General features: G+C 69.9%; 102 protein-coding genes and 9 pseudogenes (1 of these 111 only partly in view). 58 read left to right on the top strand and 53 right to left on the bottom strand.

Translation table 11 applies throughout. The features are described 5' to 3' along the window. Positions 1 to 112, bottom strand: the 5' end (the start) of a protein-coding gene (gene gap / locus GA0115240_RS16725) for a type I glyceraldehyde-3-phosphate dehydrogenase (protein WP_093737463.1). Its footprint begins 884 nt before the window's first position; the window shows 112 of its 996 coding nt (coding positions 1–112); its start codon is at positions 110 to 112; the stop codon falls past the left edge of the window. A gap of 366 nt (positions 113 to 478) precedes the next feature. Between gap and GA0115240_RS16720 the strand changes: the two genes are divergently transcribed. Both GA0115240_RS16720 and GA0115240_RS16715 read left to right on the top strand, forming a co-directional pair. Then, the gene (locus tag GA0115240_RS16720; RefSeq protein WP_256069845.1) at positions 479 to 1516 is read left to right on the top strand and encodes a tyrosine-protein phosphatase; all 1038 of its coding nucleotides are present in this window, start codon (positions 479 to 481) and stop codon (positions 1514 to 1516) included. Between the two features lie 245 nt (positions 1517 to 1761). Next, on the top strand, positions 1762 to 2988 hold the full coding sequence (locus GA0115240_RS16715) for a serine hydrolase domain-containing protein (RefSeq protein WP_256069844.1): 1227 nt from the start codon (positions 1762 to 1764) through the stop codon (positions 2986 to 2988). 101 nt (positions 2989 to 3089) lie between these two features. On the opposite strand, the gene GA0115240_RS16710 is transcribed toward GA0115240_RS16715, so the two are convergent. Further along, positions 3090 to 4073 (bottom strand): quinone oxidoreductase family protein, encoded by a 984-nt coding sequence (locus GA0115240_RS16710; protein ID WP_093737460.1) that lies wholly within the window; start codon positions 4071 to 4073, stop codon positions 3090 to 3092. 132 nt (positions 4074 to 4205) lie between these two features. Here GA0115240_RS16710 and GA0115240_RS16705 point away from each other — a divergent pair, with 132 nt between their 5' ends. After that, entirely contained in the window at positions 4206 to 4868 is a 663-nt protein-coding gene (locus tag GA0115240_RS16705; protein ID WP_093737459.1) for a TetR family transcriptional regulator, read from the top strand. 115 nt (positions 4869 to 4983) lie between these two features. Here GA0115240_RS16705 and GA0115240_RS16700 read toward each other — a convergent pair whose 3' ends face one another. Together GA0115240_RS16700 and GA0115240_RS16695 are read right to left on the bottom strand one after the other, a co-directional pair. Next, positions 4984 to 6171, bottom strand: coding sequence for a glycoside hydrolase family 75 protein (locus GA0115240_RS16700; protein ID WP_161302268.1), 1188 nt, complete (start codon positions 6169 to 6171; stop codon positions 4984 to 4986). Between the two features lie 354 nt (positions 6172 to 6525). Next, positions 6526 to 7404: an ArsR/SmtB family transcription factor gene (locus GA0115240_RS16695; protein ID WP_237554931.1), complete on the bottom strand. Its 879-nt coding sequence runs from the start codon at positions 7402 to 7404 to the stop codon at positions 6526 to 6528. A gap of 497 nt (positions 7405 to 7901) precedes the next feature. Between GA0115240_RS16695 and GA0115240_RS16690 the strand changes: the two genes are divergently transcribed. The 3 genes from GA0115240_RS16690 to GA0115240_RS16680 all read left to right on the top strand — a co-directional run bounded on the left by GA0115240_RS16690 (position 7902) and on the right by GA0115240_RS16680 (position 13208). Next, a complete protein-coding gene (locus GA0115240_RS16690; protein WP_093737457.1) occupies positions 7902 to 8270 on the top strand; it encodes a hypothetical protein in 369 nt (122 codons plus the stop codon). A 445-nt stretch (positions 8271 to 8715) separates the two neighbouring features. Next, positions 8716 to 9447 (top strand): GNAT family N-acetyltransferase, encoded by a 732-nt coding sequence (locus GA0115240_RS16685; RefSeq protein WP_256069843.1) that lies wholly within the window; start codon positions 8716 to 8718, stop codon positions 9445 to 9447. A 521-nt stretch (positions 9448 to 9968) separates the two neighbouring features. Continuing rightward, complete coding sequence (locus tag GA0115240_RS16680) at positions 9969 to 13208, top strand: family 78 glycoside hydrolase catalytic domain (RefSeq protein ID WP_202451434.1); 3240 nt, start codon at positions 9969 to 9971, stop codon at positions 13206 to 13208. A 122-nt stretch (positions 13209 to 13330) separates the two neighbouring features. On the opposite strand, the gene GA0115240_RS16675 is transcribed toward GA0115240_RS16680, so the two are convergent. From GA0115240_RS16675 to GA0115240_RS16645, 7 genes are all read right to left on the bottom strand, one after another. Next, positions 13331 to 13648: a DUF6980 family protein gene (locus tag GA0115240_RS16675; RefSeq protein WP_093737454.1), complete on the bottom strand. Its 318-nt coding sequence runs from the start codon at positions 13646 to 13648 to the stop codon at positions 13331 to 13333. A gap of 42 nt (positions 13649 to 13690) precedes the next feature. Then, on the bottom strand, positions 13691 to 14146 hold the full coding sequence (locus tag GA0115240_RS37630) for an APC family permease (protein WP_202451433.1): 456 nt from the start codon (positions 14144 to 14146) through the stop codon (positions 13691 to 13693). A 128-nt stretch (positions 14147 to 14274) separates the two neighbouring features. Beyond that, on the bottom strand, positions 14275 to 14919 hold the full coding sequence (locus GA0115240_RS16665) for a dihydrofolate reductase family protein (RefSeq protein ID WP_093737453.1): 645 nt from the start codon (positions 14917 to 14919) through the stop codon (positions 14275 to 14277). Positions 14920 to 15068: 149 nt separating this feature from the next. After that, the gene (locus GA0115240_RS16660) at positions 15069 to 16292 is read right to left on the bottom strand and encodes a beta-ketoacyl-[acyl-carrier-protein] synthase family protein (protein WP_093737452.1); all 1224 of its coding nucleotides are present in this window, start codon (positions 16290 to 16292) and stop codon (positions 15069 to 15071) included. Next, positions 16279 to 16623 (bottom strand): acyl carrier protein, encoded by a 345-nt coding sequence (locus tag GA0115240_RS16655; RefSeq protein WP_093737451.1) that lies wholly within the window; start codon positions 16621 to 16623, stop codon positions 16279 to 16281. The genes GA0115240_RS16660 and GA0115240_RS16655 overlap by 14 nt, the downstream gene beginning before the upstream one ends. Positions 16624 to 16665: 42 nt before the next feature. Then, positions 16666 to 17727: a type III polyketide synthase gene (locus GA0115240_RS16650; RefSeq protein WP_093737450.1), complete on the bottom strand. Its 1062-nt coding sequence runs from the start codon at positions 17725 to 17727 to the stop codon at positions 16666 to 16668. A 114-nt stretch (positions 17728 to 17841) separates the two neighbouring features. Next, the gene (locus GA0115240_RS16645; protein WP_256069842.1) at positions 17842 to 18726 is read right to left on the bottom strand and encodes an SDR family oxidoreductase; all 885 of its coding nucleotides are present in this window, start codon (positions 18724 to 18726) and stop codon (positions 17842 to 17844) included. A gap of 310 nt (positions 18727 to 19036) precedes the next feature. Between GA0115240_RS16645 and GA0115240_RS16640 the strand changes: the two genes are divergently transcribed. The 3 genes and pseudogenes from GA0115240_RS16640 to GA0115240_RS38245 all read left to right on the top strand — a co-directional run bounded on the left by GA0115240_RS16640 (position 19037) and on the right by GA0115240_RS38245 (position 20432). Continuing rightward, positions 19037 to 19531, top strand: coding sequence for an SRPBCC family protein (locus tag GA0115240_RS16640; RefSeq protein ID WP_161302266.1), 495 nt, complete (start codon positions 19037 to 19039; stop codon positions 19529 to 19531). A 413-nt stretch (positions 19532 to 19944) separates the two neighbouring features. Next, positions 19945 to 20142, top strand: a pseudogene (locus tag GA0115240_RS16635) (ALF repeat-containing protein); the annotation flags it as partial. A gap of 161 nt (positions 20143 to 20303) precedes the next feature. Further along, complete coding sequence (locus GA0115240_RS38245) at positions 20304 to 20432, top strand: hypothetical protein (protein ID WP_256069841.1); 129 nt, start codon at positions 20304 to 20306, stop codon at positions 20430 to 20432. A gap of 156 nt (positions 20433 to 20588) precedes the next feature. Here GA0115240_RS38245 and GA0115240_RS16630 read toward each other — a convergent pair whose 3' ends face one another. The 3 genes from GA0115240_RS16630 to GA0115240_RS16620 all read right to left on the bottom strand — a co-directional run bounded on the left by GA0115240_RS16630 (position 20589) and on the right by GA0115240_RS16620 (position 24962). Further along, positions 20589 to 22331, bottom strand: coding sequence for a glycoside hydrolase family 130 protein (locus tag GA0115240_RS16630; RefSeq protein ID WP_093737446.1), 1743 nt, complete (start codon positions 22329 to 22331; stop codon positions 20589 to 20591). A gap of 404 nt (positions 22332 to 22735) precedes the next feature. Then, positions 22736 to 23227, bottom strand: coding sequence for a methyltransferase domain-containing protein (locus tag GA0115240_RS16625; RefSeq protein WP_093737445.1), 492 nt, complete (start codon positions 23225 to 23227; stop codon positions 22736 to 22738). Between the two features lie 64 nt (positions 23228 to 23291). Then, positions 23292 to 24962 (bottom strand): cytochrome bc1 complex cytochrome b subunit, encoded by a 1671-nt coding sequence (locus GA0115240_RS16620; RefSeq protein ID WP_256069840.1) that lies wholly within the window; start codon positions 24960 to 24962, stop codon positions 23292 to 23294. A gap of 284 nt (positions 24963 to 25246) precedes the next feature. On the opposite strand from GA0115240_RS16620, the gene GA0115240_RS16615 reads away from it, so the two are divergent. Both GA0115240_RS16615 and GA0115240_RS16610 read left to right on the top strand, forming a co-directional pair. Further along, positions 25247 to 26134 carry a hydroxypyruvate isomerase family protein gene (locus GA0115240_RS16615; protein ID WP_093737443.1) on the top strand — a complete coding sequence of 296 codons (888 nt, stop codon included), beginning with the start codon at positions 25247 to 25249 and terminating at the stop codon, positions 26132 to 26134. A 4-nt stretch (positions 26135 to 26138) separates the two neighbouring features. Continuing rightward, positions 26139 to 27014: an NAD(P)-dependent oxidoreductase gene (locus tag GA0115240_RS16610; RefSeq protein ID WP_093737442.1), complete on the top strand. Its 876-nt coding sequence runs from the start codon at positions 26139 to 26141 to the stop codon at positions 27012 to 27014. A 74-nt stretch (positions 27015 to 27088) separates the two neighbouring features. Here GA0115240_RS16610 and GA0115240_RS16605 read toward each other — a convergent pair whose 3' ends face one another. Next, positions 27089 to 27787, bottom strand: coding sequence for a GntR family transcriptional regulator (locus GA0115240_RS16605; RefSeq protein WP_093737441.1), 699 nt, complete (start codon positions 27785 to 27787; stop codon positions 27089 to 27091). A gap of 176 nt (positions 27788 to 27963) precedes the next feature. Between GA0115240_RS16605 and GA0115240_RS16600 the strand changes: the two genes are divergently transcribed. The 8 genes from GA0115240_RS16600 (at position 27964) to GA0115240_RS16565 (ending at position 36793) form a co-directional block, all read left to right on the top strand. Further along, entirely contained in the window at positions 27964 to 28920 is a 957-nt protein-coding gene (locus GA0115240_RS16600; protein ID WP_093737440.1) for a peptidyl-alpha-hydroxyglycine alpha-amidating lyase family protein, read from the top strand. Between the two features lie 35 nt (positions 28921 to 28955). Continuing rightward, positions 28956 to 29813 (top strand): hypothetical protein, encoded by an 858-nt coding sequence (locus GA0115240_RS16595; protein ID WP_093737439.1) that lies wholly within the window; start codon positions 28956 to 28958, stop codon positions 29811 to 29813. Positions 29814 to 29837: 24 nt separating this feature from the next. Then, positions 29838 to 30887, top strand: coding sequence for an ABC transporter substrate-binding protein (locus tag GA0115240_RS16590; protein WP_161302264.1), 1050 nt, complete (start codon positions 29838 to 29840; stop codon positions 30885 to 30887). 10 nt (positions 30888 to 30897) lie between these two features. Next, on the top strand, positions 30898 to 31995 hold the full coding sequence (locus GA0115240_RS16585) for an ABC transporter ATP-binding protein (RefSeq protein WP_093737437.1): 1098 nt from the start codon (positions 30898 to 30900) through the stop codon (positions 31993 to 31995). Further along, a complete protein-coding gene (locus GA0115240_RS16580) occupies positions 31992 to 33764 on the top strand; it encodes an ABC transporter permease (protein ID WP_093737436.1) in 1773 nt (590 codons plus the stop codon). The genes GA0115240_RS16585 and GA0115240_RS16580 overlap by 4 nt, the downstream gene beginning before the upstream one ends. A gap of 33 nt (positions 33765 to 33797) precedes the next feature. Beyond that, the gene (locus GA0115240_RS16575; RefSeq protein WP_161302262.1) at positions 33798 to 34631 is read left to right on the top strand and encodes an alpha/beta hydrolase; all 834 of its coding nucleotides are present in this window, start codon (positions 33798 to 33800) and stop codon (positions 34629 to 34631) included. After that, positions 34628 to 35422, top strand: a complete 795-nt coding sequence (locus tag GA0115240_RS16570; RefSeq protein WP_093737434.1) for a YoaK family protein — start codon at positions 34628 to 34630, stop codon at positions 35420 to 35422. The genes GA0115240_RS16575 and GA0115240_RS16570 overlap by 4 nt, the downstream gene beginning before the upstream one ends. A 183-nt stretch (positions 35423 to 35605) precedes the next feature. Beyond that, complete coding sequence (locus GA0115240_RS16565) at positions 35606 to 36793, top strand: twin-arginine translocation signal domain-containing protein (RefSeq protein ID WP_093737433.1); 1188 nt, start codon at positions 35606 to 35608, stop codon at positions 36791 to 36793. Between the two features lie 40 nt (positions 36794 to 36833). On the opposite strand, the gene GA0115240_RS16560 is transcribed toward GA0115240_RS16565, so the two are convergent. Continuing rightward, positions 36834 to 38099: an APC family permease gene (locus GA0115240_RS16560; protein WP_093737432.1), complete on the bottom strand. Its 1266-nt coding sequence runs from the start codon at positions 38097 to 38099 to the stop codon at positions 36834 to 36836. Between the two features lie 163 nt (positions 38100 to 38262). On the opposite strand from GA0115240_RS16560, the gene GA0115240_RS16555 reads away from it, so the two are divergent. After that, positions 38263 to 38655, top strand: a complete 393-nt coding sequence (locus GA0115240_RS16555) for a BlaI/MecI/CopY family transcriptional regulator (RefSeq protein WP_093737431.1) — start codon at positions 38263 to 38265, stop codon at positions 38653 to 38655. Next, entirely contained in the window at positions 38652 to 39581 is a 930-nt protein-coding gene (locus GA0115240_RS16550; protein ID WP_202451431.1) for a M56 family metallopeptidase, read from the top strand. Before GA0115240_RS16555 ends, GA0115240_RS16550 begins: the two co-directional genes overlap by 4 nt. A gap of 126 nt (positions 39582 to 39707) precedes the next feature. Here GA0115240_RS16550 and GA0115240_RS16545 read toward each other — a convergent pair whose 3' ends face one another. Next, positions 39708 to 40550 carry a COG4705 family protein gene (locus GA0115240_RS16545; protein ID WP_093737430.1) on the bottom strand — a complete coding sequence of 281 codons (843 nt, stop codon included), beginning with the start codon at positions 40548 to 40550 and terminating at the stop codon, positions 39708 to 39710. 253 nt (positions 40551 to 40803) lie between these two features. Here GA0115240_RS16545 and GA0115240_RS16540 point away from each other — a divergent pair, with 253 nt between their 5' ends. Beyond that, on the top strand, positions 40804 to 41574 hold the full coding sequence (locus GA0115240_RS16540; protein WP_093737429.1) for a hypothetical protein: 771 nt from the start codon (positions 40804 to 40806) through the stop codon (positions 41572 to 41574). Continuing rightward, a complete protein-coding gene (locus GA0115240_RS16535) occupies positions 41571 to 41780 on the top strand; it encodes a hypothetical protein (RefSeq protein ID WP_093737428.1) in 210 nt (69 codons plus the stop codon). Before GA0115240_RS16540 ends, GA0115240_RS16535 begins: the two co-directional genes overlap by 4 nt. A gap of 161 nt (positions 41781 to 41941) precedes the next feature. Here GA0115240_RS16535 and GA0115240_RS16530 read toward each other — a convergent pair whose 3' ends face one another. The 3 genes from GA0115240_RS16530 to GA0115240_RS16520 are packed head-to-tail and all read right to left on the bottom strand — an operon-like array spanning position 41942 to position 47016. Beyond that, on the bottom strand, positions 41942 to 44698 hold the full coding sequence (locus GA0115240_RS16530; RefSeq protein ID WP_093737427.1) for a bifunctional YncE family protein/alkaline phosphatase family protein: 2757 nt from the start codon (positions 44696 to 44698) through the stop codon (positions 41942 to 41944). Positions 44699 to 44701: 3 nt separating this feature from the next. Next, entirely contained in the window at positions 44702 to 46078 is a 1377-nt protein-coding gene (locus GA0115240_RS16525) for an ABC transporter permease (protein ID WP_093737426.1), read from the bottom strand. Further along, a complete protein-coding gene (locus GA0115240_RS16520) occupies positions 46075 to 47016 on the bottom strand; it encodes an ABC transporter ATP-binding protein (protein ID WP_093737425.1) in 942 nt (313 codons plus the stop codon). The genes GA0115240_RS16525 and GA0115240_RS16520 overlap by 4 nt, the downstream gene beginning before the upstream one ends. 453 nt (positions 47017 to 47469) lie before the next feature. Between GA0115240_RS16520 and GA0115240_RS16515 the strand changes: the two genes are divergently transcribed. Continuing rightward, positions 47470 to 48006, top strand: a complete 537-nt coding sequence (locus GA0115240_RS16515) for a DinB family protein (RefSeq protein ID WP_093737424.1) — start codon at positions 47470 to 47472, stop codon at positions 48004 to 48006. A gap of 47 nt (positions 48007 to 48053) precedes the next feature. On the opposite strand, the gene GA0115240_RS16510 is transcribed toward GA0115240_RS16515, so the two are convergent. From GA0115240_RS16510 to GA0115240_RS16500, 3 genes are all read right to left on the bottom strand, one after another. Beyond that, positions 48054 to 48311 (bottom strand): hypothetical protein, encoded by a 258-nt coding sequence (locus GA0115240_RS16510; RefSeq protein WP_093737423.1) that lies wholly within the window; start codon positions 48309 to 48311, stop codon positions 48054 to 48056. Between the two features lie 364 nt (positions 48312 to 48675). Then, complete coding sequence (locus GA0115240_RS16505) at positions 48676 to 49098, bottom strand: hypothetical protein (RefSeq protein ID WP_093737422.1); 423 nt, start codon at positions 49096 to 49098, stop codon at positions 48676 to 48678. After that, positions 49095 to 49925 (bottom strand): IS5 family transposase, encoded by an 831-nt coding sequence (locus tag GA0115240_RS16500; RefSeq protein WP_093737421.1) that lies wholly within the window; start codon positions 49923 to 49925, stop codon positions 49095 to 49097. Before GA0115240_RS16500 ends, GA0115240_RS16505 begins: the two co-directional genes overlap by 4 nt. Before the next feature lie 152 nt (positions 49926 to 50077). Between GA0115240_RS16500 and GA0115240_RS16495 the strand changes: the two genes are divergently transcribed. From GA0115240_RS16495 to GA0115240_RS16485, 3 genes and pseudogenes are all read left to right on the top strand, one after another. Then, positions 50078 to 50860 (top strand): class I SAM-dependent methyltransferase, encoded by a 783-nt coding sequence (locus GA0115240_RS16495; RefSeq protein ID WP_093737420.1) that lies wholly within the window; start codon positions 50078 to 50080, stop codon positions 50858 to 50860. Positions 50861 to 51394: 534 nt separating this feature from the next. Beyond that, positions 51395 to 51937, top strand: a complete 543-nt coding sequence (locus GA0115240_RS16490) for a hypothetical protein (RefSeq protein WP_141708860.1) — start codon at positions 51395 to 51397, stop codon at positions 51935 to 51937. 443 nt (positions 51938 to 52380) lie between these two features. After that, positions 52381 to 53890, top strand: a pseudogene (locus GA0115240_RS16485) (alkaline phosphatase family protein). 185 nt (positions 53891 to 54075) lie between these two features. Here GA0115240_RS16485 and GA0115240_RS16480 read toward each other — a convergent pair. Next, positions 54076 to 54492, bottom strand: a pseudogene (locus GA0115240_RS16480) (response regulator); the annotation flags it as partial. A 175-nt stretch (positions 54493 to 54667) separates the two neighbouring features. Between GA0115240_RS16480 and GA0115240_RS16475 the strand changes: the two are divergent. The 3 genes from GA0115240_RS16475 to GA0115240_RS16465 are packed head-to-tail and all read left to right on the top strand — an operon-like array spanning position 54668 to position 57322. After that, positions 54668 to 56032 carry a ferredoxin reductase family protein gene (locus tag GA0115240_RS16475; protein WP_093737417.1) on the top strand — a complete coding sequence of 455 codons (1365 nt, stop codon included), beginning with the start codon at positions 54668 to 54670 and terminating at the stop codon, positions 56030 to 56032. 7 nt (positions 56033 to 56039) lie between these two features. Continuing rightward, entirely contained in the window at positions 56040 to 56519 is a 480-nt protein-coding gene (locus GA0115240_RS16470) for an FMN-binding protein (protein ID WP_093737416.1), read from the top strand. Positions 56520 to 56563: 44 nt separating this feature from the next. Beyond that, entirely contained in the window at positions 56564 to 57322 is a 759-nt protein-coding gene (locus GA0115240_RS16465; protein ID WP_093737495.1) for an FAD:protein FMN transferase, read from the top strand. 232 nt (positions 57323 to 57554) lie between these two features. On the opposite strand, the gene GA0115240_RS38240 is transcribed toward GA0115240_RS16465, so the two are convergent. Both GA0115240_RS38240 and GA0115240_RS16460 read right to left on the bottom strand, forming a co-directional pair. Further along, positions 57555 to 57683 carry a DUF6183 family protein gene (locus GA0115240_RS38240; protein ID WP_256069838.1) on the bottom strand — a complete coding sequence of 43 codons (129 nt, stop codon included), beginning with the start codon at positions 57681 to 57683 and terminating at the stop codon, positions 57555 to 57557. Positions 57684 to 57807: 124 nt separating this feature from the next. Continuing rightward, positions 57808 to 58320, bottom strand: a complete 513-nt coding sequence (locus GA0115240_RS16460; RefSeq protein ID WP_093737415.1) for a cupin domain-containing protein — start codon at positions 58318 to 58320, stop codon at positions 57808 to 57810. 306 nt (positions 58321 to 58626) lie between these two features. Between GA0115240_RS16460 and GA0115240_RS16455 the strand changes: the two genes are divergently transcribed. Together GA0115240_RS16455 and GA0115240_RS16450 are read left to right on the top strand one after the other, a co-directional pair. Next, positions 58627 to 59595, top strand: coding sequence for an alpha/beta hydrolase (locus GA0115240_RS16455; protein WP_093737414.1), 969 nt, complete (start codon positions 58627 to 58629; stop codon positions 59593 to 59595). A 79-nt stretch (positions 59596 to 59674) separates the two neighbouring features. Beyond that, positions 59675 to 60172 (top strand): SRPBCC family protein, encoded by a 498-nt coding sequence (locus GA0115240_RS16450; RefSeq protein WP_093737413.1) that lies wholly within the window; start codon positions 59675 to 59677, stop codon positions 60170 to 60172. Between the two features lie 293 nt (positions 60173 to 60465). Here the strand turns inward: GA0115240_RS16450 and GA0115240_RS16445 are convergent, their stop codons facing one another. The 4 genes from GA0115240_RS16445 to GA0115240_RS16430 form a co-directional block, all read right to left on the bottom strand. Continuing rightward, complete coding sequence (locus GA0115240_RS16445; protein ID WP_093737412.1) at positions 60466 to 61113, bottom strand: formylglycine-generating enzyme family protein; 648 nt, start codon at positions 61111 to 61113, stop codon at positions 60466 to 60468. Between the two features lie 24 nt (positions 61114 to 61137). After that, the gene (locus GA0115240_RS16440; RefSeq protein WP_093737411.1) at positions 61138 to 61743 is read right to left on the bottom strand and encodes a carboxymuconolactone decarboxylase family protein; all 606 of its coding nucleotides are present in this window, start codon (positions 61741 to 61743) and stop codon (positions 61138 to 61140) included. A gap of 88 nt (positions 61744 to 61831) precedes the next feature. After that, entirely contained in the window at positions 61832 to 63949 is a 2118-nt protein-coding gene (locus tag GA0115240_RS38235) for an MFS transporter (RefSeq protein ID WP_093737410.1), read from the bottom strand. A 16-nt stretch (positions 63950 to 63965) separates the two neighbouring features. Next, complete coding sequence (locus GA0115240_RS16430; protein ID WP_093737409.1) at positions 63966 to 64160, bottom strand: hypothetical protein; 195 nt, start codon at positions 64158 to 64160, stop codon at positions 63966 to 63968. 403 nt (positions 64161 to 64563) lie between these two features. On the opposite strand from GA0115240_RS16430, the gene GA0115240_RS38230 reads away from it, so the two are divergent. Next, positions 64564 to 64947 carry a hypothetical protein gene (locus GA0115240_RS38230; RefSeq protein ID WP_256069837.1) on the top strand — a complete coding sequence of 128 codons (384 nt, stop codon included), beginning with the start codon at positions 64564 to 64566 and terminating at the stop codon, positions 64945 to 64947. A 269-nt stretch (positions 64948 to 65216) separates the two neighbouring features. Here the strand turns inward: GA0115240_RS38230 and GA0115240_RS16420 are convergent, their stop codons facing one another. Together GA0115240_RS16420 and GA0115240_RS16415 are read right to left on the bottom strand one after the other, a co-directional pair. Beyond that, a complete protein-coding gene (locus GA0115240_RS16420; protein WP_161302260.1) occupies positions 65217 to 66116 on the bottom strand; it encodes an alpha/beta fold hydrolase in 900 nt (299 codons plus the stop codon). A gap of 229 nt (positions 66117 to 66345) precedes the next feature. Next, positions 66346 to 67275 carry an alpha/beta hydrolase gene (locus GA0115240_RS16415; protein WP_093737407.1) on the bottom strand — a complete coding sequence of 310 codons (930 nt, stop codon included), beginning with the start codon at positions 67273 to 67275 and terminating at the stop codon, positions 66346 to 66348. 105 nt (positions 67276 to 67380) lie between these two features. Here GA0115240_RS16415 and GA0115240_RS16410 point away from each other — a divergent pair, with 105 nt between their 5' ends. Both GA0115240_RS16410 and GA0115240_RS16405 read left to right on the top strand, forming a co-directional pair. After that, on the top strand, positions 67381 to 68268 hold the full coding sequence (locus GA0115240_RS16410) for a helix-turn-helix domain-containing protein (RefSeq protein WP_093737406.1): 888 nt from the start codon (positions 67381 to 67383) through the stop codon (positions 68266 to 68268). A 19-nt stretch (positions 68269 to 68287) separates the two neighbouring features. After that, entirely contained in the window at positions 68288 to 69493 is a 1206-nt protein-coding gene (locus GA0115240_RS16405) for a hypothetical protein (RefSeq protein WP_237554930.1), read from the top strand. A 56-nt stretch (positions 69494 to 69549) separates the two neighbouring features. Here the strand turns inward: GA0115240_RS16405 and GA0115240_RS16400 are convergent, their stop codons facing one another. Together GA0115240_RS16400 and GA0115240_RS35635 are read right to left on the bottom strand one after the other, a co-directional pair. Further along, positions 69550 to 69945 carry a VOC family protein gene (locus GA0115240_RS16400; protein ID WP_093737405.1) on the bottom strand — a complete coding sequence of 132 codons (396 nt, stop codon included), beginning with the start codon at positions 69943 to 69945 and terminating at the stop codon, positions 69550 to 69552. 37 nt (positions 69946 to 69982) lie between these two features. Beyond that, on the bottom strand, positions 69983 to 70129 hold the full coding sequence (locus tag GA0115240_RS35635) for a hypothetical protein (RefSeq protein WP_272919904.1): 147 nt from the start codon (positions 70127 to 70129) through the stop codon (positions 69983 to 69985). An 82-nt stretch (positions 70130 to 70211) separates the two neighbouring features. Between GA0115240_RS35635 and GA0115240_RS16395 the strand changes: the two genes are divergently transcribed. Further along, positions 70212 to 70784 carry a TetR/AcrR family transcriptional regulator gene (locus GA0115240_RS16395; protein ID WP_093737404.1) on the top strand — a complete coding sequence of 191 codons (573 nt, stop codon included), beginning with the start codon at positions 70212 to 70214 and terminating at the stop codon, positions 70782 to 70784. A 118-nt stretch (positions 70785 to 70902) separates the two neighbouring features. Here GA0115240_RS16395 and GA0115240_RS16390 read toward each other — a convergent pair whose 3' ends face one another. After that, complete coding sequence (locus tag GA0115240_RS16390; RefSeq protein WP_256069836.1) at positions 70903 to 71589, bottom strand: helix-turn-helix domain-containing protein; 687 nt, start codon at positions 71587 to 71589, stop codon at positions 70903 to 70905. A gap of 176 nt (positions 71590 to 71765) precedes the next feature. On the opposite strand from GA0115240_RS16390, the gene GA0115240_RS16385 reads away from it, so the two are divergent. Continuing rightward, positions 71766 to 72110: a hypothetical protein gene (locus tag GA0115240_RS16385; protein ID WP_141708859.1), complete on the top strand. Its 345-nt coding sequence runs from the start codon at positions 71766 to 71768 to the stop codon at positions 72108 to 72110. 107 nt (positions 72111 to 72217) lie between these two features. Here GA0115240_RS16385 and GA0115240_RS38225 read toward each other — a convergent pair whose 3' ends face one another. Beyond that, the gene (locus tag GA0115240_RS38225) at positions 72218 to 72340 is read right to left on the bottom strand and encodes a hypothetical protein (protein WP_256069835.1); all 123 of its coding nucleotides are present in this window, start codon (positions 72338 to 72340) and stop codon (positions 72218 to 72220) included. A 260-nt stretch (positions 72341 to 72600) separates the two neighbouring features. Here GA0115240_RS38225 and GA0115240_RS16380 point away from each other — a divergent pair, with 260 nt between their 5' ends. The 8 genes and pseudogenes from GA0115240_RS16380 (at position 72601) to GA0115240_RS38210 (ending at position 84125) form a co-directional block, all read left to right on the top strand. After that, positions 72601 to 74940, top strand: a complete 2340-nt coding sequence (locus GA0115240_RS16380) for a glycoside hydrolase domain-containing protein (RefSeq protein WP_107407155.1) — start codon at positions 72601 to 72603, stop codon at positions 74938 to 74940. Between the two features lie 17 nt (positions 74941 to 74957). After that, complete coding sequence (locus GA0115240_RS16375; protein ID WP_141708858.1) at positions 74958 to 75998, top strand: hypothetical protein; 1041 nt, start codon at positions 74958 to 74960, stop codon at positions 75996 to 75998. Between the two features lie 102 nt (positions 75999 to 76100). Beyond that, on the top strand, positions 76101 to 76916 hold the full coding sequence (locus GA0115240_RS38220; protein WP_237554929.1) for a hypothetical protein: 816 nt from the start codon (positions 76101 to 76103) through the stop codon (positions 76914 to 76916). A 290-nt stretch (positions 76917 to 77206) separates the two neighbouring features. Next, positions 77207 to 78763, top strand: coding sequence for a cytochrome P450 (locus GA0115240_RS16365; protein ID WP_256069834.1), 1557 nt, complete (start codon positions 77207 to 77209; stop codon positions 78761 to 78763). 80 nt (positions 78764 to 78843) lie between these two features. Then, a complete protein-coding gene (locus GA0115240_RS16360) occupies positions 78844 to 79884 on the top strand; it encodes a terpene synthase family protein (RefSeq protein WP_093737399.1) in 1041 nt (346 codons plus the stop codon). Positions 79885 to 80415: 531 nt separating this feature from the next. After that, positions 80416 to 81426 carry a polyprenyl synthetase family protein gene (locus GA0115240_RS16355; RefSeq protein ID WP_237554928.1) on the top strand — a complete coding sequence of 337 codons (1011 nt, stop codon included), beginning with the start codon at positions 80416 to 80418 and terminating at the stop codon, positions 81424 to 81426. A 163-nt stretch (positions 81427 to 81589) separates the two neighbouring features. Next, positions 81590 to 83395, top strand: a pseudogene (locus GA0115240_RS38215) (PAS domain-containing protein); the annotation flags it as partial. Then, a complete protein-coding gene (locus tag GA0115240_RS38210; RefSeq protein WP_256069833.1) occupies positions 83337 to 84125 on the top strand; it encodes an ATP-binding protein in 789 nt (262 codons plus the stop codon). The pseudogene GA0115240_RS38215 and the gene GA0115240_RS38210, both read left to right, overlap by 59 nt. A 429-nt stretch (positions 84126 to 84554) precedes the next feature. On the opposite strand, the pseudogene GA0115240_RS39265 reads toward GA0115240_RS38210, so the two are convergent. Then, a pseudogene (locus GA0115240_RS39265) lies at positions 84555 to 84788 on the bottom strand (DUF4240 domain-containing protein); the annotation flags it as partial. A 285-nt stretch (positions 84789 to 85073) separates the two neighbouring features. Between GA0115240_RS39265 and GA0115240_RS16335 the strand changes: the two are divergent. Together GA0115240_RS16335 and GA0115240_RS39260 are read left to right on the top strand one after the other, a co-directional pair. Beyond that, positions 85074 to 85277, top strand: a complete 204-nt coding sequence (locus GA0115240_RS16335) for a PspC domain-containing protein (protein WP_093737397.1) — start codon at positions 85074 to 85076, stop codon at positions 85275 to 85277. Positions 85278 to 85538: 261 nt separating this feature from the next. Continuing rightward, positions 85539 to 85949, top strand: a complete 411-nt coding sequence (locus GA0115240_RS39260; RefSeq protein ID WP_370673347.1) for a DUF6233 domain-containing protein — start codon at positions 85539 to 85541, stop codon at positions 85947 to 85949. On the opposite strand, the gene GA0115240_RS16330 is transcribed toward GA0115240_RS39260, so the two are convergent. The 5 genes from GA0115240_RS16330 to GA0115240_RS16310 form a co-directional block, all read right to left on the bottom strand. Continuing rightward, complete coding sequence (locus GA0115240_RS16330) at positions 85946 to 86488, bottom strand: type 1 glutamine amidotransferase domain-containing protein (protein WP_093737396.1); 543 nt, start codon at positions 86486 to 86488, stop codon at positions 85946 to 85948. The two genes, GA0115240_RS39260 and GA0115240_RS16330, sit on opposite strands and share 4 nt — an antisense overlap. Before the next feature lie 477 nt (positions 86489 to 86965). Continuing rightward, a complete protein-coding gene (locus tag GA0115240_RS16325; RefSeq protein WP_370673346.1) occupies positions 86966 to 87913 on the bottom strand; it encodes a phosphatase PAP2 family protein in 948 nt (315 codons plus the stop codon). A 59-nt stretch (positions 87914 to 87972) separates the two neighbouring features. After that, on the bottom strand, positions 87973 to 88932 hold the full coding sequence (locus tag GA0115240_RS16320) for a hypothetical protein (protein WP_093737394.1): 960 nt from the start codon (positions 88930 to 88932) through the stop codon (positions 87973 to 87975). Beyond that, a complete protein-coding gene (locus GA0115240_RS16315) occupies positions 88929 to 89270 on the bottom strand; it encodes a PadR family transcriptional regulator (protein WP_093737393.1) in 342 nt (113 codons plus the stop codon). Before GA0115240_RS16315 ends, GA0115240_RS16320 begins: the two co-directional genes overlap by 4 nt. Positions 89271 to 89807: 537 nt before the next feature. Further along, positions 89808 to 90641 carry an aldo/keto reductase gene (locus GA0115240_RS16310; protein ID WP_093737491.1) on the bottom strand — a complete coding sequence of 278 codons (834 nt, stop codon included), beginning with the start codon at positions 90639 to 90641 and terminating at the stop codon, positions 89808 to 89810. Between the two features lie 223 nt (positions 90642 to 90864). Here GA0115240_RS16310 and GA0115240_RS16305 point away from each other — a divergent pair, with 223 nt between their 5' ends. Continuing rightward, positions 90865 to 91284, top strand: coding sequence for a PPOX class F420-dependent oxidoreductase (locus tag GA0115240_RS16305; protein WP_093737392.1), 420 nt, complete (start codon positions 90865 to 90867; stop codon positions 91282 to 91284). A gap of 154 nt (positions 91285 to 91438) precedes the next feature. On the opposite strand, the gene GA0115240_RS16300 is transcribed toward GA0115240_RS16305, so the two are convergent. The 3 genes from GA0115240_RS16300 to GA0115240_RS16290 all read right to left on the bottom strand — a co-directional run bounded on the left by GA0115240_RS16300 (position 91439) and on the right by GA0115240_RS16290 (position 94272). Then, complete coding sequence (locus GA0115240_RS16300) at positions 91439 to 92707, bottom strand: hypothetical protein (protein ID WP_093737391.1); 1269 nt, start codon at positions 92705 to 92707, stop codon at positions 91439 to 91441. A 100-nt stretch (positions 92708 to 92807) separates the two neighbouring features. Continuing rightward, complete coding sequence (locus tag GA0115240_RS16295) at positions 92808 to 93308, bottom strand: SigE family RNA polymerase sigma factor (protein ID WP_093737390.1); 501 nt, start codon at positions 93306 to 93308, stop codon at positions 92808 to 92810. Positions 93309 to 93657: 349 nt separating this feature from the next. Continuing rightward, a complete protein-coding gene (locus tag GA0115240_RS16290) occupies positions 93658 to 94272 on the bottom strand; it encodes a TetR/AcrR family transcriptional regulator (protein WP_093737389.1) in 615 nt (204 codons plus the stop codon). A gap of 119 nt (positions 94273 to 94391) precedes the next feature. On the opposite strand from GA0115240_RS16290, the gene GA0115240_RS16285 reads away from it, so the two are divergent. From GA0115240_RS16285 to GA0115240_RS38195, 4 genes are all read left to right on the top strand, one after another. After that, the gene (locus tag GA0115240_RS16285; RefSeq protein ID WP_093737388.1) at positions 94392 to 95369 is read left to right on the top strand and encodes an SDR family NAD(P)-dependent oxidoreductase; all 978 of its coding nucleotides are present in this window, start codon (positions 94392 to 94394) and stop codon (positions 95367 to 95369) included. Positions 95370 to 95819: 450 nt separating this feature from the next. Then, on the top strand, positions 95820 to 96917 hold the full coding sequence (locus GA0115240_RS16280; RefSeq protein WP_093737387.1) for a hypothetical protein: 1098 nt from the start codon (positions 95820 to 95822) through the stop codon (positions 96915 to 96917). Positions 96918 to 96998: 81 nt separating this feature from the next. After that, entirely contained in the window at positions 96999 to 97763 is a 765-nt protein-coding gene (locus GA0115240_RS38200) for a helix-turn-helix domain-containing protein (RefSeq protein ID WP_237554927.1), read from the top strand. Beyond that, positions 97679 to 98164, top strand: coding sequence for a transposase (locus GA0115240_RS38195; protein ID WP_237554938.1), 486 nt, complete (start codon positions 97679 to 97681; stop codon positions 98162 to 98164). The genes GA0115240_RS38200 and GA0115240_RS38195 overlap by 85 nt, the downstream gene beginning before the upstream one ends. 180 nt (positions 98165 to 98344) lie before the next feature. Here the strand turns inward: GA0115240_RS38195 and GA0115240_RS16270 are convergent, their stop codons facing one another. Both GA0115240_RS16270 and GA0115240_RS16265 read right to left on the bottom strand, forming a co-directional pair. Further along, entirely contained in the window at positions 98345 to 98971 is a 627-nt protein-coding gene (locus GA0115240_RS16270; protein WP_093737386.1) for an NAD(P)-dependent oxidoreductase, read from the bottom strand. A gap of 206 nt (positions 98972 to 99177) precedes the next feature. Continuing rightward, a complete protein-coding gene (locus GA0115240_RS16265) occupies positions 99178 to 99645 on the bottom strand; it encodes a MarR family winged helix-turn-helix transcriptional regulator (RefSeq protein WP_237554926.1) in 468 nt (155 codons plus the stop codon). 194 nt (positions 99646 to 99839) lie between these two features. On the opposite strand from GA0115240_RS16265, the gene GA0115240_RS16260 reads away from it, so the two are divergent. Beyond that, on the top strand, positions 99840 to 100088 hold the full coding sequence (locus tag GA0115240_RS16260) for a hypothetical protein (RefSeq protein ID WP_141708857.1): 249 nt from the start codon (positions 99840 to 99842) through the stop codon (positions 100086 to 100088). 33 nt (positions 100089 to 100121) lie between these two features. Continuing rightward, positions 100122 to 100307, top strand: a complete 186-nt coding sequence (locus tag GA0115240_RS16255; RefSeq protein ID WP_093737383.1) for a hypothetical protein — start codon at positions 100122 to 100124, stop codon at positions 100305 to 100307. A gap of 857 nt (positions 100308 to 101164) precedes the next feature. On the opposite strand, the gene GA0115240_RS36940 is transcribed toward GA0115240_RS16255, so the two are convergent. From GA0115240_RS36940 to GA0115240_RS16240, 3 genes and pseudogenes are all read right to left on the bottom strand, one after another. Beyond that, complete coding sequence (locus tag GA0115240_RS36940) at positions 101165 to 101341, bottom strand: hypothetical protein (protein ID WP_161302258.1); 177 nt, start codon at positions 101339 to 101341, stop codon at positions 101165 to 101167. Between the two features lie 79 nt (positions 101342 to 101420). Then, a pseudogene (locus GA0115240_RS16245) lies at positions 101421 to 101947 on the bottom strand (integrase); the annotation flags it as partial. 102 nt (positions 101948 to 102049) lie between these two features. Then, entirely contained in the window at positions 102050 to 102811 is a 762-nt protein-coding gene (locus GA0115240_RS16240; RefSeq protein ID WP_237554937.1) for a FadR/GntR family transcriptional regulator, read from the bottom strand. A 499-nt stretch (positions 102812 to 103310) separates the two neighbouring features. On the opposite strand from GA0115240_RS16240, the pseudogene GA0115240_RS38190 reads away from it, so the two are divergent. Next, a pseudogene (locus GA0115240_RS38190) lies at positions 103311 to 103586 on the top strand (carbohydrate ABC transporter substrate-binding protein); the annotation flags it as partial. A gap of 87 nt (positions 103587 to 103673) precedes the next feature. On the opposite strand, the gene GA0115240_RS16230 reads toward GA0115240_RS38190, so the two are convergent. The 3 genes and pseudogenes from GA0115240_RS16230 to GA0115240_RS16220 all read right to left on the bottom strand — a co-directional run. Continuing rightward, positions 103674 to 106079, bottom strand: coding sequence for a ricin-type beta-trefoil lectin domain protein (locus tag GA0115240_RS16230; RefSeq protein WP_346267948.1), 2406 nt, complete (start codon positions 106077 to 106079; stop codon positions 103674 to 103676). A gap of 133 nt (positions 106080 to 106212) precedes the next feature. Continuing rightward, positions 106213 to 107748 carry an arabinofuranosidase catalytic domain-containing protein gene (locus GA0115240_RS16225; protein ID WP_093737379.1) on the bottom strand — a complete coding sequence of 512 codons (1536 nt, stop codon included), beginning with the start codon at positions 107746 to 107748 and terminating at the stop codon, positions 106213 to 106215. Positions 107749 to 108351: 603 nt separating this feature from the next. Next, a pseudogene (locus GA0115240_RS16220) lies at positions 108352 to 108651 on the bottom strand (RICIN domain-containing protein); the annotation flags it as partial. 1101 nt (positions 108652 to 109752) lie between these two features. Between GA0115240_RS16220 and GA0115240_RS38185 the strand changes: the two are divergent. From GA0115240_RS38185 to GA0115240_RS16205, 3 genes and pseudogenes are all read left to right on the top strand, one after another. Continuing rightward, a pseudogene (locus tag GA0115240_RS38185) lies at positions 109753 to 110047 on the top strand (RICIN domain-containing protein); the annotation flags it as partial. Positions 110048 to 110244: 197 nt separating this feature from the next. Further along, positions 110245 to 112017 (top strand): RICIN domain-containing protein, encoded by a 1773-nt coding sequence (locus tag GA0115240_RS16210; protein WP_161302256.1) that lies wholly within the window; start codon positions 110245 to 110247, stop codon positions 112015 to 112017. 272 nt (positions 112018 to 112289) lie between these two features. After that, on the top strand, positions 112290 to 113448 hold a 1159-nt coding region (locus tag GA0115240_RS16205), incomplete at its 3' end, for a GH12 family glycosyl hydrolase domain-containing protein (protein ID WP_093737377.1).

Below are 113448 nucleotides of genomic sequence, written 5' to 3'. Positions count from 1 at the left end.
GATCGGCCAGGTCGTTGACGGCGACGAGGTCCAGCCCGCTCTCGCGGGCCAGCAGGGCTCGCAGCGCGTTGCGGCCGATGCGGCCGAATCCGTTGATGGCGATACGCGTCATGGGACGAATCCTTTCCGTATCCTCCGGCTCGGCTCAGCACCCGCCGGCCGAGCGGATCGATGCGGAGGAGAATGCCGCCGACCGGCGAGTCGGACGGGCGCCTTCTTCAGCGTCGCGCCGCCGGAAGGCAACGGCAACCGGGGGCCTACTTGTCGGCCCGACGGCCGGTGGCGGCCGTCGTACAGTGGCGGCCGTCGTACGGTGGCGGCCGTCGTACGGTGGCCGCGCGGACCACGTGCTGTCTGCAATTAATGAAACGGCCACCTCCCGACCTTGTTCGGGCATGACGATCGCGGCATGGCTATTCGCACGAAACACGTCAGATCGGCTTCCATCGCCTTGGCTGCGGTCGCCGTCCTCACGAGCGTGAGCGCTCAGAGCGCCGGCGCGGCTCCGGCGTCCCACTCGTCCCCCTCTTCCCGCCCGGGCCCCTCGCACGGGAGCGCGCACCGCATTCCGTTCACCGCCGCCGTGGTCACGGCGCAGGACAACGGCTCGTACAAGATCACCTGGAAGGCGCCGGGGGTGCGGCATGTCGCCGTGCACGCCAACGGCAGGATCGTCGCCACGGGAGGTTCGACCGGTTCCGTCACGGTCAAGGGCCTGCCCGCCACGGCCGACCGGCAGTGGTTCGACCTGGTGCCCGACCAGGGCGACAAGCTCCACCTGGCCGACCGGCTGGTGAAACTCGACGGGATGGACAACTTCCGGGATGTCGGCGGCTACCGCACCGCCGACGGCCAGTGGGTGAAGATGGGCGTCGTCTACCGTTCGGGCGCCCTGAACAACCTCACCGACGCCGACCTCGCCAAGCTCAAGCGCCTCGGCATCTCGGTCGACTACGACCTGCGCATGACCTCGGAGCGGACCGCCGGCCCGGACCGCCTGCCCAGCGGGGTGCGCTACGTCGTCGCCAACGTCACCGGCGACTCCTCCAGCACCGACCTGCCCACGACCGTCGCCGGCGCCGAGCAGTTGATGATCGACGGCGAGAAGTCGATGGTCGGCTCGACCACCGCCAAGGACGCCTACTCCCGGGTCTTCAGCGGGATCATCGCGGACACCGACGGCTCGCTGTACCACTGTTCGGCCGGCAAGGACCGTACCGGCTGGGCGAGCGCCGCGCTGCTCACCGCACTGGGCGTGCCCCGCGACACCGTGTACACGGACTACCTCGCGTCCAACACGTACCGCGCGGCGTCCAATGCCGCGGCCCTGGCCGCGATGCCGGCCGCCCAGGCCGCCGTGTACAAGCCGCTCCTGGACGTGCGTTCGCAATACCTGGACGCCGGTTTCAAGGAGGTGCAGGACACGTACGGCTCCTTCACGTCGTACGAGAAGAAGGCACTCGGTCTGGACGCCAAGGACATCAACGAGCTGAAGTCCGAGCTGCTGACGAACTGACAGGCCACCCCGGAGCCGGGCCCGCCGCGGATGTCCCGCCGGTCGGGCCCGGGCCGTCGAGCGCCTGACACGGCACACCGCCGGACCCGGCACAACGAAAAGACACCGGCCCGCGGGGGCTGCCCCCACCCCCGGCCCGGGTGGCAGCCGCATCGCCCGTCGGCCGCGTCCGACGTTGAATCGTCCTGCCCGCGAAAAAACGCGGCGGCCAGGACGATGTGACGGGGACAGCGATGCGTGGTGCGGTGACGGGGAAGCGCGGGGTCGTGGTGGCGTGGGCGGTGGCTCTGGCCGCCTCCGCGCTGGTGGTGGTGCCGGCGGGGGCCGACGCGGGCAAGGGCGGCGGGAGCCGGGGGGCCGGCGGCTACTCGGCGGCGGACCTGCGCACGGACCTCGCGGCGGTGCGCGCGGCGGGCGGCGGTGACGTCAACGTGGTGGCACGGGTGGACCGCCGGGGGCAGGCGCCGCTGCTGGCCAGGTTCGGCACCGCGGGCCTCGGCTCGAAGGCACCGGTCCCGTGGGACCCGGAGTTCAGGGTGGCGAGCACCACCAAGACGTTCGTCGCGGTCGTGGTCCTCCAACTCGCCGCCGAGCACCAGCTGTCCCTGGACCAGACGGTGGAGCACTGGCTGCCCGGCGTCGTGGCCGGCCACGGCAATGACGGCGCCCGCATCACCGTGCGCGACCTGCTCCAGCAGACCAGCGGCCTGTTCGACTACGTCAACGACCCGGCGATCGCGGACGCGATGATCAACCACTTCACGGAGAACCGCTTCGACGACTCCTCGCCCGAGCGGCTCGTCGCTGTCGCAATGACGCATCCGCCGGTGTTCGCCCCCGGCGGCGGCCGGTGGGCCTACTCCAACACGAACTACCTGCTCGCCTCGATGATCGCCGAGAAGGCGAGTGGCGGACAGAGCTGGCGGGAGCTCGTGGAGCACCGGGTGATCGCCCCGCTCGGCCTGCGCCACACGTATCTGCCGGGCGCCGACCCGTACCTGGTCGGCCCGCACGAGCGGGTGACCATCACCGGGCCGGACGGCGCGGCGATCGACCTCACCGACCAGAGTTTCGAGCACAACGCGGACGCCGGCGTCGTGAGCACCCCCGCCGACCTCGACACCTTCTTCCGCGCGCTCGCCACGGGCAGGCTCCTGCCCGCCGCCCAGTGGGCCGAGATGCGGCGCACCGTGCCGTACGACGACCTCCCCGTGCCGCCGGCCGGCACCGGGGGCGGCTACGGCCTCGGGCTGCGCACGGTCCCGCTGACCTGCGGCGGAACGTACTACATGCACGAAGGGGACGGTCTCGGCACGTACGCGCGCCCGGCCGTCGGCGCCGACGGCCGCCGCGCGGTGACCATCTCGCTGACCACCACCACGGCGCTCATCGACCAGGACAAGGTCAACCGCGCTGTCGAGACCCTCACCGACCACGCCTTGTGCGACAGCGGGAAGAGCGGGGCGGCGTGAGCGGCTGCGGGCCCGCATGGACCCGCGGCCCTCCGGCGGCCCCGCCTGCCGGCGGGTCAGGGGCCGGGTAGTCAGGGGCCGGAAAGTCAAGGGCCGGGAAGTCAGGGCGCCAGCAGGATACGGCCGCGCACCGAGCCCTGTTCGACGAGGCGATGCGCTTCGGCGGCCTCGGCCAGCGGCAGCGTCCGGGTGGTGATGTCGACCAGGCCCTGCCCGATGGCCTCCACGGCGCCCCGGGCGGCGGGGGCGGCCTGCTCGGGGTGGGCGGGAAGGTAGAAGCCGATCGAGAAGCCGAGCAGGGCGAGGCTGCCGAACCACAGGGAGTTGGTGGGTACGGTGTGCTCCCAGTCGCCGCTGGCGTTGCCCACCAGCAGCATCCGACCCATTGGCGCCATCACCTGCAGGCTGTCGGTGCGCAGCCGGCCGCCGACCGGGTCGACGACGACGTCGAAGCGCTGCCGGCCCACCACGTCGAGCAGATCCTCGCCGGCGACGATCTCGTCGTAGGGCAGGGCGGAGGCCCGCGCCGCGGCGAGCGAGGAACGGCGCACGGTGCCGACCACGGCGGCGGCGCCCAGGGTGCGGGCCACGCCGGGGAAGGTGGAGGCCAGGCCGCCCAGGGCGCCGTGGACCAGGAGCCGCTCGCCCGGCTTGAGGTGGGCCACCTCGGTCAGGGCCAGGAAGGCGGTGGCCGCGTTGGGCACGGCCGCCACCGCCACCGCCGGGTCCACCCCGGTGCCGTCCAGCCGGGCGGTCAGCGCGGCGTCCACCACGGCGATCGAGGCGTAGCCGCCCTCGGCCCCGGTGCCGGACAGCGTCACCACCGGCTCCCCGATCCGGAAGCCCGCCACGCCCGCCCCCACTGCGCGGACGGTGCCGGCCACCTCCAGCCCGGGGACGTAGGGCGGCTGCGGCAGTCCCTCCCGGTCCTTGTAGAGGCCCTGGCGGATGTAGACGTCGATCAGGCCGACGGCGGCATGGCTGACGTCGATGGCGAGCTGGCCGGGTCCGGGGACCGGGTCGGGCAGCTCGGTGAGCGCGAAAACGCCCGGTGCCCCGAATTCCGTGACGACTGCGGCGTGCATGGCCGGTCTCCTCTCGTCGACTGGCCGGGTGGCACGGCGGCGGCCGCCGCTCCCGACGCAATCGGATTGCGTTATCTGCACGCTAACACCTTCGGCGGCGATAACGCATTCAGCACGCGTTAGAGTGGGGACATGCATCGCCGAGCCCGCTCGCAGGAGGCCAAACTCCGCCGCGCCGAAGACCTCCTGGACGCCGCCCGCGTCCTGGCCGCCGAGCGGGGCGGCGTCCGCCACGTCACCCTTGCCGCGGTCACCGAGAGCGCCGGCCTGCACCCCTCGGCGGTGCGCCGCTACTTCGACAGCAAGGAAGAACTCCTGCTCGAACTGGCCGAGCGCGGCTGGAACGAGTGGCGGGACATCCTCACCGCCCACCTCGCGGGCATCGGCGCCGGCGAGCTCGACCCGGCCCGTACCGCCGCGGCCGTGGCCGCCACCCTCGCCGCACAGCCGCTGTTCTGCGACCTCCTCACCCACGTACCGCTCAGCCTCGAAGGCGACGTCGGCATCGAACGCGCCCGCCGGTACAAGACCACGTCCTTCAGCGCCTACGACGCCATCGTCGGCGCCCTGACCGCCGCGGGCACCATGACCGCCGCCCAGGTGCAGGACCTCGTCACCGCCGCGCTGGGGCTGACCGCCAATCTCTGGCAGCTCTCCCACCCGACGCCCAGCCTCGCCGAGCTCTACGCCACCAATCCCCGCTGGGGCCACGCCGCACTCGACTTCGAACCACGCCTCACCCGCCTGCTCCAGGCCATGGCCGCCGGCCTCACCGCTGCCGCCCCGACTCGGTGAAGCGCCGGCCCGCCACCGCCCCGGCTCCCCGCAGCAGTTCCTCGAAGACGCCGGCGCCGGACGACGGGAGGTGGCCCGCCGGCCGGCGCCGGGACGTGCGTGAACGGTGGATCTCCTAGGAGACGGTCACCGAGTCGATGTTGGCGGGGCCGTCCGCGACGGTGCCGGTGACCCGGATGGTGTTGGTACCCGCCGTCAGGGGCACCGAGATGGACGCGGTGGCCCAGGTGTCCCAGTTGGCAGTGGTCGGGAAGTTCAGCGTGCCGCGCGAGGTGCCGTTGACCGAGATGGTCGCGGGCCGCGCCGCGGTCGTGCCGTCGGAGTACCGGAAGGTCAGGGTCTTGGTGCCGGCGGCGGCCGCGGTGACCGGGATGTCGACGTACGAGCCGGCCGCGTTGGCCGGATTGGCGAAACCGGTACCGGTGAAGCCGAGGTGGTTGGAGTCGAAGGTGCCACCGGAGGACAGGGTGCCGGTCTCCGCCTCGAACAGCGTGCCACCCGAGGGCGGGGTCGTGCCCTGCATGCTCGCGCCGAGGCTGTCCAGGGCCTTTTGGACCAGGGCCTGGGCGTTGTCGTTCAGGTTGGCGTTGGTGCCGTTCACCACCCAGGACGAACCGGAGAACATCACGACGGTCACGCCGTTGTCCACCCCACCGGTGGTGCCGCTGCTGGGGATGCCCAGCAGTTGGGCCGCCTTCACGGACGCCTCGCCCAGTTCGCGGGAGTCGTTGTCCGAGGTGGTCTGGTTGTTCGCGGTCTGGGTGTCGCCGAAGATCGACCCGATGACCTTGCCGTTGTAGAACATCAGCGCGAACTGCCGGCCCGTCATGCCGCGTTCCTTGTAGAAGAAATGCGGGCACGGGGTCGTGCGGTCCCAGCAGTCGTCGCCCAGCACGTAGAACGGCACGTGGTGGGCGCCCAGGGCTTGGCCGTTGCTGTCTTCCCAGGTCGTCTCGCCCTGGTGATCGGGATCGGGATCCGGGTCACTGCCGTCGGTGTCGATGGCCATGCTGGAGGTGTAGGCGTAGACACCCGTCGCGACCTGGTACACGTTCACGTTCTGGGCCCGCGTCATGGTGTTGATGTGGGGTTTGGTGTTGACCTTGTTCGCGGTCGTCGAGTTCTGCTGGACGCCGGCCAGCACCTGGGCGGCCGTGTACGAGGCGGCGGCCGACGCGGCGGCCGGCTCCGCCGTGGCGGCGGTGGGCGTCGTGGCGGCGGTGGCGTTCCCGATGGCGAGCGGGACGGCGAGCGCGAGAGCCGCGGCAGTTAATACAGCGAAGCGCTTACGGGTCGATGACATGGCGGGTGGGGGCCTCCATCAATCGTTAGTAAAACTTCCTAACGAATGGAAGCACCTGTGACCCCTGTCACGCAATCATCTCGTTCATCAGTTTTACTGAATCTATACCGAGCCAGGACCCGTCAGGCGGCTGGCGGTCCGCCGACGGGAACGGCGGAAATGCCGCGTCCCCACTCGCCGTGCACAACCGGGGCCGCGCTAGCCCAGCCTGACGCACCCTCAGCCCCCCGCCGAAGGGTGACTTCGGGGGTCCGTCCGGCGGTCCGTCCTGCGGCCTGTCCGGCGCCTGAGGGGACGGACGGTCCGGCTCGACCTCAACGGGGTCTGCCCGGCACTGCCGGGCTGGTCGGACCGCTACGCCCGGCGGAGCGAGTCCGCGCAAACGGTGTCGGCGTCAGGTGCTGTCGGCGGGCCCGACGGCTCGGGCGGTGGCCCCGCCGGGTGATGGGAGGCGGGGTGGAGCAGAGCCGTGCCGAGCGGAGTGAGCGCGTGAATGACGGTGTTGGCGTGGCGGACGGAGACGATGAGGCCCGCCTCGCGAAGGGAGGTGGCGTGCTGGCTGGCGGACGGCGGACTGACGCCACTGCGTCGGGCCAGTTCCCCCGTGGTGCAGTTGTCCTCGATCAGCCGCAGGCAGGCCGCGCGGGTGGGCCCGAGGAGGTTCCCCAGCGCGCCGGTTCGCTCGCTGTGGGCGGGACCGGTCCACCAGACCGGCCCGCGGGGCAGCGGGTAGACGAGTACCGGCGGCAGGCCGGGGTCGACGAAGGTGATGGGCGTGTGCCAGCAGAAGGCCGAGGGCACCAGGGTCAGCCCGCGCCCGGCCAGGTGGATGGCGTGTTCGATGGGGTAGTCGACCTCCAGCACGGGCGGCCGCCACCGCATCGTCGGCCCCAGGTTGTTCAGCAGGCCCTCGACGCCGTGGTCGAGCAGGGCGCGGGCGTGCACCGCGCGCTCGGCGTCGAGCAACGCCTGCGTTCGCGGCCAGAAGGGAGCCACCGCCACGGCGTGATAGGCGCGCAGGGCGTCCCCCAGCCGGGTCAGCGCCTCCGGCTCTCCCTCGGCGAGCGGACGGGCCCATGCGGGAAGACGTGTCAGCACCGCCAGTTCGCGACGCAACCGGCGGCGCGGCGTCGACAGGACGGCGTCTATGCCGGCCTCCAGCCCCTGGGACGCCTGCGGCGGGGTCAGGAAGTCGGGGAAATCGCCGATCGGCGGAGCCAGGGTTCGCAGCATCCGCGATTGCCACGGCGGTAACCGGCTTGCATCGGCTTTGATGTGTGCCCGCCACGGCGCGAACACCGCCCGGCCCCGGGTGGTACCCAGCAGGTTGAGGCTGAGCACGGTCTCCCACAGCGGGTCAGGGTGCCGCGCGAAACGGACCCTGCCCAGATCCTCTGCGGTGAAATGCAGCCGCAGCACGATTCCCCCCGGCCTCGTGGCAGGCTCCGCGCCCGCGGTGACGACAGTGTGCGGCACCTACCGGTAAGCGCACCATCAACTTCGGTCCGCGGCGGCACGAATCCGGCCACGGCTCGTCCCGGCATCGCATGACTCGGCGTCTACGGGCAGCTCGGCCGCCGCCGCCCTTTGCCTGCGACTTTTGACCTGGTCCGAATGACGGTGACAGCGACTGGGCACGCCCCGAGGCTTGTCCCAGGTTGAGCTCGGCGTGCGTCGCCGGGCGTCAGGAGGGGAAAGCCATGCGTATTGCTCGGCGCACCACGAGGATCATGGCGGCCGTGGTTCTGACCGCCGGCGGACTGACCGCCGCGACGGTCACGTCCGCCGCCGCCGCTCCGTCGGTGGCCTGTCTCAGCAGCAGCAACCTCGTGTCCATCAACGGCACCGACCCCAACGGCCACTGGCCGCCGTACAGTTCCGCGCGGACCACGGCCAACTGCAACGACATCCAAGTCAAGGTCACCACGGCGGACTTCGGGGAGACCTGCTTCCAGCCCACGAGCGGGTCCGCGTACTGCAACAACCCGAGGGTGATCCCGGCGAACACCTGGACGCTCATGGCCACGGACGTCAAGGACCACACCGCGTTCTGGCTGCTGTTCACCAGCACGGGCATCCGGGGGGTCGCGGCCTACTGAGCACTCCTGGGCGACACCTCGCCTCGGGCGGCCCTCGGATCGGTCCGCGGCCGGCGGGGCAGGGCGCCGCCACCGCCTGTGTGCCACACGGGGAAGGCCGGACGGGCACTCACGCTCCGGCCGGAACGGCCTTCCGGCCTTCCCTGGTGGTCAGCGGATCTCCGCGCAGTCCGCGCCGGTCAACAGGACCGGTCCGTCGCGGCCGTTCACCCAGCCGCCGTGGAAGTGCGGCGGCGGCCGGTCCCGTCGGCGGCGTCGGCAACCGCCTCCGGGATCACGGAACGTAGGATCGAGGCTCCTGCGCGCCGCCGACCGGTAGAGGTGTTCCATGACTGCCGTCCCCATACCCGCGACAGCGGAGCGGTCCGAGGCCGAAGCGTTCTTCGACGTCGTGGTGGGCGCTCCCGAGCCTGTCCGCGCTGCGCTGGGGACAGCCGGAACTCGGGTGGGCGGCGGGGTCGCGGTGTCGATGCGTCGCGACCCGACCGGGTTCTGGAGCAAAGCGCTGGGGATGGGATTCGACGAGCCGGTCACCGCTGATCTGATCGAGGAAGTCTGTGCCTTCTACCGGGCGCAGGAAACGCCGTCGGCGGTGTTGCAACTGGCGCCTTCGGTGCTGCCCGAGAACTGGGCGGAGATCTGCGCGAAGGCGGGTTTGTCGGCCGGCTCGACCTGGCTGAAGCTGGCGGGCGAAACGGATGTCGTCGTACGGCACGCCTCCGCGTCGCAGCGGCCCCCGACCGGGCTGCGGGTGGCAGCCGTGGAGAACGGTCAGGCCGGCATGTGGGGTTCGGTCATGCTGCGGGCCTTCGGGATGCCGGAAGGCAGTCTGGCGGAGATGGCGGGGGCCGCTGTCGGGCGGCCGGGCTGGCATTCGTTCGCCACCTGGGACGGATCGGACCTCGTCGGCGGCGGAGCGATGCATGTCCATCAGGACACGGCCCAGTTCTTCAGCGGCGCCACGCTTCCCCAGGCCCGAGGCCGTGGCGGCCAGTCCGCACTTCTCGCCGCCCGTGCCCGCGCCGCCCAGGCGGCGGGCTGCGGTTGGCTGATCGCTGAAACCAGGGCCGGCGCCCCCGGCAGCCGCAACTCCTCCCTGCACAACACGCTCCGGCTCGGCTTCCGTGTCCTGTACGAACGCCAGGACTGGATCTGGCGCCCCACCGGAGGCGAGTGACCCCGGCCCGGGTCCGGCCTGGGACAGCGGGACCGAGCTCCTGGCGTGCACCGGCGCCGCGCAGTGCCCCGGGGTGAGCCGGCCGATCCCGTCCACGGGCCGAAAGAGTCGCTCCCCGATGTCACTGGCCTACGCAACCCGCCCTTCAGGTTGTCGACCGGGTCAGGGCCGAACCGTCCGAACTCATCAGCCTCTGGGCCGCGTCGGAGGGCGGCCCCTGGCGCGGGAACGTCCGCCGGCTGCGGAACGTGCTGCTGTCCCAGCCTCCCGGCGAGCAGCTTCGGTCGACAGGACCCACCGCAACCCCCGTCCGCGCGCCGACCTCGCCGACCTCGCCGACTTCGCCGCCACAGCAACCACCGACGACGGCCTCGGCACCCGGACCCTGATGGGGCGATCCCCCACCGTCTCTTGTCTTCGCCGCTCAGCCTGTGGTTGAGTGACATACGGAGCAATTGAAACGATTCATTGCGTGGCTGGGACCCGCGCCGAATCGGGTGGAGTCGATGGAGGCAAGCGAGATGAAGCGCAGAGCAGCTCTCGGGCTGATGCTGTCGGTTGCGGCAGCCGCGTCAGGGCTGGAGGCCACGCCCGGTGCGGCAGCCGCGGCCGGACCGGATTCCGCGCAGGGCCGGGTGCCGGGCGGATCGGGGCCGGCGGTGGGCCGGCTGAAAGTCGAGCACCAGGTCCAGCCCCTGGGCGTCGACGTCCTCCGGCCCAGGCTGAGCTGGCAGGTGACCCCGGGTCGTGACGCGGCCGGCCGCGCCGCCGTCGAGCAGACGGCCTACCAGATCGAGGTGTCGACGTCCCCCGGTGGCCGGGGAGTTGTGTGGGACAGCGGTCGGGTGCGCTCCTCCCGGTCGTTCGACGTGGTCTACGGCGGCCGCGCCCTGTCGTCGCGGACGCGCTACTCCTGGCGCGTCCGGGTCTGGGACCGCTCGGGAAGTGCTTCGCCGTGGAGTGGTGAAGAGCCGTTCGAGACGGCCTTCGTCCATCCCGAGGACTTCCGGGGCGCGTGGATCGGAGCGCACGCCAAGGCGCCCGTGCTGCGGCTCAGCGACGCGAACTGGATCTGGTACGCCGAAGGCGATCCGTCCGACTCGGCCCCGGCCGGGACGCGTTACCTGCGCCGGAGCTTCGAGCTGCCGTCCGGGGCGCAGATCTCCTCGGCGGAGGCGCAGTTCACCGCCGATGACAGCTTCACCCTGTACGTCAACGGCGTCGAGGCCGTGAGTTCCCCGCGCGTCGCGGACTCCTGGCGGACGGCGAGCGTCGTCGACATCGCCCCGTACCTGCACGCGGGGACCAACGTACTGGCGGTGGAGGCGACCAACAGCGTCCAGGGGCCGGCGGGCGTGCTCGGCAGTCTCCACTTCGAAGGGACGGCCGCACCCACGGACCTGGTCACCGACACCAGTTGGCGGGCATCGAACTCCGCCGACGACGGCTGGCAGCAGCCCGGGTACGACGACTCGGCATGGCCGCAAGCCCTCGAGGCCGCCCACTACGGCGCGGGCCCCTGGGGTACATCGGTGTCGATTCCGCCCGCGCCTGAGACGCTGCTGCGCGACGACTTCACCGCCCGCAAGCACATCGCCTCGGCGCGGGCCTATGTCGCGGGCCTGGGCTACAACAAGCTCTACCTGAACGGCCGGCGCATCGGGGACCGGGAACTCGAACCCGGCTTCACCGTGTTCGACAAGACGGTCCTGTACTCGACGTACGACGTCACCGACGCGCTGCGCACCGGCGGCAACGCCATCGGCGTCAGCCTGGGCCGCGGCTACTACGCGATGACGGACCCGGACGAATGGGAGGCGTCGCCCTGGTGGAGCGAGCCCAAGCTCAAGCTGGAGCTCGACATCACCTACGCCGACGGGACGCAGCAGCAAATAGTCAGCGGCAGCGGGTGGAAGCAGTCCGACGGACCCACGGCCACCCAGTCGCTGTGGTTCGGCGAGACCTACGACGCCCGCGCGGAGCAGCCCGGCTGGAACGACACCGGTTTCGACGACAGCTCCTGGCACCCCGCGCTGGCGGTCGACGGCCCCGCGGGAACCCTCCGTTCGGAGGACTTTCCGCCCATCAAGGTGACCGAGCGGCTGAAGCTCCAGGGCATCACCACTCCGGTCGACGGCACGCACGTCTACGACTACGGCAGCCCCACGGCCGGTTGGGCGCGTATCGCGGTGCAGGGGCCGGCCGGAGCAAAGGTCACGGTCACGTACGGCGAGAAGCTGCGTGCCGACGGCACCGTCGACAACACCGGCGCCTTCGGGTTCGGTCTGCAGACCTACAATTACACCCTCAAGGGTGAGGGCGTGGAGCAGTACCAGCCGAGCTACAGCTACGCCGGCTTCCGCTACGCCCAGGTCGTCGTCCCCCAGGGGGTCACCCTCGCGTCGGTCGACGGGATGAGGGTCCACACGGCGGTGTCGTCCACCGGCGGCTTCAGCAGTTCGAGCGACCTGCTGAACCGCTACCAGGACGCGCAGGCCAACACCATCCTCAACAATCTGTACTCGGTGCCGACCGACACACCCATGTACGAGAAGCGGCCCTACACCGCCGACGGCTTCCTCTACGCGGACTCGGCGATCGCCAACTTCGACATGCAGAACTTCTACGCGAGCTGGATGCGTTCGCACCGGGACGACCAGAACGCCGACGGATCGATCGGCCCCACCGTGCCCACCACCGAGTCGGGCAAGCAGGTCAAGGACCCGGTCTGGTCGGCCAGTTTCATACTCGGCACCTGGGACCTGTTCTGGTACTACGGCGACACCCAGGCGGTCGCCGACAACTACGACGGCATGAAAGCCTGGATGTCGTACTACGAGCAGGACATCGCCGGCACCGGCGGTGTCTACACCGGCTTCAGTTACGGCGACTGGCTCTCCCCCGAAGGCTCCAACGCGCCGGAAGGCACCCGGCTGTCGGGCACCGCCTACATCTACCTCACCGCGACAAGACTCGCGACGATGGCGACGGCGCTGGGCCACGCCCGCGACGCGCGGCACTTCGACGCCTTCGCCGCCCAGGTCAAGGACACCTTCAACACCACCTTCTACGACCACGACAAGGGCGCCTACTTCGACGACACGGCCGCGGGCTACCGGCAGACATCCAACCTGCTCCCGCTGAGCTTCGGCCTGGTACCCAAGGAGTACCGCCAGACCGTGATCGACCATCTCGTCGCCGACATCCACGCCCGCGGCGACCACCTGGACACCGGAGCGCTGGGCACCAAGGTGCTCCTCCCGGTCCTCACCGACGCCGGGCACGCGGACCTTGCCTACACGGTGGCCACCAATCCGACCTATCCCGGCTGGGGTTACTGGTTCGACGGCCTGGGCGCCACGACCATGTGGGAGGAGTGGGACGCCAACTCGCGCTCGCACGACCATGCCTTCATGGGCACGGTGGACGACTGGCTCTACCAGGATGTCGCCGGCATCAAGGCCGCCGCGCCCGGTTACACGAGGGTGACGATCCAACCGCACGCCGTGGGCGGCTTGACCCACGCCTCCGCCCACATCGAGTCACCGCTCGGCCGGATCGCCTCGTCGTGGACCCAGAAGCGGGATGACTTCACCCTGAGCGTCGACATCCCGGTGGGATCGACCGCCGACGTCCTGCTGCCGGTCGGCAGCCGGCAGCAGGCCCACGCACCGGCAGGCGCGACACGCGGCGAACGCGTAGACGGCTACGCCCACTTCATCGTCGGCGCGGGCACCTACCAATTCCGCGTCACGGGGTAGGTTGGCCGGCCGATCATGTGCGCCGGCCGGATGGCGAGGGGGGTGGCGGTGGCCAGGCGCTCGACCTGCCGCCCGGTAGCCCTCCCAGCGGCCGACGCACCGGGCCGCGCTCCCGCGGCCCGCTACTCCCGTTGCGCAGAGCCGGGCCGGCGGTCGTCCTGGAGTTCGGCAGGCGCCTCGTCGTCCCCAGGATCGATCCCGGCGCGCTCCAACTCCTCGAACCATCGGTCCCGTTGCGAGTCGGGCAGGCGTCGTCCGCACCAGGGGCAGAAGTCGATCGTGATGCTCGACGTGCCGCCGTCATGGATGATCAGCCCGTACTCCTGGAAGTCGGCACTGAAGGCGATCAGGGCGTCCGGGCAGGCGAAGGGGTCATCGTGGTGCTGGTCGCAGCGCACGTTCACCCGGCTGGTCATCTCCTCGCAGCAGTGCTGGGTCATGATCTCGGCTTCTCGTTGATCGGCATCGTGAGCAGAAGTAGATCACGGTCGGTGATGGTCACCGGGTGGCACGTCGATCTGACCGGGCCGGCGTGGCTGCGTTGTTTGACCGCCGCGCCGCCGCACGGGGAGCGGCCCGGGGTGGTGCCGACCGGCCCGGCGGTGGATCGGCGGCCCGGGCACAGCGCGCACAGCGCCGCCACCCGGCGGCCCTTGCTGGCCCGGGGCAGCAACCGCAGGGCCGCGGCGCCGCCAGATCGCGTAGACGGTGACGAACAAGCCGGCGGTCAGGAGCACCAGCGGCCTGGTGCCGAAGCCGGTGAACAGCACAGCGAACAAGGTGACGAAGGACTGCGCCGATACGACCACCAGGCTGCGCCGCGGCACCTCACCGGCGACGCTGCCGCGGTCGAACCGGGCGGGAAACGCGCCGTCACGGCCCAGCGCCGCACCGAGGGTGGCCGCCCCCGCGCAGGAGGCGGTGGGGTCCGGCTCCATCGCGGCCTGGTCGCTGGGGAGTTGAGGGCGAGTGCCTCTGCCGCTGCCGGTGACTCGCCCGCAACTACTCAATCAGTCGCTGAACCGCGGGCATCGGCCGTGCCGACACCCGCGGCCGGGCCCTGGTCTCACTTCCGCCAGAAGAGGTGGTGCGTCACGCCGCTCGGGCTGGGCACGACCTCGAGGTGGAACCGGTCGAGCAGCTCGTCGGGTGACTCCCACAGCCGTAGGCCGGACCCCTGCTCCACCGGCGAGACCGCCACATGCATGGTGTCGACGAGGTCCGCGTCGAGGAACTGCCGGATGGTGGTGACACCGCCGCCGAGTCGGACGTCCTTGCCCTGCGCCGCTTCCCGCGCCTGCTCCAGGACCGTGGCCGGGTCGCCCTCGACGAAGTGGAACGTGGTGTCGGAAGTTGAGAACGACGGCCGCTTGTGGTGCGTCATGACGAACACCGGGGTGTGGAACGGGGGTACCTCGCCCCACCAGCCGAGCCAGTCATGGTCCTGCCATGGCCCGCGCTGGGGTCCGAACTTGTTGCGGCCCATGATCTCGGCGCCGATGTTGCGGGAAAAGTCCCGCGTGAAGTAGTCGTCGAGACCTCGGCTCCCGCCGGGCCCGCTGCGGGCGGGCCAGCTCGCCGTAGCACCGGCCCAGGAGAACAGCTTCGCTGGATCGACATGGCCGAACGGTCTTTCCAGCGTCTGGTCCTCACCGGCACCGATCCCGTCGCTCGAGACGGTGATGTTCTGAACTCTCAGCAGCTGAGCCACGGGTTCCTCCTGTGGTGTCGACACCCTGCGCACCTTACGGTGTGCGGGAGCGCGGCGGACGTTCGCACGGTCCCGCGACGCTCGGCACGCACTGGGCCCGGCCCGCTACGGGGGCTGCCGCACGTCCCGCAGGGGGTGCGCACTGCGCATCACCCGTTGTGGAACAGGAGCACCGCGTTCTGGCCGCCGAACCCGAAGGAGTTGCTCAGCGCCGCCCGCATCGGGGCGGGGCGGGGCGCTTTGCTGACGATGTCGAGATCGATCTCGGGGTCCTGGTGGTCGAGATTCGCGGTCGGCGGGATCTGCTGGTGTTCCAGCGAGAGGACGGTGCAGGCGGCTTCGATGGCGCCGGCGCCGCCCATGCAGTGGCCGATGGTTCCCTTGAGGGAGGTCACGGCGGGCGGCCGGGAGAAGACCTGGCGCAGGGCCTCGTACTCGGCCTTGTCGTTGAGGCGGGTCGCGGTGCCGTGGGCGTTGATGTGTTGGATGTCCGCGGGGGCGAGGCCGGCGTCGCGCAGCGCGGCACGGATCGCCGAGGCCGCGCCGTCGCCGGTGGGGTGGGGCGCCGCGTAGTGGTGGGCGTCGCAGCTCGCGCCGTATCCGCCGAGGTAGGCGCGCGGCCGGGCGCGGCGGGCGCGGGCGTGTTCGATCCGCTCCAGGACGAGCATGCCGGCGCCTTCGCTGAGGACGAAGCCGTCGCGGTCCTTCTCGAAGGGCCGGCAGGCCGCCGCCGGGTCGCTCGACCGCCGGGAGAGGGCGCCCATCCGGAAGAAGCAGGCGGCGGCCATCCTGGCGCGGACGGATTCGCTGCCCCCGGCGACAACCACGTCGCACGTGCCCGCCCGGACGAGGTCCCGCGCGATGCCGAGCGCGGAGGCGCCGGACGCGCAGGCGGTGCTGACGGAGAAGTTCGGTCCGCGGGCGCCGAGGGCGAGCCCCACCTCACCGGCGACCATGTTGGGGACGCTGCGGGTGATCGCCAGAGGTGAGATCTCGCTGACCCGTCCGGCGCCCAGGCGGGCATACTCCATGTCGTAACGGGCCATGCTGGCCGACCCGGCCCCGATCACGACGCCGACCCGGCTCGCCTCCCAGTCGTCCGTCTCCAGGCCGGCGTCCGCGACTGCTTCACGAGCGGCGAGGATCGCCATGGCGGTGAAGGGGTCCAGCCGCCACTTCAGGCCCTTGCCGAGCTGCCCGCTGATGTCGAAGTCGGGCAGGCGGCAGGAGAAGTCCACCGGGAGGCCGGCCAGTACCGGATCGCTCGCCGCGGGTGACCGGCCGGCGAGCATTCCCTGCCAGCTGGCTTCCCGGCCGACGCCGACCGGCGTGAGCAGGCCGACACCGGTCACGGCGACCTCACGCGGGCTCATCGACCCTGTGCCGCCGTGTCGCGCGGTTCAGCGGCCGGGCCGGCCGCGGGGGCCGCGGCGGGGCACCGTCCGCGGCGGCGGCAGCGTCCGCGGTGGCCGCGGTGCCGTCGGTGGCCGAGGCGAGCAGGGCGGCCGCTTCGGCCAGCGTGGACTGCGCGGTGATCCCCTCCACCTCCGTCCCGGTGCGTTCGTGGACCACGAGGGCCAGCTCCACCAGGGCGAGCGAGTCGAGGCCGATGTCTTCGAAGGTGCTCTGCGGGGTGAGCTGTCGGGCGTCCAGCTCGAAGGTCTCGACGAGGGTTGCCGTGATCAGGTCGTAGGTGGCGGTCACGAGAGGGGCTCCTTGGCAGCGTGGTCCGGACGGGAGGCGGGTCTACCAGCGCAGCAGTACGAGTTCGCTGAACAGGCCGGGCCCGAAGGACATCAGCACCCCGGGCGTCCCGCGCGGCGGCTGGTCCGCGATCGAGTCGGCCAGGACGTGCAGGACCGAGGCGGAGGAACAGTTGCCGCACTCGGCCAGGTGCTTGCGGCTGCGGTCGAGGGCGTCGTCGGCGAGACCCACGGCTTTGGTCACTCCGTCGAGCACCTTGGGCCCCCCGGGATGGCAGGGCCAGGCCGTGATCTCGCCCGTGGTCAGACCGTGGTCCCCGAGAAACGCCTGGACGTCGCCCCCGACGTGCTTGGCGAACTCGTCCGGCAGTCCGCGGTGCAGGACGACCTCGAAGCCGTTCTCACCGATGCGCCAGCCGGCCATGTGCGTACTGTCCGGGTAGAAATGGGACCGCGTCGCCTGGATCCGCGGCCCGTCGACACCGCGGGCCACCGCCGCGTCCGCGCCGCACGCCACCACCGACGCCACCGCGTCGCCGCACAGCGCCGCGCCGAGCAGGTTCTCCGAGGTGCGCACACCCCGCTGCACGGTCATCGAGCACAGTTCGGCGGAGACCAGCACGGCGGTGTGTCCGGGCCAGGCCCGCAGATAGTCGTGCAGCCTGGCCAGTGCCGCGCCGCCGCCCCCGCAGCCGAAGCCGAACAGCGGCATGCGCTTGACGTCCCGGCGCAGGCCGAGGCGGTCGATCAGGCCGATGTCGAACGGCGGAACCGAGATGCCCGTCACCGACTGGGTGATGAGCATGTCCACCTCGTGCGGCGCCACCCGGGCGGTGTCCAGCGCCGACCGGACGGCCTGTTCCGTGTAGTCGAGGGCCAGCTGCTGGTGCCGGTTGTTGGAGTCACGGAAGGAGTTGAGTTCGCGGTACTCGGGGATCGGCAGCGCCAGGTGCCGGGTGCGGACGGTGGTTCCCTCGAACAACTGGTACAGCAGCTCGCGCATCGGGCCTTCGACCTCCAGCTCCTCGCTGAAGGCGTCGGCCAGCTCCTTTTGCGTGTAGCGATGCGGCGGCAGCAGTTTGTGGACGGCAAGGATCGTGGACATGGGCGGAGAACTCCTCACGTAGTTCCGGGTGCCGGTCCTCACCGGGAGCCGGGGGTGTCCGGAGCTGCCGTTCGCACCGTCCCGCACGGCGGGAGACGGCCGGGGCGGACGGCCTCAGCGGGCGGGGCGGGCGGCGGTCACCCGTTGGAAGGCCCTGGTGGGGCGCAGCCCGAACATGACCCGCTTGCTGAGGTCGGCGACCGGCCGGGGGGACAGGCCGTCGAGGACGAGGCCCACGTGCGCGTCGGCGCCCACCGCGTAGTGGGCGCGGGGCCGTGGGGCGAGCAGGGCGCGCTGCACCGCGCGGGCCACGGGCTCCGGGCCCGGGAGCTTGGCGACCCAGGGACGAGCCGTGTCGGCCAGGCGGTAGCACGCGGCGTAGGTCGAGCCGCCCGCGGAGTCCATCCGGGCGAAGACGCCGTTCCACAGATCGGTGGCATAGCTGCCGGGCCGCACGACGACGACCTCGACGCCGTCCCGGGCGCTCTCCATCCGCAGTGCGTTGCTCGCCGCCTCCAGCCCGTGTTTGGAGGCGCAGTACCAGCCCATGAGCGGCATCGACACCCGCCCGGCCAGCGAGGAGACGTTCACGATGCGGCCGCCGCCCTGACGCCGCATCATCGGCAGTGCCAGGCGCGCCATCCGCATCGGGCCGAGCAGATTCACTTCCAGTACGTCGCGGGCATCGGCCTCGCTGATGTCCTCGATCGCCCCTCCCATGCCGACCCCGGCGTTGTTCACCACCGCGCCCAGCGTTCCGCCACCGATGTCCAGGGCTTCCTCCAGTGCCTGCTTGCAGGAGGTCTCGTCCGTCACGTCCAGCAGCACGGTACGCAGCGGATACCGTCCGCCGCGCTGCTCGGACTCCTTCCGCAGGGCCGACGCCTTGGCCTCGTCACGCGCCGTGCCCACCACCTGCAGGCCATTGCGGGCCAGCCGCAAGGCCACCGCCCGCCCGATCCCACCGGTCGCCCCGGTCACCACAACCGCTCCGTGCACGCGTACTCCCCATCCCATGGTCAGAAGGCCGGACAGCGGTGAATCCGCCTCGGCCAGTTTGCATCTGATAACACCGCAGACCGGGCAAGGGCACCTGATTCCGCCGGATGATCGCCCGACCGGGCGCAGGAGACGCCCCGATGCCGGAAGGTCCGCCCACCGTCCGCCGTGTCGCGATCCCACCTGCCGATGGATTCCCTAGGATCACCCGCAGTGATCACCGCCGAGGCGGGCGTACCCCGCGCGGCGCTCACGGTGCCGCCGTCCCCGCCCTTGCCACGCTGTCCATCCCTCCCGCTCTGGAGTGCCTGTGCCACGTCGGCAGACGGTCGATGTCAGCGTGCCGACAGCGGCCGGCCCGGATGCCGTGTACGCGCTGGTGACCGAGGGTGCCACCTGGCCGGTGTGGGCCGGGGTGCGCGCCTTCACGTTGGAGCGGCCGGGCGACGTGGAGCGCGAGGGTGTCGGTGCGATCCGGGTGTTCCGCGTGGGCCCGGTCGCCAGTCGCGTGCAGGTCACCGAGTGCGTGCCCGCGAGCCGCTACAGCTACCGTCTGCTGTCCGGGCTGCCCGTGCGCGACTACCGCGGCACGGGAACCTTCCGGCCGGGCCGCGTCCGCTGGCAACTGTCCTTCACGGCCGCCGTTCCCGGCACGGGATGGTGGCTGCGCCGGTACATGCGACGATTCGTCACACGCTTCGCACAGGGCCTCGCATCGTACGCCGAGCAGTACGCCGAGCACGCCGAGCACACAGCGGAGCACGGGGAACCGCCCGCCCCCGCACCGATCCAGCCGGGGCCTTGACCGGGGTGACCGACCAGGATCGGGGGTGACGCCGGGACATCCGTAGCTCCACCGCCGCCGCGCTCGTGCGAGCCGACCCCGAGTACGTCCGGCGTACCTGCTTGGCGCGGAGCGACGGTCCGGGACCTCTTCTCATCCGGACGAGCCGGAGGGGTCCCGGTCACCGGTGAAGCGCGTGAGATGGTCCTCGCCGCACGGGCAGGAGGACGGCGCCGGATCGCCCGATCCGCCGCTGGGCCGCAGCAACCGCATCCCGAAAGGGCATCGCTGGCGCGGGCTCACTCTCCGAGCGGGCTCCTGCGTGAGCCGGAAGCGGCCCAGTACTCCGGTGGTCCCGAAGTGATCCCGCGCCCGAACCAGCGCCACTGCCGCCGGCCGGACCCGCCGCTCAGGCGGCGATGAACGGCACCATCGAGGACCAGCGGTACTTCCTGGAGACCGGCCGCTGGACGGCCCAGACCGAGGACGACCGCGTCGCCGTCTTCCGTATCCTTGCCGATCCGACCATCAGCCCGGCACTCCGGACGGCCGCGGAACAGGCCCTCGACGACGGCACACCCGAGGCGCTGCGGTACTTCGTGGAGTACGGCCAGTACGAGGTGACCTCCTAGCCTCGCGCTGTCCGGCGCGGGCCCGCCCCTGGGTGAAGTGGTCCGCCGGCCGGCTGAACCGGTGGGCGAAGCGCTCGTGCGGCCGGGAAGATCCGGGCCGCTGATCCCAGGACAGGTGAACCGTTCGACCCGAACGCTATGGTGTCGACCAGGGGTGTCTCATGAGAAAAGGCAACAGCCGGTGGGCCGTGGTCAGCCAGTTCGCCGCGGCCGCTGGCGCGGCGGCCGCCCTGTGGTTCCTGGCCACCTGGGCCACCCCCGACCTGCTGCGGTGGATGCTCAGCGCGTAGGAGTGCTTCGGCGTCGCCCACACATGATGCACCCGCGGGAGCGGGCCTGACGGGATCCGATCGATCCTGCCAGGCCCGCCCGCGGCGTGCGGTCCACGCGCGGGCTGTGCGCGCGTCCGCCCGTTCGCCGCCGTCCGCTCCGGCTCGCCGCAGATCTCAGCCGGAGATACTGATGTCGTCGACGTAGCCGCGGTACCCGCCGTTGCCGCCGGGCTGGTCGTAACCGAGGTCGATGCGGACCGGGGTCCGGCCGGCGGCGACGGTGCCGATCTTGGCGGTGACCAGGTTCCATTGGTTCAGCGCGAGGTGGCCGCACTGACCGTCCGGGTGCAATCGGTTGCCGTTCTGGTCGACCGCGCCGAGGTTGCGCAGTGCGCTGCCGTCACTGAAGATCATGTCCAGCGCCACGCAGGTGCTGTTGTTCGAGTTCTGTGGATAGATCCAGTACGACAGTGTGGTGTTGGCGTCGATCGTGGGTGGATGGGCCGAGGTGTCGAAGACCTTGGTGTAGGCGTAGTCGGCGGCCGCGCCGTTCGCCGCGCCGGAGTACAGCAGGGCGGTGCTTCCGGTGTGCGCCGTCTCCTGTCTCAACCCGGTTTCCGGTCCGGTCAGTCCGTACCCGGGATAGCCGCCGACGTTGCTGATCCCGCCGCTTTGGCCGCCGCTGTTGTCGACCTGGTCGACAGCGTCGGGGAGCCGTTGGCCGTTCTCGAAGCCGGTGGAGGCCAACGGTGCCTGGCTGCTGGCGCGCAGCGGCGATGTCGCCAGGGCGATGACATGGTCGGCGGCGCCGTAGTACATGTACCACTGGCCGTTGTGGAACAGGATCGAGTTCATGAACACGGTGTTCGCGGTCTGCCCGGTGAGCTCATAAGGTGCGGACGGGCTCAGTGCCGCGTTGGTGAGCTGGCCGAGTTGCTGGGTCGGGTCGCTGCTGGAGAACTCGACCTCGCTGATCCCGTAGTACCACTTGCCCTGGGCCATCAGCGTGCCGGCCACGAACATCACGATGTTCTGGTTGACCGGGCCGTTCTGGACCGTCTGGTAGTTGGTGACCGTTATGCAGATCTCCCACGGATTGTAGCTCGCCGGGAAGTTCATGTTGAACGGCGTGTTGTCGGTCCAGTGCACCATGTCGGTGGAGTAGGCCACGAAGCGGCCCTTGGCGGGATCGCTGTCGCCGTAATACATGACGTACCTGGGGCCGTACTTGGTGTTCATCAGCACGGGGGTGTCATTGGAGTCCGTGACGACCGACGGATCGTAGTTGGTGTTCACCACCGGGACCGCCGTGGTCCAGTGGACCATGTCGGTGGAGGTCGTCTCCATGATGGTCTGCGGCGGGCTCTTGGACCAGTCGTAGCCGGCCACGAAGCTGTAGTACGTGCCGTTCAGTTCGTACAGCCGCGGGTCCATCACCCCGCCGCTCTCGTACGGTTGCACGGTGTTGGGAATGACGGGGTTGCTCGCGGACCGGGTGAAGGCGGTCCCGTTGGTGCTGGAGGCGTAGCCGACCTGGGACACCCCTGAGCTGTTCTGGGCGCGGTAGAGCATCTGGAAGGCCCCGTTGCGGTAGACCACGCCGGGGTTGAGCACGTCAGCGGATTCCCAGCCGCTGCCCTCCGGGCTCATCACCGGGTTCTGCGTCGCGCGGGAGAACGGGCCGATCGCCCAGTCCGGCAGGTTGGAGGCGGTGTAGTCGGCGTGCGCGGCCCCGCCGGAGGTCAACAGGGAGGCCGCCAGCAGACCGGCGATCGCCAAGGCCCGCACCAGCAGGCGGCGCACCGACCGGCGCATCCGGATCGTTCTCGGCGGTGTCGCACGTCCGGTGAGGTACGAGATCAGCGGACGGAGCGGATGGAAGCTGCTTCTCCTGGTGCTGTCACGCGCTCGGCGCATGAAAGGCTCCTCGGGTTCGGACTCGGACCATGAGTCGGATGAGGGCTTGCGACGTGGAAGGGCGGCGAGGGTAGGCCGCCGAGGCGCTCCCGACCCAGGTGCGGGCAAGGGGGCGCGGCGCGGGGATCATGTCGGGTGCCGGCGGGCGCCGGGCTCCGGTAGGAATCTGACATCGTTATCAGAATCCCAAGCAGAAGGTTCCACCGTCGTTGCGTACTGTCAAGACGAAAGACCCTACCTTTGTGCAAGGATCTTGGGATGCCGTCGAAGCACCAACTGCCCTGCCACGTAACGGACTTCGCGCATTGGCGTAAGACGACGGCGCTGATCAGTGCGAATGGCTGCATTGTCCGGGTGCGCGACGTCAATGCCGTGTGGTCGGCGTCCGCATGGTCATCCGACCTTTATTGCTGGGCCCCGGGCCGCGTCGTGGGGCCGACGTCCTCCTGCCGGTGCCAGACCAGCGTGTAGCGCCAGAACAGTCGTCGGCGCAGCCGTGCACCGGGAAGCGCCTGGCGGGCGTCGCGAACGATGTCGTCAAAGGTCGTCGTCGCCGGTCGGGTCGAAGCGGTCATTGAGGATGGTCGCGGCGCCTTGCGGCCCCTGTTCCTGATCCAGGCCATCGCGACGTTCGCCGGGACCGGGGCAGCAGGGTCGGTGAGTTCCCGGGCGCGATCGACGATCGCGGGATCGACGTCGATCCCGCGCACTGCTCCGGCCCGTGCGGCCAGGAGTCTGGCGAGGTCACCGCTGCCTGATCCGATGTCCAGAGCCGTGGTGAAACGCCTGGGGAGCTGGCGCAGCAACCACCGGTGGTAGTGGGCGTTGTGGTCCCAGGGGCGGGTGGCATGGAACTGCTCGAGGGCGCGCCCGATGCGGCGCGGCAAGGTCGTCATGGCACGAGTCCATCAGCTACTCGGTCCCCGGTGAGCCGCAGGCGGCGGTCCGGACTGATGGCCGTCACAACGGCGATTCGGTTTTCTCCTTCTGTGGCGCGGGGTGGTGCTCCTGGTACTCGCGCGCGGTGGGTTTCGGGACGCGGCCGTGCGGGCCGTACATGGCGCGGGACAGCCGGACCCGCAGCCGCCTGAGCAGCGGCGGCAGCCGGGAGCCGGCCCACGACGGCGACAGCGGGGGGTCGGTCAGCGGTGCGGGCTGGTCGTGCGCAGTCAGGGTGTGCAGCTTGTCGTGCGGGAGCAGTGCGTGCACCTCGATGACCCCGCCGTTCGGCAGCCGCTTGAGCACGCCGGTCTCCCGCCCGTGCAGGACGCGGTCGCGGTCGCGGCGCTGCAGGCCGAGGGCGATCCGCTTGGCGGCGACGAAGGCCGCGGGCGGCAGCACGAAGAATCCGATCCGGACCACCCAGGTCACCACATTGACCGAGACCCGGAAGCGGGTGGCGATGATGTCGTTGCCGGCGCCGGCGAACAGCAGGATGTAAAGACTGATCCACGCCACCCCGAAGCCGGTCCGCACCGGCCGGTTGCGTGGCCGGTCGAGAAGATGGTGGTCGCCGTCGTCCCCGGTCACCCAGGCCTCGAAGAGCGGATAGGCGCCGATCACGGCGAGAACCAGGCCGAAGACCACCAGCGGGATCAGCACGCCGAGAACCAGGGTGTGCCCCCACAGCCGGATCTCCCAGCCGGGCATGATGCGTTCCAGACCGTCGGCGAACGCCATGTACCAGTCGGGCTGGGATCCGGCCGACACCTGGTCGGGCCGGTAAGGTCCGTACGCCCACACGGGGTTGATCTGGCCGAGCGTGGCGACCAGCGCGACCGTGCCGGAGACGAGGAGGAAATATCCCCCCGCTTTGGCGGCCCGCACCCAGAGCAGCGGAAAGCCGACGACGTTCTTGTTGGTGCGTCCGGGCCCGGGATACTGGGCGTGCTTGTGGAAGAAGAGCAGCGCCAGATGAGCCGCGAGCATGACCGACATGGCGCCGGGGAACAGCAGGACGTGGATCGCGTTGAAGCGCGGCACATAGGAAGTGCCCGGGAACTCGCTGCCGAACAGGAACGACGAGAGGTAGGTGCCGACGATCGGCACCGACAGGATTCCGCCCTGCACGACCCGGGTCCCGGTCCCCGACAACAGGTCGTCCGGCAGGTCGTAACCCGTCAGTCCCTCGAACATGGCCAGTGGGAGCAGGGTGAAGCCGACCAGCCAGTTGATCTCGCGGGGCCTGCGGAACGCGCCCGAGAAGAAGCTCCGCATCATGTGGGTGAGAATGCCGGCCACCAGGATCAGCGCCGCCCAGTGGTGCATCTGCCGCATCAACAGGCCGCCCCGCACATCGAGGCTGATGTGCAGCGCCGACTGGTACGCCTCGGACATCCGGACGCCCTGCAACGGGCCGTAGCTTCCGTGGTAGACAACCGTGGTCATCGACGGAGTGAAGAAGAGCGTCAGATACAGGCCGGTCAGCACGAGCAGGACGAAGCTGTACAGGCAGATCTCACCCAGTATGAAAGACCAGTGGTCCGGAAAGATCTTGCGCATGTTGGTCTTCGCCCAGCGGTACATTCCGGTTCGCGCGTCGAACCAGTCGGCGACCTTGAGTCCCCTGGCCGGAGCCGGAACTGGAGCCGGAGACCTGACCGGGACGGGCGCGGACGCTGCGTCGGGCACTTCCTGCTCCCGTTGAAGCCGTGATGGACGGATCGCACCACGGTGGAGGTGGTGTCGCGGGCGCAGGCCCGGAATCCTTCCGTCATTTTGGGTCCGCCCGGGGACACGTCGCGTGCAGCCACGCCGAGATCGCCGGGTTCCCGCCGCTCGCAACCGACGATCCCGGCTGCCGAAGCGGTGTCCACAGCCTGATCACAGCAACCGTCGGCGCTCTTCCGGTTTCACTGGCCGTATGTATTATACGATATGCGTTATAGGAACACCGCCGTTCTGAGGGAGACTTGATGCGCTGGGCGCTGAACTGCTCGATCCTGTTCCAGGAAATCCCGATCCTCGAACGGCCGGCCGCCGCAGCGGCCGCCGGGTTCCAGCACATCGAGTTCTGGTGGCCGTTCCCGGTCTCGGTCCCGGCCGACGGCGATGTCGACGCCTTCGTCTCCGCTGTCGGATCCGCAGGCGTCGACCTGATCGGTCTCAACTTCGCCGCGGGCGACATGCCGGGTGGTGATCGCGGGCTGGTGTCCTGGGTCGGGCGCGAGGCGGAGTTCCGCGACAGCGTGGCCGTCGCCTCCGGCATCGCCGCCCGACTCGGCACCCGGGCGTTCAACGCGCTGTACGGCAACCGGATCGACGCGGTGGACGCCGCCGCCCAGGACGAACTCGCGGTGGAGAACCTGGCCTACGCGGCCCGGCAGGTCGAGCCGCTGGGTGGGACCGTCCTGGTCGAGCCGGTCAGCGGTGCGCCGCGCTATCCCTTGCGTACCACGGCCGACGTGCTCGCCGTCATCGACCGGGTGCCGGCGGACAACGTCCGGCTGCTGGCCGATCTTTACCACCTCGCGACCAACGGCGACGACGTGGCCGCGGTGATCGTCCGCGACATCGACCGCATCGGGCACGTCCAGATCGCCGACTCCCCGGGGCGGCACGAGCCCGGCACCGGCGGGCTGGACATCACCGGTCACCTGGCCGCGCTGGCCGCCGGTGGTTACGACGGCTATGCCGCACTGGAGTTCAGCCCGGCCACGACCACGGCAGCCGCCCTGGCGGCGCTGGACCTGACCGCACTGGACCCGACCGCACTGGATCCGCCCGCGCTGCGTCCGACCGCGCCGGACCCCTCCGCGCCGATGCCGGAAACCGCAGCCCAGAGCACGACGACAAGGAGCTGACCCGATGGCCAGGATCGCTTTCATCGGCATGGGCATCATGGGCGGCCCGATGGCCCGGCACCTGGCTGACGCCGGGCACGAGGTCGTCGGCGTGGCCAATGCCCAGGCCGTCCAGAAGCTGGTCGAGCGCGGCGGGCGGGGTGCCGCGAACGTCCGGGAGGCGGTCACCGGCGCCGACGTCGTGATCACGATGGTGCCGGACAGCCCGGACGTCGAGTCGGTGGCCCTGGGCTCCGAGGGCATTTATGCCAACGTCGCCCCCGGGACGCTGCACATCGACTGCTCGACGATCCGCCCGGACACAGCCCGGGCCCTGGCCGTGGCCGGCGCGGCCAGCGGTGTGCAGGTCGTCGACGCCCCGGTCAGCGGGGGCGAGTCCGGGGCGATCGAGGGCACGCTCTCGATCATGGTGGGCGGTGAGCCGGACGCGGTGGCGCGGGCCACGCCCTATCTGGAGATCGTCGGCAAGACGATCGTGCACGTGGGGCCGGCGGGGTCCGGACAGACCGTAAAGGCGGCCAACCAGTTGATCGTCGCCGGCACGATCGAGCTGGTCGCCGAGGCCCTGGTCCTCGTGGAGGCGTACGGGGTCGACCCCCGGGCCGCCTTCACGGTCCTCGCGGGCGGGCTGGCCGGAAACGCGATCCTGGACCGCAAGGGTGCGGCAATGATCGATCGCCACTTCGCGCCGGGCTTCCGTGTCGATCTGCACCACAAGGACATGGGCATCGTGCTGGCGGCCGCGCGCGAAGCCGCGGTGGCCATTCCGCTGGGCGAGCGGGTGGCGCAGTTGATGGCCTCGCTGCGCGCTCAGGGCCATGGCGGTCTCGACCATTCAGCGCTGCTGCTGCAGGTCGAGGAGGCATCCGGCACGAGGTGACTGTTCTGGCCACGGCACCGGCTCGGCTCGTCCCGGGGGCCCGAACTGCCCGCCGCCCCGGGCCCGGTGCTCGGTCAGGATCCGTTCGGGTGCGCGATCTTCCGGGTGCGCTCGGTGTGCTCCCGCATGATCGCGGCAGCTTCGTCGGCCGCCCCGGCCTCGATGGCGCGGATGAGGTCGGCGTGCTCCTCCCAGGCGTCGTCGCCGCGCACCACGGCGAGCGGCGTGTAGTGCCAGCGCACCCGCCGGTCGACCGTGCGGCCGAGTTCGGCCAGCACGGCGTTGCCGCCAACGGCCATGATGCAGGCGTGCAGTTCGGCGTTGGCCGCGACCATCCGGCTGCGCTCGTGGGATGCGACCGCGTCTTTGCCGGCCTGCCAGAGCAGCCAGAGTTTGGCGACATCGGCATCGGTGCGTGCCAGCGCCGCCAGCCGCGCCGATTCGGCTTCGAGGATCACCCGCACACCCAGCAGCTGGTCGGTCTCCTCCTCGGTCGGCTGGTGCACGAAGGCACCCTGACCGGGCCGTAGGTTCACCCAGCCCTCGGACTGCAGTTGCTGCAGAGCCTCGCGCACCGGCTGCCGGCTGACGCCGAGGTTTGCGGCGAGGTCGGCCTCGTTGAGGTGTTCGCCGGGCGAAAGGTCCTGATTGATGATCATTTCGGCGATCGCGTCGAAGACCAGTTGCCGCAGTGGACCGGGCCGCTCGATCGGTCGGCGCGCGGGCCTCGTGGGCGTGGTCGCGTTGCTGGTGCCGTGGTCACGCTCGGACATCAAGTTCCCTGTTTGCCGGCCGCTGTTCATCGTGCAGCGGGTGATTCGCGCCTGCGTGCACAGCGGGCTGATCGCTGTGATTCAACCAGAAGTCGTGGTCGCAGTAACCTTGTGCAGTCAAATTATACGTTATACGTTCTGCGGGTCAACGATATTCAGCCACCCGGGAGGCACAGATGACCGTCGTCGGACAGGGTCGCTACGCCTACCGCGTCGTCCCCGGCTGGGGTGACCTGCCCGCCGACTGGGGCGTGGGCGACGTCGCCGGGGTGGCGGTCGACGGTGACGAGATCTTCGTGTTCTCCCGCAGCACGCACCCGATGGCCGTGCTGAACGCCGACGGCGGACTGCTACGCACCTGGGGCGAGGGCGAGTTCACCCACCCGCACTCGGTGACGGTCGCGCCCGACCGCACCCTGTGGTGCACGGACGACGGTTCGCACCGGGTCAGCCACTACACCCGTGACGGACAACTGCTGGGCCACGTGGGCCCGGTCGACGGCCCCAGCCCGTTCCACAGCGGCCGGCCGTTCCATCGGTGCACGCACACGGCGGTCGGCCCGGACGGGGCCGTCTACGTCACGGACGGCTACGGAAACGCCCGGGTGCACAAGTACGCGCCCGATGGCGAGTTGGTCCTCTCCTGGGGCACGGCCGGCATGGGACCGGGGGAGTTCAACCTGCCGCACAACATCGTCTGCGACCCGGACGGCTGGGTCTACGTCGCCGATCGGGAGAACCACCGCATCCAAGTCTTCGACGGCGACGGCCGCTTCGAGACGATGTGGGGGAACCTGCACCGTCCGTCGTCGCTGTACCGCACGCCCGGTCCGGATCCGGTGTTCCTGGTCGGCGAACTCGGCCCGGTCATGCGGTTCAGCCGTGGCGCGCCCAACCTGGGCCCCCGGCTCAGCGTTCTGAGCGACACGGGCGAGCTACTGGCCCGGATCGGCACGGACACGGCCGGAGTCGGCCCCGGCCAGTTCCTGTCGCCGCACGCGATGGCCTGCGACTCCCGTGGCGATCTCTATGTCGCCGAGGTCGGCGAGACGGCGTGGCCGCAGCTGTTTCCGGGCGAGCCCCTGCCCCAACCGCTGCGTTGCCTGCAGAAACTCGAACGGATCGGTGCCTGAACGGCGCCGGACCCATGGACGAGAGACGGACTGACATGCAGACAGGACATCCCGAGGCAGCACCCAACTACTACGACCAGGCCGGAAATCTCCGGACCGGCACCCGCATCTCCCGCACCCTGCTCACCGGGAAGGAGGACGCGCCGGACAACTTCCGGCTCGGCTACTCCTACGGCGGCGACGACGCGCAGTGGACGACCCCCCGCCACCACCACAACTTCGAGCAAGTGCGTTTCGTGCTGGACGGCGAGTACTCCGTGGCCAGCCGCCGCACCCTCCCGGCCGGCTGGGTGGGCTATTTCCCGGAGAGCGCCTACTACGGCCCGCAGGACATCAATCCCACCCTGACCATGCTGATCCTGCAGTTCGGCGGCCCCAGCGGGCAGGGCTACGCGAGCATCGCCCAGCGGAAGAAGGGTCTGGAGGACCTCAAGGCCCGCGCCGACGGCGAGCTCAAGAACGGCATCTTCTCCTGGGTCGACGAGAACGGCACCCATCACAACCAGGATGCGTTCGAGGCCGTCTGGGAGCAGATGAACGGACGCACGATCGAGTACCCGCCGTCCCGCTACGCCGACATCATCCTGATGAATCCGGACAACTTCGGCTGGCGCGACGACCCGGCCGCGCCCGGCGTCGCCTGGAAGTCGCTCGGGGTCTTCAGCGAGCGGCTGACGAAGATCGCGTTCGCCCGGCTGGAGCCCGGCGCCACCCTGGCGTTCGGCCAGGAGCCGTCGAACGAGATCGCCTTCGTCGTGCGGGGCGAACTCGACCTCAACGGGGACAAGCACCCGGCGCTGACCGCTTTCGGGTCGTCGAAGGAGGACGAACCGGTGGGCCTCACCGCCACCGAGGCAACCACCGTGTTCTACGTCAAGCTCCCCACTTTCTGATCCACCGCTATCGGAGGCATCACGTTGAGCGCACGTCGAAGAGGTTTCACTGCTGCTGCCGTGTCGGTGGCCGCGCTGTTCGCGGCGACCGCCTGCGGTTCGTCCACCGGCAAGAGCACCGCCGCGGCCGCTCCGCTCGCCGACTCGGTGTCGGCCGCCTGCACACAGGGCGCGGCTGAGGGCACGGTCAACTACTGGGTTTCCTACGACCCGGACACCTTCAAGAAGGAGATCGCGCCGTTCGAAGCGAAGTATCCGAAGATCAAGATCGTCCAGGGCGTCTACCACGGCACCGACATCACGCCCAAGCTCAGTGCCGAGGCCCAGGCCGGCCATGCGCTGAGCGCCGACCTCGTCGAAGCGGACCTGCCCTCCCTCGCTCCGCTGGTCTCGGCGAATCTGGTCCAGAACGTCGACTGGACGAAGTTCGGACTGCCGGCCTCCCAACTGGCCGGCGGCGGGGCGGTTCAGGGCGTGCGCACCTACCGGCTGCCGATCGGTCTGGCGTACAACACCGACAAGGTCAAGGCTTCGGACCTGCCCTCGACCTGGGACGAGTTGGCCAACTCCCGGTGGAAGGGCCAGGTCATCTACGACCCCCGCGGTGACTACCTGCAGGGACTCGGCGTGGCCTGGGGCTACGACAAGGCCGACAGCTGGCTGAAGAAGTTCCTGGCCGAGGACAAGCCCGTCGCGCTCCAGGGCAGTACCGCGAGCCTCCAGCAGGTCGCGTCCGGGCAGGCGGAGCTGTCCACCAGCGCGACGGTCGACAACGTGACGCAACTGCACGCCTCCGGGGCGCCGATCGCGATCAAGTACCTCGACGTGGTGCCGACGCTCGACTACTACGCCTACATCACCAAGAACTCGCCGCACGCCAACGCGGCCGCCTGCTTCATGTCCTGGTGGGCCGGACCGCAGGGCACCGCCCAGCGGGTGGCGATCGAGAGCAAGCCCAACAGCACCCGGCCCACCGGCATCGCCGCCTCGGCCTCGGTCGCTGCCCTGACGACCGCGGCGGACGGTGACGCCGCCGCGAAGTTCTCCACGGATATCGCCGACCAGAGCAAGTGAACGGATGCCCATGAACAGCGTCGTTCAGGTAGTTGATCTCAACCATCGTTACCCCGGCGGTCCCCAGTCCGGTGCGGGCTTCGCCGTGCACGACGTCTCCTTCGAGGTCGGGGAGGGCGAGTTCTTCGCGCTCCTGGGACCCAGCGGCTGCGGTAAGACGACGACGCTGCGCTGCATAGCGGGCCTGGAGCGGCCCTCGTCAGGCACCATCCGCCTCAACGGCGACCCGGTCGTGGAGGGCAAGCGCTCGGTGCCCACGCACCGCCGCGACATCGGGATGGTCTTCCAGGACTACGCGGTATGGCCGCACATGACCGTGTATCAGAATGTGGCCTTCCCGCTCACCATCGGCCGGACCCCGCGCAAGAACGTCCGCCCGATGGTCGAGGAGGCGTTGGCGATGGTCGGCCTGGACCACCTGGCCGACCGGGCGGGGACGCAGCTGTCCGGCGGGCAGCAGCAACGGCTGTCACTGGCCCGCGCGTTGGTGCGCAAGCCCGCGGTGCTCCTGCTGGACGAACCCCTGTCCAACCTCGACGCCGCCCTGCGGGAACGGATGCGCGGCGAGCTGCGCCAGATCCAGCAGGAAGTCCGGATCACCACCGTGCTGGTCACCCACGACCAGGTCGAGGCGCTGTCCATGGCGACCCGGATCGCACTGATGAAGGACGGCGAAGTCGTCCAGATCGCCACCCCGCGCGAGCTGTACGAGCGCCCCGCCAACAAGTTCGCCGCCGAGTTCGTCGGGTCGGGCACCTTCTACGACGCGACGGTGCTCGAACTTCGCGGCGACACCGGACTGCTGGTGGAGACCTCTCTCGGCCCGGTCAGCGCCGTCTCGCACCACCGACATGCCGTGGGCGGCGCGGTGTCGATGGCCATCCGGCCCGAGGACGTAGCGGTCCATGACAGACCACCGGACTCGACCGACAACGTCTTCCCCGCCAAGGTCCGCAACGTGCTCTACCTCGGTGGGGCGATGGACCTGCACCTGGAGGCCGGCGGCGTGCTGCTGCGGGCGCAGGTACCGGTCGGCGGGCGCAGCTACGCCGCCGACGACAGCGTCTACGTCGCGCTGGATCCGCGCCGCTGTGTCGTGGTCGCATGACCGATCTGCTGGACGCCGCGCCGCCTCCGTCGCGCGTCGCGGCATCACCGCCGCCGCTGCCGGCCCGCCGACGGCCCACCGCCCGCGTGCTGCTGGCCGTCGTGGTCAGCCTCGTCGTCGTGTACCTGGTCTTCGGGCCGCTGGTCATCCTGCTGGCCAGCTCCTTCCAGGACACCTCGCTCGCGCTGCCCCTGTCCTCGGGCAGTACCTGGACGCTGAGCAATGTCACGAGTGTGCTGGGCGCGAGCCAGACCTGGCACCTGCTGCTCACCACCGTGGAATACGCGCTGGGCTCGCTGCTCATTGCCAGCTTCTTCAGCATCGCCTTCGCCTGGCTGGTCGAACGGACCAACATCCCGATGCGGCGGACGCTGTACGTGCTCGTCGTCGCGAGTTCCGGCATTCCCGGCCTGATCTTCGCGATCTCCTGGAGTCTGCTGCTCAACCCGAACAACGGGGCGGTCAATCAGGTTCTGCACGCGGTGTTCGGCTTCCGGTTCGATGTGCTCTCGCTGCCCGGAATGATCTTCGTGCAGGGGGTGCAGCTGGTCCCGCTGATGTTCCTGCTCATCGGGGCCGCGTTCCGGGGCATGAACGGATCGCTGGAGGACGCCGCGGCGGCCAGTGGCGCGCCGATGCGGACCACGCTGTTCCGCATCACCTTGCCGATGCTCGCCCCGGCGCTGCTCGGCGCGATGATCTACAACTTCGTGAACATCATCGAGTGGGTGGACATCCCGCTGGTGCTCGGACTGCCGGGCCACGTCTCGGTGTTGAGCACCCAGGTGTTCCTGACCGTTCAGCCGCCCAGCGGACTGCCCGACTACGGCTTGGCCAGCTCGTACGGCCTGCTGCTCGTCGTGCTCTCGCTCGTGCCGCTGATCCTCTACCAACGGCTGATCCGCCGCTCCAGCAGGTTCGCCACGGTGACCGGCAAGGGCTACCGCCCGCGGCCCATCCAGCTCGGCCGGATGCGCTATCCCACCTTGGGCATCGCGCTGCTCTACATCGTGATCGTGTTGGTGCTGCCGCTGCTGATGCTCTTCTGGTCGAGCATCCAGCCGTACTACTCCGGCCTGAACAGCAAGGCCTTCCACCGCAGCAACTGGACCGCCTACAGCAACCTGTTCGGCTCCTCGACCCTGACGTCGACGGTGGTGAACACGATTGTCCTCGGGCTGTGCGCCGCGGCCGGCACGATGGTGCTGTCGTTGCTGTCGAGCTGGCTGGTGGTGCGAGCGCGCAACCGGGCGGCCGGCTGGCTGGACTTCCTGATGTTCTTCCCGCACATGATTCCCAGCATTGTCATCGGGCTGGCCGTGCTGCTGGTGTACCTGATCCTCCCGGTGGGCGTATACGGCACGATCTGGATCATGGTGATCGCGATGATCACCAAGTACATGTCGCTGGGCACCCGGATCACCAATCCCGGCATGGCCCAGGTGCATGTCAGCCTGGAGGAGGCGGCGGCGGTCTCCGGCGGCGCGGTGCGGCACATCTGGATGCGGGTACTGATTCCGCTGCTGCGGTCGGTGGCCTCCAACGGCTTCCTGATCGTCTTCCTGGTCAGTATCCAGAACCTCACCTTGCCGCTGCTGCTCTCCTCACCGGGGAACGACGTGATGGCGACCCTCATCTGGAACCGGTACCAGCTCGGCTTCGTGCAGAGTGCCAGTGCCCTCAGCGTGATGATGACGGTCCTCACGATGGTCATCGCCGCCGCGCTGCGCGGATCGGGCACGAACGCCGGCTCTCGTTCCGCCGCGTGAGACCGGCGTATCCCGATGGAAGTGGAGGCGATCATGCCCGCACCCGGCGAAGCGGTCACGGTGACCGAACTCGTCTACCGCACGGTCCCCGGTGCGGACCTGCCGGCGACGCTGTACACCCCACGGGCGGACGGCCCGTTCCCGGCCGCGGTGTACGTGCACGGCGGCACCTGGGTCGGCGGTTCGCGATTCAGCAATGAGGCGACCGTGCGCGAACTCGCGGCGAACGGGGTGACGGTACTGGCGATCGACTTCAGGATGCCGCCGACCGCTCGGTACCCGGCTCCGGTCAGCGACGTGGGGTCCGCGATCAGCTGGCTGAAGCGGCATGCCGACCAGGCGAAGACGGCCCCCGGGCTCGTCGGCGGCCTCGGCTTCTCCAGCGGCGGCCACCAGTTGATGCTCGCCGCGATGCGCCCGCGCGATCCGCGCTACCGCGACCCGGACCCGGCGGACTTCGACGCGAGTCTGGCGTTCGCCGCCCTGTGCTACGCCGTGCTGGATCCGCTGGAGCGCTACCGCATGGCCCGGCGGGAGGCGAAGTCGGCCTTGCTGGCCGGGCACGCGGCCTACTGGCCGAGCGAGGGCGACATGGACGAAGGCAGCCCGCAGCGGATCCTGGAGCGCGGCGAGTCGGCCGTTCTGCCGCCGATCCTGGCCATTCAGGGCCGCGACGACCAGAACCTCACTCCCGATATGGCGGACAGGTTCGTCGCGGCGTACCGCCGGCGCGGCGGGAGCGCCGAACTCGCGGTCTACGACAGCGCCCCGCATGGGTTCTTGCGCAAGCACCCGGATTCGGCGGCGGCCGGCGACGCCGGCCGCCGGATGACCCGGTTCCTTCAGGGCTTCGGTGATGCTCAGTGACGGTCCGCGGACGAACCGGTGCGTCGGCTGCGATCGCGACCCTCGGCAGCGTCGGCCGGGCGACCGATCAGGTTCGGCTGCGGATCGGACTGATCGTCTCGCTGACGGTGGTCACCGGCATGACCGACGTCATCGCGTTCACCCGACTCGGTGGGGTCTTCACCAGCGTCATGACCGGCAACATGGTCCTGATGGGATTGTCCGTCGGGCGCAGCGACCTGTCCGGGCTGCAGCACGCGGCCGTCGCGGTGATCGCCTACGTCGTCGGTGTGATGGCCGGAGGAAGGCTGTCGGGGGTGGCCCGCGACGACGATCCGATCTGGCCCCTTCAGGTCACGGCGGCGTTGCTCGCCGAGTTCATGCTGCTTCTCGGCTTAAACATCACCTGGTGGTGTCAGGACGCGCATGTCGGATCCGTCGAACGCACCGTGCTGCTGGTGGTGGCCACGCTCGCCATGGGTACCCAGAGCAGCGCGGTCATGCGGCTCAACCTCTCCGGGCTGTCCTCGACATTCCTCACAGGTACCCTCACGTCGGTGGCCCGTGCGGTGGCGCACCGCAACTTCGCGGGCACCGGCCGTCCGGCCCTGGTGCTGCTCGCGCTGCCGGTCGGTGCCGCGCTCGGCGGTGTGCTCTCCAAGGAGGTGCCGGTCCTGGCGGCGGTGCCGCCGCTGGTGATACTCGCCGTGATCCTGATCGTGGCCAGAGCCCGGCTGCACCGGACGGCTCCGTCGGCGCCTTCGCAGACCGGGCGTGCGTCTCCGGCGGCGGCTGCGGACACTTCGACGTGATCACCCGTCACCACGGGGCGGCCCGTAATCCCCCACAGACGTTCGGCACCGACCGACTCCCCGGGAAAACTCCGTTCATCATGCAGTCATGCTTCCGCCGCAGTGGCGCAAACTCGCCCGACTAGCGTTTGCAGCCGACTCTGCACACGTGATTCGTCCGCCTGCGCACCAAATGGAGCCAGCATGGAAGCTTTGACGAGAAGGAATTTCATCGGCGGACTCGCCCTGGCCGGCGCGGCCGTGGCGATACCCGCGACGGCGGGACCGGCACAAGCGGCACCCAAGGCCGCATCGGATGTCGAGACATGGCAGTTGATCGGCAAGGACGTCTTCACCGGCGACGCCGGGAGCTCGCGCGGCCAGGGCGTCACCACCGACGGCAGCCACTGGTACTTCTCCAGCAGCAACGGGCTGGAGATCACCGACATGAAATACAACACCGTCCTCAAGACCTCGCCGGCGATTCCAGCCGAACTGGCCGACCCCTCTCAGCTTTCCTCAAAAGGCCTGAACCACATCGGTGACTTGGACTACGCAAACGGCCACCTCTACATCCCGCTCGACAGCAGCGCATCCGACCCCGGTAGTCCCCATGAATACCCCTACGAATACAACACACCGGTGTTCGCCCTCTACAACGCCGGGGATCTGACCTTCACCGGCCGCGCCACCGCCCTGGACGCGCACGGCGTGCACGACATCGCGAGCTGGGTGGCCGTCGATGCCGAGAAGGGCCTCGCCTACGGCATGGCCTACGCGGACGCCACCCAGATCGCCGTCTACAGCCTGTCCGACTTCACCTTCAAGAAGTACATCTCGATCTCCCAGCCGATCAACGAAGCCCAGGGCGGCAAAGTCCACCAGGGCTGGATGTACTTCTCCTGCAACGACGCGGAGCAGACCATTGCCCGCGCCGACCTGAAGACCGGCGAAGTCCAGGTGCTCTTCAACCTCACCGTCCCCTACCCCCAAGAGGTCGAGGGCCTGGCGTTCCTGGAGACACGAGACGGTCTGACCCTCAATATCCTCAACCGGGAGCAGCCCGATCCGAACGCTCCCGGCAACGTCACCTTCTACCACTATCTGCTGCAGACGCCGGGCAAGCCGGTGATCAAGGGCACGCCCGAGGTCGGCAGCTTCCTGACGGCGAACCCAGGCAAGTGGACCCCAGCTGCGAAGTTCAGCTACCAGTGGCTCCTCGACGGCACGCCGTTGGCGCACGCCACCGGGCACCGGTTCGACCTCCTCAGCAAGTACCTCGGGGACAAGGTGACCGTCGAGGTGACCGGTACCTGGGCCGACGGTACGTCGACGACCGTCGAGTCGGCGCCGGTGAAGGTCCGGCGCGGTTCCGGGCGCACGGCGGGCTGACAGGCCACGACGCGGATCGGCTCCAGCCGTGACCGGCCCGTCAGGCGTGTCCGGTGGCCTTGCGTATGCCGTAGCCGACCGCGCCGGCCCCCAGCACGACGGCTCCCCACAGGACCGAGGCCGGCGGCAGGGCGAAGGCCAGGGCCAGGCAGCCGGCCGCGCCGACGGCCGGCACGATCCGCGCGGGCCGTCCCTCGGCCGGGCTGAGGGTCCAGGCCGAGGCGTTGGCGACGGCGTAGTAGGCCAGCACACCGAAGGAGGAGAAGCCGATCGCGCCGCGGATGTCCGCGGTGGCCGCCAGCACGGCCACGACAATGCCCACCGCCGACTCGGCCCGGTGCGGTACCTGGAAGCGCGGGTGGACGGCGGCCAGGGCAGGGGGCAGATGCCGGTCCCGCGCCATGGCCAAGGTGGTGCGCGAGACGCCGAGAATCAGGGCGAGCAGGGATCCCACCGCCGCGACGGCCGCGCCGACCCGCACGACGGGGGCGAGCCCCGGCAGGCCGGCCGTGCGCACCGCGTCGGCGAGCGGCGCGGCGCCGTGGGCGAGCCGCTGCGGCCCGAGGACCAGGAGGACCGCGACGGCGACGGCCGCGTACACGACCAGGGTGATGCCCAGCGCCAGCGGGATCGCCCGGGGGATGGTCCGCCCCGGGTCGCGGACCTCCTCGCCGAGGGTGGCGATGCGCGCGTAGCCGGCGAAGGCGAAGAACAGCAGCCCGGCGGCCTGGAGCACCCCGCCGAAGCCGACGTCCGCGCCGATGCGCAGGTGAGCGGCGTCGGTTGCGCCGCCGGTCACGCAGGCGACGACCACGGCGGCGAGCACCGCCAGGACGACCGCGACGATTCCCCTGGTCAGCCAGGCGGACTTCTGGACACCCAGGTAGTTCACCGCGGACAGCGCCACCACGGCGGCGACCGCGACCGCGTGCGTGTGTCCGGGCCATACGTAGGAACCGACGGTCAGGGCCATCGCCGCGCACGAGGCGGTCTTGCCGACCACGAAGCCCCAGCCGGCCAGGTACCCCCAGAACTCGCCGAGCCGTTCCCGGCCGTAGACGTAGGTCCCGCCCGACTGCGGGTAACGCGCGGCCAGCCGGGCTGAGGAGGTGGCGTTGCAGTACGCCACCACCGCGGCCAGCGCCAGACCCGGCAGGAGCCCGGACCCGCCGGCTGCCGCGGCCGGCGCGAGCGCGGCGAAGACGCCCGCGCCCAGCATCGACCCGAGTCCGATCACCACGGCGTCGAACAACCCCAGGTGCCGCTTCAGTTCACCCGCGTCGGCGGGCCTCGCCGGGATACCCATCGCTCACCCCCCGCAGCCACGGTTCCGGCGTTACGGACACCGATATCGGTGCACGCTATAAGACCGGGCGCCCACTGAACACCGGGGAGCGGATCTGACAAACTGCAGAACACAGCACCCGCGGTCCGGAGCGGTGCGGCGTGGCGCGTAGCGGAAGGCCGAGATGAACGCGAGGCGGAGTCGTTCGCCCGGCGGTCTGGAGCGGGAGGTCATCGCGTGTCTGGCGGCGGCGGGCGACCCGAGGACCGCCTCTGAGGTCCAGGCGGAATTGGGGGACGGCCTCGCGTACAACACGGTGCTGACCGCCCTGTCCCGGCTGTATGTGAAAGGGGTGCTCCAACGCTCCCCGCGGGGGCGGGCGTTCGCCTACCGATTGGCCGGCGGCGGCGCGGTCGATGCCGAAGCGGCCGTCACCGCCCATCGGATGCGCATGCTGCTGGAGGCGGGCAAGGATCGCACGAGCGTTCTGGCCCGTTTCGTCGGCTCGTTGGACGAGGAGACCGAGATCCTGCTGCGCGCGCTGCTCGACGAGTCCGAGCGGCAGGACAAGCCGTGACGGCCGCCTTGAACGACTGGGCCGTCCTCGGTGCGGCTGCCGTGCCCTTCGTGCTCGGGGTACTGAGTGCGTGGTCGGCCGGCCGGTTGGGCACGCGGTTGACGCCCGCGACAGCGACCGTGCTGCTGACCTGCCTCGCCCTGACCGTCGCGCTGGCGACCGGGCTGCTGCTCTGCCTCGGGGCCGTCATAGCCCTGGCCGAGGCGCCCTTCCTGTCCGGGCTGCACCACTGGTCCCCGGCCGCCCTGCGTGCCATCCTGCCGGTGCCTCCCGCCCTGTGCGCCGTTGCCGGACTGGTCGCCGCGGTGCTGCTCGCATCCGCGGGCGCCCATCTGCTGCGGGTCGTACGCCAGGCCCGCCGTGCGTCCGTGGCCGCCGCGTCGCTGCCGTCGCTGGGCGGGGACCTGGCTCTCGTCGAGGACGACGCGGCCGTCGCCTACACGATCCCCGGCCGTCATCGTCGCATCGTGGTCTCCACGGGCATGCTCAGACACCTGCCCGCTCCGCAGCGCCGCGCCTTGCTGGCGCACGAGGATTCCCATCTGCGGCATCACCACCACCGCTACGTCCAGCTGGGACGGCTGGCCGCGGCGGCCAACCCGTCGCTGCGCCCGGTTTCGCGCGCCGTCGATCTGGCCGTCGAGCGGTGGGCCGACGAGAGCGCGGCACGGGAGCTCGGCGATCGCGGGGCCGTCGCCCGCGCCCTCGCGGCCGCGGCCCTCGCGTCCGCTGCGCGGCCCGCGCCCGAGGGGAGCCTCGGCGGCGCGTGGAACGACGTGGGTCGGCGGGTCGATCTCCTGCTTCGCCCGCCGGCCCGCCGGTGGCTCGCCTGGGCCGTGATCGCGGCAACGATCCTGGTGTGCTGGTCGGCGACCTTTGTCGCCATCGGTCACCTGCACGCGTTGATGGAGCATTCCGAGGCGTAGCCATGGACGGCCCGGACTCCGCACACAGCCCCGGCCCCGGCCCCGCGGTCCGGCACCGACCGGGCTTCGAAGGCCGGGAGTCGGCGGTTGCCCGGCGCAGAGCACCTGTGGCCCGCACCGCGGATGTCAGGCGGGCGGAAGGCCCGCCCGCGCGCGGCGCCGGTGCTGGGCGGCCAGGCAGGCGACGAGCGCGGCGATCAGGACGGTGAGCGCGAGGCTGACCGGGCCGGTGCCCCAGCCGAGGCCGCCCCGGTCCTTGGAGACGCCCATCCAGTCCGCGAAGGAGGCGCCCAGTGGGCGGGTCAGGACGTACGCCCACCAGAAGGCGGCCACCGCGTTGAGACCCAGCAGCCGGGCCAGTGCCGGGACGGCGATCAGCACGGCGAAGAGTACGCCCGAGGAGAAGTAGCCGAGGTGGAAGGTGGTGGCGGTCAGGTCCCCGGCCGCGGTGCCGAGGGCGAAGGTGGCCAGCACGGTCGCCCAGTAGAACTTCTCGCGGCGCGGGGTGCGGATGCTGTGGATCGACAGCGTGCCCTCGCTGCGGTACCAGGCGATCAGCACGCCGGCCAGCACCAGGATGAACACCGGGGTGGTCACCAGGTAGGGGATGCCGACGACGTGCACGATGTCGGCGGCCATGGTGCCGAAGACGCTGACCATGACGATCGCGGACCAGTACGTCCACGGCGAGTAGCGGGTGGAGCGGAACTGGAGCCACATGAAGCCGACGATGCCGATCAGGCCGATCGCGCCACCCAGCGCCGGGGACTTCGACAGGAAGTCGGAGGTGGTCTCACCCATCCCGGTGGTGAGGATCTTGGTCACCCAGAAGAGGACGGTGACCTCGGGTACCTTGCTCCAGACCTGGGCCGTTGCCGGCCCGGTGGTCCCGCGGGGTCCGGCCGGCCCCGGATCCGTCACCGGGCCTGCGCCGGTGGCCGTGCCGTAGCCGCGTCCGCCGTGTTCCATGGGCACCGCCGTTCTCCCGGCGCTACCGTGCGCCACATCCATCAGTGTCTACAGCACTGTAGACGATGAGCGGGCCGGCGGCATCACCGGCCCTCGCGCAAGGACGTGTCGACGTCCCGTGGCACACTGCGAGGAGCATCGTTTACAAGACTGTAGACGTAGTGGCGGCCCGATGGGCACCAGCCCGCACGTCCGCGCCCGACAACCGCTCCGCTCCGCTCCTGGGCGGGCGTCCGCGAAAGGGAGGTACGGCATGAGTCCGGTGGCGCTGGTCCTCACCGTGTTCCTCGCCTGTGCGGTGGAAGGAGTGGAGGCGCTGACCGTGGTCCTGGCGGCGGGCAGTGGCCGCCACTGGCGGTCCGCGCTCCAGGGGGCGGGCGCCGCACTGCTCGCCCTGGCCGCCGTGGTCGGGGCGCTCGGCCCGGCAGTCGCACAGATCCCGCTGGGCGCGCTGCGGGTGGTGGTCGGCACGCTGCTGCTGCTCTTCGGCCTTCAGTGGCTGCGCAAGGCGGTGCTGCGCGCGTCCGGCTGGAAGGAACAGCGCGACGAGTCGGCCGCTTTCGCCCGGGGCGTCGCCGCCGCCGCGCGGGCACCGGCCGAGCGGCGCGGCACGGTGCAGGACTGGTACGCGTTCAGCCTCGCCTTCAAAGGCGTCGCGCTGGAAGGTCTCGAAGTCGCTTTCATCGTGGTCACTTTCGGCGGCAGCCAGCACGACGTGCCGCTGGCCGCGCTCGGCGCGGTGCTGGCCGTCGTCGTGGTGGCCGGCGCGGGCTTCGCCGTCCGGGCGCCGCTGGCCCGCGTGCCCGAGAACACCCTGAAATTCGCCGTCGGCACCCTGCTGACGGCTTTCGGCATCTTCTGGTCCGCCGAGGGCGCGCAGGTGACATGGCCGGGGTCGGATGCGGCGCTGCTGGTCCTGGTGCCGGCCGTGGCGCTGTTCGCCCTCGGTTGCACGCGCGTGCTGCGTGCCGCCGCGGTCCGTACTGCCACCGCGCGTCCGGCGGGGAAGGGATGTCCGCGATGAAGCGGCTCCGGGCCTTCGGCCTCTTCTGGTACGACTTCGTCATCGGCGACGACTGGCGGGTCGCCCTCTGGGTGCTGCTGGCGCTCGGCGCCACCGCCGCACTGGCGGCGGGCGGGGTGAACGCGTGGTGGCTGCCGCCGATCGCCGCCGCCGGCGCGCTGGCCGACTCGCTGCGCCGCGCGGTCAGGTCGGCCCGCGACCGCTGACTCGACGGGAGGTCCCGTCGCCAAGGGTCGGCGTCGTTCTCCCGCCCGGTCGGCGTGCGCGCGACCGGCAACTTCCCGCACCGGCCGGCGAACGGCGCCGAAGCGTGGGCCCCCGGCCGGCGGTGACGCCGGCCGGGGGCCTTTGACGCGTTCGGATCAGGTCAGTCGTCGTTGTCCGACGACGGGATGTACGCGCCGGGCACGTCGTTCGGCGCGAAGACCTTGGCCTCGCCGGGGTAGGGCTTGGCCCAGTTGTGCGTCTCGTACCACGTGAGGTGGTTCATCTGGGCGGGATTGGCGTAGTCGGGGACGGCGTTGGGGCCGGTCAGCCGCTGGTGCGACTTCCAGGTGTTCCACTGCGCGGCGACCTTCTGCGCGGCCGCCGGCACCTTCGTGGACGGCACGGGCGCCGCGCTGGGGTCCTGCGGCGCCGGGGTGTCGACACCGCACGCGGGCGGAGTGCTCAGACCGTCGGTCAGGGAGGTCCGGTTGGCCAGCGCGTTGAACGGCTTGAGGTTCGCCTTCTGGGTGAACGCGCCGGTCATCGGGGTGGCCGCGCTGTCCTTCTGGTTCATCGGCTGGATGCCGAGGATCTGCTCGATGGTGCGGATCATGGTGATCTGCGAGTAGTAGTGGCTGTCGACCACGCCGTGCTGGGCGTAGGGGCTGATGATCTGGATCGGGGCGCGGTGGCCGTCGACGTGGTCGAGGCCGGCCTGCGAGTCGTCCTCGACGACGAAGATCGCCGAGTCCTTCCAGTACGGGCTGTGCGAGATGGTGTCGACCATCTTGCCGACCGCGAGGTCGTTGTCGGCGACCTGGGCGGCCGGGCTCGCCGGGCCGCCGGTGTGGTCGCTGGACAGCCAGAACATGTTCAGGTTCGCCGGACCGTTCTTCGCGAAGTCCTGCTGCCAGATCTGCTCCCGGTAGACATCCGGGACGCTGGTGTCGAACTTCGGGAAGCCGGGCACCGACACGTCGTTGAGCGACGGGATCGGTGACGAGGAGTCCAGCGGGTAGGCGGTGCCCTGCCCGGTGGCGGCCATGTTCTTGGCGTCGCAGTACAGGTTCTGCCAGCTCGCGGCGGCCGGCTTGGTCAGGAACTGCTGGAACTCGCCGAAGTCCCGCACCGTCTTGTCGGCCGCCTGCGCACCGGTCCACAGGAAGCCGCTCTCCTGGTGGCCGAGCGCGTCGTCCTCGGTGTCGTAACTGCGCAGGTACTCACCGGCCGAGGACTCGGTGTACTCCGGGTTGTCGGCCTGCATCAGCCAGTTGTGGCCCTCGGCCGAGTTGGTACCGATGTCGTACGTGTTGTCGTACAGTCCGAACTGCTCGGCCAGCGCGTGCTGGTTCGGCGTCACGTTCTCGCCGAACTGGGTCAGCGCCGGGTCGCCGTTGCCCTGCGGGATGTCGCCGAGGACCTGGTCGTAGGTCCGGTTCTCCTTGACGATCAGGAAGACGTGCTTGATCGTCGAGGGGTCGCCGAGCCGCACCGGGACCGGCACCGGCTTCGCCTTGCTCTTGGCCTTGGCCTCCTTGACGGCTCCGCTCGTCCAGCCGTTCTGCTGGAAGACCTTGGCCGTCTCGGACTTGATGGTCTTGTCGCTCGGCAGCGTGAAGTGCTGGAGGCTCGACGTGGTGTCGTGGGTGCCGTGCCCGGCGCTGGTGGTGGGGCGCAGAGCGTCGATACCACGGGTGTTGGACACCACCACCTGGTTCCCGACGGTGGCGATCTCCGCGGGGAAGTAGTCCGTCGGCAGCAGGCCGACGTAACTGACCGGCTGCTGCGGGCTGGTGTACCGGTAGACCGCGACCGCGTTGGCGCGGCCGAGCGTCACCAGCAGGTGGCCGTCGGCGGTGAGCGTCACGGCGTCCGGCTCGTAGCCCACCGACGCCTCCGGCCAGGGCCGGGTGGCGATGGTCTGCACGACCTTGTCGTTGGAGGTCTTGATGACCGACACGTCGTTGGTGGCGGTGTTGGTGACGAACACCGCGCCCTTGGCGGCGTACAGCGCCGTCGGGTGCAGGCCGACGTTGATGCTTCCGACGGCGGCGTCCGGCTTGGCCAGATTGATGACGCTGACCGTGCCGGTTGTGGTGGCCGCGGTCACCGGGCTCGCCGGCACCTGGGTGTTGTAGGAGTTGATCGTGGTCTCGCCGGGCCTGGCCGCGCGCCCGCCCTCGTTGCTGACGTAGAGCTTGTTGCCGACCTTGACGATGCCGCGCGGGGCGTTGCCCACGGTCCAGCTCTGCTGGATGGCCCCGGTCGAGGTGTTGATGGCGACGACCCGGTTCTGGCCGTTGACCGCCGAATAGACGGTGGCGCCGTCGGCCGAGAACACCGCCGCGCCCACCAGCGCGTGCTTGGGCCCGTCCGCCGGGATCTTGATGTCCGTCGGGTTGGCGAGGGTGCCGTCGGCATTCACGGTGAACTTGGTGTAGCCGTCGGTCCGGCCGAGCCACAGCTGCTTGCCGTCGGGCGAGTAGGTGGGCCCTTCCTGGCCCACGTCGTTGCCGCTGATCTTCAGGTCGGCGGCAGCGTTGTTGCCGACGAGCTGCTGGACCTTCCAGCTCTTGAGGTCGACGATGGTCAGCGCCCCGTCGCCGTCGGTGACCGAGGCGGCGAGGTGGGTGCCGTCCGGGCTGACCGAGGACGACATGATCTTGCCGTCGTTGATGACGAGGTGGCTGCCGTACGGGTCGATGTACTGGTCGCTGGAGATGACCTGACCCTTGGCGGTGGTCTGGCCGACCTGCTGGGTGCCGAACTGGTGGGTCTGGGCGAAAGCGGTTCCCGTGGCGGCCAGACCGACCGCGGTGATGCCTGCCGTGACGAGTGTGACACGGCGGCCGACGCGCTGACCGAGAAGGACGAAATGTGTCTTCTCGACACGCCTTCGACGGCGTGTTACCTGCATGGGTTATCCCTTCGAGCCGGTGGAGAGCAGATCGACGTCGCCGTCGAACTGCCACAGCGGGTTCGGCGCGTCCCCGATCGGGGTCCGCACCAGGAAGTAGCCGTTCACTTCCTTCGGCCCGTCGCCGTCGGCGACGTACCGCCCGTCAGAGGTGACGTCGAGTTGGTAGATGGCCGTCCCCGCGGCCGCGACGCCAGGGAGGTGCCAGGTGACGACGCAGCGCCAGTCGTTGCCCGGCCCGTGGGCGGCGACTTGGCCGGCGCCCTTGTTGCACGCCGCCGTGACCCGCAGCTGCGCCTCGGTGACAGCGGGGCGGTTGAGTTGATCGGTCTGTACGCGGTAGAGGTGGGCGAATGCCGTCGCCACCGACCGCTGGATCTTGTCCTGGTTGATTCCGGAGCCCAGGGAAGGGGTCGCCGCGGCGACGACCCCGAAGGTGGCCGCGAGCAGCACGACCAGCGGCACGAGGCCGATGGTGACCGCGCGGCGGCCGGACCCGTCACCGGTCTGGTTGGTGAAGTCCCGCCGCACGAACAGCAGATACGCCAGCGCTGTCGCGGTCACGGCCCACACCAGGCTGACCGCGACGCCGATCAGCAGCGGGGCGAGCTGCGCCGGGCTGGTGAACAGACCGTGCCACGCGATGAAGGCGTAGCCGGGCAGGGCAAGGCGCAGTGCCACGGGCAGCGGCAGCATCTGGGCGAGCTGCATCGCCAGCGCGACGAGCGCGGGCAGCAGCAGGCCCATCGGGGACCGGCCGAGCGCGACCGACCCGAGAAGTCCGATCGCCGCCAGCGCGAGCGTCGGGGCGAGAGCGCAGGCCCAGGCCAGCAGGACGTTCCCGGCAGCGTCGGAGGGCGTCAGCAGGTGGCCGTCGAGGCCGACCAGCGGATGGTTGCCGACCGCTGCGAGGCCGCCCACCACGCCGGAGGCGGCCAGCCCCAGCACGAGCAGCAGGATGACGGTGAGGCTGGCCAGTGCCTTCGCCGCGAAGATGCGCCGGGGCGACCGGACCGCCACCAGCAGGTGCCGCCAGGTACCGAGCCGGTCCTCGGCCGCGAACACGTCGCCCGCGACCAGCGAGGTCAGCAGCGGCAGCGCCCAGCTGCCCGCGAAGCCGAGCATCATCAGCGGGCCGGCCCACCCCGTGGCATGCATCCAGCGGCCGAACAGGGTGTCGGAGGGGAGGGAGCTCTGCTGGCTCACCGCCGCGACGAAGAGCGCCGGCGCGATCCAGCAGACGAGGACCAGCAGCCGGACACGCCACTGCGAGACAAGTTTGACCAGCTCGAAGCGGTAGCCGCGCGCCACCGAGACGGGGTGGGCCCTGGCCACGTCGTTCTCGGCGACGCCCGGGGGCGCTGTCGCGGTCGCGGTCATCGGCCGGCCTCCTGCTGCTCGGTGAGGGTGAGAAACGCGGCTTCGAGGGGCGAGACCACGGGGGCCAGCTCGCGCACCGCGATGCCCGCGTGCACGAGCCGGGTCACCAGTTCGTCGAGGGCCGGCACCAGTGCGCGCACGACGAGGGCATCGGTACCGCGCCATGCCGCGGCGTCGTCCACGACGCGGATCCCGGCGACCTCGGCGGCCAGCGCAGCGGCGGCCCGCGGGTCGGAGGTGAGCAGCCGGTAGTCGAGTTCCGGATTCTCGGCGGCCAGTTTGGTCAGGGGGCCGGAGAAGACGACGCGTCCGGTGGCGAGGATGGTGACCTCGGAGCACAGTGCCTCCAGGTCGTCCATGCGGTGGCTCGAGAGCACGACGCCGGTTCCCGACGCCGCGAGCCGGGTGAGCACGCCGTGGACGTGCTTCTTGCCGGCCGGGTCGAGACCGTTGGACGGTTCGTCGAGCACCAGGAGCCGGGGCTCGGTGAGCAGAGCGGCGGCCAGTCCGAGCCGCTGACGCATACCCAGCGAGAAGCCGCGGACCCGGTCGTCGGCGACATCGGTGAGCCCGACCTGGCCGAGCACGTCGTCGATCCGCACACTGCGCTTGTCGTGGCCACGCAGAGCGGCCAGCGCGGCGAGGTTCTGCCTGGCCGTCAGCGACGGGTAAAGCCCCGGGCCGTCCACGAAACCGGCCACCCCGTCGGGAGCGGCCAGCGCCCGCCCGACCGGCGTGCCCAGGATCTCGAGCCCGCCGCTGTCGGCCACCGCCAGCCCCAGCAGCAGGCCGAGCAACGTCGTTTTGCCGGCACCGTTCGGCCCGACCAGGCCGTGGATCTGACCCCGCGCCACATCCAGGTCGATGCCGTCGAGTGCGACCACGTCGCCGAAACACTTGGTGATCCCACGCGCCCGGACTGCGAGTTGTACGTCCATGAGTCCCTCCTTCCACACCCCCCACGCAACTTAGGGACCACACACATCACAGGGATGAACGCCTGGTTGAACAGTCGTGGAACGGGCGGCGACGACCACCTACAGCGTGCGTAGGTGACGAGTTGTGGGCTCGCTGGGCCGGCCCCGCCGTGCGCGAACGATCTGGTCCCGGCGGGTCGGGGTGTTGCGCGGTCCGCGCCGGACGGGTCGCACACCACGGCCCGTTCGGCTGAGAAGGACGGCACGACGGCCCGCACGGCGATCGCGGACAGCAGCGGCGGCGCCTGGGTCCGAGAAGCGTCCTCGACCATGTTCACGATGCGGGCGATCACCGAATCCGACGGGGCACGCAGATGAGTTCCGGTACGTGGAAGAGTCTCTTTGGACGGACACTTGGACCGGCACTTGGGCGGATACTTGGCCGACCCCGATGACCGGCGAGGAGACTTCGGCGTGAGCGACGTGGTGGTCCAGAAGATCGTCCGGCCGGAGCGGGTGGTGTCCGGCCCGTGGCTGGAGGTGATCGCGTCGAATCTCGATTACCACCGGGCGACCTTCCTGTGGAAGTGCGAGGGCCTCTCGGAGGCCCAACTGCGGCAGCGTCCGCTGCGGTCCTCGGCGTTGACCTTGCTGGGGCTCATGCGCCACCTGCAGGGCGTGGAGCGTGCCTGGTTCCAGCGGACGTTGGCCGGCGCGACGCCCCGTTTCTTCCCCTACCGGACCTACGTCGCCGCCGACGGCGGCGAGTGGTACGACGAGTCGGATCCCACACCGGCCGAAGAGGTCTACCAGGACTACCTGACGGCGTGCGAGGAGTCGCGGCAGGTCTTCACGGAGGCCACCGCCGATCTCGCACGCGTGGTGCCGAACCCGGAATTCGGCGCCACCGACGTGCGGTTCGTGCTTGAGCACGTGATCGAGGAATACGCCCGCCACGTCGGCCACGCGGATCTCCTGCGCGAGGCCGTCGACGGCGCCACCGGCGAGTAGCAGCCGACCGCCGCGCCCGCCCCGCCCCGCCCCGCGTACAGCGAAGGTCAGGGCTCGCCCCCACCGGTAAGGGCCCAGGCCTCTCGCGCGCCGACCACCAGCGCGGCGAAGCTGTCGTACGGATGAGGATCCTCCCCGTCACCCGCCCACCACCAGTGCGCGGTCCACTCACCGTCCGACCCGACGCCGTTCGCGTCGAGCAGCCAGTAGTCGCCGTCGGCGGGCCCCGACAGGAGCAGGCACCGCTTGAGCTGCTCGGTGAGGTCCTCGTCGTGCGACCACGCGTCCCACGTCCCGGGGTCCACGTCGGGGAACCATCCGATCTCCTCGACTTTGAGCAGCTCGTACAGCGGACCCGACGGTCGATCGATCTGCCCGGCCGCCCGGCACCGGGAACATACCCTGGTGGCAGGCTTCGCGTTGCCCCACAGCCAGCACGACTACTCCCGCGTGATCCGCCCACCGACCGCCGCCCCTCTCGTAACCGGCCTGCAACTGGCAACCGGTGGAGACTCCGAGGAGGCCGGGTACGGCACGCCGGATGGTCTCGTTGGACGCCTTTGCTGGCCCACTCGCCTCAGTCATTTCCTTAGAGGACGGTATGAGAGCTGATGCCCGATTCTTCGTTTCGTGCGGGACAAGCGGGCAGGTCGGGGCGTCGTCGGTCAACTACGGCCGGGGCTGGGTGAACAAGCCCGGCTCGGTCTCGGCCAGGATTCCGCGGTCGGCCAGCCGCTTGAGCTTGAGGCGGGCATTGTTGATGTTGTTGGGCGCGACCGGCAGGTCCATCGCTTCGCACACCTGCCGGGCCCGCAGCGGGTGGTCGGCGGCGGTGAACACCGCCATGATCTGCTGATAGGCCGGGTGGTCCGGCAGTTTCGGGGCCGGCGGCGCGGGCGGTTGCGGGTCGGGCAGCGCCAGCAGTGTCTTGCGGGTGATCCGGACTTCCTCGGCGGCCCGGCCGAGCTCGTCCAGCCGTGCGGTCAGCTGCGTGATCTGTTCCCGCATCGTCTCGGCCTGCGCGGTAATCTCTCGTTCCCGCTCCTCCAGCCGTGCCAGCACCGCGCCGAAGGTCATCTCCCCGCCGGTCACGCGGTGCGCCAGGCCGGTGTAGTCTCCCCGGTCAGCCGGCGCAGTATCACCGCGGTCATCGCCCAGTACACCCGCGACTCCGAACTGCGGGGCCTGTGCTCGTAGTCGCGTACCAGCCTGCGGTGCAGCATCAGGATCCCATAGGCACGCTCAACGACCCACCGCTTGGGCTGGGGAACGAACCCGGTCTGCGCGGGATTGCGCTCCACGACCTCCACCCCGATGCCCACCTTCTCCCCGTGCGCGACAACGGCGTTCTTGAAGCCCTGGTCGACCATGGCCTTCTGAACGCTGTCGGTGTCGGCGGCGACCTTGTCCAGCAGCGCGATGCCGACGGCGTTCTCGTGCGCCGACGCGGCCACCACCACCACCGCGATCACCCGCCCCAGAACGTCAACGGCCAGGCCGCGCTTGCGGCCCGGTACTTTTTTTGCCGCGTCGCGCCCCGTCGACTCAGCGGGCACTCCGGCCGCCGCGTGCACGCTCTGGGTGTCGAGCACCACCAGGCTCGGGTCCGCCTTCCGACGCGTCATCTCCCGCACCTGCCAGCGCAGCAGGTCGTGAATGGTCTGGTCGGTGCCGTCGTCACGCCAGGTGTAGAAGTAGTACTTCACCGCGCCGGGCGGCGGGAAGTCGTGCGGGAGGAGGTCCCACTGGCAACCGGTCCGGCCCTGGTAGAGCAGTGCGTTGACGATCTCCCGCATCGCGTACCGGCCCTGATGGCCGCTAACCGAGGGATGTGCGGCCTTCCTCGCGGCGATCACCGGCTCGACCAGCGCCCACTGCCCGTCGCTCACATCGGTCTTGTAGGGCTTGCGCTCGCTCACGGCAACCAGCCCAACATGCCCATGGCCGCCGAACGGCCGGGCTGCCCCACCACCACACGTTCAGGCGACGACAAACTCCTACGCACTCTTATTCCGCCCCCTGATACGGTCCCGAAGTCCGGCCAGCCGCTGCAGAGGAACGACGGAAGACGATGAACTCGCCCATCTTTGCCGGTACCGCCGATTACTACGCGCGATACCGCCCCGTATATCCCGACCGGATGCTGACCGACCTGGTCGATCTCAGCGTCGGCCCGCACGGACGGCGGCTTGTGGACCTCGGCTCCGGCACCGGCGAGGTCGCCCTGCCCCTGAGCGCGTCGTTCGATACGGTGACGGCGATCGACATCGACCCGGACATGGCCGCCATCGCCGAGCGCAAGGCCACCGAGCGGCAGATCCGCAACGTCGCGTGGACGGTGGGGGCGGCCGAGTCCCTCGACCTGCCGGCCGGGTCAACCGATCTCGTGGTCGCGGGATCGTCCTTCCACTGGATGGACCGCGAACTGCTCGTCGGGCGGGTCCGGACCTGGCTGACCGACACCGGTGTCTTCGGCCTGCTCGGCGGCGGCAGCGACGTATGGGACGAGCGGGCACCCTGGCACGCCGTCGCGGTGCGCACGATCCGCGAATACGTCGGCGAGCGGCGCCGCGCGGGGAACCAGCCATTCGTCGCCGCGGGCCGCCACGACGACTACCTGGAGCTGGCCGGTTTCGTTGTGGAGTCCCGGCAGTACACCGCCGAGAAGGTCTGGACGGCCGACGAGATCGTCGGATATCTCTACTCGACGTCATTCTGCAATCCCGTGGTGCTCGGCGACCGCAAGGCAGCCTTCGAGGCCACGCTCCGGGACCGGCTCCGGGAGTTGTCCCCGGCTGACTCGCATCCGGAGACGCTTGTTTTCCACTGCATGCTCGCCCGGCCGAAGCGTTAGCCACGGGCGTCGATGGACCTGCCGGTCGCGCCCAACAACACCAACGCCCGCCTCAACCTCAAGCGGCTGGCCGACCGCGGAATCCTGGCCGAGACCGAGCCGGGCTTGTTCACCCAGCCCCGGCCGTAGTTGACCGACGACGCCCCGACCTGCCCGCTTGTCGCGCACGAAACGAAGAATCGGGCATCAGCTCTCATACCGTCCTCTTACAGAAGAAGGGCAACGATGGGAAAGACCTTGAGATTGGTCATCGGAACGGGGGTCGTCGCAGCGGCCCTGGGGGTCGGTGCAACCGCAGTCGGGATACTCGATGGAACATTGATCCAAGCGGCCCTGATTTTTGGTGCATCAGGACTCGGGGCCGGTCTCGTTCTCGCGCTCACACGGCAGCGGGCCTCAAGGACATCCGGCAGCAGGTGAGGTCACGAGGCTGAAATAGTGCCGGAGAATCCTCCCCGCTACCATGAGCCGCGTCCGTTCCGTCTTCCGTAGAGCGGGCGCGGCTCGCAGGCCATCGCATCCAGTAGCAGCTGGATGAGCTCGGCGCGTCGTAGTGCGGAACGGGAGAACAGTGACTGCTTTTCCGATCAAGCTTGGGGGCACACCGTGATCGAAGCGCGGTACACGCTCTCCGACGACCCTGCCATAGTGCGCGATCAGCTCCGGATCAATCTCCAGAAGGCTGATCTGGTGGACTTGTGTTATTCATGTTTCGGCGGCGACCTGACCCTGAAGGTGAGTGGCCTCGATCTGAGTATCATTACGGGCGGCGGGGTACAGATCCTGGATTTTGCCGTGGAATTCTACTCTGCCGGTCGTGCGATCGCGTCGGGAAAGATCTACCGCATCTCCTTCGCCGGTATGGCCGATGAGATCTACGCGACGCCCGATGGGGATCAGGTCAAAGTGGCGTGCAACTATGCGACAGGTTCGTCTCAGGTCCCTGGAGCAGAGTTTATTTCAGCCGGCCGAAATTTCCTGTCAACGGTACTCGCCGATCTCATGGCCCGATATCCGGAACTGAGGAAGAACGGCGACATCAGGAGGGCCTGTTCCTGGGTGGGCCTGACCTCCTGATCCAGCGAGCGGCTGCGTCGGGTCGTAGCCGGTACGAGCCGTGCCGGATCTTCGAGGACCCGGTAGCAGCCGCGTCCCGCAACTCCAGGCTCCAGGGCCGGCACCATCCCGAGGGAGCCACCCTAGGCGATCGGGCGGGACCACGTACTCGCTTCGAGCGGCACGGATACGTCATGGCGGCGCCGCGACCGCGCCCGGGACCGCATCCAACCGCGGCGGTGAGGAATTGGCCGGGGCGAGGCGGAAAACCCTGACCGGCGGACGCGTTGGCGGCGCCTTCGCGGGGATGCCACCGGGAGTTGGAGCCAGCGTCGTTTTCCCCTCCCGCGATGATCACTTGTTCTGCCGGTGGTCGTCCAGTGGCAACGGAAACGCACCGCAAGGGGCGCAGTGTTGCACCGCCAGTGTGCCTTCCGACGGGCGCGCCGCAGAAAGGAACACGGATGTCCAACGCCACGCAGGACGACGGCGCTCATCAGGAAGGTCCCACCCGCAGGCGGCTGCTCGGTGCCGCGGCCACGGTCGGCGGCCTCGCCGCCGCCGCGTCGCTCTTCCCGCCCAACCTCAGCCGTGCCGCCGCCGCGGCGCCCAAGCAAGGCCCCCGGCTCTCCGACATCGAGCACGTGGTGATCCTCATGCAGGAGAACCGCAGCTTCGACCACTACTTCGGCACCCTCTCCGGGGTCCGCGGCTTCGAAGACCCCAAGGCGGCCCGCCTGCCCGGCGGCCGCCCGGTCTTCTACCAGCCGGACAGCCTGAACCCCGACGGTTACCTGCTGCCGTACCACATGGACTCCAAGACGACCGCCGCACAGGCCATCCCTTCGCTGAGCCATGCCTGGCAGGCCCAGCACACGGCTTGGAACGGCGGCAAGGTGGACAGTTGGCTGCCGGCCCACCGCGCTGCCGACGGCAACGCCAACGGTCCGTACACCATGGGCTACCTCGCCCGTGAGGACATCCCCTTCCACTACGCGCTCGCCGACGCCTTCACCATCTGCGACGGCTACCACTCCTCGGTGCTCGGCCCCACGCACCCGAACCGGTACATGCACATGACCGGCACCATCGACCCGGACGGCCTCGCGGGCGGCCCCGCACTCGACAACAACGCCCCCGCGGGTACCTACTCGTGGACCACCTACCCCGACGCGTCTGGAGGCCGCCGGGGTGAGCTGGAAGATCTATCACGAGCCCAAGTCGGGCCCCGGCGGCAGCCCCACCGGTCTGCCCCCGCTCGCCAACATGAAGCAGTACCAAGCCGCCAAGCCCGGTGACCCGCTGTACGACAAGGCGATAGCCGAAAGCGACTTCGGCCAGTTCGAATACGACGCGATCAACGGCAAGCTGCCGAAGGTGAGTTGGCTGCTGCCGCCGTCGCTGTACGACGAGCACCCCGCCCGGCTGCCCGCAGCCGGCGCCAACTGGCTGGCCGGCAAGATCGATGCGATCGCCGCCAACCCCGAGACGTGGGCGAAGACCGTCTTCATCCTCAACTACGACGAGAACGACGGCCTTTTCGACCACGTGGTCCCGCCGACCCCGCCGGCCGGCACCCCGGGCGAGTTCGTCACCAGAACCTCCCCGACCGGTGTCGCGGGCGGCAACCTCCCGGTGGGCCTGGGCTTCCGGGTCCCGTGCATCATCATCTCGCCCTGGACGGTCGGCGGTTGGGTCTCGTCCGAGACGTTCGACCACACATCGGTACTGCAGTTCCTGGAGCGGCTGACCGGTGTCACCGAGCCGAACATCAGCGATTGGCGCCGCCGGATCACCGGTGACCTGACCTCGGCGCTGCGGATCGGCGAGCACCAGCGGCCCGCGCCCCAACTTCCGCAGACCGGCGCCTCGTACAGTCTCGCGCAGTACGAGGTGGCGAACCTGCCGCTGCCGACTGTACCGACCCGGCAGACCCCGCCGCGCCAGGAAAAGGGCCGCCGCCCGCGTACCTGATCCCCGCAGGCGCCCGGCTCCGGCCGGGGGACCCGGGACGAGTATCCGCAGCGGGGGCCGGGCGGCGGCCCCCGCTGTACGCGGTCGCGGAGAGCGGTGCCGAGCGGTGAGCGGGACACGGATTAACGGGGCGTGGTCCTCCTCGGTGGACCGGCTCGGCGGCATCCTCCACGACGCCAACCTCCCGCGCGACCCGCACGGACGACGCGCAGCCGCGCCAGCACCTCCTCCAGGCTGAAGGGCTTAATCACGTAGTCGTCACCGCCGGCCGTGATCCCCGCTGTCCGATCCTCCACCGCGTCCCGGGCGGTCAGGAAGAGCACGCACACGTCGGGCCGGACCGCCCGCAGGTCCCGCAGAGCGGTCAGCCCGTTGCCGTCGGGCAGCACGATGTCCAGGACCACCGCGTCCGGCTCGAAGCTTCCGGCCTCGGCGAGCGCGGCGGCGACGTCACCCGCGGTGCGGACCTGCCAGCCCTCGTAGCGCAGCACCCCGGCGAGCACCTCCGTCAGGTCCGGCTCGTCGTCGACCACGAGGACCCGGACAGGGGAGCCGTCAGGCCGGGTGAGAGGCGCGGGCCGAGCGCGCGGTGCGGTGTCCATGGTCCTTCCGGCATCCCTCAGCCGTGCGGCGGCGTCGCGGCGCCCTGCTTCCTCTGTATCGGCTGTGAACCTTCTGAATCCGCTGTGACTCTTCCGCGGGGACCGCGTACTCAGAGCTGATTGAGAGGTTTCCCCCGCACAGTGGCCGTGCAGGGTGAAGGAAAGGATTTCTCCTATGACCACCACATACAGCCCGCGCCCGGCGCGGCACGCGGTGGCGCCGGCCGGGCGGTGCTCCCCCGCCGCGCTGGTCCTCCTGCTCTGCTGGTCGGGCGCGGCTGCCGTGCTGGCACTGTGGTGGCAGGACACGGGCGCCGTGGTGGGCCCGGCGGACTGGCTGATCGGCGCGGGCCGCATCGCCGGCCTGCTCACCGGCTACAGCTGCGCGCTGCTGGTCGCTCTGATGGCGCGGATCCCCGTCCTGGAGCAGGGTGTGGGCAGTGACCGGGTGGCGCGCTGGCACGCCGCGCTGGGCCGCTACACGGTGTGCCTGCTCATCGCGCACGTCACGTTGATCCTGTGGGGCTACGCGGTGCAGGCCCACACCGGTGTGGTCGGCGAGACGTCGACCGTCGTGCTCACCTACCCGGAGATGCTCAAGGGCACCGTCGGCGGCCTGCTGTTGCTCACCGTCGGAGCCGTCTCCGCGCGGGCGGTGCGCCGCACGGTCCGCTACGAGACCTGGTACTACCTGCACCTGCTCACCTACCTGGCGGTCTTCCTCGCCTTCTGGCACCAGCTCGCCCTCGGCGCGGACTTCTCCACCCGTCCGCTGGCACGCGGCTTCTGGTACGCGCTCTACGTGGGGGCTGCCGCGGCCGTGCTCTGGTATCGGATCGCACTGCCGCTGCGGCTGAACACCCGGCACCGGCTGCGGGTGGCGCGGGTGGTCCCGGAGGCGCCCGGGGTGGTGTCGGTGATCATCCACGGCGAGCGGCTGCCGGAACTGGCGGCCCGTTCCGGCCAGTTCCTGCGCTGGCGCTTCCTGACCCCCGGGCTGTGGTGGACGGCCAGCCCGTACTCGCTGTCCACGGCTCCCCGGCCCGACCTGCTGCGCATCACCGTCAAGGCGGTCGGCGGCCACAGCGCGGCGCTGGCCCGGCTGCGGCCGGGCACCCGGATCTGGGCCGAGGGGCCGTACGGCGCCCTGACCGCCGACCGCCGGACGCGGCAGAAGGTACTGCTGCTGGCGGGCGGTGTGGGGGTGACGCCGCTGCGCGCCCTGTTCGCGTCCCTGCCCGCACGGCCCGGCGACCTGACCCTGATCCACCGGGCCCGCACCACGGACGATCTGGCGCTGCGCGGCGAACTGGAGTCGATAGCCCGCTCCCGCGGCGCCCACCTGCACTACCTGCTCAACCAGGCCGACGGCCGCAGCCCCCGGCTGACCGCCGAACTGCTGCGCGGCACCGTGCCGGACCTGGCCCAGCACGACGTCTACCTGTGCGGGCCACCCGGTATGGCACGCGCGTCCTACGAGGCGCTGCGCTCGGCCGGAGTACCGGCCCGCCACATCCACCACGAGTCGTTCGAACTGTGAGACGCCCGTGAACAGCATCGCCGGCCGCCCACTGCGGCGTGTCCTGCTCAGCACACTGGCGACCGTCGGCGGTGTCCTGCTCCTGCTCAGCCTCAAGCCGCACACCACCGCCGGCGCGGGCAGCATCGCCGGCCGTTCCGCGGCGCCCGTGCCCGCGCCCTCCTCCTCGGCAACGTCCGCCGCGGCGGACGCGGGCAGCGGCTCGACGGGAACCCGCACCGTGGAGGGCGACGCCGTGCAGACCCGCTACGGCCCCGTACAGCTGCGCGTCACCCTGCTCGCGGGGAGGATCACCGCGGTGTCCGCCGTCCAGGTGCCGGAGGGCAGCCCCCGCGACCAGGAGATCAGCGGCTTCGCCGTCCCGCAGCTCACGCAGGAGGCACTGGCCGCACAGAGCGCGCACATCGACACCGTCTCGGGGGCGACCTACACCAGCGAGGGCTACCTCCAGTCCCTGCAGAGCGCCCTCGACAAGGCCGGGAGCTGACGGTGACCCAATCCGACTCCCGGCTTCGCCGGGTCGAGCAGATCATGGGCACCGTCTTCTCCTTCGACGTCCGCGGCGCCGGCCCCCGCACGGCCACGGCCCTCGTCGGCGCGGTCGCCTGGCTCGAGCACGTGGACGAGGTCTTCTCGACCTACCGGCCGGAGAGCCAGATCAGCCGACTGGCCGCCGGAACCCTCGCGCTGTCCGCGTGCTCCCCGGAGGTGTGGGAGGTCCTGCGGCTCTGTGAGGCCGCCGAGCGGCGCAGCGGCGGCTGGTTCAGCGCCGGTTACGCCGGCGGCTTCGACCCCACCGGACTGGTCAAGGGATGGGCGGTAGAACGGGCAGCCGCGATGGTCTCCTCGTCCGGGGCCGAGGCGGTGTGCGTCAACGGCGGCGGTGACGTCCAAGTGCACGGCGGACCGTGGCGGATCGGCGTGAGCGACCCGCTGCGCCGCGGCCGACTTGCCACCGTCGTGCACGCCGACCGCGAACTGGCCGTCGCCACCTCCGGCCCCGCCGAACGCGGCTGTCACATCGTCGACCCCCACAGCGGGCGTCCCCCGGCCGGCGGGCTCGCCTCCCTCACCGTCGTCTGCCGCAGCCTGACCGAGGCGGACACGTGCGCCACCGCCGCCTACGCGATGGGCGACCAGGCCGCCCGCACCTGGCTCCGGTCCCTGCCCGGCACCCGCTCCTTCGCGGTCGCCGCGGACGGCACCACGTGGACCACTGGCGCGAACGGGCCGGGCGACGGGCCCGGTTCAGCTCTCCCGCTGCGGGACCGAGCGGCGAGAACAGGGTGAGTTCGAGGCGACGGACATCTCAGGGCCGACCGCGCCGCCCAGCAGGCTCCCGGTCTTGCTTAACGCATCTCATCAGAGTCAGGTCACGAACGCCGGTGCGGGGTCCCGGCGTGCTGGTGGCGGGACACGGACGGACTTCATCGCGGTGATGCCGGCCGTCGACCGTTTCTGCCACGCGGGTAGTGCGGTTCGGCCGCAACGTCGCACGGCCTCGGGACGGTGGACTCCGCGGTCAGCCGGTGTCGGTGGCGGCCAGGACGGCGATCTCCTGGCCGCCGGGGCGCAGGGCCGCCACCGCGAGGTCCCAGTAGATTCCGTAGAACCACGCGGAGGTGGTGTGCACGCGGAACCAGCGGCTCACGTGTACGGGCGTTGCGAACCCTGACCGCACCTGGGGAAGCGGCGCCTTCCCGGACGCCGAAATCGTGGCACCGCGGACGACCGCCGAGGAGATGCCGCGGGAAACGAGGCCGATCCGGGCCTGATCAGTGCGTGGGCGGATTGAGTCCGTACCGCTGGACCACGTCGTCGAGCCAGTCGGGACGGCCGTAGGTGATGCCGTATTTGTCGGAGAGCGTTGAGAAGTCGCTGGGTTGTGCGTTGCCCGAGGCCATCAGCTCGGAGAGATCCCTGAAGTAGGTCTCGAAGCCGCCGGGAGCGATGATCTCGACGATCCTCCCGGGGACATCACCCGCGTTCCACATGGCATGCATCTCCCCGCGCGGCTTGCGGATGTAGCCGCCCGGCCCGAGGACCTTCTCGCTGTCGTCGGAGCGGAACCCGATCTCGCCTTCGAGAACCAGCGAGTGCTCGTCCTCATGGGTGTGGCGGTGCGGCGCGGTGATGATCCCCACCGCGAAGGGGTGCTCGACAACGGACAACAACCCGCCCGTGTCGCGGCTCCAGAGTTTGTACTGGGCTCCGAAGCCGGGGATCTCGACTTCCGTACCCTGTCCGGGCTCGGTGATCGCGACAGGGGGTACATCCATCTCGCTCATGGTATTTCCTCTCGCCGCAGGGAGCGGGCTCCCCGGGTCCGCTGGCCGTGCCGGCCCTCCCGGAGCCGCTGCGGGGCTTTTCGTCCCCACCGTCTCACTGTTCAGGGGACAAAGCGCGGGGAATCGACCGTGCGGCCATTCCCCTGGATCAGCTGCCCCACCAGAGCGGACTTCGGGATTCAACGCGGCTTGCGACAGCTTTCGGGACGGCTAAAATTGACTATCGGTGCATTTTGACCGCTATCGCGGTCCAAGCGGTGGGAATCCCGGTCGGCGGTCTCATGATGTACAGGGAGGAACGGTGCGATGACAGACCTTCCACAGCCTCCCTCCCCGTTCCTTGAACCCCCTGCGCGGGAGCTGGCGGAGATGACCTTCCCGCACCCCCGGAGCTATGAGTTGCCTCCGGCGAAGGGGCGGGAGCGCCTCGCAATGCTCCAGGCGGGGCACGGGGTGGGGAGACCGCCTGTCGAGGAGACATGGGTCAAAGTCGACAGTGGCCGGTACGGAGAGGTCCGTACCCGCATCGTCCGGCCGCAGGGCGCCGACGGCGATCTGCCCGTGGTGCTCTTCTTCCATGGCGGCGGCTGGGTCTTCGGTGACGAGACCACTCATGATCGCCTTGTGCGTGAGCTGGCGACCGGCGCCGGCGCGGCCGTGGTCTTCCCGGTGTACGAGCGGGCACCCGAGGCGAGGTATCCGGCGCAGATCGAGCAGGGCTACGCGGTCGCCGCGTGGGTCGCTGAACACGGCCGTGCCTACCGCCTCGACGCCGCGCGTGTCGCTGTGGCCGGCGACTCCTCCGGGGGCAATATCGCCGCGGCTCTCTCCCTGATGGCCAAGGAGCGTGGCGGCCCGCGCCTCAGGGCGCAGGTTCTGCTCTACCCGGTCACCGACGCCGACTTCGACACCGGGTCCTACCGGCAGTTCGCCGAGGGCTACTACCTCACGCGCTCAGGCATGGAATGGTTCTGGGACCAGTACGTCCCGGACCGGCGGCAGCGTGCCGAACCCTACGCCACCCCGCTGCGCGCCCGCGCCGACCTGCTCACCGACCTGCCCGCCGCGCTGGTCATCACCGGGGAGGCGGATGTGCTGCGCGACGAGGGCGAAGCTTACGCCGCCCGACTGCGGGAGGCGGGCGGGGAGGTGTCAGCCGTGCGCGTCCTGGGGACCGTCCACGACTTCCTCATGCTCGACAGCCTGCGCGCCACCAGGGCCGCCGCCGTCGCCAGGCACCTCACCGTCAACGTCCTGCGCCACGCCTTCCGCTGAGGCCCCGCTGCCGTCCCCGCGGCGGGTGCGAGCGTCAGGAGCTCTACGGCACCGCCCTGCCGGATCTTGGAGGCATTTCATGTCCGCTGCACCGTCCGCACGTGCCGCCATCGACGCCGAGGTCACGATTCAGCGCCCGCCGGCCGAGGTCTTCGCCTTCTACCGGGATTTCCAAAACCTGCCGCTTTTCCTCGGAGACGTCATAGCTGTCGAATCCTTGGGGAACAGGGAGTCCCGATGGACGATCCAGGGTCCCTGGGGAATCGTCTTGCACTGGACGGTCAGCACGACCGACGTCCACGAGAACACCCTGATCTGCTATGAGACGAAAGGGCCGCGTGGATTGAGGACGGGCTGGGAGGTCGAATTTTCTCCGACGAGCCGTCCGGGCGAGACGCGGGTCCACGAGAAGATGTCCGCCCCATTCGGAGCGGTTGGGCGGGCGGCGCTGGCGTGGATGGGGAAGCCGCCGCTCGGAGAAGTGCGGGCCAATCTGAACAGACTGAAGCAGGTCACGGAGACGGGAGAGGTGACCGATACCACCTACGCGGTGCCGGGGAAATTCCGCGGACCCTGATGTTCTCGGTCCGGGCGGACACTGCCGGTGGATCGTCCACGCGACGGCCTGTCAGGTCTCGGCATGCCCGGAGCGGCCTGCGCATCGGCCTTGGGGCCGCCGTAGCCGTTGGGCGCGTGGACCGACCGGTTGCCGTTGCGACGGTATCGCGCCGGCCCGTCCTTGTCGCAGGCACCCGCAGTAGCATCACTCAGCACTGGTACGCCGCAGGATGATCATGAAAGATCGGACGTAGGGTTCGGGGAACGGTCACCGCTCGGACACAGGCACTGAGGACGGACACGAACCGGTCGTCATACGAGGGAACGCGCCAGGCGGAATCCGACGTCGTCGACCTGGAAGGCCGGATGGCTGCGGCGCCGCGCGGAGGCCCGGCAACTCCAGTGCTCATCGAACCATCCACCGCCGCGGAGCACCCGATAGGCGCCGTAGACCTCGGCGTCGTAGACGTCCCAGCACCAGTCCCAGACGTTGCCGAGCATGTCGTGGAGCCCCCACGCATTGGGGCGTTTGCCGCCGACGTCGTGGATGCGTTCGAGCGAGTTGCCGCGGTACCAGGCGATGGCGTCGAGTTCCCCGTAATGCGCTCCTGTCGTACCGGCACGGCAGGCGTGTTCCCACTCGCCTTCGGTCGGCAACCGGTACCCGTCGGCGGACGCGTCCCACTCGATCCCTTCGCCCTCGGCACCGAAGCGGTACGCCGGCGTGAACCCCTCATGCTGCGACAGTGCGTTGCAGAACCGCGCAGCGTCCCACCAGGAGACGGACTCGACGGGCAGCTGGTCCCCATGGGTGGTACTCGGCCGCCGGCCCGTGATCCGCGCGTACAACGCCTGGGTGACCGGGACCGCCGCGAGCTGGTAAGGCGCAAGCTCGACCGACCAACTGCGCTGCGTCCGCCGGTCCGACAGCGTCACCTGCCCCGGCGGGATGGCGATCATCTCGTTCCCCGTCACCTCGACGTGTCAGCCTCGCGCGGCGGCCTGGTGGGCCAGCGCCGCGTCGACGATCGGCAGGTAGCCGTTCTGGGCCAACGCCTCGGCGCGCCTGGTGTAATTCTCTGGGTCCAGCGGCGCGACGGTGCCCAGTCCGTCGACGTAGCGGTTGTACATGCAGAACGCCGCTGCGATCAGGACCGTGTCGTGCAGCTCGACGTCCGTCGCCCCCTGCGCGCGGGCCTGCTCGACGAGCTCGGGGGTCACGTCTTGCCCGCTGCGCTGCACGGCTTCGGCGATCGCCAGCAGCGCCCGCAGCTTGTCGCTGATCGGTGCGGCGAGGATGTCCGCGCCGACAGTGCCGGGGGCGGCAATGACGTCGGCGCGGACCAGGTCCAGCTTCACGTCCTCCGGGAGTTGCGCGCAGGCGAAGGCGGCGTGGGTCGTCGTGCAGTAACGGCACTCGTTGAGTCCGGAGACCCGGGTCGCGATCAGCTCCCGCTCCCAGCGCTGCAATGTGCTCGGCGCGCGCAGGAGGACCTCGACCAGGTCGCACAGCGGCGCGGCGGTCTCGGGGCGGAAGAAGAACAGCGAACGGATCCCGGGCTGGTCGTTGCCCAACTCGATGTGCGGCATGGCGGTGAACCTCCGGGCATCGGGGTGGCATCCATGACGAATAGGCAGAACCCTAAATTTATAGCACCGGAGGTCCGACCGACATGGCTCAGCGGGCCTGTTGGTCACCCGCTCGTTCAGCCGCCAGGGCCGCGAGTTCGCGGGCGACCGCGCTGTTGTGCGCGGCGGCGTCGGCGCGGGCCTTGGCCGGGGTCCAGCGTCCGGTGAGCAGCCAGATGGACGGCAGGAAGACCAGTTGGCCGACGAAGCAGAGCCACCACCAGCGCTGCCATTGCGCCGGGCCGTCCTTGGCCGCCTTCTGCACAACCGGTGCTTCCCTTTGCAGATAGGCCAGTGCGGAGGCCACCGCGGGGTCCTTCAGGCCGCGGCCGTAGGTGTTGAGGAACGTCAGATCGGCCGGCGGGACCGTGCCCAGCGCGGTGAGCTTCGCGAGTGACTGCTGGAGCACGGGGCCGTCGGCGCGCAGCAGGTTCAGGTCGGTCGGCGGGACTTGGGCCAGGGCTTGCAGGTCGGCGGTCGCCGTGGCGACCGGTACGTGCAGCCCGGCCGCTGTCTCGCCGACGGCCTTGGCCCGGGTGCCCGGATCGGTGGCGCCGGTGGCCAGCGCGGCCTGGGTGGCCGGGTCGAGGGTGGCGGCGGTGGCGAGCTGCGCCTGGTAGCGCGTGCTGAGCGTCAGCACCCGAGCGATCTCGGGGACAGGTTTGCCGGAGACCTGGCTCAGCGCCGTGGCCCGCGCCACCTGGTCGTTCGGATTCGCGATCAGGGCGGCGGAGACGGCCGGCGTGAGCCGTGCGGCGGTCGCGAGTTCGGCGGAGTCTTTGGCGGCCAGCGTCTGCGCCTTGACCGCGATGCCCGGGTCCGCCGCCACCGCTTTGACGATCGAGTTCTGCGACGCGCTCAGGCTCGGGTCCTGGCCCGCCACCGCGGCATGGAGCTGAGGTCCGTGGTCCACCAAGGTCTCGGCGGCCGGAATCGCGAAGCTCACCGAGCCCAGTGTCGCCACGACGATGACGCGCAGCATCGCGCCCCAGACTGCCAGGCCGGTGGCGATGGCGGCTGGGCTGTGCCCCTCCACGGTCTCGGTGAACGCGGCCATCCACGCCGCGAGGGCGATCGCGCTGCCGATCGAGATGAGCGCGATGATCCACGCGAAATGGTAGTAGCCGGTGTCGGCGTGCGTGGTGGCCCGGGCGAACAGGGCCACCCCCACGGCGCTGACGGCTGCGCCGACCACCATGAACGGCTTGCGTACGCGCAGCCGGTCGGACAGCACGCCGGCGATGATCAGGGCGACGGCCTGCAGACCCCAGTACCAGTTACCCAGGGCGTTGGCGCGGGCCAGACTGTAGCCGAAGGTCGTGGTGTAGAAGACCACGAACAAGCCGACCGCCATGTAGAAGAACAGCAGGAACGCGCCGATCCCGAACGCCGGTCCGATCACGTCGGTCCGCAGCACCTGCCGCCACCGGCCGTCCGCGTCCCGGTCCGGATCGACACCGCGGGCCCGCGCCTCGACCACGGCCTGGTCCCGCAGGCTGACCATCAGCTGGTCCCGCAGCCGCGGCGCCAGTTCCCGCAAGCCCAGGAAGGCGATCACGAACACCGCCAGACCCACGGCGCCGCAGAACCGGAACTGGTACTGCCAATCGGGGTGCGCGGTGAGGGTGTTGCTGGAGACCTCGGTCACCAGCAGCGAGCCGACCACCGGGCCCAGCGTCCACAAGCCCATCGCCGAGGCCCGGCCGACCTGCGGCGAGAAGTCCCGCACCAGTGCCGGGCTGGCCACCAGGACGACGCCCTCGACGATGCTGACCAGGCCGAACAAAACCAGGTACGTCAGCTTGGTGTGCGCGTTCGGCAGCGCGAACAGCACCAGCCCTCCGGTCAGGGCCAATCCGTAGACGACCAGGTTCGCGCGACCCCAGCGGTCCGCGAGCCCGGCGACGACCGATCCCACCGCGCCGAGCCCGTAACCGATCACGATCACGGCGATGAAGTACGCCAGGGACATGTGCAGCTTCGCGGCGATCTGCGTCGACACCGCGTTCTGCACGAAGAGCTCGTAGTACAACGTCACGGTGCTCACCACGACGATGCCCAGATAGAGCGCCCGGGCCCCGTTTCCGGGGTACCGGTCGAGTTGGCGTCCCCACAGCCCGCGCCTGGCTTGGATCGGCGGCGCGGCCGGGATGGTCGGTGCTGACATGTCGGTACCTCTTCTGTCAGGGCAGGTGGGAGTCCGCCGGCGTCAGATCGCTGGAGGGTTCTTCGCCCTCGGGCCGGCGCCGCCGAGGCAGGTCGGCGCCGCGGGCGGCGGCTTCGTCGCTTGAAACCGACTCCACGGCCACCACGATCACGGCCACGATCGCCACCATCGTCAGCCGTCCGGCCGGGGTCTCGCGCAGACGCGGCGGCATCAACGCCACGACGGCAGGCGGGCGGTGATCGCGGCGGTGGCGAAGACTCGTGGAGCCTGTCGTCTATCCATGCCGCTCATCGTGACGACGCGGTCGCCGAAGAGCTTCTCCCCCATTGCCGGGCCGCGCACGGCCTGCCGCCGTGGTCGCCACGGGCCGGCCGCGGAGCGGTGTCGCTGCTCGAGGCCGATTCCTGTACCGGTGCCGTCCTCGCGCTCGCCGCCGCAGGCTCAACGTCTTGTGGGCGCTCCTCCGCGACGGAGGCTGTTACCAGCCCGCACCACCAGAGCCATTCGCAGCGTGAGGCCCCTGTCTGCGATCCTCGGTCCCTGGACAATCCGATGGTCGGGCAGGTCTGCTCGCCGCAGGTTCTGGCAGATCGACGTCACAGGGAGAGTGATCCGTGATCATCACCACCCAGGGAGTGAAGGTCACATCGCTGTGCGCGAACTGCGATGGGGTGCTGGTCCGCGACCTCGGCCAGTTCATCGAGCGCGGACAGCTGCGCTGGGGCGTCGAAGGACGGTGCGCAGCGTGCACCAACGCGTGGTGCGAGACGGGCACAGGCCCAGCTCCCGAAGAGGTGCGGCAGGCACTTCTGGCCGAGCACGGGGCCGCTCGGCTTCGCCTGGCGGCCAAGAACACCAGCCTCGTTCCGGTGTTGCGAATCCTGCGCGAGATGCACCACCTGTCGCTTGACGAAGCCCGGCTGACGGCCGCCGACCTCACGGGACCGGGCCTCATCGGCACCTCCGTGGAAATGGCACACCTAAGGGCTGTCCCCTAATCCCCGGCGGGCGCGCGACGACAGCTACGGCACCTCGCTGCGTTGTCGGGCCCGTCCGAATACGACCCGGTATGAGGACGACCCTCCGCCTTGCGATGCACCGCATCTGACGCCGCACGCTGATCCACCGCGGATTACGGGACAGCCCTTAGCCGAAGCGCTTCGCAAGCGGTCCATCGATACGATCCTCGCCTCCGCTTGACCGCCTCCGGGGGCGTGACCGACCGGTCCCCCCGGCGAGGTGCGCCGTCGCGTTCGCGGCGCCGCCCTCAGCCCTCGGAGACGGTCCGGTCCAGGAACGAACGCATCAGGCCGCCGATCTCGTCGGCCTTCTCCTCCAGGGCGAAGTGCCCGGTGTCCAGGGCGTGGAATTCGGCGTTCGGCAGCTCGTGCAGGAAGTTCCGCATATTGGCTCCCGAGAACACGATGTCGTTCGCGCCGGTGGCGATCAGGGCCGGCGGCTGCTCGGTGCGGAGGAATTCCTTTGCCGCGGCGAAGAGATTATCCAGCTTCGAGATGTCGTACAGATAGTCCATCATGATCTCGTCGACACCGGGCCGGTCCAGCAGCGCCTGATCGGTCAGCCAGTTGTCCGGGTCGACCAGCGAGGGGTCGCGGGTCCCGATGAGATATTGGTCCCGGGTGGAATCCGGCGACACGAAGGACTTCGCTACGTTTCGGTGCTCGTCCGACCCGTCGCTCCAATACGGAATCATGTCCTTCCAGAATCCGTCCTTGTCCCGCTCGGGGTACAAGGGCGCGTTCTGCAGGACCAGGGCGCTGACCCGCTCGGGATGCCGGACGGCCAGGCGCCAGCCGATGGGGCCGCCGAAGTCCATCATGTAGAGCGTGTACTTCCGCACCTTCAGCCGGTCCAGCAGCTTTTCCATGATGTCGGCGACATGATCGAAGGTGTAGGTGAAGTCGTCCCGGTCGGGTGCGTCGCTGTGCCCGAAACCCGGATAGTCGGGAGCGATGACGTGGTACGCGTCCGACAGTTGCGGAATCAGGTTGCGGTACATCCGCGACGACGTCGGAAATCCGTGCAGCAGGACCACGGCGGGCGCGTCGCTGGGACCGGCCTCGCGATAGAAGATGTTCAGCCCGTCGATTTCCTCGGTACGGAAATGCGTGGGCGGGTGTTCCCGGGTCCTGGTCGCGGTGGCCATGCGTGCCTCCCGAAATTGGGGTGATCGTCCGGGGGCCGCCGGCAGCCGCAGAAAGGCATATACCCCCGACCGTTCAACGGTACGGCCGGGGAACGGGGGCCGCATCTCCGCGAACCTCGGCCGACCGGTCCGGACATGCGACGCGGCCCGGCCGCCAACGGGCCCACCCGGGCTGCTCACCAGGCCCCGTCATCGGCAGCCCCGGATTCCAAGATCCCCCACCGCAAATTCAGTGCGGCACGTCGCCGGCAAACTGCGTGCCGAAAAAGCCGGCGAGTTTCTCGACCGCCGGACCGACGTACTCCGGCTTGTCGTAAAGGTCGACGTGGCTGGCTCCGTCGATCCGGTGTAGTTCTTTCGGCTCCTGTGCGTCGTGGAACGCTTCAGTGGTCATGTGCTGGGTGACTGCCTCGGTGCCGACGATCATCAGCAGGGGACGCGGGGCGATCATGGTGATGAAGCGGAAGGGCTCGAAGGTGGCGATCCGGTCGATGCTCGACCAGGTGAACTCCTTCGCCGAGCGGGGATGCCGGGCCCGGTCGGTGCAGTAGTACTCGAAGCCCTCGAAGCCGTGCTGCCCGCCCTGGGCCCGCGCCTCCTCGGCGGTGGCGGGGAAGATGGGGAAGCTGCCGATGCCCTCGCCGCGCGCTTCTGCGGTTCGGGCGGCCGCGGCGGCGTCCAGCATCGACGGGAGCACAGCGGGGTCCTGGGTGTCGTCGGCGCCGTTGCGGAACTGGCGGCCGATGTCGGCGGCGCTGACGGTCGCGACGGCGCGGATGCGGTGATCGGTGGCCACGGCCGGGACGACGTAGCCGCCGGAGGCGCAGATGCCGAGTGCGCCGATGCGTTCCGGGTCGACCTCCGGCCGGGTGCTCAGGAACGACACCGCAGCCCTGAGGTCCTCGACACGATGCGCCGGATCCTCCAGTCCGCGCGGTTGTCCGCCGCTCTCGCCCTGGTAGGCGGCGTCGAAGGCGAGCGTGACGAAGCCTCGCTCGGCCAGGCGGGAGGCGTAAAGACCTGCGGCCTGCTCCTTGACACCGCTGGCGGGGTGGCCAACGACGATCGCGGGCCGGGCAGCGGCTTCCCCGCCCGGAAGGTAGAGGCGCCCGGCGAGAGGGATGCCGGCACTGTCGAAAGTGACGTTCATGCTGTTCATGAATTCAGCGTCGAACAGGCGCAGTGCGCGTACAAGCGGCGGATTCCTCCCCCGGAAGGATCCTGCCCTCCCACGCGGAGCAGCCTCGTGCACATAATGGGGTGGATGACCTTTGCACGTGACACCGGTGAGGTGGGCGCCTTCCTCAAGGCGCGGCGGGCCGAGCTGACGCCGCGCGCGGTGGGCCTGCCCGAGACCGGACAGCAGCGGAAGGTGGCGGGGCTGCGTCGCGAAGAGGTCGCGCAGTTGGCAGCGATCAGCGTCGACTACTACACCCGTCTTGAGCAGGGGCGCGCGCCGGCGTCCGCCTCCGTCCTGGCCACCGTGGCCGCCGCGCTGCGGCTCGACGAGGACCAGCAGGCGTATCTGTACGAGATCGCCGGCAAGACGGACGCCCGACCGCGGCGCCGGCACACCCGGCAGAGCCCGCGCCCGGCGATGCGGCGCCTCATCGACCAGCTGACCGGCACTCCAGCCATCGTGCTCGGCCGGTACATGGATGTGCTCGCCTGGAACCGAGCGGCCTGCGCGCTGTACACGGACTTCGGCGCGATCCCGGCGCAGCAGCGCAACTACGTACGACTCGTCTTCACCGACCCCGTGATCCGCGCACTGCACACCCAGTGGGAGCACGACGCCCGCGACGCCGTCGCCGCCCTGCGCATGGAAGCCGCCTCGGACCCCGACCGTCCCGAACTCGCCCGACTCGTCGGCGAACTGGCCGTCCTCGACCCCGACTTCCGCACCTGGTGGGCCGAACGCCGGGTCAACAGCGCGACGTACGGCACCAAGCGCTACCGCCACCACGTCGTCGGGGATCTCACCCTGGACTGCGACACCTGGACCAGCCCCGACGGCAGTGGACAGCGGCTCATGGTGCTCACCGCCGAACCGGGGACCCCCTCGGACGAAGCACTGCGCATCCTCGCCTCCTGGACGGCTCCCGACGACACGCACACCGGACCCGCGACGGCTTCGGAACGGACGGCGTGACGACCGGGGATGAGCCACGATGGCGCCCCGGCACCGGCAGAACCACGCGTGCGGTGATCCGTGCCGCGACGACGGGGAAGCCATCCTGATGCATGCTGACTCGGATGATCTCGTACGTCCGAAGAGCGTGGAGTTTGCGTTGAGAGAACTGCTGGGAATCCTCGGAGCTGCCGTCCTCTGCGCTGTCGTGTGGTCCGTGCTCCTGACCCTGGTCATCCCCCGGCCCTCCAGATCCCGGTTGAACCGCTCGGTCCACTGGGTCGTACTGCAGCCCTTCCGCTTCCTCGCCGACCGGACCTCCAATCCCGCGATCAAGGACAAGATCCTCGCTCCGGCCGCACCGGTGGCGATCCTGGCCGCCCTCCTCAGCTGGCTCCTTTCGCTTCTGGTCGGGTACGCGCTGCTGGAGTGCTCGGTCAGCGGGCTGGACCTGAGAGCCGGGTTCGAGGAGGCTGGTTCGTCCCTGTTCACCCTGGGATTCGCCGGAGACAGGGCGCGGGGTGCCCTGACGGTCGTCGATTTCTTCGCCGCGGCCTCAGGCATGATCATCATCGGCCTCCAAGTCGGTTATCTGCCGGCTCTCTACGGCGCGTATGCCAGGCGGGAGACCGAGGTGACGCTGCTGCAGGCGCGGACGGGAACCCCTTCCTGGGGTCCGGAGATCCTCGTCCGCTACGCCCAGGTCGACCTGCTGGACAGCATCGACCAGTTGTTCCGCGACTGGGAACGCTGGGCAGCCGACGTCAGCGAAAGCCACACCAGTTACCCGGCGCTGGTCCAGTTCCGTTCCCCCCAGCCGGCGCGCAACTGGCTGATCGCCCTGCTGGCCGTCCTGGACGCGGCCTCCCTGCGCCTGGCCCTGAACCCTTCCCAAGCCCAGGCGCACCCGCGCCTGGTGCTGCGCGGCGGCTATGTGTGCCTCCGTGAGATCGCCCAGAGCCGAGGGATCCCCTATGACCCGGACCCCAAACCGGACGGCCCGCTGGACTTGACCTTTGAACAGTTCCGGCGGGGAATCGACCACATGACCGCCCAGGGCTATGAGATCGAGCGCACCCTCGAAGAGGCCTGGCCGCATTTCCGCGGGTGGAGGGTGAATTACGAAGGCCTCGCCTACCGGCTCGCCCGCGACATCGAGGCCGTACCTGCGCCCTGGTCGGGCTCTCGCAGGTCACCGGGTCGCGAGATGCTCCCGCTGACACCGAAGGACCGCAGACCGGCCTGAACCGCGAAATCCTCGGCGCGGACGCCTGCCGACGACACGGTCCGCCGGGCCGGATTTCACCGCGCAGGAGTCGGTCCACGGCGGCCCGGACGCGCCGAGCGAACGCAGAAAGGGTGTCCGGCAGCGCTCGCGTATACCCGGGGCCCCTGCTGAGTGAAGACGTCGTCGGTCGGCCGCAACCGTCGACCACCCCCGTCAAGGATCCGCTGGTCCATGGCCGCCACGTCGTCCGCGGCGAGGTCGAAGTGCATCTGCAGGGGAACCCCGTCGGGCCACCGCGGCGGGACATGGTCCGGCACGTGCTGGACCACGATCACGGGGAATCCGTCGGCCTGCAGAAAGTGATGCGTTTCCGTCCTCGTGACCGAGCCGCCGAGCAGCTGGTGCCAGAAGGAGCTCTCGCTCTCCGGATCCGCGGCGGCAACGATCAGTGACATCAGGCTGACGTTCATGGTGATGCTCCGTTTCGTTCGCGTGGGTGCGACAGGTTCAGCTGAAGACAGCGAGCCAGGACGCGTCGGAGCGCTCCAGGGGTCCGGCAGCGGCGAAACGGCGGGCCGTCGCCGCGCTCAGCCCTCGACTACCACCGGTCACCAGCACGCGCAGACCGGCAAAGCCCTGGTTCTCCATCGTCACGGGCCTCCACCTCCACTAAGGTGAACCTGACTCCGGTAAAGAGTACACACAAACGGAACCCCACTCACCTTATGGAGAACTGTTGCCGCCACCACGTCCGCTGCGCGCCGATGCCCGCCGCAACCGCGAAGCCCTCCTGGCCGCGGCGCGGGAAACGTTCCTTGTCGGCGACGACGCCCATGTGGAGGAGATCGCCCGTCGGGCGGGGGTCGCGGTCGGCACCCTCTACCGCCACTTCGCAACCCGCGAAGCACTCGTCGCGGAGGTCTACCGCCAAGAGGTCGCCCAGCTCTGCGAAGCTCCCGCCCGGCTGCTCACCCAGCACCATCCGGACGAAGCCCTGCGCACCTTCCTGCTGCTGCTTGTGGAGCACGCGGCAGTCGGCAGAGGGCTGGGTGAAGTGCTGGAGAGCATCATGGCGACCGACTCGCCGATCTTCGACGACACCCGCAACGACATGGCCCGCGCACTGGACGAGCTGCTCGCCGCGGGCGTTGCGGCCGGCCTCATCCGTAGCGGCGTCAGCGGACGCACCGTACTGCGCGCCCTCGGCGGCATCTGCGGGATGCGTGCGCAGGGGTGGAAGGACGACGCGGTACGCATCGCCACGATCCTGTACGACGGACTGCGCTACGGTGCGGCGAACCACACGTAGTGCCGCGTCTGCGAACCTTTGCCCTGTGATGACGTGGCGCGCTGTTCGGTTTCCGTTCCCGCACCGGGCGAACGTCGCTTTGACGCAGCACCGACGCCGCCTCGTACGCCTCCACCTGTCAGCTGCTGCGACTGCCGTCGTCGAGTCCGGCGATGACTCGGAGGTCCGCTTCGGACATGTCCAGGATCCCGGCGATCAGGCGGGCTTGCAGCAGATTCGGGTTGTGCCCGCGGCGAAGCATGTGGATGGTGGACATCGACAGTCCGGCGGCCCTGGCCATGGCCTTGACCGGAATCCCGCGCAGGTCCATCAAGGCGGTGAGTATCCGCCCGAACGCGTGCGGCTCCGACCGCCCGGCAGGGGCAACGGCCGGGCCGATGACAACGTCGCCGATCTTGGCCTGGAAGCGGATCAGCCGGTCGCCCGTGAACCCGACCTTCGCCACGAACGGCAGGCTCACGCCGTTGCCGGAGGTGACCGTTCCCGGGATCGACACCTCGGTGAACCTCACGGCGGGATCGCAGCGGTGATCCCCGGTCTCGGCGGGAATTCCCGGCTGGACGCGGTCGATTCTCCAGTCGCGGTTCCACCACGGAAGGTCTTGGAGCACCTCGTTGAAGAAGGGCGGCAGGACAGTCATGTCCACCGGGTCCGGAGGATGCTTCTGACCTACCCATATGACACCGGGCCAGTACCTCAGTGCCGCGATCACGTTCACTGTCAGCACGCGGTTGGCAGTCTCCACGGCACACTCCCCCAGTCGACAGAGCAGTCTCCCATGGCCGGATTCGGTTGCGAGGGACACGATGGTGAGCTTGCCGTCGAGGTGCAGCGGGGGTCAACGGGGTACAACGAGGTGCCGATCAACGGGCGGGGCGACCCGCCAGCCGTCAGACACCCGACGGTAGAATTGATCGACATGGGTGACCACATCACCCGGCGGCAGACCGGCCGTACCTCGATGTCGCGGAGCGATTCAGCGTGGACATAGTCCCTGATTATGTGTTCATCCTGCCGGTGGTGATCATCGCAGCGTGGATCCTGTCGTGGTGGGGGACCCAGCGGGTCCGGTGGATCCTGCTGTCGGCCGCGGCCGTCGTCTCCGTGCTCTGCGTCGTCTTCGGCTGGCATGTGAGGGGGCCGTCCGTGGACCCGCGGACCGTCGGCTGTTCGCCGGCCGTGGAGTGCATGGACGCGCGTCCGCTCTACCTGCTCGCGGCCGGACTGCTCGGTATCGGGTGCTGCCTCGTCCTGCTGATCCTGACGCTCATGGGCGAGGCGATCCGGATCTGGCGGGCGGACCGGGACGCCCCCGCGGGCGAATGAGGACGCGGAGCACTCCGGCCGCGGTGCCGGGCCGCGAGTACCGGGCTACGTAAGGAGCCGGACCTGGCCCCGCCGGGTCCGGTCACGCCGGGTCCGGCTCTCGGCCGTCAACGGCGGCCCAGGCCGACGCCGACGACGCTCTCGACGAAGAGGCTGTCGGCGCCGACCGCGATCATCTGCGCGCCCTGCGCCCGCAGTTCGTCGACGAAGAACGGGGCTCCGCGCGGCACCGGCCGACGGCGGCCATCACGCCAACGCCTGTGCGTTGAGCGGGACTTGCCGCGCCACGGGCGTAAACGCGCCGGGCGAACGCACGGGCGCGGCGGAGCACGCTCCCCGCCGGCGATGGTGCATCCGTGCGGGTCCCGTACCCGGCGAATGTGCACGCGGCGGGATGTACGCGGCGCGGATATGCCCTAAAGTCAGCGCCGAGACGGCGATCGGTCCGCCTGGATGCGGGCCGGCCCGGCAACGGGGGGAGGACCGCTTCATGGATCAGATGGTGCTCAAGGCCCAGCAGTGGGTCAACGCCAAGTACGCCAGCGTGCCGGGGTACAACCCGTGCACCGAGAACGGGATGACCGGCTGGGACACGATCTACAGTCTCATCCGGGGGCTCCAGCACGAACTCGGCATCACCTCGCTGTCCGACAACTTCGGCCCGACGACCTGGGCGGACCTGCAGGCGTACGGCCCGGTCGGCGCGAGTTCCAGCAACATGAACATGCGGACCATCGTGGAGGCCGCCCTCTACTGCAAGGGCTACAGCGGCGGCGAGATCGACGGCGCCTTCGGCCTGGACACCTGCGGCGGACTGAGCTCGCTGATCTCGGACATGGGCATCGCGTCGCACTACAACGGCCTGGTCGCCAACGCGGATCCGAAGGTCTTCAGGGCCCTGATGTCCATGGACGCCTACGTGCAGACGTCGGGCGGCTCGGACATGATCCAGACCTGCCAGCGGTGGCTGAACGACGCGTACTACAGCAAGGGCCAGTTCTTCGTCGGCCCGTGTGACGGGCACTTCTCCCGCAACGTCCAGCAGTCCCTGGTCCTGGGCATCCAGTACCAGATGGGCCTGACGGACTCCCAGGTGACCGGCTCCATCGGACCGACCACCGAAGGGGCGTTGAAGACGACCGCGTACGTCTCCAGCGGCTCGACGGGCAATTGGGTCCGGCTCTTCCAGTGCGCTGTCGGCTTCAACGGCTACGACAACCACTGGGGGGACGGCGGCGGGACGTACGGCTCCGATCTGGCCGGCACGGTGACGGCCTTCCAGAAGTTCTGCGCGCTCGACGCCAACGGCGCGGGCGACTACCAGACGTGGATGTCGCTGCTGGTGTCGACCGGCGACCCGGACCGCCCGGGCACTGCGTTCGACTGCATGTACCCGCTGAACCCCACGACGATCAAGACGGTGAAGGACAACGGGTACTCGATCGTCGGCCGTTACCTCACCGGCGGCACCACCAAGGTGCTGACCAACTCCGAGATCGCGCTCATCTTCGACAACGGCATGTCCTTCTTCCCGCTCTACCAGGAGGAAGGCAACCAGCTCAGCGACTTCGGCTACGACCAGGGTGTCGCGGCCGCCCAGGCCGCGTACCAGGCGGCCATGAACTTCGGCATCCCGGGCGGCACGGTCATCTACTTCTCCGTGGACTTCGACGCCACCGACGCGGACATCGACAGCGCGATCATCCCGCACTTCAGGGGCATCACCGCCGGGATGCCCATTATCGGGACGTACACGATCGGCGTGTACGGGTGCCGCAACGTCTGCAGCCGCCTCGCGGCCGCCGGCCTCACCAACCGCAGTTTCGTCAGCGGCATGTCCACCGGCTACAGCGGCAACCTCGGCTACCCGCTCCCGGACAACTGGGCCTTCGACCAGATCAAGGACTTCACCCTGGCCTCCGGCACCAGCGGCTCGGTGGAGATCGACAACGACATCGCCTCCGGCCGGGACCTCGGTCTCAACAGCGTGTCCCGGCCGCGCGACCCCAACGACGGCTTCCACACCTACCTGATCTGGCTGGAGGCCAGGGCCGGCCAGTGGATCGCGCAGGGGAACAACAGCCGGTCCGCACCCCTGCTGGTCTCGCAGTACCTGCGCGTGCGCGACGGGCTGAACAAGGAGACCTTCGCCGACGACGTCTTCGGTTCGCTCGACCAGGGCTTCATCGACTTCGTCAACGGCTATCCCGACATGCCGTTCGCGGCTCCGCTGCGCGACCCCGGCTACCTGTGGGACACCGACCCCGACCACTTCGGCGCGTCGTTCGGCGCCGTCGTCGACCACGGCCGCGTCTCGGACCTCACCGACTGCAACCTGGCCGACTTCGGGTCCTGGGGCGGCGACCTGGTCAGCGTCCTGGGGCAGTTCCACCAGAGCGGGCTCTCCGACGACCAGGCCTACAACTTCGCCATGGGCAAGATGTTCACCCGGGACGACAACACCTTCTTCTCGCTGAGCGACTTCCTCGCCAACATGGACGCCTGGGTCCTCGGCTACCCGGCCCAGCAGGGCTCCTCGCAGCCGCTGTCGACGGGCTTCCAGACGAACTACGCGTCCGTGGAGTCGGCCGGCAAACGCAGCACGGACTTCTACCAGATCCGGTTCAACAGCAACCCGGACACCCTCGGAGACGCGGCCATCAGTGCCATCGGCCGCGGCGACAACGAGACCAACCTCATCCGGGCGGCCTTCTGGCTCGACCAGTTCGGGTCGATCACGTGCCCGACTCCGCAGTCGATGTCCGACGCCTCGATCGTCGCCGTGGCGACGGCGTTCCGGGACGCCGTTCTCCAGAACTGTTCCCTCTGAGGAATCGAGGAGCCGAGATGACTTCCATGAACTCCAAGGCCAGCCGCAGACAGGTACTGGTCCTCGGCGGCCTGACGCTGGGCGCCGGCGTCGTCAACATCGCCGGCCTCGGCGGCACGGCGTATGCCGATTCCACCACCGGTGACGTGACACTGGTCCCGGTCGGCGCGAGCCCGGTCGTGGTACTGCCCGGGGTCGGCGTCCAACCCGCCGCATTCCCCCGGCAGTTGGCCGTCCAGGTCCAGCACGCCGGCACCGACCTGCCCGCCGGGACACAGGTCGCGATCACCTACGACCCCCGCCTGTACTCCCCACTGCCCACCGCCATGGTCACCACCGGCCGCCACCGGGTGCACACCACCAGCACGACCACCACCGACCCCAAGACGACCCTGGCGACCTGCACGGTCACCCTGACCGAGGCGCTGCCCGCCGGCAGCGAACCGGTCGTCGTCGTGGGAACCGCCTTCCCGGTGCTCTACCCGCTCGACCTGGTCGTCGCACCCGCCGGCGCGACCGCCGCCGTGGGCCGCAAGAACACGAAGCCGACCGGCCGACACAGCCTCCAGCCCCGCCGGCCCGCTGCGTTCGGCGGCGTCGCCACACCGTGGGGCATCGAGGTCAGCGGCGTGTGGGAGCGCTACGAGTGGGCGGACGGCAAGCGCTGGTACTACTACCCGGCCCGCATCACCCTGCACAACGTCGGGCCGGGCACCGCCCCGGCGGCCGCGGCGTTCTCCGTCGCACTGGACCCCCAGGTCGTACGCGACGTCAGGATCACCGGCGCCCAGCTCAACCACAAGGCGCACGACGCGGGCGTACGGCAGCTGGCGAGCAGCCGGACCGCGTCGCTGTTCGAAACCCGTTGGAGCACGCGGGTGCGCCTCAAGGCCGGCGACCAGCTCGACCTCGCCGTGACAGTGACGACGCACAAGCCGGCGCGTGACCTGCCGACGATCAAGCACCCCACGGTGGGACTGATCGACACCGGCAACCACGTCACCCAGCGGCAGACCGGCCTGACCTCGCTGTCGCGCATCGACTCGAGGTGGGAGTAGTAGCCGACCGGACCGGTGGCGGGAAAAAGGCTCGGGGGAACGGGGACCGCGGCTGGTAGCTCGCGGTCCCCGTCCCTGACGCCGCCCGCGGAGGTGCGACCCATGAACGCTGTATCGCTGTGGGTGCCCCGCCGTCCCGCCACGGTCGGGCGATCGACGCAGGTGTCGCCGGGAGCGCGTCGACAACAAGGTACTTTTCACGTCGCCGCCATCAACGCGCCCGGTCACGGCGACCGGCCTCGCAGCGCGCACGACGAGCACGACATCGCCGAACTGCGCAGGGCGCATGCGGCGGCCGAGCCGGCGGGGCCGATCGTCGTCCCCCGCAACGCCCGCCTGGCGGAGCTCGCCGTGCCCCCCACACAGCGCAGGACGACGGGTCTTCCTGTTCCCGGGACGCCCCTCGGGGCCCCCTGCAGCGCCAGCAGCGCTCAGAGTCTTCTGCGAGCCCACGGCCTGCCGAACCTGGCCGCGCGCAACATCGCGATGATCGATGCCGTAACGGACCTGCCGCCGATCGTGGTCAGTGACCTGTTCGCGGCCACCCGGCGAATGCCTGTGTCGGACGTCAGCGGGGGGCTCCGAGGGCTGGGCACGGATCAGGTCATCGACGGTCAGCTGCGCGAGGAACGGCGCATACCGCTGCTGCGCCCCCTGCTTGCTGAGGCCGCGGGGCGCACCGATGTCCGTCCAGGAACACCCCTCGGCCCGCACCATCTCCACGAACAGACCGACCCGGCTGCTGCCAAGAGCGTTAAGGTCACCGGCGACCTGCTCCGCATGGGCGATCTGCTGGACGGGATCGCGGGGCTCGTCGACACCGGCGAGGATCACCAGCCCGGCGAGTTCAGGCAGCGTAGGCAGCTGAGGCATGTCAACGCTGTAGCTGACTACTTCGTCGTGTCAACAATCTCTTGACGACGACGGTTGGGTTGGCAAGATCCTGGTAAAGCAGGCGTGCCCCTCTGCGCCGCCCGTGCGCCTTCCTGGGGACAGCAGCGGAGCCGCACGATAGCTGTGTAAGCCCGGCCGGCCGAATGCCGTCCTGCCGCGTGACCGTGACGATGGCCCCTGCTGCGGGAGGTCTGTGCCGCTTTCCGCCCTCCGGTGTGCCGGGGTGCTGCTGTGCTGCTGTGCTGCTGTCCTGCTGTGCGAGGAGCAAGGCGCGTCATCTCATCCCACGTGGCCCAGGACCAGGAGCCGACACAGTGACCCCGACTGACCGCGAATCCCCCGAGCCGCGCGGTTCGCGCGCCGACGCCTCAGAGCGCCTCATCACGGTGCGGAGCGCCCCCGGGGCACTTCCGCTGGTCGGGCACCTGGTCCGGCTCGCGCGGAACCCGTTGGGGTTTCTGCGGTCGTTGCCCGAGCACGGTGACCTGGTCTGGGTCCGAGCCGGAAGACGAAAGGCCCTGGTGGTCTGTGCCCCCGACCTGACCCGCCAGGTCCTGCGCGACGACCGGACCTTCGACAAGGGCGGGCCCATCTTCGACCGCGCGCGGGAGATCGTCGGGAACGGACTCGCCTCCTGCCCCCACGGTGATCACCGGCGCCAGCGGCGCCTGGTCCAGCCGGCCTTCCACTCCTCTCGGCTGCCCGGCTACGCCCAGGCGATGACCGAGCACATCGACGCGCTCACCCGGAGCTGGCACGACGGGCAGGAAATCGACGTCCTTACGGAGATGCTGACCCTCACCACCCGGATCCTCACCGTGACGACCTTCGGCAACGCCCTCACCCCTGCGGCCACCGGTACGCTCCTCGACGACATCGCCGTCGTGCTGGCCGGAGTGACCCGACGGGCCCTCATCCCCCCGCCACTTGACCGGCTGCCGACGCCCGCCAACCGTCGCTATCAGCAGGCACTCGAGCGATTGCACCTGACCACCCGACGGATCGTGGCCGACCACCGGGCTGAAGCTGCCGACGGGGACGACTTACTGACAAGGCTGATGGCCGCCCGCGACACCGCCCCGCCGGCCGCGGACGAACACGCACCTCCCGGCGCCGGACTGTCCGATGCCGAACTGGACGACCAGGTCATGACGTTCCTGCTGGGCGGGGTCGAGACGGCGGCCACCGCACTGTCCTGGGCCCTGCACTGGCTGGCCGGCCATCCCTCTGTCCTGAACCGGCTGCACGCCGAGGCGGACCTCGTCCTCGAAGGCCGGGCCGCGACCCTGGACGACCTCCCGCGCCTGGAACTGACCGCGCGGATCCTCACCGAGACCCTGCGGCTGTCCCCGCCGATCTGGATCTTCACCCGCATCACCACCGCCCCAACCGAACTCGGCGGTCTCCGCCTCCCGGCCGGAACCGTCGTCGTCATCAGCCCCTACCTCGTCCACCACCGCCCGGACCTCCACCCCGGACCGGAGCTCTTCGATCCCGACCGGTGGGCCCCGCAGCACACCCCGCCTCCGGCCCGTGACGCCTTCCTCGCCTTCGGAGGCGGCGCCCGCAAGTGCATCGGCGACACCTTCGGACTGACCGAGGCCGCCTTGGCGCTGTCCACCGTCGCCGCGCGCTGGCACCTGAGCCCCGTCCCGGGACACGAGTGCCGTCCCGCGCCGGGAGCGGCACTGACCCCGCGCGGGCTGCGGATCCGCGTCACCGCGCGGCCCCACCCGCCGGCCGACGCGGCCGCCCCACCCCGATCGCCGACCCAGGCCCCCGACTCCCCGTGCCCGCCCGACGGTTCGACGGTCCGACGGGCCGGAACTCGCCCGCCGGGCCCGACGCCGAACGGCCCTCGTGACCGCTGAGCGGCCCTCGTACCTGCTGAGCGGCCCTCCGCACCTGCTGAGGTTTGTGCCCCGACCGCCCTCCCCCCGAGGTAACCGCCATGACCGCACGTCCTGGAACCCGACTCGGCGACTACTGGATCCCCTGGTCCGTCAGGGCGCCCAACCCGAACGCCGACCACGCCCGCCGGTACTCGAACCAGTGGGCCGTCGACGTCGGCCTCGCGCGTACTCCGCAGGAGCAGGCATGCATCCGCGCGTGGGATCTGGTCGAACTCGCGGCACGGACCACCCCCGACGCCGGCCCGGACGGTCTCGCCCTCGGCGCCTGCTGGCTGGCCTGGTCCGGCGCGGTCGACGATCACCTGACGGCCCTTCCCCTTGCCGAGCACGACGCTTTCACCGAGCGACTGGCGGAAGTCCTCACCGCCAACACCGGCACCACCGCGGACGACCACCCCCTCGCCCGGACGATGGACGACGTCTGGCAGACCTCGCAGCGCCGCATGTCCCCGGACTGGGCCGTCCGCTTCCGGTCGGAACTCATCAGGACCTTCGAGGCCATGCGCATCGAGGTCATCCAGCGCAGCACCGGTGTGATCCCGGACTTCCACAGCTATCTGGCTGCCCGACGCCCCAGCTCCGGTACGGAGCCGTTCTTCGAGCTCGCCGAACTCGCCAACGGCGAAGAGATCCCCGAGCACATCACCCGGCTCGGCCTCGTCCGTACGCTGCGCGACCTCACCATCGACCACGTCTGCTGGACCAACGACATCATCTCGTACGACCGCGAGAACGCCCTGTTCGAAGGCACCTGGGGTCTTGTCCCGGTGATCCGGAACGACCATCCGCACTTCACGCACACCCAGGTCGTGGACCATATCGTCGAAATGGTGAACGAACGGGCCCGCTCGTTCTTCCACATCGCAAGCGGACTTCCCGAGTACGCCGCCAGCCTGAACCTGTCCGAGACCGACCGGAACTGGCTCACCGGACAGGTCGCTGTCCTCCAGAACTGGCTCGTCGGAAACCTGGACTGGCACTGTGCCACCGCGTATCTGCGCTACCAGGACCACCGCGGTCCCGACGGCAGCCTGCGCACCCTGCACAGCCCGTTCGCCCCTCAACCGGCCAGCGTCTGACCTGCTCACACCACCGTCAGCTCCTTGACAGGCATGCATACCGCTGACCGCCCCGGTGATCGGCACCCCGCGCGTCCGGCCCGTCCGGTCGCCCCGCCGGCCCGAGCGCACGACCGGCGGGGCGAACGGGGCAGGTAAGGGGCGCGCATGACACCCGACGCGGGTGCGTGGGCTGGTGGGCCACTCGTTCATCCGGCGAGGCATCGGCACCCTGCCTCCGCTGTCCCTGGCCACCCCGCTATTGACCCCTGGAAGAGGCACGTTGAAGCTCTCGTCGAGTCAGATTTGCCTTCGCGGGCCCGTGCTGTGCGTCCTGAACGCGCGGGAATGGTCGCATCGAGACCGGAGTGTGCCCGCTGAAGCGCACGTGTCCGTTGATCAGCGAGATCGCCCCGATCGGCACGCCGCCGAGGCCGGTAAGCCGTCATGACAGGACACGCCTCCGTGCCGCCCGTCTCCGCACCGGCCGTGCAAGCCGGTGTGGACGCGGCGTGGGTGAGCCGTCAAGTCACCGACGTCCTGGATGCATTCTTGGCGGACAAGACAGCCTGGGCCCGCACGGCAGGCCTGCCCGCAGATGTGCCCGCGGCCTTGGGGGAGTTCCTGGCGGCCGGCGGCAAGCGGATCCGGCCGCTGCTGTGTGTGCTCGGGTGGCACGCGGGCCAGGGCCGCGGCAGTGCGCAGCAGGCCGTGCGGGTCGGCGCCGCGCTGGAGATGTTCCACGCCTTCGCGCTGGTCCACGACGATGTCATGGACCGCTCCGACACGCGGCGTGGCAGACCCGCGATGCACCGCTCGATCGCTGCCCGCCACGGTCGCGGACGCACCTCCGCGGAGGCCGAGAAATTCGGGGCGGGGGCGGCGATCCTGGCGGGAGACCTCGCCCTGATCTGGTCCGACGAGCTCGTCCGCGGCCGTGAGACCGGCCTCGATACGGCGCAGTGCGAACGGGTGCTGCCGCTGTTCGATCTCATGCGTTCCGAGGTGATGTACGGCCAGTACCTCGACCTGATGGCGACCGGCCGTCCCACCGTGGTGATCGAGGACGCCCTGCGCATCATCCGCTACAAGACCGCCAAATACACCATGGAACGCCCCCTGCACATCGGCGCCACCCTCGCTACGGCCGATGAGGGCCTCCTCGCCGCCCTGAGTGCCTTCGCCCTGCCGCTGGGGGACGCCTTCCAACTCCGCGACGACCTCCTCGGCGCCTTCGGGCGCCCTGAGACGACCGGAAAATCCACCCTGGACGACCTGCGCGAGGGCAAGCACACCGTGCTGATCACCCACGCCCTTCGCCACGCGGACGCCGACCAGGCGGAACTGCTGCGGACGCTGTACGGCGCCCCGGAACTGGGCGACGAGGGCGCAGACGCAGTGCGGGCGGTGCTGCGCGACCTCGAGGCCGACCGGGTCGTCGAGGACATGATCCGCAGTCGCTACGCACAAGCCGTCGCGGCGCTGGACGAGGCACCGGTTCCGGAGGCTGTGCGGACTCAGTTGCGGACACTGGCCCGACAGGCCGTATGGAGGACGTCATGACCAGTCCGCCGGGGGTCCGTCACGGTCCAGGCGCCGTACGGGGGCTCGGGCGGAGCGGACGCCGCGACCGACTCGGCGGCATCTTCCAGGAGTACCAACCTGCCGCCTGACCAGTCCGGAGGATCAATCGGCACCCACAAGCTGCGGGAGCCGCACTGGCCCCGTGGCCCCTCAGCGGCGATGGCCCCGGGCCGTCCAGTCAGGTCGTCGAGGCTCGGCCGCACGAGCCGGCCGCCGCCGGGAGGAAGAGCGTGGCGTTCCCGCACGGGGAGCCGGACGCGGCAGGCCCAGCCGGGGTGGCGACCCGATCTGCCGACCGGCGTCGGCCCGGATAGTGAGGCACGCTGGAAGTGGAGGTGGTTACGTGCCATCCGATGATCCCCTGATGGTGGTGGACAGCACGGGCGTCGTCGTGGAGTGGAGCCGGCCGGCCGAAGAATTGCTGGGGCGGACCGCGGACGAGGTGGTGGGCCGCCCGGCGGCAGCCCTCGTCACCGATGCGGACCCGGACCCCGGGCGGGGCACACCGGCCCTGCGCCACCGCAATGGCCACGCGGTAGCGACCGGGCTGCGGGTGCAACCGGTGGTGCGCCCTGATTCCTCCGTCCTCTGGGCAGTGCATCGGGCAGGAACGGATGAGGATTCCCCCGCTGAGGGGACGGCGCTCCTGGAGTCCACTTTCGCCAGGTCGCCGGCCGGCCTGCATATTCTGGACAGCGGACTCAGGATCATCCAGATGAACTCCGCGGCCCAGATCCTGTGCGCGGAGCCCGCGCAGCGGTTGCTCGGGCGTCGCATCACGGACGTGTACGACCTCTTCAGCCCGTCACGAGTCGATGCGATGCTCCGCGAGGTGCTGGAGAGCGGGGCGCCGGCCCCGGAGCGTCCGGAGGCCGCCCACTCGAAGGCCGAACCGGGCCGGGTGTGCGTGCTCTCGCTGTCCGCGTTCCGGTTGCAAGATCCGCAGGGGACCCCCTTGGGAGTGGCGGTGATCGTGCGCGACGTCACCTCCGTCGACGCGGCGCGCGCCAGGACACGGGTTCTGGAAGCTGTCCGGGATCGGGTCGGACAGACCCTCGACGTGGTGGCCACCTGCGAGGATCTGGCCGATTCCCTGGTGCCGGGCTTCGCCGACGTCGCCATTGTCGAAGTGGTTGACTCGGTTGTCCGCGGCGAGGAGCCGCCGCTCGGCCCGGCGGCCCGGGGGGTGCCGCTGCGCCGCGTGGCGGCCGTCTCCAGCGGCAGGCAGTACGAAGCCTGGGCACATCCCGTGGGCGATGTCCGCAGTCTCCCGGCGCCGACCCCCTACTCGCAATCCCTGACCGACCTGCGGACCCGCCTGGTCGACCTGGGCCCGGACACTCCCTGGTTGGACGCGGACCCGGCGCGCGCCGAGGCAATTCGTGCGACGGGCGGCCGTTCGCTCATCGTCGCGCCGCTGAGCCTGCGCGGGATGGTGCTCGGCCTGGTGAGTCTCTACCGGTCCCGGAGCGGTGCCGGCTTCGACGAGGAGGACGTCGATCTGTCCCTCCTGGTGGCCTCCCACGGAGCGCTTTCCATCGACAACGCCCGCCGCTTCACCCGCGAGCACACCGTCGCCAGCACGGTCCACCAGCATTTGCTGCCCCAGCGCCCCACCTCGCAGAGCACGGTGGAAACCGCCCACGTCCAGGATTTCGGCAGCAGCGGCGGAGGGGCCTGGTTCGACGTCTTCGGCCTGTCCGGAGGCCGTACCGCCCTGGTGGTAGGCGAAGTCAGCGGACAGAGCATCCACACGGCCGCCGCAATGGGTCAGCTGCGAACGGTCATCCGCTCCCTGTCCGCCCTCGATGAGGAGCCCGACGACCTGCTCGCGCGCGTCGACGACACCGTGAACCAGTTGGCCGCGGAGCGCGCCGCGCTCCCGCCGGGTGACCCCCTGCGCCGGGAAGCTCTCACCGCCAGCTGCCTGTACGCGATCTACGACCCCTTCACCTCCACCATCACCGTGGCCCGCGCGGGCCACCCCTCCCCCGTCGATCACACATCCCGACGGCAGCACCGAAATCCCCGACCTTCCGGAGCGGGCACAACTGGGCACCGGGGAAGGGCTGCCTTTCAGCGCCACAACCCTGAACCTCCATTCCGGAAGCATCCTGGGCTTCTACACCCCCGCCCTGCTCCAGTCCAAGCCGCTGGCGACGGACACACTCCGGCAAGCACTCGCCAGGCCCGAGCGCCCCCTGCAAAGCCTGTGCGACGACGCCCTCTACCGGCTGCGGGCCGGCACCAGCCACGGAGACGCTCTTCTCCTCCTCGCCCGCGTCCACCCCTTCCCCGATACCGTCACCGCGGAGTGGCCGCTCCAGGACTCCCTCGAGGCCGTAGCCACCGCGCGCGCCCTCGTCCGCCGTCAACTCACCGACTGGAACCAACCCGCGGAAACCGTGGACTCCACCGAACTCATCGTCAGCGAACTCGTCACCAACGCCGTCCGCTACGGGCGCGCTCCCCTGCGGCTGCGGGTCATCCGTGACCGCGCGCTCACCTGCGAGGTGCACGACAGCAACGACACGACGCCGCGCATGCGCCACGCCCACACGGTCGACGAGGGCGGGCGAGGACTGTTCATCGTCGCCCAGGTCGCCGACAACTGGGGTACCCGCTACACGGGCGACGGCAAGGCCGTCTGGACCGAACAGATCCTTCCGGACGGGTAGCCGGCAGCAGATCACGCTCAGCCGCCGAGATGGGCATGGCGGAAGCTCTCCGGCGCCGGAGCCATGGGACACCGCTTCTACGACTGGGCCCTGGCCGACATCACCGACGACCGGCCAGGCCACCGCCACCTCCTCGTCCGCCGTAACCGGCGCACCGGTGAAATCGCCTTTTTCCGCTGCCACCCGGCGGATCGGGTGCCGCTGTCCACCGCCGTGAGAGTGGCGGGGCGCAAGGTGGAGAGCGGCCAAACGCGGCAGTCGGCGAGCCATCTCGTCTCGGTCATCGAAGTCGAAGTTCCAGGCCGGGTCGAGCTCGGGGTACCGGATGGTGAACGCGTCGGCAGGGAGCTGCTCGCCGGTCGCCGTGATGTGTGCGTTCCAGGCGATGCTCAGCATGTCCTCGCCGTCCGGATCCACGCCCTCGGCCGCCGTGGTCAGGACGACGGGCAGGTCCGCGAGCCCGTCAGGTTCGGCGACTATGCGCTCGAAGGTCTCAAGTCCCTGCGCGATCAGCCAGCCGCGGAAGTACTCGAAGCCGTCGTCGGAGCATCCGCCGTTGATGAGGTAGGCGGCGGCCCACAAAGGGTTCGTGTAGGAGTGAGCCGTCAGGTCCCACAGCACCTGCTGAGCGGCAACAATGTCCTCCGCCGGGTGAGCGGCCAGCAGCGTGGTTGCTTCGCTGGCGATCGTTTCGCTCGCGTTCGGGTCGAAGCGCCGAGTCGTACAACGACCCGCCGTAGAGCCCCCTCGTCACAGCGCGGCCACCCGCCACCCGGAGTTCCACGGCTGTGACCCGCGGTAGTGATGTCGGTGGAACGCTCGCCGTTCCGATGGCCGAGCTGCGTTCCGCCGGGGCTGCCGGCGACCGACGGGCCGCTGGTGAAGGTGCGGCTCCCCGAGGGCCAGGAGCATCGTGGGATGTACAGAACCCTCACGAAGGAGTCTGAGATGAGTGCCTTGGTACGCCCCCGCGACGGCCGCGTGATCGGCGGTGTGTGCGCCGCGCTCGCCAACCGGTTCGGCACCTCCGCGACGACAATGCGCATCATTTTCCTGGTGTCCTGCCTGCTGCCGGGACCGCAGTTCGTGCTCTACATCGTGCTGTGGATCGTCCTCCCGGGCGAGAACCGGACCGCGACGCCAGCCCGGTAGCCGCGCCGCAACGGGCCGCGCCCCCTGCCGTGACAGGGGCGCGGCCCGTTCGCACAGGTGCGGGTCAGCCGCCGACCGGGAGACAGGCGAGCAGCCCGGCGGCCGGGCGAATGAACCGGGTCGGCCTGCCGCAACCCAGCGTTAACCGAACACCACATGTAGTGACCACCGACCGGGCAGGCACGACCCGTGAGCAGCGCCCACCGGGACGGGGAGCGAGCCTCGGGCCTGCCGGCGGCCGACGGGCCGCCACCGGGCAGCATGGCCGCCTGGTCGACGAGCCGGCGCCCGTCGACTTCCGACACCGGCCGGCCGCCGCGAGCCCATCCAGGGCCACGCGTACGACACCGTCCCCACACGAGCGGCCCGGCGCCGGTCCCGGCCTGGCGGATCGAGGAACCCGTCTACGTCGCCACGGAGCGCGGGCCGGCCCGCATCGTCCACCGCGGCGACTGCCGCGCTCTGCGCGACCTGTCCCGGCCCGCCACCACCGAGCCGGCCCGCGCCGTACTCGAGCACCGACCGCGACCAGGTCCGCGCCAGCGGCATCGTGCCGGCCATCGCCCGCCGCGGCACCCGGCACGGAACAAGCTCAGGCAAGGAAGGGGCCGGGCTGCTGCTCGGCCCCCTTCTCGGGTTTGCTGGTCACCAGATGCCGCTGCGCGTCGCTAGGCGGCGAACCGGTCGATCACGGCCGCGCAGAACGCGGGCAGGTCGGCCGGGGAGCGGCTGGAGGTGAGCCAGCCGTCGGTGACGACTTCTTCGTCGACCACATCGGCGCCGGCGTTGCGCAGGTCGGTGCGGATGCTGGGGAACGAGGTGATGCGGCGGCCGCCGACGACACCGGCTTCGGCCAGCGTTTCCGGTCCGTGGCAGATGGTCGCGACCGGCTTGCCGGTCCCGGCGAACTCCTTGACGAAGCCGACCGCGTCGTCGCTCATGCGCAACTGGTCGGGATTCATTGTGCCGCCGGGCATGAGCAGCGCGTCGTAGTCCTCGGGGGAGGCGTCCGCGACGAGCTTGTCGACCGAGAACGTCCCCGCGGGGTCGAGGTCCATCTGGCGGGCCTGGATGTCGCCGGTGTGCAGGGAGAGAAGTTCGGTCTGCGCCCCCGCTCCGAGCAGTGCGCCGCGGGGCTCTTCCAGTTCCACCCGCTCGACGCCGTCTGTGGCCAGGATCGCTACCTTCCGGCCCTGGAGTGTCTGTGCCATGGTCAGGGCTCCTTCGATGATCGTCTGGGTACCCAGGCCCCCGAGCCCCCGAGTGCAACCCCCTCCTTCCAGCGTTGCATCCTGCGGCGCCCGGTCCAAATGCCCCGCGGAGGGGCAAAAGCCTTCGTGATGCCTGCCCGTCGGCGCGGATCGTGCTCCGCCCGCCCGGTCGCTCAGTGCCCTCGGCGCAGCGGGGCGGGTTCTCGAACGCGAGCGCCGTGCGCCCACGGCAGCAATCGCCGGGCGGAGAACAGCGCCGTTGTCGCGAGCGCGCGAGCGCGGTGGCGCTGCGGCGGCGATGACTTTCTGTAAGCCTCTGGAGCGTGCGCGCGGAGAGGACGCGCCAGCGCGATGCCCTCGTACGGACCGCCCCGCTCCCCGGCGAAGCCGAACTCCGGTGCCGCATCGGGCAACGTTCGCCCGGTGGTGATGTGTCGTCAGGTTGCTGCGCCGGGCGACACGGAGCCGGCCGAGTTGTCAGCCCAGTGCAAGGCGTGTGCGGCGTGCGGTGTGTGCGGGCCACTCCGCTGTGGTGAACCAGAACAGGGCCGCGCACAGGAAGGCCGCTGCCGCGTAGACCAGCGATTGTGTGACGGAGTCGTTTCGTGCGCCGGCGACGAGCGCGCCGGCCGCCGACAGTGCCAGGGCGATGGCCGGCAGCGCACGAGGACACCGCGTGATGCCTGGTGCGGTGGCCGACGGCAGCAGCCGCACCGCGAGGCTGTAGCAGGCGCAGGCCAGCAGTGTGGCCCCCAGTACGTCGCTGGGACGGTGGTGGTGGATGGCCTGGACGGCGGCGGCGCTGACGGCGAGCCACAGCATGCCGGCCGTGGTGACGTAGGGGCGGATGCGGGGGGAAGCGATGAGGACGGCGCCGAGGGCCAGCCCGGCGGCGACGGCCACGTGCCCGCCGGGGAAGCTCCCCTCGGTGAACCAGACAGGCGCGTGTATCAGGTCGGGGCGGGGCAGGATCTTCTTGAGGACCTCCGCGCCGCCGAACGTGACTGCGGCGACCCCGATCGCCGCGCAGCCTTGCCACCAGCACCGCCGCACCAGGGTTACGGCCACGAACACGGCCACGCCCGCAATCAGGGTGGGCATGGCGGTTTCGCCCAGCGGCGGCAGGGCCGACGATCGGTAAGCCGCCCCCGACCAGTCGTAGATCCATGCCGGTCTGGCGCTGAACCCTTTGAGCACGGCGTTCTCCGCCCGCTGCCCGAACGGGGTGCAGACAGCGATCAGGTAGACCGCCAGGAGCCCCAAGAGGTACAGCGGAGCTGAGACCCGAGGTCGTATCGTCCGCGAGAGGCTGCGTTCGGCCGTGGTTTCCGGGACCTGGCCGGGGGCGTCCGGCTGCGCGAACAGGGTTGAGGGATCTTGCTGAGTCATCGCGTTCTCTGTTCTTCGTGGGGGGCGTACGGTCACGCGCCTCTCCTGGCATGCGATGGGCCGACAGGCCCGGCCGGCCCACCGGGGATCTGCTCCTATTCGAGGAGCGCGCGGCCCTGCCGGCGCTGGGCGGCGATCGCCAGGACCGGGAGGGGCGCCATCAGGAGAACGAAAACGACCAGGTCCGGCAGGGACTGCACGAACCCGTTCGGCTGAGTGACGATCGCCTGCGTGCGGATGAACGTGAACGCCGCGACGGGGATCAGCCACCGGTAGTCGCCGGTGGCGGCCGTCGCCACCCACGCAGCGATCAGCGCGGCGACTTCGAGGGCGAACAGGCCGCGTTGGAAGGAGGGACTGATGGAGATGATGTGCAGGCTCCCGGCCACGAACATGGCGAGCACGACGGGGATCAGCCAGCGGTACGAGTGGCGCCGCAGCCGGCCAGGACGGCAGGCCGCCAGCACGGCGCACGCGGTGCACAGGGTCCCCGACAGCACCAGGTCACGGGCCGTTATCGGGGCGCCCAGCCCGTAGTAGCCCAGGCCTGCCTTGCCCTCGTCGCCGAAGAGCGTATTGCTGTTGAACGTGTCACCGGCGTAGATCATCGCTGCTGCGGCCGGCAGCGCGATCCACGCCTTGCCGCGCAGCAGGGCGATCAGGCAGACCAGCGGAAGCAGCCCGTAGGGCAGGAGCCGTGTCCGCGTGCTGGGACTTTGCGCCCAGGGGTACCAGCCGGAGAAGTGGAAGGCGATGGCATGCCGTCCGGGATCGATGTGCAGTGCCCAGTGCCACACATCCTGCAGGTACGGCACCAGCGCCAGCGCGGCGAGGACGAGAGCGGTCACATGGATGCCGTCCAGCCACCACGACCTGGCCGTGTCGTCGACGACGGCGCGGGCGCGGGTCTGCACCCCGGCACGCGCCAGGGCGACGACCTCCCGCGGCGGGGGCCACGAGCGGCCGGGATACGCCTCGGAGAGGCAGGCCAGCACCTCCTCTCCCTGCTGGGAACGGTAGGGCTCGGGGTAGGCCGCAAGCAGCAGACGGTTCATGCCGGCGCCGCTCCGGCATCCCGCGAGCGTCCGATGACGACAGCCGCCGCCTGCTGCATCCGCAGCGCCTCCCGGCCGAGCATCTCGCTGCCGTCCTCGGTGAGCCGGTAGTACCGCCGCGCCCGCCCGTCCACGATCTCCTCGCCGCCGGCGGCCACCAGTCCGGCCCGCTCCATCCGCTCCAGCGCGCCGTAGAGAGTGCCGACAGCGATCCGGAGCCGCCCGTCGGTGGCGTGCTCGGCAGCCTTGATGATGCCGTAACCGTGCAACGGTCCGTCCATGAGCGCAGCAAGGATGAAGTATTGCGGTTCCGTCAGGGACGGGTTCTGCCGTGTCATGGGTCGAGTATATATCGAGCTACGAAATATATCTGCCAGCCCTGGGCGTTCGCGGGTCGTCGAACGGGAGGACTCCGCAACCCGGCCCTGCACCCCACGACCAGCCCTCCCCGTCCGGCGAACAAGAAAGCCGTCCGTGCCGAGGAGTCGGTGAGGTAAGTCGCCCCCCTTCGCCCGAACGGGTGAAGCGGCATCCGGACGCCACCGCGAAGCGAAGCCGAGATGCTTCTCTGTTCAGACCGGGCCGAGCGGGCCGTCGAGCAGGACCAAGCACGGCGACGGCAACAACAGGCAGCCCAATTCGGCGGGCAGCGACGGGCGGGCGCATGTCGGCCATCCCGGATGCGTCCCAACGGCGGCCCACAGCCGCCGCGCAGCAGGACATTTGCTCAGGTCAGGGTCATGGATGGTGGGACATGCCAGGCGCCTTCTCAGCGCCTGATCCCTGTTGTGGCCGGCGCTGTCCGTGCCCGGGGACCACGCTGGTGATTCCCGGCTGGCCATCAAGGACTGCATGAGGATTTCGGCAGGGCACGGTCACAGCACCTCGAGCGGCTGCTTGCGGTCCGGTGGCGGGAATGCGGCGTCCAGGGCGCGCAGGTCGTCCTCGGTGAGGAGCAGGTCGAGGGCGGCGCGGTTCTCCTCGACGTGTGCGACGGTGGACGCCTTGGGAATGGCGATGACGTCGTCCCGGCGGAGCACCCAGGCGAGCGCCACCTGCGCGGGGGTGCTCCCGTGCGCTTCGGCGACCGCGGCCGGTGCCGGATGGCCGAGCAGCCGGCCCTGTTCCACCGGTGAGTACGCCATGACCGGCAGCGAGCGTTCCCGGCAGAACGGGAGCAGGTCGTACTCCGGTCCCCGCCGGGTGAGGTTGTAGAGCACCTGGTCCGTCTGCGGGCGGGCACCCGCCGGCAGTTCCGCCAGATCGTCGACGTCCAGGTTGCTCACGCCCCACGAGCCGATACTGCCGTCCGCCACCAGCCCTTCCAAGGCTTCGACCGTCTCGTCGAGCCGTACGCCACCGCGCCAGTGCAGCAGGTACAGGTCGATCCGGTCCGTGCCCAGACGCCGCAGACTCGCCCGGCACGCCGCGGGCGCTCCGCGCCGATCGGCGTGCCCCGGCAGCACCTTGCTCACCAGGAACGTCTCGTCCCGCCGACCGCGGATCGCCTCGCCGACCACTTCCTCGGCGGCGCCGTCCCCGTACATCTCCGCGGTGTCGACCAGTGTCATCCCCAGGTCGAAGCCCCGTCGCAGGGCGGCGACCTCGGACTGACGCCGCGCGGGATCCTCGCCCATCCCCCAGGTGCCCTGGCCGAGCGCGGGCACCCGCACCCCGGAGGGAAGCGCCACCGTACGCACCACTGCCATCATGTGCCTCTCAACCCGCCGACCCTGCCCGGCCACCGACCCGCCCGGCCGCCGACCGGCCGGGCCCCGCCATGCCCGCAGCCCGCCCCGCAGCGGCACGCCGGAGCCGGGCGCGGTCGCCAATGGCGGCGAAGCGGGCCGAACCGTGAAACAGTCCGATACGGACGATCATCTCGAAGGCCGGCCTCGGACCGGCGCAGCGACGCGTCACGGAGGGTACCCGATGTCGAAACCGCCGCTGCCCGAGGAGGTCGTCGCAATGCTGGCGAAGGCCAATCCCGCCGTCATGGCCACCGTGCGGCCGGACGGCCAGCCGGTCTCCACGGCGACCTGGTACCTCTGGGACGACGGCCGCATCCTGCTCACCCTGGACGAGGGGCGGGCCCGGCTGAACCACCTGCGCAACGATCCCCGGGTGACGCTCACGGTGCTTGACGAAGGCGACTGGTACTCCCACGTCAGCATCATCGGCCGCGCCGGCGAAATCCGGGAGGACGAGGGTCTGGTCGAGGCCGACCGGGTGTCCCGGCACTACCTCGGACGGCCGTACGCGATCCGGGACCGCCGCCGGGTCAGCGTGTGGATCGAGATCGACCGCTGGCACGGCTGGGGAGCCCTGAAGGACAGCACCCAGGCCGGGTGACCGGCTCCCTCGTCCCCTCGTACAATCCGCCCCTCTTGATCAGCGCCCCCGTACATGGCGCCCCGTCGTGTGTTTCGCCAACCCGGGAGGCGGCACACATGAGTGCCCTCCGCTCGGACCGACCGAACCCCGCGGCGGAGCCGAGGAGCGCGGATCAGCTCTTCGGCGCCCACTTCGGGCTGAGCGCGATGGCCTGGAGCCCCTCCAGATCCAGCGCGGGCCGCGGTCGCGTCACCGGACCGTTCGGCGAATACGAGTTGGCTTCCCGGACGGTGATCCGGCGACCGTCCGGACGCAGCGTGTCCACCGTCCAGATCGACGCGTGCGAGGTGCTGGAACGCGCCTTGATGGCCAGCACCCTGGTGCCGTCCCCCAACGTGGTGGCCCTGCAGTACTCGACGGGGGTATTGGCGCAGTTCATCATGCCGCGCAACAGGTCCGGCCTGCCGCTCTGCACCATCACGTCGAACTCGTTCTTCCCGTTTCCGTCGTCCCAGACCGCCTCGGCCCTGATGCCCCCGACATAGAGGTCGGACAGTCTGCCGTTCCCGGGTAGCAACGCGACCAGCGCCGAACGCATCTGGGCTGCGGACGGATCCTCTGTGGCCGGGAGCTTCCGCGCGGCAGGCGTGGGGATCGAATCGAGGGCCCGGCGCCATGCCGGACTTGCCGCGATCGCCCCCAGTTGACCGGTCGACAGCACCGGGGCAACTCCGGTCGACGCCACCTTTCCCTCGGCGCCCCCCGCGAACTCCTCGACGGCGACCTGGGCGCCGTCCGGCCCGGTGACGACCGCGGACCAGAGCTGCTGCCCGGTGTTGTCGACCGCCGAGGCGAAGGACCGGTTCGTGGTGAGCGTCGACCCGCCGGGCAGCGACACCGTCGAGCACACGTCGTACGGGTGGTCCTCGATCGGGACGCAATTGCCCTGCCCCTGCCCGTCCCACGGCATACCGGGAGTCAGCCGGGTGAGCCGGAGCCGCAGGCTCGACGTGCCCTCGTCGGTGCTGTAGGTGATCTGCGCCGTACGGGAGTCCGGCATGGCCGGCGGTGGCTCACTGGTGACGCGGCCGCCGGGCGGCAACAGGCCGGTCAATGTGGCGACCAGCTCTTTCGCGCTCACCGGCGGACCGGGTGACCGGGGCTCGCCCGGCGGGACGGTTCCGGTGCGCACAAGCTGCGTGGTGACGGCCTCGGGCGCCGCGTGATGATCGCCGAGTGTGCTGCCGCCGAGCACGGCCGCACCGACCGCGACAAGCGTCAGCGCCGCCGCGGCGCCCGCCTGGGTGGCACGAACCCGCCGCTGCCGCCGGGCACGTGCGGTGGCGCCGCGTACCAAGTCGGACGCGGGGGGCGGGAAGTCGTCGGCGGCCAGGCGCAGGGCGTCGGGCAACTGGTCCTCGAACTGCTGGTCGGAAGGCATGGCTGAGCTCCATCCTTGCGGGAATCGGTGCGGGGGGACGGGTGCGAGGGTGCGGGTGTGAAAGGTGCGCGGACGAAGCCGGCGCGGGCCCGCCCCGGCGCTACCGTCGGACGGTGTCGGTGGACTGGTCGCCCAGCAGTCCGCGCAGCCGCTGCAACGCCCGCACGCACTGGGCGCGTACGGCGGCCGGCGAGACATGCAGCACCTGCGCTGTCTGCTCCACCGAGCGGTCCTCCCAGTAGCGGAGCACCAGCACCGCCCGGTCCCTGGGCGGCATCCGGGCCAGTGCCTCCAGCAGCGTCAGCCGCAACTCGGCGTCCGCCACTGGTCCCGCCGTGTCCGGCAGCCGGTCGCTCGGGTACTCGGCCGAGCTGCGCCGACGTCGCTGCGACAGGAACGTCCTGATCAGGACTGTGTTCGCGTACGCGACCGGTGCCTCGGTGCGGTTGAGCCGCCGCCAGGACCGGTACATCTTGGCCAGCGTCTCCTGCACCAGGTCCTCGGCCAGGTGCCAGTCCCCGGTCAACAGGCACGCGGTCCGGAACAGGTGTCTACTGCGGGCGGCGGCGAACTCCAGGTAGTCCGCCGGTGGTTCCCTCATGCGTGATCCCTCTCCCTCGCGGCTGAGTCTCACCCATGGACACGCGGTGGGGCGGCGAACGTGTGACGGTCCCGGCCGGATTGGTCCTGCCGGTCGGCCTCGGTACGGCCACATCCTGCCAAGTCCTGGCCCAGAACTCCCGTTGCACTTCTCCATATGCCCTGGTCAGGAGGCTCTTTCCGAGTCCAGTTGGCTGACGCGGCGTCAGAACGCTGAGCTGAGCGGTGAGCTACCTGCGCCGGCAGCTACGGCGGCGATGAGCTGCCACGATGGGGATCCGTCCCGCGGACCGCTCCCCATCGGGCCGCGCGGGGGTCAGGGCCGCGCAGGGGTCAAGTCCGCGCAAGGGTCAGGTCCGCACGGTGGCCATGGCCGCGTCCAGCAGGGCGCCGAGCGGGCGGGCGGCTGCCACGCGGGTCCACTCCAGGGCGGCGGCGTCGAGGCAGGCCAGCGCGGCCGACACCAGGGTGCCGGTGCGCAGATCGAGGGAGGCGCCGGTCACGGCGGGCCCCGCGGCGACGCGCTCCCGCACGTACGGGGTGAGCGCCTCCTGCCACTGGAGGTGCTTGTTGGCGATGGCGGCGCGCAGGGCCGGGGTGCCCGCCAGCATGGTCGCCCGGCGCAGACCCCCGGGCTCGTTCTCCATGGCATCGACGCAGACGTCCAGCGCACGCCGGAGCGAGACCCATACCTCCTCGTCGGCCGGGCGGGCGGCGAAAGCGGCGGCCACCTCATGCCCGAGGGCGATCATGCCGCCGACCGCCATGTCCTCCTTGGTGACGAAGTAGCGGAAGACACTCCGGGCCGAGATCCCCACCGCCTCCGCGATCTGGTCGACGGTCGTCTCCTCGAAGCCCTGCTCGGCGAAGAGCTCGCCGGCCTTGGCGGCGATCTCCGCGGTGACCGCCCGCCGGGTCAGCTCTCGCAGCCCGGGCCCGCTCGCCCTGCCCTCTGTGCTCGCCATGCGGTCAGCGTACCGCCCTATAGATGACACTCTCTGCATTGTTTGACAGTCACTGACATGTTTTCTACGGTGGAGGCACGGGCACCGGACGGCGGCGCCCCACCTGCCCGGAGGGCCTCATGTCGCATCCCGCCAGCACTTCCGTCCCGCCGACCCCGGCCGGCGAACTGCTCACCACCCCCTTCACTGCCGCTTCCACCACCCACGACGTGATCAAAGGGGTCGACCTGACCGGCCGACGCGCCGTGGTCACGGGAGCCACCTCCGGGCTCGGTACGGAGACGGCCCGCGCCCTGGCCGCGGCGGGCGCCGAGGTCACCCTCGCGGTCCGCGACCTGCGGGCCGGCGAGCGTGTCGCGGCCGGGATACAGGAGTCCGTCGGAGGCGCCGTCCCCGCGGTGGCCCGGCTCGACACCTCGGACCCGGCCTCGGCCGCCTCATTCGGCGCCGCCTGGGAAGGACCGCTGCACATCCTCGTCAACAGTGCCGGCATCATGGCGGCTCCCGAGCAGCACACACCCCAGGGCCTCGAACTGCACTTCGCCACCAACCACGTAGGGCACTTCGCCCTGGCCCACGGTCTCCACGGGGCCCTCGCGCAGGCCGGTGACGCCAGGATCGTCGCGGTCAGCTCGGCGCTCCACCTCGCCTCGCCGGTCGTCTTCGACGACATCAACTTCCGCTACCGGCCATACCACCCGTTCGTGGCCTACGGACAGTCAAAAACCGCCAATGTGCTCTTCGTCGTGGAGGCCGCCCGCCGCTGGGCCGCCGACGGCATCACCGCGAACGCCGCCATGCCCGGCTACATCCTCACCAACCTCCAACGGCATGTCACCGAGAGCGCCATGGCCGGCATGACCCGCTTCCGTGTCCCCGAGCCGAAGTCCGTGGAACAGGGTGCCGCGACCGCCGTCCTGCTCGCCGCCTCCCCGCTCACCGCCGGCGTCACCGGCCGTTACTTCGAGGACTGCAACGAGGCCGCCCCCGCCCCCGACCACAACGGCTGGATCGAGGGCGTGGCCCCCTTCGCCCTCGACCCCGCCCACGCCGCCCGCCTCTGGGACTACTCCGAGTCCCTCCTGCCTCCCGCCTGACCGACTGGGGCTGTCCCAGGGCCCGACTGCCGGCGAGGCGGGCAGCCGCCGGCAGCCTGGTCCACGGTCCCCGGGGTCCCCGTTCCCCGATTCACGATCAACGGGCGCCGAGCGGCAGCCACCCGTGCTGACGTCGCCGTGGCCGCCAGGCGCGACGAGGCACAGGCGCGCCGTCGGGTAGCGACCCACCGTCGCGCGGTCGTCGCCGCGGCCACCGCGACGATCACGACTCTGACCGAGCCGACGCCTTAGTGGTCGGAGCCCGAAGTCCTTCGGGGGTTGACCCCTAGGTTGTCGATCTTCACGTATTGTGCGGCCAAAAGGTGTTCGGATCCGTGTTACGGGTCCTGGATGCCCTCCGCCCATGCCAGGGGGCGAACCGCAGGGCTATGCGTAGCGTGTGCGCGCCCTTTGGACGGGCCCAGGTATTTCAGAGAGGTTGGTGCTCTGGTGGAGGTAGCCGTCGAGAGCTTCGACGCGTCACGTGGTGCGCGTTTGGGTGCCTACAGTGCCGTCTCCACATCGCTGGCGCTGTGCAGTGATCGCGAACTGGGCGAACTTGTGGATACGGCTGCGCCGCTGGGTGCTGGCATCGGCGGGACCTCAGCGTTGCTGGAGGTCGGGGGGACTCCAGTCTTCGTTAAGCGGCTGCCGCTGACCGATCTGGAAAGGCAGCCGGAGAACGTCCAATCCACGGCGAACCTCTTCGGGCTACCTACCTTCTGCCATCCCGGCCTCGGGGTCCCCGGAGGCCCGGGATGGGGGGCCTGGCGGGAGTTGGCCGTGCACACCATGACGACGAACTGGGTGCTCGCACAGGACCATGAGGGCTTCCCCTTGATGTACCACTGGCGGGTGCTGCCGCACCCCGGGCAGGAGCTGCCCGAGCAACTAGCCGACGTGGAGAAAGCTGTCGCGTACTGGGGAGGCAACCCGCAGGTGCGCCACCGGATCGAGGCGCTGCGGGACTCCTCGGCGAGCGTCGCACTGTTCATGGAGTACATCCCGCAGAACCTGCACGATTGGCTGGACGTTCAGGTCAAAGCCGACGGTGAGACGGCCGAGCAGGCATGCACCATGGTGGCGAAGGAACTTGAGGCCGGAACCTCTTTCATGAACGCCCGTGGGCTCCTGCACTTCGATGGCCACTTCCAGAACATCCTCACCGACGGCAAGCGTCTGTTCTTCACGGACTACGGCCTCGCGATCTCCTCCCGGTTCGACCTGTCGAAGGAGGAGGTCGACTTCTTCGCCGAACACCAGACCTATGACCGCTGCTACACCGTCACCCACCTGGTGCAGTGGCTCACCACCGCCCTGTACGGGTACGACGGGGACGAGCGCAGCGCGTTCATGCGCGCCTGCGCCCGAGGGGAACCTCCGACGGGAATTCCGCCGCAGGTCGCGGCGATCCTCATCCGCCACGCCCCGGTCGCCGCAGTGATGACGGACTACTACCGCGAGTTCCGTTTTGAGAGCAGGCAGACCCCTTATCCCCTGGAGGCGATCCGCCGGATCGGCGGGCCGGACAGCTTGTTCACCATCTGATGGATCTGGGCGGCCAACAGTCGGGCTGGATGCGGGAGGCTCCAGGTGCCCTGTCCGCTTCTACTGAACGGCCTGCCTGCCTTGCTCGTAGCCACCGCACGCCCGATCGTCCTGACCGCGGCCGAACGGCACCGGCTGAAGAAGGCGGCCTACGGCCACAGGACCCCGCACCAGGACCGCCTGCGGGCGCAGATCGTGCTGCAGGCTGCCCGGGGGCTGGGCAACGCAGCGATCGCCCGCGAAACGGGAGCGCACCTGGACACCGTGCGCACCTGGCGGGGCCGCTTCGCCGACGGGGGCCTGGCCGCCCTGGCCGACCGCAGGCGCTGCGGCCGTCCACGACGCTTCACCCCGGTGCAGGTCGCCGAGGTCAAGGCCCTGGCCTGCCAACTGCCCGCCGAGACTGGCACCCCGCTGTCGCGCTGGTCGTGCCCGGAACTGGCACGCGAGGTCGTCGTCCGCCGCATCGCCGGCTCGATCTCCGCCTCCACCGTCCGCCGCTGGCTGCGCGAGGACGCCCTCAAGCCCTGGCAGTACCAGTCCTGGATCTTCATCCGTGATCCGAAGTTCCGGCCCAAGGCCGCCCGCATCATGGACCTGTATGCCGGTACCTTCGACGGCGTCCCGCTGGGCGCGGACGAGTACGTACTCTCCAGCGACGAGAAGACCTCGATCCAGGTCCGCTGCCGCTGCCACCCCACCCTCGCCCCCGGACAGGCCCGGGCCATGCGGGTCAACCACGAGTACCGACGCGGCGGTGCCTGGCCTACCTCGCCGCCTACGACGTCCACCACGCCCGTGTCCTCGGGCGCTGCGAGCCCACCACCGGCGTCGTGCCCTTCCTGAATCTGGTCACCCAGGTCATGACCAGCGAGCCCTACGCCAGCGCGAAGCGCGTCTTCTGGATCGTCGACAACGGCTCCTCCCACCGCGGCAAGGCCGCCATCGACCGCCTGGCCAAGGCGTTTCCCAACGCCGTCATGGTCCACACCCCGGTCCACGCCTCCTGGACCAACCAGATAGAGATCTTCTTCTCCGTCGTCCAACCCAAAGTCGTGGCACCCAACGACTTCACGGACCTCGACCAGATCCGAGACCAGCTCCGAGCCTTCGAAGACCGCTACAACGCCACAGCACAGCCGTTCCAGTGGAAGTTCACCACCTCCGACCTGGACAATCTGCTGGCCCGGCTCGGCCGACACACACTCGACCGACAGGAAGAATCCTCCGCCGCACCAGCAACGTGATCAACCCCCGAAGGACTTCGGGCTCCGACCACTGAGCCTCGCGTTGCTCAGGTCCACCCGGGGGACAAACACACCGCTCTCGCCCGATCGGGCAGGAGGAGCTGGGCAGCAGCGACCCCGCCTGCCGTCGCAACCCACCCGACCTGCTGTCACCGCTTCACCGTGCTCCGCATCGGTGACCTATTTGGTGTCGGCGACGACGACGATCTGATGGATGAAGGTGCCTTCCACGGCGGAGCGGAGGAGGAAGTCGGCGACGTTTTCGCGCGAGGTCGAGGGGAAGATCGACAGCTTCTTGAGATCCTCGAGCACGGTCTCGGCGTAGCGGGTGTTGCTTCGGTTGTTCAATGGCCCGGGATATTCGATGGTCCATTTCAGATCGCTGGCCTTCAAGAGCGCTTCCGCCGCGACTTTGTCCGCGTATTTCTTGCGAAGCATGGTGCGCACAATGGCGTGTACGAGGAATGAGGTTTTGGTGAGGGAGTCACCGACTCCGAACGCGGAAACGATGATGAATCGGTCAACGCCTGAAGTCTTCGCGGCGGCGATGACTGCACGGACAGCGTCGGTGATCAGCGTCGGGGCTTCGCGGGCGTTTCCGAGCGTGCTGATGACAGCGTCGTGGCCCTGAGCTGCCGCCGCGATCACGGCGGCGTCAGTGACGTCGCCGCTGATGATGTGAGCGCGCGGGTCAACGGTGGCGTCGGCCCTCCGAACGAGGGCGCTGACCTGGTGTCCTTCATCGAGTGCCTTTTTGACGAAGTGGACGCCGGTGCGACCGGTTGCTCCAAGGACGAGAAACCTCATGACGATTCGCTCTCTGTTGACGGCCGAGTCGAACCTCCTCAGGTCGCCGGCGATGGCGGCGTGCCGTACGCGGCGAAGGTCCGATCACCAACATTAGTCATGAAAACTGACTAACGTCAAGGCGGTGCCAGGGCACGCCGGTGCCCGCTGGTCCCGGTGGCTCGGGCGGGCGTGAGGGGGGTGCGGAGGGTATGGTCCGGCCGGGGCTAGCGGGAGTAGGGGTCGGTGATCTCGCGCAGTTGGTCCAGGATCTGCTGCAGCACGGTGAAGTTGCGGGTGCCCAGGTAGGACTTCCACTCCGCGAGGATCTCGTTGAGTGTCGCGGTGGCCACCTCGACTGCCCGCCGGCCGCGCTCCTCGATCACGATCAGCCGGGCGCGGCCGTCGGTGGGGTCAGGGACCCGGCGGACGTAGCCCAGGCGCTCCAGTTGGTCGACGAGCACACCGGCGCTCTGCTTGGCCATTTGTGCCTGGTCAGCCAGGTCCGTGAGACGTGAACCATCCGGGGCGATGCGCTGGAACACCCGGCACTGGGCGAGTGTCCAGTCGTCGAAACCGGCATCCTGCAGAGCCCGGAAAATCCGGTCTTCGGTGTACCGGTACGGGATGAACAATGACGTCCCCAGATCAACCCGCTGCTCGTCGTCCATGCCGCCCTCGGCCCCATCGCTCATCTGATCCCACGAGGTTCACACCCTACGCGAACGCCACTGGGCCGGGCCGCCGCCGACCCCGTCGCGACGGCGCGCGGACAGCGCTGCGCACGCCGCCTTCCGTGCACCATGTTCCGTGGGCACCCTGCGCCCCTCGGCTGCCGCGCACCTGCCCTCTTGTCATGCGCGCCGTTAAGCTCCTCCTATGATAAAGAATGCTGACTAGAACGGGGGGCGGCGCGGACTGGGCAGGAATGATCGCGGGCGACCAGGTCGTGCACGCTCCGTTCGCTGCCGGCCGGGCCGCTTTCGTCGATCCGGCGGACATCGCCGCGGTCGCCGCGGCCTGCCTCACCCAGGACGGGCACAACCACCGGATCTACGAGCTCACAGGGCCCGATCCGCGCAGTCCCGCCGACCAGGTCGCCATCCTCAGCGAGGTGCTGGACCGCGACCTGCACTAGGCCGAGGCCGACCCGGCCGCCTCGGTCGCGCTCATGGTGTCCTACGGCATACCCGAGGAGCAGGCGAGCGCCATCATCGAGCAATTCCGTTTCACCCTGGAACCGTGGAGCCCCGAGCCGACCAGCGACGTCACCGCAGTCACGAGCCGCCCGGCACGCAGCTTCACCGACTGGGCCCGGGCCCACCGCAACGAACTCCTCGCCCCCGCCAATTGGTGAATTGATGCCGGCGACGGCGTACGCCTGCCTACGCCTGCCCTGCCCGGATGGTGGGACCATGACCGACCGCCGCGCGACTGCTGCTCCACCTGGGCGGTCAGTTGCCGGAGGTGCCGGCAGCCTGCCTGCCCGACCGGCTCTCGGCAGCCTGCCGGGTCCAATTGTGCAAAGCCGCAACCGAAGCCGCTACTGGCCCAGTCGGCCGGACCAACGAGGCGCCGGCGCCAATGGCGTAGACAGCCGTGTTCCCGTCGACCGCCGGCACGGGCAGCATGCCCGACCATTGCAGCCCGAACGTCCGCGACCCGTCCGTCACCGACGCCAGGTTTTTGTCACCGCCGTCGGAGACCGCCACATCCGCCGCCGCCACCTGCGGCTTGAAATCCGCACCGGCGTCGACCAGATCCGTGTCGACGTCCTTTCACGAACCATCCCCCTGCTGGACCCGCACCGGACCCGCATATTCCTCAGTCGTCAGCGACCCGTCGCAACGGCGCCATCAACCGGGCCGACGCCACATCCTGCGTCTGGGCCGCACCGAGCGACACAGCCCGCGCCGGCGCGGCCCGAGGTGAGTGGACCTCATCACTGAGGCCTCTCGTAACTCGGCGGTTGTGTCTCTGGCTTGGGGTGCGCGTCAGCGCGGCCATCGCCGCGGGCCGGCTTTTGCGGCTCCGGCCGGACGCGGGCTTGGCAGGGGACGCCGCAGTTCTTCGCGGCCAGCCGGGCTGCATGGAAGGCCATCCGCGCCAGATCCGCACCCGAGGCGGCCTCCGCTGCGGCTGCATCAGTGGCTACTGCGAGCGGCGGAAGCCGGGGTCCTTGCCCGGCTCCCGTCTGTTGCATCGACTGCATCGTCACGGTTTCAGGCTTCTACTTCGCTGCCGTATATCCATCACGTAGAGCCCCAAGCGGGCGATACCGGCGATCACAGCGGTGCACGCGGCGATGACGAAATAGGTCACCCCGGTGCCTTTCCATGGGAGGGCATGGGCCACGAGCGGAATGGTGACGGCTATCAGGATTGCCGCCACTGCCCACACCAGCAGTCTCTGCCATCTCGTGGCACGGACTCCGCCGCTGGCGGATGGGTCCATCATGATTTCATCACTTACCCAGTGTCCTCCGCCGGTTGGCGTGCTCGATCACCGCGAACACGTACAGCCGGGCTCCGGACAGGGTGGCGGTCTCGAAGAAGTCACTTGCCAGCAGAGCGTCGGCCTGGGAGTGCAGGAAGTCCGCCCAGGTGCTCGACGCCCGTTCGGGCGCCGGTGGGATGCCGGCGTCCTGCAGGATTTCCCAGACGGTGGATGCGGCTACGTTCACTTCGAGTACGAGCAGTTCGCCGTGCACGCGCCGGAACCCCCAGCTGGGGTTCTCCCGGGCCGGGCGCAGGACGAGGGCCCGGATGCAGCGAACGGTGGGCCCCCGCGGTTGGGCCGGGATCGGGTGGCGTGCCGGCCGGCAACCACGTCACGGTGCCGGCGCAGGACCGTGTCCGGGCGCCGGAGCCCGGAATCACCCTCCGGACCGAGCCGCCCGATGATGACCGCGCTGGCGAAGGTCGACTTGTCCAGCGCGAGCGCGGCGAAGACCACGACGCACGCGGCCACCACGCCGACCTCGGGGGTTTCCAGCAGCCGCCGGGCGAACGGCCCCTGCCCCGGGCTCCGGCGGCGCCGCGGCGACGGACGCCGAGGTGGCCCGGGGCCGTGGCGCCCATGGCGCCCGTGCCGCTGAGTTCAGCCGAACACGCGGCGCTGGATCTCGCGGCGGTAGTCCTCCAGCGTCTTGTCCAGGTGGGTGCCGGCCGCCTGGGCAGCCGCGTCGGCGTCCCCGTCCCTGATCGCCCGGTAGATCGCCGCGTGCTCGGCGACAGCCTCCTCCGCGTGGCCGCCCACCGTGCCGTGCAGTCCGATGACGCTGGACTGGTGCTGCAGGCGGCGCGCCTCACGCACCGCTTCCACCAGGAAGGGGTTCTTCGACGCGGCGGCGACACCGATGTGGAAGTCGTCGTCGCCCTGGTCGAACAGCGCACGCCGACCGGTCACATGGCCTTCCCGGCACATGTCGGCCGCCTTCTCGATCGCCCGCAGATCCGCCGGCGTCGCCCGGGCCGCCGCCAGTCGGCTGGCCGCGAGTTCCTGCACGCCGCGGAACTCGAAGAGCTGGTAGACGTGTTCGAGGTCAGTGGGCAGGAAGAAGCTTCCCCAGCGCGACGATCCCAGCATGCCCTCGTCGTTGGCGACGAACAGCCCGCGCCCTTTCTGGGCCTTGATCCGTCCGATCGCCGAGAGGATCTTGACCGCCTCGCGCACCACGGTCCGGCTGGTCCCGAGCTGCGAGGCCAACTGGTTCTCGGTCGGCATCCGGTCACCGGGCTGCAGCCGCAACTCGGCTATCAGCTTCAGGATCTCCTCGGCGACCAGTTCGTAACCCGGGCGGTACACTTCCGCGTCCTTGCCGCTGACCGGGGGCGGTGCCGGGTTGCCGGACGCCGCCAGTACGGGTTTGCCCTCCAACGACCCGCCTCCTCCACCCTTGTGTCGTATTCCGGGGCCTGGACCGCGCAACGCCTCCGACATCACGCCGCAGCATACACCTGCGGTCCGGACCGGCGAGATGTGTACGACTCATCAACTGCCCGCACCGTAAGAACTCCCCTTCACATCGGTTTAAATCCATCGAATACGCAACGCCGACCAAAGAAGTTCTCGGAAATAACCACGCTCATCCTGTTGATGATCACCAGCCATGCGCTCTTATGCGTGACCAAAGCACGGCGCCGCTCTCACTGAGACCTTCAGGCCGGGGGGCTCCGTACCGGGGTCCCACATGCCGCTCCCCCGGCGCGCGGTGGTCCGGGGATTGCTGCAAGTCCAGCCAGCGTCCCAGCGATGGACGGGCGCCACGACGTAGTGGAGTTGTCGATGCAGGTCAATCCGGTCATCACGCATACACCAGGCGGAGCCCGCAGACGTATCGGTCTGCTGTCCGCGCCCGCGGACCAAGGTGAGTCTGTTCAACCGGACCGGCAAGGGCTGGCCGGACGTGGTCTTCGGCTCCCAGAACAACGAGGCCACCTGGGCCGTGGACCAGGGTTTCGCCGCACCCCTGAACAAGGGACTCATCCCCGCGTCGACCCTGTCGGGATGGGCCAAGGGCGCCAACGACCCGTGCCGGGTGAACGGCACGCTCTACTGCCTGCGCAACGACCCGTCCCAGACGGTCCTCTGGCCGGCCTGCCCGTCGCAGTCCCAGATCTGCAGGACGGTGCCTGGGGTGTCCGTGCCGCCGGCCACGTCCAGGCACCGTCCTGAGGCCGCGCCCACCAGCGGAGCCGTGGCCGCGGCGCCGCCGGGGGGCTTATCCCAATGTCCACTGCTGGTTGCTCTGGCCGTTGCAGGCCCACAGCTCGGCCAGTGCGCCGTTGCTCGTGGCCGCTCCGGTCACGTCCAGGCAGAGCCCGGACTGAAGCCCGGTGACGGTCCCGTTGGCGTTGACGGACCACTGCTGGTTGCTCTGGCCGTTGCACGTCCAGACGTCGACCTTCGTGCCGTTGGCGGTCCCCTGGCCACTGGCGTCCAGGCACAGCTGGCTGCTGCCGCTGTAGACCGTCAGCTGACCGGACGACGTGGCGGCGAAGAGCTGGTTGGCCGCGCCCGAGCAGTCCCAGATCTCGGCCTGCGTGCCGGGCGTGGTGGACGCGTTGGGCACGTCCAGGCACTTGCCCGCGCCTACCGCGTGCAGTTCTCCGGTGCCGCCGGTGCCGCCGCCGCTCGTCACACCGGCCTGGCTGATGACCTGTTGCGCGCCTGACGGCCAGCTCGTGCCGCTGACCTGGACGTTTCCGGTCAGGACGTTGTTGTGGGGGGAGCCGGTGGCCACCTGCGTCGCGCCGGCGTTGTACCAGTTGGTGGAGAAGGTGCTGTCGTTGGTGTTGTTGGTGCCGCTGGCGTTGGTGAAGGCCCACACGCCCGCGTCCTGGATGACGTTGTCGGACAGGCTGAGGCTGCGGGAGCCCTCGTCGAGGTAGAGGCCGACGGTGTGCTGGTTGTCGTAGATGTAGTTGTGGTCGATGCTGGTGCCCGGGTTGGCGGACAGGTTGTAGATGCTGCCGCCGTCGTGGAAGACCTTCTTGGTGCCGTGCACCTTGTTGTAGCTGACGACCGTGTTCTTCAGCGTCGTCGCGGTGGTGTAGACGGGCTGGTAGTTGTACAGGCCGCGGTTGCGGTAGTCCTGGCTGCCGCCGGCGTCGTTGGCGCCCCAGCCCCAGCCGACGTCGATGCCGTCGTAGGCGAGGTTCGCCACCTCGTTGTGGGTGATGACGGCGTGGGTGACGTAGGTCGACAGGATGCCGGCCATGTCCTTGTAGTCCTTGGCGACACCGGTGATCAGGTTGTTCTGGATCGAGATGTTCTGGTTGGTCATCGCCGTGTTGGACGGGTGGTGCGCGTCGGGCTGGACGCCGCCGACGACGATGCCCGAGCCGGAGTCATTGGTGAAGGTGCTGTTCGACACGCTGACGTTCGACGCGCCGAGCCCGACACCGGAGGCGTGGGCGTCCGCGTCGTTGCCGATGCCGAGCGCCACCTGCCCGAGGTCGGCGAAGCTGTCCCCGGAGAAGGCCACTCCCCTGGCCGCGGAGACCTGGACCGCCGCCGGGACCTGGCTCCAGCCGTTGCGGGCCGCCTCGAAGAGCGCGCAGCCGGACTGGCAGGAGGTCATGAAGTCCGAGGGCTGGGTGAACGCATGGCCGAGGAAGGTGCCGCTCTGCTGATCGGCATAGCCGACCGACGAGCTGGGGGTGAGCCAGGTGGTGTGCTGGAAGGCGATGCCCTGGAAGGCCAGGTCGTGCGCGGGGTCGGCATAGCTGCCGCTGATCTGGAGCAGGGAGGTCAGCTGCGGCAGTTCGACATCGTGTGCGGTGGGATTCCAGCCGGCGGGCGCCTTGTAGGACAGCTGTCCGGCCTGCGGGTCGAGATACCACTGCCCGGCGGTCTTCAGGAAGGAGTAGGAGTTCTCCAGCTGCAGTCCGCCGCCCTGGAAGGGGTTGGCCAGCGTGTCGTAGCCCCAGTTGTTCATGTTCCAGGCCGGCTGCTGCATCGTGATCGTGGTGCCGCTGATGGACTGCACGGGAGCGTACCGGTCGGTGAAGGAGTTCTGGCTCTCCAGCTCGATCCGGTTCTGCTGCGGCAGGGACGACAGGTAGTCCAGGGCCGAGTTGACGATGTTCATCCCGCTCGCGGTGATCTTCACATCACTGCGTGCGATCGAGATCGCCGCCCGTGGCGCCAGTGCCCCGTCCACATACAGCTGCCGCGAGTCCGTACCCTGCGGGACGCCGGCGGTGTAGATGTTGTTGGACGCGTCCTTCAACGTCCACCCCGACACCTGCCGGCCGCCGGACAGCACCGGAGTCTGACCGGCCTGCGCCCGCCAGATCACCGTGTGCCCGTTGGTGCCGGAATCAGCGCTGCCCAGCGACAGCGGGGCGGACAGGCGGTACGTGCCGCCGGCCAGCTGCACGACGATGTCGCCGCTCATGTTCCCGTCGATGGCCTCGACAGACGACTTGGCCTGGGTCAGCGAGCAGGGCGCCGACGCGGAACACGCGGTGCCGCTGCCGGTCGGGGAGACGTACAAGGTGGTCATGGTCGCCGCCTGCGACGACGCGGCGGGCAGCGCGACGACAGCGCCGAGGGCGAGCGCCGCGACGGTGGCCGCGCGCGACGACCTGCGCCGCCGGCGACTGAGTGCGGGGATCATCATGGTTCGCTCTTTCCTGGTGATGAGGGGGCAGCTGAGGGTGTGCCGGGCCGCGGTTCGGCCCGGCACACCCGGATCGGTCGACGTCGCCGCGGTCAGCCGGTGCGGACGCGCCACCCGCGAGTGACCGCCCTGGTCAGCTGCGGTTCCACTGCTGGTTGGTGGCGCCGGTGCAGGCCCACAACTGCACGAGGGTGCCGTTGGCCGTGCCGTAGGCGCTGGCGTCCAGGCACAGGCCCGACTGGGCGTTCCTGATCGTTCCGTCGGAACCGACGTTCCACTGCTGGTTGGCGCCGCCGTTGCAGTCCCAGATGATCGCCCGAGTGCCGTTGGCCGTACCCGACGCCTCGTCATCCAGGCACTTGCCGCCGTAGACCCGGAGCTCCTTGGCGGAAGTCAGGGTCCACTGCTGGTTGGTCTGGCCGTTGCAGTCCCACAGCGCCACCTGCGTGCCGTTGGTCTGCGTGGCGTTGGGCACGTCCACGCACCGGCCGGACGGCGCGCCGCGCAGTGGGGTCGCGCTGCCACCGCCCCCCGACGAGGTGCCGTAGCCGGCGGCGGTGATGGTCGCCTGCACCGCGTTCTCCGTGGCGTCCGACGGGTAGCCCGCGGTGATGGCGCCCTCGAAGAACTCGCCCTGTCCGGACACGCTGTTGTCACCGCCGGTGCCGAGCAGCAGCGAGCTGTCGGTCTTCATCGGCGAGTAGCCGTTGGGAAGACCGCCGGAATAGGTGGTGGTCAGCCCGCCGCTGGCGGCGTTGCCGTATTTCAGGGTGAAGTTGCTGGTGCCGTTGTTCTTCTCCCACGCGCTGACGAAGGGGAAGTGGACGCCCTGGTTGTTGGCGTCCTTGTTGGAGCCGGAACCGGTGTGGTACATCCCGTTCTCCAGGTCGGCCTCGACCCAGGGGCCGGTGCCGGTGCAGCCGCCGAACCAGCAGGCGTTGCCCCAGTAGATCGAGTTCATGGTCGCGTTGCCGGTGTCGGTGTGCGAGTTCTCACCGCTGCCGTAGTCGAAGCAGCACCACTGGTTGGTGAAGTTGGACGACGTCACCATGTAGATGCCCTCGGGCTGCGAACCGGTCGGGGCGCCGGACGCGTGGTCCAGTCGGTAGCCGACTCCCGGGGTGACCTTGACGCCGTAGACCTGGTGCCCGGCGGCCGTCACCGGCAGCGCCATCGCGTCCGCGCCGACGTCCGCGCCGTTGGGACCGGGACCCTTCCAGTAACCGCCCGAGGAGATCGGCATGTCGTTGTGCCGGCTGGTCTGGTCGTAGATCTTGGTGATCGTGCAGGTGGTGCCCGAGCAGAACGACGCCTGGGCGGCGCCGTTGGCGTATCCGCCGGCGGCGAGCAGGCCGATGTCCCGGTAGGTGTGGTCGGAGGCACGCTGGATCTGGTAGAGCGGCCCGTTGTAGGCCGCGAACAGGGCCCGTGTGGTGGAGTGCGCGCCGATGCACGGCGTCCCGCCGGCGGCGTACAGGTCGCACGGCAGCGAGGCCGCGGCGGCCGCGGCCGGCGCGGCCCGGTGGACCGCGGGGGTGACCGCGGTCGGATCAGTGGCGGAGGCGCGCCCGCCGAACACGGCCGCGGCCATCGCGAGGACCAGCAGGACCACGACGAGCGGTCCGAAACGGCGTGAGCCTGGGGACGCGAGAAGCGTCTTGGCAGACATCAGTGGCTCCTTCGAGGGGGGAAACATGCGTCTGGTGCGGGCCGTGCCCGAGGTCCTTCGGCGCGCGCGGGCGCCGGGCCGGCCACTCGTCCATGGCGGGACGCGTCATCCGCCGACGGCCGGAACCTGGCAGGTGTCCCGGTACGGCAGCAACTCGTCGCCGCTATGAGTCAGTCCTATGCCGCGGGATCGCGGCGGGAACGCCCGCACGGTGCGCCAGGCGGCCAGGGGCACGCCGGGCCGCGCAAGCGGGTGATATCGGGTCTATCGGGTCGTGGTGGCAATGGACACTCCTGGGGGGCATACGAACCGTCGAATGTGAGCGCTCACAATTCGGTCGAGGACGGTACGGAGGTGCGCGGGACGACCGCCGGGGAAAAGCGGGGGGCAGCGGTTGCCGTCATGAGACTGACATAGCGAGGAGTTCATCTCAAGAGATGTGTCATATACAGTTCAGCGATGTTTCCGGCCGCCTACGCCAGGGACCGAGTGGGTCCGCGCCGCGGGCCGTGTGGCGGGGAGAACGTCATGGCCCGGCACCGGGCCGAGAGCCCGAAACGCCCGTGGCCGGCTTGCGGGCCGGCCACGGGACGGGATGCGGAGTTAGCTCAGACTCCACTGCTGGTTGGCGCCGCCGTTGCACGTCCAGAGCTCGGCCAGAGCGCCGTTGGCTGTCGACGCACCGGTGACGTCAAGGCAGAGCCCCGACTGGGTCTCGGTGATGGTGCCGTTGGAGTTGACGTTCCACTGCTGGTTGGCACCGCCGTTGCAGGACCAGGTCTCCACCTTCGTGCCGGCTGTCGTCTGGTTGTCGTACCCGTCCAGGCACAACTGGCTTCCCCCGCTGAACACGGTCAGCTGACCCGACGACGTGCGCGTCCAACTCTGGTTCGCGGCGCCGTCCGCCCACCAGCACACCGGCCACCAACGCGACAGCCGCAGCCACCGCCGGCAACCACCTTCTCAACAACCGCACCACACCGACACCACCACACCGACATCACCACGAACGAACACCGCATCCTCCTCAATGTGGGGGGAAAGGGCACGAAGCCCAGGAACAGGTGAGATCCGGCCCGGGTCACGGAGCGGCGGTGTCCGTGGCGCGGTCGGCGTCACGACTCCTCATGGCGATCATCATCCTCCCCATGTTAGCGCTCACAGTCTGTCCACCGCTGTGCTGCTGCGGTCAGGTCGATGCCAGCGCCTCGCGTCCGGCTTCCGCCCCGGACGCAGACCGGGACACCAGCACCGCTCTGGTCGGCCTTCACCACGTTGACGCGCTTGGTTGCCAGATGTACCAACGCCGTTGGCGTGCCGGCCCCATGCCAGGAGCAGATCTCCAGGCGTCTCCGGGCCGAGGGCTGCCGTGTCTTCGGCCCCTTGAGGCCCGGCGATCCTTCACCTGGCAGAGAGTGTTAGCGTTCACTGGTGTGACGTCAAGGTGTCACGCCAAAGAAACACCGCCCGTCAGCCGGGCGCAGGCCAGGGCCGGTTGACCCCCCCCCGCTGACGGGTCTGCGGGGGGCACACGCGCCCGCCCGGCCGCAGGTGGGGGCAGATGGCAGGTGGCGGCAAAGCCGCCGTCCGCATCGGATCGTCCGACCGGCCCGCTGTCGGAGCATGCCACGGCCACCCAATATCGAACATCGCCCGGAGTCTGCAACCAACAACTTGACACGTCTTCGCACACAGGGTTACCTGATGCTCACAGCTCCCACCGAGGAGGGCCCTCGCCCGACACCCCCGGTGCTGCTGTTCTTCGACGGTGGCAGGCCGTCGACCTCTGCAACGCCCGCGTGCCCAGAACACGCCCCGTGCGGTGCGCCCATGTGAGTCGCTCACAGGAGGTCGAAGATGCCGGATGCCGCCCCCCACCACTCCGCCTGCTCCCCCGCCCCTGGGCCGTGTTGGAGAAGTCCCTCCCCCAGCTGTCGCTGGAAGGTGCCCCCTGCCCCGCGACGCCTGGCACGCGCTCCCCCAGCCACCGCTGGGGTGCCCGGCAGCGGCGGCGCCAACCAGACCTGGACGCAAGCCGCCACGGGATTCTCGGTCTACAGCGGGAGCAGCCAGCTGTGCCTGGACGCCAACGGCGGGGACCACTCCCGGCACCAAGGTGGTCGTCTGGTCCTGCAACAGCGGACCGAACCAGCAGTGGATTCCGAACGCCGACGGCACCATCACCGGCGTTCAGTCGGGGCTCTGCCTCGACGTGACGGGGGCCGGCACCGCGAACGGCACCCTGGCCGAGTTGTGGAACTGCACCGGCGGCTCCAACCAGAAGTGGAGCCTGCAGTAGCCGCGGCGACCGGCACCCGCTGAACCCTCCGAGCCGCCGCGGCGGGCCGTCCCTACAGCCGCCTGATCCACCTCGCCAGGTCCGCGACCTGGGCACCGCTCGCGGGACCGGGCGGGCCGGTGGATCGGCCGCCATGTCCACAGCAGCGAGAGAGGGACTCCATGATGTCGCCAAGAACACGGTTCCGCGCCCTTCTGGTGGGCGCGGTCGGAATCACGACGCTGGTGACGCTGACCGCGTCGCCCGCCTCGGCCGCCAACGAGTCGGTCCAGAAGTGGCTGACCACCTCCGACCTCAGCCAGCATCTGGCAGCGCAGCCCGACCTCGGCTTCTCGGCCTCGTCCGCCGCGGGGACCATCACGGTCAACGACAGCCAGACGTTCCAGACCATGGACGGGTTCGGCGCCGCGATGACGGACAGTTCGGCCTGGCTGCTGTCCGACAAGCTGAGCAGCACCGCGCACACGAACATGATGAACGCCCTTTTCAGCCCGAGTCAGGGCATCGGCATCAGCTGGGTCCGCATCCCCATGGGTGCCTCCGACTTCTCGGCGACCGCGCAGCCGTACTCCTACGACGACAACCTCTCGGCCTCCACCGGCACCACGGTCGGCGTGGGTTCCGGTCGCTGCCTGGACGACACCGGCACCACGGCCAACGGCGTGCAGCAGTACATCTGGGACTGCACGAGCGGCAACGCGAACCAGCAGTACACCTACACCAGCGCGTCGGAGCTGCGCATCGCCGGCAAGTGCCTGGACGCCGACGGCCAGGGCACCGCCGCGGGCACCAAGGTCATCGTGTGGACCTGCAACGGCGCGGCCAACCAGAAATGGACACTCAACGTCAACGGCACGATCACCGGTGTGCAGTCCGGCCTGTGCCTGGACGTCAGCGGGGCGGGCACAGCCAACGGCACCCCGGTCCAGCTGTGGACGTGCGGCAGCGCGAACAACCAGAAGTGGACGCGCCCTGACCCCGCGCTCGCGAACTTCTCGATCGGGCACGACCTCGCCTACATCATCCCCGTCCTGAAGCAGGCCCAGGCGCTCAACCCGGCGGTCAAGTTCATGGCCAATCCCTGGAGTCCGCCCGGCTGGATGAAGGCGAACGGCCAGATGAACAACTCCGGCAACGCCGGAACGCTGCTCTCCTCCAGCTACGGCCCGCTGGCGCAGTACTTCGTGAAGTTCCTCCAGGGCTACACCGCGCAGGGTGTCCCGATCTACGCGATCACCCCGCAGAACGAGCCGACGTATGCCACCGCCTACCCCGGAATGCAGTTCAGCGAGCAGAACGAGGCGAGCTTCGTCGCCAACAACCTGGGCCCGGCGCTGGCACAGGCGGGCCTGTCGCCGAAGGTGCTCGGCACCGACTTCAACACCAACCTGCTGAGCAGCTACGCCGAGCCCCTGATCAAGGACAGCGCCGCCGGCAAGTACCTCGCCGGGACCTCCTGGCACTGCTACGCGGGCAACCTCGGCGCCATGTCGACCATGCAGGCCGACGTCCCGGGCAAGGACAACTACGAGACCGAGTGCTCGGACGGCATCGACCCGCAGAACGCGATCGAGACCTTCATCCAGAGCACCCGCAACTGGGCGCGGGCCGCGACGATGTGGAACATCGCCCAGGACCAGAACAACGGTCCGGTGATCCCGGGCGGCTGCAGCAGCTGCACTCCGCTCGTCACCATCAACCAGAGCACCGGGAACATCACCTACAACGCCGCCTACTACTCCGTGGGGCACTTCAGCAAGTTCGTCGTCCCCGGCGCCAAGCGGATCGCCTCGACCACCACGGCGAACCTCGACGACGTGGCGTTCAAGAACCCCGACGGTTCGATCACGCTGATCGTCTACAACACCTCGAACGCAACCCAGTCGTTCACCACGGGCTGGAACGGCGAGACGTACAGTGACTCGCTGGCCGCCCACGCCATCGCCACCTACAAGTGGACCCGAGGGTGACGGCGGCCGGCCCCGGGTAGCCGGCCACCAGTGACCCCTGGCACGCCACGGGATCCCGCGCCTGCCCCCCTTGCGTCCCTGGGGCAGGCACGGGCCGCGGTCGCCCTGGTGCGAGCAGGCCCGGAGCCGTTGCAGGTCCAGATCTCCTTCTGCCGCACCCCTTGTTCCGGCACGAGGCGCCCTCTATGGTCCGGAGCGAAGAGCTTGTGGGAGCGCTCCCATAGGTCCCCGCTTGCTTCTCCCCCCACCTCCGTGACTGTCGAAGGGACAGCATGAAGAAGCTGCAGCAAGCCTTTCGGTCGATTCGCAGAGCAGCCCTGGCGACGACGGCGACGCTCGGACTGGCCGCCGGCTGCCTGATCGCCCTGACCACCGCGCCGGCGGCGCACGCCGACACCCAGATCTGCGACCAGTACGGTTCGACCACCATCGAAGGCCGCTACGTGGTCCAGAACAACCGCTGGGGCACCACCGCGACCCAGTGCATCGCTGTCACCGGCACCGGCTTCCAGATCACCCAGGCCGACGGCGCCTCGACCGGCGGCGCCCCGAAGTCGTACCCGTCCGTCTTCAACGGCTGCCACTACACCAACTGCTCCCCCGGCACCAACCTGCCGGCGCAGCTCAGCGCGATCAGCAGCGCTCCAACGAGCGTGTCGTTCACCTACGTCGGCAACGCCGTCTATGACGCCGCGTACGACATCTGGCTCGACCCGACACCCCGCAAGGACGGTGTCAACAAGACAGAGATCATGGTGTGGTACAACCACACCAATCCCGTCCAGCCGGTGGGCACCCGGATCGGCACCGCGACCGTGGCCGGGCGCAGCTGGGACGTGTGGACCGGCAACAACGGGTCGAACGACGTGATCTCCTTCGTGGCGCCCTCGGCCATCAGCAGTTGGAGCTTCGACGTCAAGGCGTTCGCCAATGAGGCGATCAGCCGGGGCCTGGCCCAGAACTCCTGGTACCTCACGAGTGTCCAGGCTGGCTTCGAGCCCTGGCAGAACGGAGTCGGGCTGGCGGTGACGTCGTTCTCGTCCTCGGTGAACATCGGCGGGAGCACCTCCGGCGGTTCGACGACGGGCGGTTCAACGACGGGCGGTTCGACCGGCGGCACGGGCTCCTCCTCCTGCAAGGTCGCCTTCACCGCCCGGACCTGGAGCGGCGGCTACACCGCGAACGTCACCGTCACCAACACGGGCTCGACCGCCGTCAACGACTGGACGTCCGGCTTCACCCTTCCCTCCGGTCAGACCGTCACCAGCGCCTGGAACGCGACCATCAGCCCCTCCTCCGGCTCGGTGACCGCGTCCAGCCTCTCCTACAACGCCCAGATCCCGCCCGGCGGCAGCCAGTCCTTCGGCTTCCAGGGCACCTACTCGGGCAGCTTCGTCCAGCCCACCGGTTTCACCCTGAACGGCGCCGCCT

This window comes from Streptomyces sp. DvalAA-14 (genome assembly GCF_900091855.1).
Taxonomy (GTDB): Bacteria; Actinomycetota; Actinomycetes; order Streptomycetales; family Streptomycetaceae; genus Actinacidiphila.
Note: the sequence above shows the minus strand (reverse complement) of the source record. Positions and strands in the feature narration are given on the sequence as shown.

Excerpts from the sequence above, each read along its gene's own strand:
- GA0115240_RS16270 (WP_093737386.1), bottom strand. The coding sequence starts at position 98,971 with ATGAGGTTTCTCGTCCTTGGAGCAACCGGTCGCACCGGCGTCCACTTC.
- GA0115240_RS16580 (WP_093737436.1), top strand. The coding sequence starts at position 31,992 with ATGACCGATCTGCTGGACGCCGCGCCGCCTCCGTCGCGCGTCGCGGCA.
- GA0115240_RS16585 (WP_093737437.1), top strand. The coding sequence starts at position 30,898 with ATGAACAGCGTCGTTCAGGTAGTTGATCTCAACCATCGTTACCCCGGC.
- GA0115240_RS16450 (WP_093737413.1), top strand. The coding sequence starts at position 59,675 with ATGTCCGCTGCACCGTCCGCACGTGCCGCCATCGACGCCGAGGTCACG.
- GA0115240_RS16555 (WP_093737431.1), top strand. The coding sequence starts at position 38,263 with ATGAACGCGAGGCGGAGTCGTTCGCCCGGCGGTCTGGAGCGGGAGGTC.
- GA0115240_RS16230 (WP_346267948.1), bottom strand. The coding sequence starts at position 106,079 with ATGATGATCCCCGCACTCAGTCGCCGGCGGCGCAGGTCGTCGCGCGCG.
- GA0115240_RS16375 (WP_141708858.1), top strand. The coding sequence starts at position 74,958 with ATGACTTCCATGAACTCCAAGGCCAGCCGCAGACAGGTACTGGTCCTC.
- GA0115240_RS16600 (WP_093737440.1), top strand. The coding sequence starts at position 27,964 with ATGACCGTCGTCGGACAGGGTCGCTACGCCTACCGCGTCGTCCCCGGC.
- GA0115240_RS16690 (WP_093737457.1), top strand. The coding sequence starts at position 7,902 with ATGGCGGCCGTGGTTCTGACCGCCGGCGGACTGACCGCCGCGACGGTC.
- GA0115240_RS16315 (WP_093737393.1), bottom strand. The coding sequence starts at position 89,270 with ATGACACGGCAGAACCCGTCCCTGACGGAACCGCAATACTTCATCCTT.
- GA0115240_RS16705 (WP_093737459.1), top strand. The coding sequence starts at position 4,206 with ATGCATCGCCGAGCCCGCTCGCAGGAGGCCAAACTCCGCCGCGCCGAA.
- GA0115240_RS16460 (WP_093737415.1), bottom strand. The coding sequence starts at position 58,320 with ATGAGCGAGATGGATGTACCCCCTGTCGCGATCACCGAGCCCGGACAG.
- GA0115240_RS16495 (WP_093737420.1), top strand. The coding sequence starts at position 50,078 with ATGAACTCGCCCATCTTTGCCGGTACCGCCGATTACTACGCGCGATAC.
- GA0115240_RS16380 (WP_107407155.1), top strand. The coding sequence starts at position 72,601 with ATGGATCAGATGGTGCTCAAGGCCCAGCAGTGGGTCAACGCCAAGTAC.
- GA0115240_RS38235 (WP_093737410.1), bottom strand. The coding sequence starts at position 63,949 with ATGTCAGCACCGACCATCCCGGCCGCGCCGCCGATCCAAGCCAGGCGC.
- GA0115240_RS38245 (WP_256069841.1), top strand. The coding sequence starts at position 20,304 with ATGAGAAAAGGCAACAGCCGGTGGGCCGTGGTCAGCCAGTTCGCCGCG.
- GA0115240_RS16405 (WP_237554930.1), top strand. The coding sequence starts at position 68,288 with ATGGCGCCCCGGCACCGGCAGAACCACGCGTGCGGTGATCCGTGCCGC.
- GA0115240_RS16360 (WP_093737399.1), top strand. The coding sequence starts at position 78,844 with ATGACCGCACGTCCTGGAACCCGACTCGGCGACTACTGGATCCCCTGG.
- GA0115240_RS16320 (WP_093737394.1), bottom strand. The coding sequence starts at position 88,932 with ATGAACCGTCTGCTGCTTGCGGCCTACCCCGAGCCCTACCGTTCCCAG.
- GA0115240_RS16605 (WP_093737441.1), bottom strand. The coding sequence starts at position 27,787 with ATGTCCGAGCGTGACCACGGCACCAGCAACGCGACCACGCCCACGAGG.
- GA0115240_RS16225 (WP_093737379.1), bottom strand. The coding sequence starts at position 107,748 with ATGTCTGCCAAGACGCTTCTCGCGTCCCCAGGCTCACGCCGTTTCGGA.
- GA0115240_RS16565 (WP_093737433.1), top strand. The coding sequence starts at position 35,606 with ATGGAAGCTTTGACGAGAAGGAATTTCATCGGCGGACTCGCCCTGGCC.
- GA0115240_RS16465 (WP_093737495.1), top strand. The coding sequence starts at position 56,564 with ATGGGCACCGTCTTCTCCTTCGACGTCCGCGGCGCCGGCCCCCGCACG.
- GA0115240_RS16610 (WP_093737442.1), top strand. The coding sequence starts at position 26,139 with ATGGCCAGGATCGCTTTCATCGGCATGGGCATCATGGGCGGCCCGATG.
- GA0115240_RS16265 (WP_237554926.1), bottom strand. The coding sequence starts at position 99,645 with ATGAGCGATGGGGCCGAGGGCGGCATGGACGACGAGCAGCGGGTTGAT.
- GA0115240_RS16285 (WP_093737388.1), top strand. The coding sequence starts at position 94,392 with ATGTCGCATCCCGCCAGCACTTCCGTCCCGCCGACCCCGGCCGGCGAA.
- GA0115240_RS16445 (WP_093737412.1), bottom strand. The coding sequence starts at position 61,113 with ATGATCGCCATCCCGCCGGGGCAGGTGACGCTGTCGGACCGGCGGACG.
- GA0115240_RS16430 (WP_093737409.1), bottom strand. The coding sequence starts at position 64,160 with ATGCCGCCGCGTCTGCGCGAGACCCCGGCCGGACGGCTGACGATGGTG.
- GA0115240_RS16255 (WP_093737383.1), top strand. The coding sequence starts at position 100,122 with ATGGTGTCCTACGGCATACCCGAGGAGCAGGCGAGCGCCATCATCGAG.
- GA0115240_RS16535 (WP_093737428.1), top strand. The coding sequence starts at position 41,571 with ATGAAGCGGCTCCGGGCCTTCGGCCTCTTCTGGTACGACTTCGTCATC.
- GA0115240_RS16455 (WP_093737414.1), top strand. The coding sequence starts at position 58,627 with ATGACAGACCTTCCACAGCCTCCCTCCCCGTTCCTTGAACCCCCTGCG.
- GA0115240_RS16295 (WP_093737390.1), bottom strand. The coding sequence starts at position 93,308 with ATGAGGGAACCACCGGCGGACTACCTGGAGTTCGCCGCCGCCCGCAGT.
- GA0115240_RS16475 (WP_093737417.1), top strand. The coding sequence starts at position 54,668 with ATGACCACCACATACAGCCCGCGCCCGGCGCGGCACGCGGTGGCGCCG.
- GA0115240_RS16330 (WP_093737396.1), bottom strand. The coding sequence starts at position 86,488 with ATGGCACAGACACTCCAGGGCCGGAAGGTAGCGATCCTGGCCACAGAC.
- GA0115240_RS16530 (WP_093737427.1), bottom strand. The coding sequence starts at position 44,698 with ATGCAGGTAACACGCCGTCGAAGGCGTGTCGAGAAGACACATTTCGTC.
- GA0115240_RS16415 (WP_093737407.1), bottom strand. The coding sequence starts at position 67,275 with ATGAACAGCATGAACGTCACTTTCGACAGTGCCGGCATCCCTCTCGCC.
- GA0115240_RS16560 (WP_093737432.1), bottom strand. The coding sequence starts at position 38,099 with ATGGGTATCCCGGCGAGGCCCGCCGACGCGGGTGAACTGAAGCGGCAC.
- GA0115240_RS16615 (WP_093737443.1), top strand. The coding sequence starts at position 25,247 with ATGCGCTGGGCGCTGAACTGCTCGATCCTGTTCCAGGAAATCCCGATC.
- GA0115240_RS16310 (WP_093737491.1), bottom strand. The coding sequence starts at position 90,641 with ATGGCAGTGGTGCGTACGGTGGCGCTTCCCTCCGGGGTGCGGGTGCCC.
- GA0115240_RS16410 (WP_093737406.1), top strand. The coding sequence starts at position 67,381 with ATGACCTTTGCACGTGACACCGGTGAGGTGGGCGCCTTCCTCAAGGCG.
- GA0115240_RS16650 (WP_093737450.1), bottom strand. The coding sequence starts at position 17,727 with ATGTCCACGATCCTTGCCGTCCACAAACTGCTGCCGCCGCATCGCTAC.
- GA0115240_RS16525 (WP_093737426.1), bottom strand. The coding sequence starts at position 46,078 with ATGACCGCGACCGCGACAGCGCCCCCGGGCGTCGCCGAGAACGACGTG.
- GA0115240_RS16630 (WP_093737446.1), bottom strand. The coding sequence starts at position 22,331 with ATGCGCCGAGCGCGTGACAGCACCAGGAGAAGCAGCTTCCATCCGCTC.
- GA0115240_RS16660 (WP_093737452.1), bottom strand. The coding sequence starts at position 16,292 with ATGAGCCCGCGTGAGGTCGCCGTGACCGGTGTCGGCCTGCTCACGCCG.
- GA0115240_RS16400 (WP_093737405.1), bottom strand. The coding sequence starts at position 69,945 with ATGAACGTCAGCCTGATGTCACTGATCGTTGCCGCCGCGGATCCGGAG.
- GA0115240_RS16260 (WP_141708857.1), top strand. The coding sequence starts at position 99,840 with ATGCTGACTAGAACGGGGGGCGGCGCGGACTGGGCAGGAATGATCGCG.
- GA0115240_RS16335 (WP_093737397.1), top strand. The coding sequence starts at position 85,074 with ATGAGTGCCTTGGTACGCCCCCGCGACGGCCGCGTGATCGGCGGTGTG.
- GA0115240_RS16625 (WP_093737445.1), bottom strand. The coding sequence starts at position 23,227 with ATGACGACCTTGCCGCGCCGCATCGGGCGCGCCCTCGAGCAGTTCCAT.
- GA0115240_RS16545 (WP_093737430.1), bottom strand. The coding sequence starts at position 40,550 with ATGGAACACGGCGGACGCGGCTACGGCACGGCCACCGGCGCAGGCCCG.
- GA0115240_RS16520 (WP_093737425.1), bottom strand. The coding sequence starts at position 47,016 with ATGGACGTACAACTCGCAGTCCGGGCGCGTGGGATCACCAAGTGTTTC.
- GA0115240_RS16300 (WP_093737391.1), bottom strand. The coding sequence starts at position 92,707 with ATGCCTTCCGACCAGCAGTTCGAGGACCAGTTGCCCGACGCCCTGCGC.
- GA0115240_RS16490 (WP_141708860.1), top strand. The coding sequence starts at position 51,395 with ATGAGCTCGGCGCGTCGTAGTGCGGAACGGGAGAACAGTGACTGCTTT.
- GA0115240_RS16290 (WP_093737389.1), bottom strand. The coding sequence starts at position 94,272 with ATGGCGAGCACAGAGGGCAGGGCGAGCGGGCCCGGGCTGCGAGAGCTG.
- GA0115240_RS16440 (WP_093737411.1), bottom strand. The coding sequence starts at position 61,743 with ATGCCGCACATCGAGTTGGGCAACGACCAGCCCGGGATCCGTTCGCTG.
- GA0115240_RS16420 (WP_161302260.1), bottom strand. The coding sequence starts at position 66,116 with ATGGCCACCGCGACCAGGACCCGGGAACACCCGCCCACGCATTTCCGT.
- GA0115240_RS16575 (WP_161302262.1), top strand. The coding sequence starts at position 33,798 with ATGCCCGCACCCGGCGAAGCGGTCACGGTGACCGAACTCGTCTACCGC.
- GA0115240_RS16680 (WP_202451434.1), top strand. The coding sequence starts at position 9,969 with ATGAAGCGCAGAGCAGCTCTCGGGCTGATGCTGTCGGTTGCGGCAGCC.
- GA0115240_RS16540 (WP_093737429.1), top strand. The coding sequence starts at position 40,804 with ATGAGTCCGGTGGCGCTGGTCCTCACCGTGTTCCTCGCCTGTGCGGTG.
- GA0115240_RS38220 (WP_237554929.1), top strand. The coding sequence starts at position 76,101 with ATGAACGCTGTATCGCTGTGGGTGCCCCGCCGTCCCGCCACGGTCGGG.
- GA0115240_RS16700 (WP_161302268.1), bottom strand. The coding sequence starts at position 6,171 with ATGTCATCGACCCGTAAGCGCTTCGCTGTATTAACTGCCGCGGCTCTC.
- GA0115240_RS16305 (WP_093737392.1), top strand. The coding sequence starts at position 90,865 with ATGTCGAAACCGCCGCTGCCCGAGGAGGTCGTCGCAATGCTGGCGAAG.
- GA0115240_RS16675 (WP_093737454.1), bottom strand. The coding sequence starts at position 13,648 with ATGACCCAGCACTGCTGCGAGGAGATGACCAGCCGGGTGAACGTGCGC.
- GA0115240_RS16595 (WP_093737439.1), top strand. The coding sequence starts at position 28,956 with ATGCAGACAGGACATCCCGAGGCAGCACCCAACTACTACGACCAGGCC.
- GA0115240_RS37630 (WP_202451433.1), bottom strand. The coding sequence starts at position 14,146 with ATGGAGCCGGACCCCACCGCCTCCTGCGCGGGGGCGGCCACCCTCGGT.
- GA0115240_RS16695 (WP_237554931.1), bottom strand. The coding sequence starts at position 7,404 with ATGCTGCGAACCCTGGCTCCGCCGATCGGCGATTTCCCCGACTTCCTG.
- GA0115240_RS39260 (WP_370673347.1), top strand. The coding sequence starts at position 85,539 with ATGGCCGCCTGGTCGACGAGCCGGCGCCCGTCGACTTCCGACACCGGC.
- GA0115240_RS16710 (WP_093737460.1), bottom strand. The coding sequence starts at position 4,073 with ATGCACGCCGCAGTCGTCACGGAATTCGGGGCACCGGGCGTTTTCGCG.